Source organism: Paenibacillus sp. H1-7, from assembly GCF_022354825.1.
Classification (GTDB): Bacteria; Bacillota; Bacilli; order Paenibacillales; family NBRC-103111; genus Paenibacillus_S.
Map to the genome: position 1 here is coordinate 346029 of NZ_CP031168.1, position 115343 is coordinate 461371.

Sequence of the window (115343 nt, forward strand, 5' to 3'; positions counted from 1 at the left end):
GGGTGACGGTACCTGAGAAGAAAGCCCCGGCTAACTACGTGCCAGCAGCCGCGGTAATACGTAGGGGGCAAGCGTTGTCCGGAATTATTGGGCGTAAAGCGCGCGCAGGCGGTCATTTAAGTTTGGTGTTTAAGCCCGGGGCTCAACCCCGGATCGCACTGAAAACTGGATGACTTGAGTGCGGGAGAGGAAAGTGGAATTCCACGTGTAGCGGTGAAATGCGTAGAGATGTGGAGGAACACCAGTGGCGAAGGCGACTTTCTGGACCGTAACTGACGCTGAGGCGCGAAAGCGTGGGGAGCAAACAGGATTAGATACCCTGGTAGTCCACGCCGTAAACGATGAGTGCTAGGTGTTAGGGGTTTCGATACCCTTGGTGCCGAAGTAAACACAGTAAGCACTCCGCCTGGGGAGTACGCTCGCAAGAGTGAAACTCAAAGGAATTGACGGGGACCCGCACAAGCAGTGGAGTATGTGGTTTAATTCGAAGCAACGCGAAGAACCTTACCAGGTCTTGACATCTGGGTGAAACGTCTAGAGATAGACGCCCTCTTCGGAGCACCCAAGACAGGTGGTGCATGGTTGTCGTCAGCTCGTGTCGTGAGATGTTGGGTTAAGTCCCGCAACGAGCGCAACCCTTGACTTTAGTTGCCAGCATTAAGTTGGGCACTCTAGAGTGACTGCCGGTGACAAACCGGAGGAAGGCGGGGATGACGTCAAATCATCATGCCCCTTATGACCTGGGCTACACACGTACTACAATGGCCGGTACAACGGGAAGCGAAGCCGCGAGGTGGAGCCAATCTTTAGAAGCCGGTCTCAGTTCGGATTGCAGGCTGCAACTCGCCTGCATGAAGTCGGAATTGCTAGTAATCGCGGATCAGCATGCCGCGGTGAATACGTTCCCGGGTCTTGTACACACCGCCCGTCACACCACGAGAGTTTACAACACCCGAAGTCGGTGGGGTAACCGCAAGGAGCCAGCCGCCGAAGGTGGGGTAGATGATTGGGGTGAAGTCGTAACAAGGTAGCCGTATCGGAAGGTGCGGCTGGATCACCTCCTTTCTATGGAGTCCATGATGGCTGTAGGTCATCGGACATTAAGCAGCTTCGGTTGCACAAACTAGCACTCTCCTCGTTGTTCAGTTTTGAGAGGACAAAGATCTTCTCGCAATTCGTTTGGTGATGATGGCGGAAGGGAACCACGCGTACCCATACCGAACACGACCGTTAAGCCTTCCAGCGTCGATGGTACTTGGACCGAAGGGTCCTGGGAGAGTAGAACGTCGCCAAGCGAACCCACCTTGAGTGGGTTTTTATTTTGACCATAAATCTATATATGGGCCCTTAGCTCAGCTGGTTAGAGCGCACCCCTGATAAGGGTGAGGTCGGTGGTTCGAGTCCACTAGGGCCCACCATAACAAATTACCCTAAGAAGTGAAGAAGGCCTTTGAAGTGTAATCCGATTACTTTCGGGGACCCCGAAATTATGTGGGGGAAATAACATTATGGGGCCATAGCTCAGCTGGGAGAGCGCCTGCCTTGCAAGCAGGAGGTCAGCGGTTCGATCCCGCTTGGCTCCACCAAAACCACTTAAAAAAATACTTGCTTTTATGTAGGTGTTTGTGGTAAGATAATATTTGTCGCTGTTGAAGATGAGCGACATGAAACACTGCTGACAACTGGCAACAGTTGCAGACTTGTTCCTTGAAAACTAGATATGTAAATGAATTGCGTAGAGCAAACAAAGTGTATTAGCAAGGTTAAGCTAATAAGAGCACACGGAGGATGCCTAGGCACTAGGAGCCGAAGAAGGACGTGGCGAACGACGATATCGCCTCGGGGAGCCGTAAGCAGGCATTGATCCGGGGATGTCCGAATGGGGGAACCCAGCTGAGGTAATTCTCAGTTACTCACATCCGAATACATAGGGTGTGCAGAGGCATACGAGGGGAACTGAAACATCTAAGTACCCTCAGGAGAAGAAAACAAAAGTGATTCCGTCAGTAGCGGCGAGCGAAAGCGGAACAGCCCAAACCAGGGGGCTTGCCCTCTGGGGTTGTGGGACGTCAATGTGCGAAAAGTTGGTTAGGCGAAGCAGTCTGGAAAGGCTCACCATAGGGGGTAACAGTCCTGTAGCTAAAAACCAACGTATCGCTAGACGGATCCCGAGTACCGCGAGACACGTGAAACCTCGTGGGAAGCAGGCAGGACCATCTGCCAAGGCTAAATACTCCCTAGTGACCGATAGTGAAGCAGTACCGTGAGGGAAAGGTGAAAAGAACCGCGGGAGCGGAGTGAAATAGAACCTGAAACCGTGTGCTTACAAGAAGTCAGAGCCCGTTAACGGGTGATGGCGTGCCTTTTGTAGAATGAACCGGCGAGTTACGTTCCCGTGCAAGGTTAAGGTGAGAAGCCGAAGCCGCAGCGAAAGCGAGTCTGAATAGGGCGAATGAGTACGTGGGCGTAGACCCGAAACCGTGTGATCTACCCCTGTCCAGGGTGAAGGTGCGGTAACACGCACTGGAGGCCCGAACCCACGAATGTTGAAAAATTCGGGGATGAGGTGGGGGTAGCGGAGAAATTCCAATCGAACTCGGAGATAGCTGGTTCTCCCCGAAATAGCTTTAGGGCTAGCCTCGGGAGATGAGTAGTGGAGGTAAAGCACTGATTGGGTGCGGGGCCCGCCAAGGGTTACCAAGTCCAGTCAAACTCTGAATGCCACATACTTTATCCCGGGAGTCAGACAGTGAGTGCTAAGATCCATTGTCAAGAGGGAAACAGCCCAGACCATCAGCTAAGGTCCCCAAGTGTGTGTTAAGTGGGAAAGGATGTGGAGTTGCGCAGACAACCAGGATGTTGGCTTAGAAGCAGCCACCATTGAAAGAGTGCGTAATAGCTCACTGGTCGAGTGACTCTGCGCCGAAAATGTAACGGGGCTAAACACGCCACCGAAGCTATGGATGCAGAAATGCGTGGTAGGGGAGCGTTGTGTATACGTTGAAGGTGTACCGTAAGGAGCGCTGGAGAGTACACAAGTGAGAATGCCGGTATGAGTAACGAAAAGACAAGTGAGAATCTTGTCCGCCGAAAGCCTAAGGGTTCCTGAGGAAGGCTCGTCCGCTCAGGGTAAGTCGGGACCTAAGGCGAGGCCGAAAGGCGTAGTCGAAGGACAACAGGTTGATATTCCTGTACCACCGTGAACCGTTATGAGCAATGGGGTGACGCAGAAGGATAGTGACGCGGGCTGATGGATGCCCGTCCAAGCAGAGAGGCTGATGTGTAGGCAAATCCGCACATCGTAAGGCTGGTCTGTGATGGGGAGTGAAAATTACAGTAGCGAAGGTCATGAGTTCAGGCTGCCAAGAAAAGCCTCTAGCCAGGGAGAAGGTGCCCGTACCGCAAACCGACACAGGTAGGCGAGCAGAGCATGCTAAGGCGCGCGGAAGAACTCTCGTTAAGGAACTCGGCAAAATGACCCCGTAACTTCGGGAGAAGGGGTGCCTCGGTAGGGTGAATAGCCCGAGGGGGCCGCAGTGAAAAGGCCCAAGCGACTGTTTAGCAAAAACACAGGTCTGTGCGAAGCCGCAAGGCGAAGTATACGGGCTGACGCCTGCCCGGTGCTGGAAGGTTAAGGGGAGTGGTTAGGGGTAACCCGAAGCTATGAACCGAAGCCCCAGTAAACGGCGGCCGTAACTATAACGGTCCTAAGGTAGCGAAATTCCTTGTCAGGTAAATTCTGACCCGCACGAATGGCGTAACGACTTGGGCGCTGTCTCAACGAGAGATCCGGTGAAATTTTAATACCTGTGAAGATGCAGGTTACCCGCGACAAGACGGAAAGACCCCATGGAGCTTTACTGCAGCTTGATATTGGACTTTGGTACGATCTGTACAGGATAGGTGGGAGCCTGAGAAGCATGAGCGCCAGCTTGTGTGGAGGCGACGTTGGGATACCACCCTGATCGTATCGGAGTTCTAACCCGCGGCCGTGATCCGGTCGGGGAACAGTGTCAGGTGGGCAGTTTGACTGGGGCGGTCGCCTCCTAAAAAGTAACGGAGGCGCCCCAAGGTTCCCTCAGAATGGTTGGAAATCATTCGAAGAGTGCAAAGGCATAAGGGAGCTTGACTGCGAGACAAACAGGTCGAGCAGGGACGAAAGTCGGGCTTAGTGATCCGGTGGTACCGAATGGAAGGGCCATCGCTCAACGGATAAAAGCTACCCTGGGGATAACAGGCTTATCTCCCCCAAGAGTCCACATCGACGGGGAGGTTTGGCACCTCGATGTCGGCTCATCGCATCCTGGGGCTGAAGTAGGTCCCAAGGGTTGGGCTGTTCGCCCATTAAAGCGGTACGCGAGCTGGGTTCAGAACGTCGTGAGACAGTTCGGTCCCTATCTGTCGTGGGCGTAGGAAATTTGAGAGGAGCTGTCCTTAGTACGAGAGGACCGGGATGGACGTACCGCTGGTGTACCAGTTGTTCCGCCAGGAGCACGGCTGGATAGCTACGTACGGACGGGATAAGCGCTGAAAGCATCTAAGCGTGAAGCCCCCCTCAAGATGAGATTTCCCAGTATGTAAGACCCCTTGAAGACGACGAGGTAGATAGGTTCGGGGTGGAAGCACGGCAACGTGTGGAGCTGACGAATACTAATCGGTCGAGGGCTTATCCAATGATCTGCCATACGAAGTATGGTCAGAGATGCAGTACACTTGCTCATTACACGCATCGTTTCGTATCTAGTTTTCAAGGAATAAATCCTTGAACAAAGCGTATGCTTACGAAGCCAGTTTTCTAACGAAAACTCTTAGTTTGGTGATGATGGCGGAAGGGAACCACGCGTACCCATACCGAACACGACCGTTAAGCCTTCCAGCGTCGATGGTACTTGGACCGAAGGGTCCTGGGAGAGTAGAACGTCGCCAAGCAACGGCAAAGAGCTTTTCTGGATAAATTCCAGAAAGGCTCTTTTTTGTTTTTCTTGATTATGGCTGATCGGCGGACCGAATAGAAAGCACACGGGTAAACGATAATAAGCGTGGAAAAAGGGTGGGGCATTCATCTGTTATAATGGAGGGAGTCCGAATGAAAAGATCCGTTATCATTTCCGTTGTGTTATTGCTTTTTTTGACGGCTCCAATAAGCTGGGTTGCAGCTGCCGACGGCTTGTACAAGCTGGAGATGAACCAACAATGGCAGGGGACCGGCACAACCGAGCAAGGGGAGATCACCGGACAAGCGTATCGTTCGGGCCGAGGAACATTTTCCGGTGGACGAAGCCCTGGGGCGACCCGAGGGGGGACAACGACACCTGGCAGAGCTCCAGCTAACGTAACTACCAACCCGCGGACGACACCGAACGTGCCGAATACGACACGTGGAGGCTGGGGAGGCATTTTTGGCGGCTTCGCGGCCGGCGCTCTGCTGGGAAGCTTGTTCAATCCTTTTGGCTTTATGGGTTTCGGTCCAGGCGCCGGATCGCCGTTATCCATTATCGGGCTTCTGTTTTGGGGTGTGATCATTTATTTGGTGTATCGCTTTTTCACCCGATCCCGAAGAAATCAATCCTAAGCACTCGGTTTTAACCCTGCTTGCTTTCTTTATTGTTCATAGCACGAGGCATCCTGATCGTTTAACTTCAAGTAGCCATTCTCCTGATGCTGCCGCATGAAGAACTGGATGATAAAACGCGGAAGCATAATCCACACATGAATGAACATCAGATGAAGGATTACCGTAAGCGGGATCCACGGATAAAAGCAGCCGCATATGACAGCTGTAACCCAAAGTAAATGGATATTCATACCTTGGATCCGGTACAATGCGATATAATTGGTAGGAGCATATCCAAACCAAGGAAGCGTAAATTGAAATTTCCATTGGTGCAGCGGCCGCTTTTCTTTTAAGGTGAAATATAAATAAATCAGCACGGTATGGAGTACTGGGATCAGCAATACCCCAATCAGCATAGGGAGAGGCTGCAGACGAATCAAATCCCACAAAAATAAGATACCCGGCAAGCACCAGTATGCAATAAAATAGCGCGAGTTATAATGAATTCTCTGCAGCAGCTTATAATGGTAAATTGTCGATTCTTTTGATAATTCCTTTCGTATCACGTTGAACCTCACTCGTCCATTTTCATAGATTTGAATTGCAATTTCTTTATCGGCAAAAGCGGTAAGAAATATAAGCTTTTCGGAACCAAGTACATGCCATTTTCATAAAAATATATCAACAACGTTTACTTTAAGAGAAAGCGGACATACTGGTAGAAAAGAAGAATAGAGGTGAGACGTATGGGAGACGCCGTACAACAACAGCCTGTTGTAGCCCATAACTGCATCATCTGCGGACAAACGAAGGAAAATGGCATTATGATTATATCCGAATTCATCTGTGAAGAATGCGAACATGAAATGATCCAAACTGACGTTATGGATGCCAAATATCCTTTTTTTATCCACCAAATGAGGCAAATCTTTTACAAAAAGAATGCATAATCCTGTTTACAAAGAAATGAAGGCTCGCTGATGGGAATTACCCGTTGGTCGGAGCCTTTTTGTTTTGTTACAATAGAGGAGATAAAATGATTGAAAAGCTAACGGGGAGATTTACACCATGGATAAATTCAGCGCTCCTTTATTCGAGCGATTGGTAGAGCATGCTCAAGGCCGTCATGTGAGCTTGCACGTTCCCGGCCATAAATCGGGACAAGGCCTGGATGAGGCCGCACGGCCATACTATGAATCGATCATGCAGCTCGATTTGACGGAGATCTCGGGATTGGACGATTTGCATCACCCGGAGGAAGCCATTTTGGAAGCGCAGCAGCTGGCTGCGGCATGCTTCGGGGCCGAGGAGACGTTTTTTCTTATAAACGGGAGCACGGTAGGCAATTTGGCGATGATTATGAGCGTCTGCCGCCGCGGCGATCTGCTGCTTGTGCAGCGGGATGCGCACAAGTCCGTTATTCATGGCTTGATGCTGGCTGGAGCACGGGCCGTATTCCTGAATCCGGAGATCGACCCTGTGACGGGGTTAACGTTAGGGGTTAGGCAGGAAGACGTAAAGGCGGCGCTGCAAAAATATCCTGAAGCGCAGGGGCTGCTTATTACCAGACCAAGCTACTACGGTATGGCGACTCCGCTTGAAGGCATTGCGCAGCTGCTGCACGATTACGGCAAGCCGCTGCTGGTGGACGAGGCTCACGGCGGCCATTTCGGATTCCATCCGGCGCTTCCGAAGTCGGCGTTATCCTGTGGGGCTGATGTGGTGGTTCAATCCACCCATAAGCTGCTTACCTCGATGACGATGGGGGCTATGCTTCATGTCCAGGGAGAGCGGATAGACCGCAAGGAGCTGAAGCGGTACTTAACGATGCTGCAAAGCTCAAGCCCGTCCTATCCATTGATGGCAAGTCTGGATCTCAGCCGCAGGCAGCTGGATACGCATGGGATGGACATGCTGGAGCGCGGAATCCGCATTGTCGATCAATTCATGGAGCGGATGAGAGATCAGACCCGGTTCACGTTTTTGCTCCCTGGCCGCGATATTGAAGTAGGACGGGATCCTTTCAAAATCGCCATTAAAGATGCGGCGGACTTCATGAGCGGTTTCGAGCTGAAGGATGCGCTGGAGGAACGCGGCTGCTATGTAGAGCTGGCCGATCCCCAAGCGGTGCTGCTGGTTTTCAGCATGGCATCGACCGAAGAGGATGCGGAAAAGCTCGCTCGCGCACTGGAGCAGATAGCGGAGCTGAGGCACGATGTCGAGGCGAAAGGGACAGTAAGCGTGACGCTGCCATCTTATTCGGCCATGACCGGATTATCCGAGCCAGTGTCCTTCGACGAATCGGTCTACAGGAAAAAGGGGACGGCTCAAGTCCCGCTGAGCGATACGGTGGGCCTTTTGTCGGCCGAGATGGTCGTTCCGTATCCGCCCGGCATTCCAGTGCTGAGTCCCGGAGAAGTGATAACCTCCGATGTTGTCCGATATTTGCAGCAGCTGGTGCGGATGGGTGCCCGTATCCACGGATTGATAGACGGCGAGCAGCCGATGCTGTCCGTGCTGATTTCTTAGAAGCAGTGAAGGAAGAAACGCAAGCTCCGGCGGCATGGCCGGGCATGCGTTTTTTGCGTTGAGCGTGCCAGGGTCATGCCCACTTTTTACGATAAGAGGATCATAAAAATTGTTCCTTGAGCAAGCTAATACTCAGTCGCTATGATAAAAAATGGGCATGTACGCAAACGATTACAGCATAAAGCGCAAAGAGTCAAGTAGCCGACATGGACAAAGGCTGGACTAGAATGCCCGGATGTCCAGACAGGCGCCCGCATACACTACACATAGCATCGTTGCGCAATGCATACCTAAAATACAATAACTGCGCTGCTTATCTCATTATAGATCCGTGGTCCGCTCAATGTATTGTAACGCGGCCGGTCCATCGATAAACTAAAAAGACGTGAAGATAGCCACGAGGGGGTCACAGCATGAAATACGGTTATTTTCGCATCCGGAATCCATTCGAAGCATTCCGAAAGACGATGCTGCGGCGAATGCTTGTCGTATCGCTGTTAGCATCTATTATCCCCGTTATAGCCGTAGGGGTGTCCAGTTATTATTTCTCAGCCTCGGCGATCCGCAAGGAGGTAGACCAGGCGAATGCCCGAGTCCTGATGCACGCCTCTTATTCCATAGATACAACGCTTCAAAGGGTCCGAAGCAATGCATTGCAGATGCTGCTCGGGTCGTTTTTCAGTTCGAATTTGACGGAATTGAAATGGACGAACTATTCCGGATTTTACTCCAGTTTATTTAAAAATTTATCGTCCTTGCAGATTAGCAATGCCGAGGTAGGGCACATCCTCATGTATATTCCGGAGGACGATTACTTGATTTCTCCGGATGGAGGGGGACGCAAGCTAAGCGGAGAAGAGGAGCGGAGGCAGCTTCAGCAGCTGATGGCTTCACCCGAAGCGATGAGCTGGGTTCATGAGCCGTTTCTTTTCATGCCGGAGCCGGAGGGTGGGCAAAGGGGGGTAACCTTGATCTGTCAGGTGCCGTTCCAATCGCCGGAGCCGATCGGGCTTCTGTTCGTTCAGTTAGCTCCAACCTTCCTGCAGGAAAATATGACGAAGTACTCGGTCTACGAAGGGGAACAATCGTTTATATTGGATGATAAAGGAGAGTGGGTCGTCTCCTCTGCGGGACAAAAGGCTCCTGAAGGGTTATTCGAGCGGGTTAAGGAACAAGCGGCGAAGGGAAGTCCGTTCTCCTTCCGTTGGAATAACAAGGATTACCTGGTTACGTCCTATGTCTCCTCCTTTAACGGATGGACATATCTCGATATGGTGCCTCTCCAGGCGCTTAATGCCAAATCGCGGGGAATTGCTGTCATAACGGCAGGCATCATTATTCTCTTTTTGCTGCTGGGCGGCACGGCGACGGCTTGGGGAACGAGGCGCATCTACCGGCCGATCGAGCATCTGGTCTCCCTTGTGCGCGGCAACCGCCAGGGAGAGCTGCACACGGATGAAATCGGCTATGTGCAGAGCCGCTGGGCCGAGCTGAACCAAAAGACCAGCGGCTTGCAAACGGAATTGCGCGAGCAGCTTCCGGCTATCCGCGAGGCGTTTGCGCTGCAATTTATTCAGGGGCATTTTGCTCATTATACGCCGGAGCAGCTGGAAGTTATTTTTCAACGGTATGAGGTGCCCTACCGTCACTCGCATGCCGTGTTCATATTGGCATATGATCAGTCGCCGAATAGCGGCAGCCGGTTCGGGGAAAGCGATAAGGAGCTGATCGTGTTTACGATCAAAAATATTGCGCAGGACCTGCTGCTGCAAAGCGGCGTTAACGGCATGACGGTCAACCTGCTGAACGACAAGGTCGCTATATGGCTGTGGGAGGACGCTTCCGATCCGGCCGATTGGTTCGCAGGCGTTCGTGATTTCGCGGGACAGGTTCTATCGGAGCTGTCCAATTACTTGATGCTGCCCGTAACGGCAGGAATCGGGGAAGGGGCCGGGCAGCCGAACGAGCTTCCGATGCGGTTCGGACAGGCGGCGATGGCGATTCGTTCCCGGTTTTGGGCGGGAACAGGACAAGTCATCCGCAGCACCGATCTGGATGCGCAGGAGCCTAAGCCGTACCCGTATCCGTTCGAGATCGAGGCGGGTCTGGAACAGGCGCTGCGAGTCGGCGACGCGGCGGAAGCGGAGCGGCATCTGGAGCTGTTCGCTGTATATGCCAGGGACACTCTCCGGGAGACGGAGGGGATCCGGACGGCATACTATCAGCTGTTCACCGCGACGATGCGGGTAGCCTTCTCGCTGAATCTGAAGCCGGACGATCTCGGAGGGCATTCGGATGAAGTTGATCCGTACCGGCAAATCGGAAGATGCCGCTCGATCGGCGAGCTGAACGATTGGTTCCTCGAGCGGCTGGTGCGTCCGATCGCACACAATGTACTGCAGCGGCAAAACCAGGAGTACGCCAGAACGCTCGATGCAGCCGTATCGTATATCGAAGAGCATCACCATCTCGATCTGTCGCTCGACCAAGTGGCGGAAAAATGCGGGCTCAGCCCGCCTTATTTCAGCAAGCTGTTCAAACGGGTAATGAACGTGTCGTTCATCGAATATGTAACGGCCTATCGAATCGAGAAGGCCAAGACCTGGCTGCTCTCGACGAATTTATCCGTGTCCGAGGTAGCTGAGAAGGTCGGATATCAGCCGAAAAATTTTATCCGTGTATTCAAAAAGCATACCGGTCTCACACCCGGTCAATTTCGTGAATCGGATTCGGGACAAGCCTAGCGCCAAAAGAATAGAATAAACATCGAGCCGCAGTCTCCTCCTTCTACCACAGGAGCCTGCGGTTTTTTTGCGTTGCTGCACCGCTTTCGGCAGGGCTCATTTTTTAATGGGCAGGTCTGCTTAAAAAGTGGGGATCGAGGTGAATAACCCAGGCTCCATGCGGTATCCGGAGCGTCGCGGGGGTGAGGGGCACCCTCTTTTTTTGACGCTGCCGCGGCATAAGAATTGGACCTTGAGCCCATGGTCATGGTCGCTGTACTATACAATCATTCGGTCCGGCTGAAACGATTCGATTGACCAAGGTAACCCAACGGACATGTTGGTGAAAGGCTTTACAATAATGGAATCAATGTCGCGGCAGCTTAGGACAACTAACTTGGGAGGTGAACCGCATGGAACAAACCGGAGCTGAGGCGATCCGCGGAACGGGCAAGCAGCCGTCTTCTTTGCGAACCGAAGGGATGAAGCGGAAGGAGCGCGGGGTGCTGCAGGAGTGGGCCGTCGCCATAAAACGGGATAAGTGGTTGTACGTACTGGCTGCGCCTGGACTGTTGTTTTTCCTCATATTTAAATATTTTCCTATCTGGGGATTGGCTTTGGCATTCAAAGATTATTCGCCCTGGAGCGGGTTCTGGGCTAGCGATTGGGTCGGGTTCAAATATTTTCAAGAGTTCTTCTCCAATCCGGATTTCTGGATGCTGTTCCGGAATACGATGGGCATCAGCTTCATGAACATTATCTTTTTCTTCCCGATGCCGATCGTGCTGGCATTACTGTTGAATGAGGTTCGCGGGATGCTGTTCAAGCGTTTCGTGCAGACTGTCGTCTATTTGCCGCATTTCTTGTCATGGGTCGTCATAGTCGGGATATGCTACCTGCTGTTCAGTCAAGGGACAGGCGTAGTAAATCAGCTCATTACCGAATCGGGAGGCAAATCGATTCCGTTCCTTACGGATCCGAGCTCCTTCTGGCTCATGCTGACAGCGCAAAGCATATGGAAGGAAGCGGGCTGGGGAACAATCATCTTCCTCGCGGCGCTGACCGGCATTAATCAGGAGCTGTACGAAGCGGCTCAAATTGACGGAGCCAACCGCTGGAAGCAGATGCTGAACGTTACGCTGCCGGGAATCCGCAGTACGATCGTCGTGCTGTTCATTCTGCGCCTTGGACAAGTGATGGAGGTCGGCTTCGAGCAAATTTATTTGATGGCCAGCGCCCCGGTTTCTCACGTTGCCGATGTATTCGATACTTATGTATACCGCGTGGGTATATTGAACGGGCGATTCGGCTACGCAACCGTTGTCGGCGTGTTTAAATCCGTTGTCGGTCTTATTCTTGTCGTCGGAGGCAACCGTTTGGCCAAAAGGTTCGGAGAGGAGGGGCTGTACTGATGAAACCTACCGCATCCAGCCGTCTGTTTGAAATTTTCAACTATGCGATTCTGACCGTTGTTTCGTTAGTGACGATCCTGCCTTTCTTGTACGTTATTATCGTATCCTTCACGGATGCGAATGAATATGTTACCAAATCGGTCGTGCTGTTTCCGGAAAAATGGAGTCTCGACTCGTACCGGTACATTTTGTCGACTAACACCTTTTTACGCTCTATGGGAATTAGCGCAGTGCTGGCCATCGGGGGAACGATCCTAAGCCTGGTGGTAACCAGCTCGCTATCCTATGTGCTTTCGCGCCAGCGGCTGAAAGGGAAGCAGTTTTTTCTCGTAGCGATCTTGCTGACGATGCTGTTCCAGCCGGGAATGATCCCGAACTACATGCTGGTCGATTCGCTCGGCTTGACGAACACGCTCTGGTCGCTTATTTTGCCCGTACTGACGGGAGCTTGGTATGTATTCCTGATGAAAAACTTTTATCAGGAGATGCCTTCGGAGCTGGAGGAAGCGTCCAAAATCGACGGCTGCTCGGACATCGGTGTCTATTTCCGTATCATGCTGCCGCTCTCGCTGCCTGCGCTTGCTGCATTCGGGCTGTTCTTCGCCGTAGGGTATTGGAATACGTACTTCAACGCGGTGCTCTACATTAACGACGATACGCTCCGGCCGATGCAGGTGATTCTGCAAATGCTGCTCATCCAGGCTTCCACTCAGGTTGCCGATCCGAGCATTGCCGCTATGATTCAGAGCGAGCAAACCGTACCGCCGGACGTTATCAAAATGGCTGCGGTTGTCGTCTCCTCCTTGCCTATCGTTATCGTGTATCCGTTCTTGCAAAAGTATTTCGTCAAAGGGATGATGGTCGGCTCGGTTAAAGGCTAAAGAAAGGATAACCGCAGCTGTCTATAGAAACCATACATTAAGGGAGGTCTTTAAGAATGAGCAAAATGAATAAAATGATGGCAGGTGCCGTTTCGGTTGCGTTAATCGCATCTCTGACCGCATGCGGCGGCAAGTCGGGCTCCGAAGCGTCGTCGAAGGATAGCGGCGCGGCCGGCAAGCCGATGGATATTTCCATTACAACCATTGCTTTCGGCGCGACTCCTACAGGCGAGCTGGAAGGGCTGAAAAAAATCGGCGAGAAGTTTAACGCCAACCTGAAAATCAACTACATTCCGGCGAACAACATTACCGAGAAATTGAACGTGCTGCTTGCCTCCAACGACATTCCCGACGTTACGTTCGTAGAAGATTTCGGAACGACACCGAGCTTCCTGAACGCTATCGACAAGGGCGCTTTCTGGGAATTGACGCCTTTTATTAAAAATTACCCGAATTTATCGAAATATCCGCAAAACGTGTTCGACAACGCTTCGATCAAAGGCAAGCTGTATTCGCTGCCAAGGGTACGTCCGCTGGACGGAGCTCAGGCGCTCATTTTGCGCAAGGACTGGCTCGATAAGCTAGGGCTGCAGCCTCCGAAAACGATGGACGAGCTGTACACCGTATTGTCCGCCTTCGCGCAAAAGGATCCCGACGGCAACGGAAAAGCCGATACGTTCGGTTTAGCGCTGTTCGGTTCTCCGGGACCGGCAAACTATTTGATCAGTATGTTCGGAGCGGGTGTCGGCTGGCAAAAGGATGCGAACGGCATCACGCCGAACTGGATGACCCCGCAGGCGAGAGAAGCGCTGCAATTCTGGAACAAAACGTATCAGGCGGGCGGCATCGTGCCGGATTTGCCGGTAATGAAGAGCCAGCAGGTGCGGGATATGGTCGTGCAGGGGAAAGCCGGCGCCGCTATCAACAACGTAGTGGATGCGTATAAATTCAATGTCGATTTGAAAAAAGCGAACCCGAATGCCGATCTCGTAGCCTACGAGCTGCCGAAAGCGTCTGACGGCAAACCGCATTATGAGCAGGCCATCGGCTATTACGGCCAATTCCTGATCAGCAAAAAAGTCAGCGAAGAAAAGCTGAAGCGCATTTTGGAAATCTACGATTATACCGCTACCGAAGAAGGATACAACATGGGGACGTACGGCATCAAGGATGTCGATTACACGATTGGTTCCGACGGAACGGTGACCCAGACGGAGGAAGGCAAGAAGAAAGGCTACTCCGGCGATTCTACGGGCCAATGGGTGACAGGCTACTATAACAAATATTTGCGCGCCGCTACTTCCGGTATGCCAACCGATGTGCTGGAATACAACAAGAAGCTGATCGATACGATTGGAAGCCAATCCGAGCCGAATCCGGAATACGGATTGACCAAGTCGGCCGCGTTCAAGGAAAAAGGCGCAGATTGGAACAAAAAGATCAACGATATGATGATCAATGTGATTATCGGGAAAGCCGGTATGAACGATTGGGATCAGTTCGTTAAAACAATGAAAGAAGACGCAGGATACCAAAGCCATATTAAAGAAATGAATGAAAGCTTCAAAGCCAAGGCACAAAAATAGCGCCTGGCTCTAGCTGATCAAAGATAAGCCCGCTTGCCGCTTCGATGAAGCTGCGAGCGGGCTTTTGTCATAAAGCGAGTGCATGCTCCAGGACGGTCTAGGGCGCGTTTTTTTATACTTCTGCGCGAAAATTCGCTCTCATCGATTGTTCGAATCAAGCATGAATGAGCAATTTCGAATACGTACGAACATATGATTAAGATTTTTCAAAGATTTTGTAAAAGTAAAACGGTTTCCGACGTCACTACTTCTCTTTTTCAGCGGCAAAAAAATAATTAAAATCACAGTATTGACAAAAAGGATGACCGCGATGTAATCTAAAAGTGCAAAAACGAGCACTAATGAACAAAATAATGCGCGAAGTTGTTTATTTGTAAACTGGGGGGAGCGTATTGCTGGCAGCGGAGAGAAAATGGAGAATCGTCGAGTATGTCAGGCACTATCAAGCCGTTTCGGTCAGCGTTTTGGCCAAGGAATTCGGCGTTCACGAAGCAACGATCCGCAGGGATCTTGCGGAAGTCGAGCAGGAGGGATTGCTCAAACGGACACGGGGCGGCGTCATTGTAGAGCGTTTAACGAATAACGAGCCTCCCTTCCATGAAAGGTCGAATGTCCAGCTTGAGCAGAAGATGCGTATCGGTAAAATGGCCGCGAGCCTGGTGGAAGACGGAGACCATATCATCATTGATTCCGGCACGACTACGCTTCATATTGCCAAAAACTTGATTCATCATTCCCATCTTACCGTCGTAACGAACGATATCAACGTGGCAGCCGAGCTCAAGGATGCTCCGGGCGTGACCGTTACGGTAACCGGAGGCGAGCTGTACCCGTCCAGTTACATGCTGAACGGCATGTTTACCGACCATGTGCTTCGTTCGCTCCACGTGTCCAAAGCATTTCTCGGTACGCCGGCCATCCATCCGAAGCACGGGCTCATGCACCCGGAGGCTCAGCTGGTATTGGCCAAGCAAGGGATGATCGCTGCGGCGCAGGAGGTTATCGTCGTAGCGGACGGCACGAAGCTCGGCAAAATTTCATTACACACCGTGACTCCGAACAGCTCCATCCACACTTTGATTACAGGCAAAGAGGTGTCGGAGTTCGATATTAAGCCGTTTCGGGATGCGGGGATTCAAGTGCTTACGGTATAGGCCCATTCCATACTCAGGTGAACCTTTCCAGGCCGTCCCATTCGGCCGGAAATTCATAATCATAAACAGGATTCAGGTAGATGGAGGTGTTACGGTTAGTGGCAGCAGCAACAGTGAACTCAAGAACTTTACGATTGACACAGCCCCATACCGTTCAGGAAGTCAGGGTCGAACGGAACGTGAGGGAGGGATTCGCGGTCGTCGAGCCGACGCTGGCAAGCATATGTCACGCCGATCTTCGCTATTTTGGCGGGAATCGCAAGCCGGAGGTATTGGCCAGAAAGCTGCCGATGGCGCTGCTTCACGAGGGAATAGGCGTTGTGGTGGAAAGTCGTGCAGCGGGCATCGATCAAGGACAAAGGGTGGTCATCGTTCCGTATGTGCCCGGCTACCTATTGCAAAATGTGCAGCCGGAGCAATGCTGTCCGGCATGCCGGGGCGAGATCGAGGACAACTATTGCTCCCATAGCGAGTTTCTGGGAAGCGGGACGGACGGGATCGCTCAGAGCAGGCTGGTACTGCCGGAGCCGTGCCTCATTCCGATTCCGGATTCGGTATCCGACGAAATCGCCGTATTGGCGGAGCTGTGCAGCGTATCGTACCGGGCGCTCAGAGGCGTGGCGCATCTGCTGGACCGGGCACGAGTAGCCGTATTCGGAGACGGACCCGTAGGATATTTGACCGCAGCGATGCTTCACCATGCTTTCGGGGTCGGTAGCGACCGGCTGACGGTGTTCGGAGCGATAAGGGAGAAGCTGGACGAGTTTACCTTTGCGGCAACCGAAATGGTGCAAACCTACGATTTTTCAGCCGGTGACAAGGTTGACATTGTAGTGGAGTGCACGGGTGGACGTTTTAGTGAGAGCGCGTTGAACCAGGGAATCGACATTCTAAAGTACGGCGGGCATCTTATTGCTATGGGGGTAAGCGAGGAGCTGGTTCCCATCAATACACGAGATGTGCTGGAAAAAGGGATTACGATTCATGGCAGCAGCCGAAGCTCGGACAAAGATTTCCGTGAGGTGCTGAAGGTGATGGTGGAACCGGATTGTCAGGAAACGTTACGCCGCCTGATACCGGAACGGTTTGTAGAGGTGAACCAAGCAGATGACCTAGCTGGCGCAATGGAATCTGCTTTGGCCCACAGAGACTGGAAAAAAACATATCTCGACTTTCACTGGTGACACAGTGAAAGTCGCATGAAAATTGTACTACAGAAACGGATGCAAGTAAATAAACCGGCATCGGCTGGCAGATGCATCCGGGTACTTGACAGCTTTGAAAGCGCAATCATAAAATGGATGCACGCTTGCTTGATGAAAATGCGTAGAAAGAAGGAGGCAGCATGAGGAAACGAAAACTATGGGAATCGGTTCGTCCTTACATCATGATCGCGCCGGCTATGCTCGGCATCATCTTGTTCGTCCTTTATCCGGTGCTGTATTTGCTCAAATTAAGCTTCTACAAATACAATTTGCTGAACAAAGCCAAGAGCAAATTCGTAGGCCTGGACAACTTCAAGGAGATTTTCTCCCGTGGCGATTTCTATCATTCTTTGCTCAATACGGTGATTTATACCGTCGGTGTCGTTTTCCTAACCTTGGCCTTATCTCTCCTCATTGCCGTATGGCTCAAGAAAAAATCGCGCTTTAACGAAGTGATTCAAGCGGGTATTTTTACGCCTCACATTATTTCTATCGTCTCCGTCGCACTGGTATGGATGTGGCTCATGGAGCCGAGTCACGGCATGCTCAATTACATGCTGAAAGCGGTCGGGCTGCCCCCGATGCCTTGGCTCCAAAGCTCCAGCACCTCGCTCTTGTCCGTTATTATCGTTTCGGTGTGGCAGGGAATCGGCTATTACACCTTGATTATCGTTGCGGCGCTGCACGGAGTGAACCCTCAAATTTATGAAGCGGCGGAGCTCGACAGCGCCGGCAAGGCCGACGTATTTTTCCGGATTACGCTGCCGCTGATTTCACCACAGATCTTCTTTATTCTGATCATTATGACCATCGGTTCGTTCAAAGTGTTCGATACGGTAAAAATCATGACCGGAGGCGGACCGAGCGGATCTACAACCACCCTCGTTTACTACATTTACGAATTCAGATCGAACAGTATCGGATATGCCTCGGCTACAGGGGTCGTATTGATGGCGATTATTGCCGTGCTCACCTTCATTTATTTCCGAGTGCTGTCCAAGAGAGTTCATTACCAATAACTCGGCTATTCATGCGACCAAGGAGGTGTCCTTCCTGTGTTAGTGCAGCAAGAAAAAAGTGTAGAAAGCGTCCGTACCTACAGCGTCCGGTCGGCTTCATGGCTTAGACCGTTCCGTTGGACCGTCGGCGTACTGCTGAAAGCGGTCGTCCTTATGGTCTTCATCTTCCCGTTCTTATGGATGATCTCCACCTCACTGCAAACCTTTGAGGAGACGATGACCTTTCCGCCAACATGGCTTCCGGCGGTTCCGCAGTGGAGCAACTTTGTTAAAGCGATGAGCGCCGGTCCGTTCGTGACGTATGCCCGAAATTCCGTGATCGTGACGCTGTCCATCATCGTCCTGCAAGCGGCGGTCATGATCCCGGCGGCGTATGCTTTTGCCAAGTACAAGTTCAAGGGGAGCGCGCTCTTCTTCGGGACAGTACTGCTGGCGTTCATGATTCCGGGGCAGGTGACGTTTATCCCGGTCTATTTGATGCTCGCGGATGCGGGGCTTATCAAGTCACTATGGCCTCAAATCATTCCGTTCATGTCGAATGCTTTCGGTATTTTCCTTCTGCGCCAATATTTCATGCAGATTCCGCACGAGCTGGTCGAGGCTGCACGCCTAGACGGCGCAAGCGAGCTTATGATCATGCGGCGCATTATGATCCCAATGTCTATGCCGGCCCTGGCCACGATCGCGCTATTCAGCTTCGTCAGCCATTGGAACGACTATTTTTGGCCGCTCGTCATGACGGATTCAGCAGCGGTTCGCCCTCTTACCATGGGGATTGCGATGCTGAGAGAGACCGAAGGAATCAGCAACTGGCACATTATTATGGCCGGCAACGTAGTTCTGGTCGTTCCCATCCTTATCGTTTATATGTTTGCTTCCAAGCAAATCGTCAAGGCGTTCGTTTATTCCGGTATCAAGTAATGAGACAGACCGGCGATAACCAATCCAAATCTAAAGGAGATAATCACAATGAGGAAAAAGCTTCCGGCAATAGTAATGGCAACGGCGATGACGGCCAGTCTGCTCGCAGGGTGTTCGGGAGGAGCGACGGAGCCCGCGGCGAATCCTCCTTCCAATGCGGCGGGCGGCAAGACGACGGTGCAATTTTGGCACTCCCTGGGCGGGAAAAACGGCGACTACATCAATGAGATGATCAAACGGTTCAACGAAACGCACGACAAAATCGAAGTGGTAGGCACATTCCAAGGCTCGTATGACGAGACGGTAACCAAGCTTCAACAAGCGGTTGCGGCCAAAACCGGACCGGACGTCACGATGCTCGAGCGCGCTTACGTACAAATGTTCGCTGACTCGGAAGTGTTGGAGGATATGACGCCTTATATGAAAAAGTCCAACATGACCGCCGACGATTTCCCGCAAGGGCTGATGGGCCATTCTACATTTAATAAAAAGCTCGTTTCCTTGCCGTTTAACCGCTCCACTCCGATTCTGCACGTCAACAAGACGATGCTTGACGAAAAAGGGCTGGCCATTCCAAAAACATGGGAGGACCTGAAAAAGGTAGCCAATGCACTGGTCGTAAAAGAAAACGGGGAATACAAGCGGTATGGCTTCAGTATGCCTTATGACACCTGGTATCCTATTGCAATGATTTCCCAGGCGAAAGGGAAGTTCTTCAATGACGCCGGCACATCTATCGGCTTTACTAACGGAGAAGGCGAAAAAACGTTCAAGTTCCTGAAAGAGCTGCAAGGCACAGGCGCCTTGTACTATCCTCCGGCGCAAGACTCGGGCAATATCGTCAATCAGATGTTCACCAGCGGCAAAATCGGCATGATGTTCCAGTCAACGGGGGTTATCGGCAGCTTGAAGGACAGCGCCAAGTTCGAGTATGTTACGGCTTACTTGCCGATGGATCAAGTGTACGCTACACCGACAGGGGGAGCGAATATCTCCATTATGTCCGGCTCGCAAGCCAAAGACGCGGCATGGGAGTTTGTGAACTGGGCAATGACCGATCCTAAGGGCGGCTTGCAGTTTATACTCGATTCCGGTTACCTTCCATTTACGAAGAAGATGGTAGAATCGCAGCAAATGAAGGATTTGTGGGCCAAGGAGCCGAACCGCAAAGTCGCATACGATCAGCTTCAGTACGCAGTCGATACGAATAAGCATGTTGCGTGGACGCAAGTGATGCAGGAGTTCTTCAAGGCCATCCAGGCGATTATGTACGACAACAAGGATATCGCCAGCACGCTGGATACGTTCAAGAAGGAAACGGAGCGTATTTTAAAGAAATAGTGCATTGTGTGAAGCAGACTTGAAAGAACCGCTTCAATTGGCCTGAAGGCGATATATAAATAGAAGGGATAGAAACCAAATGATAACCCGTTTGCAAACGAATCCGTCCATTATTGTTGCCGGCCACCGCGGCTGGAAATCCGCTTATCCGGAAAATACGCTTCTTTCTTTTCAAAGAGCGATTGAATTAGGGGTCGATATGCTGGAGTTCGACCTCCGGTTTTCCAAGGATAAAGTCGTCATGGTCATCCATGACCAAACTGTGGAACGGACAACTAACGGCACCGGTAAAGTAAGCGATCTTACATGTGCCGAGCTGAAGCAGCTCGATGCCGGAGGATGGTTCGGCAAAGTGTATGAAGGGTTGAAAATCCCTACATTCGAGGAGCTGTGCGAGCTGTTAGCCTCCTATCCGGACGTACTGCTCAATGTCGAGATTAAGCCTAGCCCCGATGCCAAAGAGGTTGCGGACGCGTCTATTGCCATCCTGGAGAAATACGATTTTATCCCGCGCTGTATATTCACCTGCTTCGACGCCGAGGTGCTTGCTTATATTCATGATACCTACCAATTGAAGACGCAGGGGTTCCCGGGCGAGTTGATGTCCAATTATGTTCCAGGGGAAGACGGCACCATATCGAAAATGTGGGCTGTCGGGATTAGCATGAAGCTATTGACGCCGCAGCTGGTCCAGGATTATGAAAGGCAGGGTGTGCTGCCTTGGTGCTACTGTCCCGATACGGAGCAGCAGGTGTTCTACGCTATCGGGAGCGGGTCCTTGCTGATGACTGTGAACAATCCGGAGCCGGCCATCCAGATCCGTAAGCTGATCGAACGGAAGGGATGACCGTGCAAACGATGGAACGGCGGTATACGATCGGGATCGATTTTGGAACGGAATCCGGCAGGGCGGTGCTTGTGGACACTTGCAGCGGGGAAGAGCTTGCGTGTCATGTCACCCTCTATCCCCACGGCGTCATGGACGAGTGCTTGCCAAGCACCGGCAAACGGTTGGGCTACGACTGGGCGCTTCAGCATCCCGACGATTACCTGCTGGTATTGCGGCAGTCGGTCCCGGAAGTGCTGCGAGCCGCGAGCGTTGATCCGACACATGTTATCGGCATCGGAGTCGACTTCACGTCGTGCACGATGCTTCCTGTAGATGCCGACGGAAGGCCGCTTTGTGCGCTGGAATCGTTCCGCGATGAGCCGCACGCCTATGTCAAGCTGTGGAAACACCATGCCGCGCACAAGGAAGCGGCGCGAATTAACGAGCTGGCCCAGGCGAGGCGGGAGCCGTTCTTGAACCGCTACGGCGGGCAGACATCCCCGGAATGGATGCTGGCCAAGGCGTGGCAAGTATTGAGCGAAGCGCCCGAGGTGTACGAGGCGGCGCATTATTTCGTGGAGGCGGGGGACTGGATCGTCTCCCGTATGACAGGCAGCCTTACGCGAAGCGGCTGCGGTGCCGGCTACAAGGCGATGTGGCACAAAGCCGCCGGATACCCGCCGGCATCCTTCCTCCGGGAGCTCGATCCCCGGCTCGAGCGCTTCGTGGACACGAAGCTGTCAGGGGATATTCTCCCGCTGGGAGCAAGAGCGGGAGAGCTGACGGACGAAGCGGCGGCGATGATGGGACTCTGTCCCGGCACGTCGGTTGCCGCGGCCATTATCGACGCGCATGCCGGCGTCCCGGGGGCGGGGGCCGTGCGTGCCGGTCAGATGGTTATGGCGATGGGTACGTCTCTCTGCCATATGCTGCTTAGCGATAAAGAAGTACATATGGAAGGCGTAACGGGCGTCGTCGAGGACGGAATCATCCCGGGCTTGTTCGGCTATGAAGCGGGGCAGCCTGCGGTAGGAGACCTGTTCGGCTGGTTCGTCCGCCAAGCGTTATCACCCGAAGTCGCTCATGAGGCGCAAGAGAAAGGGATCGACGTGCACTCGCTTCTGGAGCACCGTGCATCTTTTCTCAATCCCGGTGAGCACGGGCTGCTGGCGCTCGATTGGTGGAACGGGAACCGCTCGGTTCTGGCGGATACGGACTTGAGCGGCTTGATCGTAGGGCTCACGCTGCAGACGAAGCCGGAAGACATTTATCGTGCGCTTCTGGAAGCGACTGCTTACGGCACCCGCAAAATTATTGAGACTTATGAGGAAGCGGGGCTTGCAGTTGACGAGCTGTTAGCCTGCGGCGGGCTGCCGCAGCGCAACCGGCTGCTAATGCAAATCTATGCCGATGTGACCGGACGCGAAATCAAGCTGTCCGCCTCCGCCCAGACACCGGCGCTGGGCGCCGCCATCTGGGGAGCCGTTGCCGCCGGTAAACAAATCGGGGGATATGACACCGTAGTGGAAGCTTGCGCTAGTATGGCGAAGCTGAGGGAGGAGACGTTTCGGCCCGATCCGCAGCATAAGGCGGTATATGACCGGCTGTACGAGCAATACGATCGGCTGCACGATTTGTTTGGCGGCCGGGGCGGCCGTCAAATCATGCAGGAGCTGAAACGGATCAAGCTGCAGCAAAGCCAAAGCCTTGCTTAAAACGAAAATAGGATGTCAGTGCAGTATCGTTGCTAACAGACCAGACCATAAGAGATCAAACCAGATCGAGCGGGAGGGTATGAATCCAATGAACAGTTTGTTTACGAAGAGCAAGCAATTGATCCGTACTTTATTCACGGGAAAACGTGCAGTGAAGCATGTGGCCTGCATTACTATTTTGAGTCTGCTTCCTATTCTGCAGCCCGTCGTTAGTGAGGGAAAGCCAGTGCTCCATTCGAAAATGTTCGACCTGTCGTCGGAGGCGACGGAAATCATCCGCGACAAAGCCTTACACAACGGTACCGTACTCCAATCGTTTGCTTTCGATAACGTGAACCGGCATATTTATGTCGTTCAGCTCATGGCTGGAGGACAGCAGCTTCCGGGAGAAAGCGCGCCTGTCAGCGGATCGTCGCGGGATAAGAACGGCGACTTGACGTTAACGCAGCTCGATTGGGATGGAAACGAGCTTGGGTACATGTTTTTGAAAGGCTTCGGCCACGGGGTTCAGATCGGAGTGGAGACCGTAGGAGAGACCGCATATTTGTGGACAGAAACGGATGCTGTCACAGAGGGCAGCAGCGGATGGGGAACGCAAATCGCCCGATTCCCGTTTGAGAACGGAAGCATTATGACTCCAGATTCGCCGGAGCTCGAGAAGCACCGCTTGATCGAGGGCGCAGACCGCACCACGGTCAATATCGATCCGGCCAACGGGCTGCTGACGATGCGCTACCGCAAGGACGGCGCCTTCCGCTTCGGCGTCTACGATCTGGAGCAGGTAAAAAGCCGTAACTACGAACCGGTTGCCGACGTGCCGCAGCCTAAGGTAGGCACATTTCAAGGCTTCGCTTCCTACGGCGGCTATTTGTACCTGCTGGAGGGCACTTCCTACGGCTCGGGCGGATCAGAGCCTCCTACAGGCAACACGTACATCACTGTCGTGAGCTTGACGTCCGGCGATGTCGTCGACAAGCAATTGATCACAGCGGGGAACACCTTATCGTTCCGGGAGCCGGAAGGGATGGCCATTCGGATTCCGGATGGGAAGCATCCGCAAAAAGCCGAGCTGAGCTTCGGCTTCGCCTCCAACTTCACGCCGTCACGGCTCGCGAATATATATTCTTTGGACCGGCTGATGCCGGAGCAGGCGCTCATTAAGAAAGATCGTCCTTAAGCTTAGCAGCCGCATGCTTTTGCATAACGCGCACTTCGTTGATATCAGCGAGGTGCGCGTTTTTTGTACCGGGGACGAGGAAAAGCTAGGTATTGAACGGCAAACAGTATATAATCATAGTAACCCTCTAAGGGATGCAATAAATAAATTACGAGAGCCGCAGGGCACTTATTATACGATTGGAGCAATCAAGATGCACAGAGGTATTTTCTTGACGGTCGAAGGCGGGGAAGGGGCAGGGAAGACGTCCGTCATTACGCTTGTCAGCGAATTTTTATCGTCGTCGGGGTATTCCGTGGTTACATCGCGGGAGCCGGGCGGAATTGAAATCGCCGAGCAAATCCGGTCCATCATTTTGGATACGAACCATACGAAGATGGAGGCGCGTACGGAAGCTCTTCTTTATGCGGCGGCAAGAAGACAGCATTTGGTCGAGAAGATTGTGCCTGCTCTCGAACAGGGACAAGTCGTCATCTGCGACCGGTTCATCGACAGCAGTCTTGCTTATCAAGGCTATGCCAGGGGGCTCGGGATCGATGAAGTGTTGACCATCAATCAATTTGCGATCGATCGGCTTTTTCCCGACTTGACTCTGTACCTCGATGTCCGTCCGGAGGAGGGGCTAAGAAGAATCCACTCCCGCCAGGGCCGGGAAATTAACCGGCTGGACCTGGAATCGCTCTCTTTTCACCAAAAAGTCCGCGAAGGATACCTTCAGTTAGCCGAACGATTTGCGGACCGCATCGTCATCATAGACGCCAACCGCAGTATGGACGAAGTGTTCGTCGACGTGAAGGAACAGCTGCAGAGCTTTCTGGACAAGCAAAAGCCATAAGCGGAGGCAGTACATGTCATTATAGTGCCGTTCGAACCCGGGAGGCCCTATCGGCATACAATAGCAGTGTACCCGGAATATTAAGGCTGCTTTGGGAATGGCAATGATGCTATTACGGTTCCCAAAACAGCTTTGCATGGAGCTAAGAAGGAATTGAATCGACCGGTGTCAAATTAATAGTTATGCAATATGTTTTACCATCATCTATAGACTACCTTCAGGCACTACAACATTTGCAGCAAGCTCCAACCGGAACGATTGTAAATTGTAAAGGAGGCCAACGCCAATGAAATTAGTGGTAGCCGTTGTACAAGATAAAGATAGCAACCGTCTGTCGAATGCGTTGATTAAAGAAGGGTTCCGCGCAACCAAGCTGGCCAGTACGGGCGGCTTCTTGCGGGCAGGCAACACGACGTTCATGATCGGGATTGAGGATGAGCGGGTGAACGAAGTGATGCAGGTCATCAAGGCCAACTGCAAAATCCGCGAGCAAATCGTCACTCCGGTATCGCCTATGGGAGGTACGACGGATTCCTACATTCCGTTTCCTGTGGAGGTTCAGGTGGGCGGAGCGGCTGTCTTCGTCCTCCCGGTCGAACGATTCGAGCATTATTAATGAAGGGCTGGTTGCAGCGTGAAAATTAATCCGGGCTGGCGCCCTTTCGGTAAAGAAATTCAGCGCAGCGAAACAGCGTCCTCCCAACACCTGCAGCAAAAATCGTTCTCCGATATGATGCATCAGCAGGATGAGAGGGCGAGCCAAGAGCAGTTGCAGCGGATCCTCCAGCAAATTCACTTGCAGGGAGACCGGCTGTCACGGTCAATGACGGTCAGGGAGCTGCGGCAATATAAGCTGCTGGTGAAGCAATACCTGGAGGAGACGGCCCGCCGTGGGGTCCAACTGCGCGATACGCGCGGCTGGGACCGCCGCGGCCGTTCCAAGAGGTACAAGCTGTTGGAGGAGATCGACGAGCAGCTGCTTACTCTGGCCGACGAGTTGCTGGAGAGCGAGCAGGGGCGCATCGATCTGCTTCACAAGATCGGTGAAATCCGCGGCATGCTGATTAACCTTGCATTTTAATCAGCGGCCGTTAGGCATGAAATAAACCCATATATAATAGGAAAGGATTTTACGAAGACGGCGATGTCTTTTCAATCGATACAAGGACAGGAACGCGTAAAGCGTATATTGCAGAACAGTTTGCGCACGGACAAAGTATCCCATGCTTATATATTTACCGGGCCGGCGGGCACGGGACGCAAACAGATGGCGCTTGCTTTCGCACAAGCGCTGTACTGCGAGGTGCTGCCTGACGACGCCTGCGGCGAGTGTCTCAACTGCCGTAAAGTAGAGCACGGCAACCACCCGGACCTGCACTGGATCCGTCCCGACGGCGCCTCTATCAAAATCGAGCAAATCCGTGAGCTGCAGAAGCAATTTTCGTACCGTGCCTCCACCTCCGGGCCCAAGATGTACATTCTCGAGGATGCGGATAAAATGACGGTGCAGGCGGCGAACAGCCTGCTCAAATTTTTGGAGGAGCCTACTTCGCGGGTCGTCGCTATATTGATTTCCGATAACGGACAAGCCCTGCTGCCGACGATTCGCTCCAGGTCGCAATGGATTCCGTTCGCCCCAATGAGCCGGGACCGGATGGTTTCCATGCTGCAGGAGGAGGGGCAGCCTTCCGTTCTGATCCAGGCGGCCGTGCGGTTAGCGGCGGGTCCGGATGCGGCTCGGCAGATGATGCAAGGAAATGGGTTTGCAGAAATCAGAAATCTAGTGATACAATTAACAAAGGAGAGTATGTCCCGTTTGCCCACGGCACTGCTGACGGCTCAGCAAAAGCTGGCCAAGTCGGAGCTTTCGGATCAGCTACCTCTGTTTATGGATTTGCTCATTTTGTGGCTAAAGGACATGGTGCAGCTTCATCTCGGCAATCGCACGGATCTGGTTTATGCCGATCAAACCGATTGGATGGGCGGACTGGCCTTGTCTTACGATATGAAGCACTGGGTGCGGTGCTTGGAGCAGGCGGTCGAACAGCAGAAAAGGCTTCGCTTTCATGCCAACCCGCAGCTGGTGCTGGAGAAAATGTTAATGCAGCTGAAGGGGGTGTAGATTTGTACTCGGTAGTTGGCGTTCGTTTTAAGAAGGCCGGTAAAATATATTATTTCGACCCGATTGATTTGCCTGTCGATAAAGAGTGCTCGGTTATTGTCGAAACCGCTCGGGGAATAGAGTACGGAAAAGTAGTTATCGGCAGACGCGTGGTTCAGGAATCCGATGTCGTCCTGCCGCTGAAGAAAGTGATCCGGATTGCGGATCAGACGGATGCACAGTTGGTAGAGGATAATAAATCCGCAGCAAAGAACGCTTTTGCCATTTGTCAGGACAAAATTAGAGATCACCAGCTCAAAATGAAGCTGGTCGACGTTGAATATACATTTGATCGCAACAAGATCATCTTCTACTTTACAGCCGAAGGAAGAGTCGACTTCCGCGAGCTGGTGAAGGACTTGGCCGGTGTATTCCGGACGAGAATCGAGTTGAGACAAATCGGGGTTCGCGATGAAGCCAAGATGCTGGGCGGTATCGGTCCTTGCGGAAGGATCCTGTGCTGTTCCTCCTTCCTGGGCGATTTCGAGCCGGTCTCGATCAAGATGGCGAAGGATCAGAACTTGTCTTTGAATCCAACGAAAATTTCCGGGCTGTGCGGCCGGTTAATGTGCTGTTTGAAATATGAGCATGATAACTACGAAAGTGCCAAGGATGATGTACCGCGTGTAGGCAACGATGTGATTACTTCATTAGGAGATGGCCGCGTGGTATCGTTAAATATTAACGAGCGTACCGTAAAAGTGCAGATTTATGAGCTCGGTAAAGTCATGGAGCTATCCTTTGACGATGTGGCGGAGCGGCAGTTTTAACGGTGGTTCCAGCTTTCTTGAGGTGAATGTGTGGATAAAAGAGACATTTTTGTTCAGATTGAGCAAATGGAAGAACAAATGGGTACCCTATACTCGGAGCTCGGACTGATGAAGAAGCAGATCATCGAGCTGCTGGAAGAAAATAACCGGTTAAGCATTGAGAATCAGCAGCTGCGCAAGCTGTTGAAGAAGGATGCCGAGCCGCCGGTTGCGGTCGTGCCCAAAATTCATGTCACCGCCGCACAGGCCAAGGAGCTTACAGGGGAAGGCTACGATAATTTGGCCCGACTGTACCATGAGGGCTTCCACATCTGTAATGTCTATTACGGTCATTTGCGGACGGAAGGCGATTGTCTGTTCTGCTTGTCGTTTTTAAATAAATAAGGAAACCGCCGTAGGGAGCCAGCTTCTCTACGGTTTTTTTTGAAGAAAGAGGAATCGTTCATCTATGGGAAAAGTAGACGTTCATATTAATGAAAGAATCGATGATTTACTGACCAACGATCTGAAAATTATCCAAAGCGACGAGGTGTTCAGCTTCTCGATGGATGCCGTACTGCTGGGAAGATTCAGCTATGTACCGCCCAGGGGGCGTGTCGTGGATCTGTGCACGGGCAATGGAGTCATTCCGCTGCTTCTGAGCACGCGGACGAAGGCTTCTATCGTCGGTGTGGAGATACAGGACCGGCTTGCCGATATGGCGGACCGCAATGTTCGAATCAATGACTTGGAGGAGCAAATTCGTATCGTGCATGGCGACTTGCGGAATATTCACACCGAGCTCGGTAACGGTACGTTCGATGTGGTGACGGTCAATCCCCCTTACCTCCCGGTTCCTAACGGCGAGCAAAATGTAAACGAGCACGTGGCTGCGGCTCGTCACGAAGTGTTCTGCACGCTTGAGGATGTAGTAAGGACAAGCAGCCGGCTTGTGCGAAGCGGAGGCAGAGTGGCTATGGTGCATCGTCCGAGCCGGCTGGTTGAAATCTTTTGTACGATGCGTCAATATAAGTTGGAGCCGAAGCGAATCCGGTTCGTGCATCCCCGGGCAGGGGAGGAAGCGAACATGGTGCTGGTGGAAGCACTGAGAGACGGGAAGCCGGAGCTGCGAACGCTTCCGCCGCTTATCGTTTACAAAAATAAAACGGAATATTGCGATGAGCTGATGGAGATTTATTACGGCAAACGAGACCAGCTTATCGAGCCAACCGTTACCTAACGGGGGAACCATCACTTGAACATTCAAAAAAGCTATCAGCAAAATGAAGAGGCGGCCGGCAAGCTGTATTTGGTCGGCACGCCCATCGGCAATTTGGAGGATATGACGTTTCGTGCGGTCCGAATCTTAAAGGAAGTGCAATGGATCGCGGCGGAGGATACACGGCAAACGCGCAAGCTGCTGACGCACTTCGACATATCGACGCGCCTTGTCAGCTATCATGAGCACAACAAGCACGCTAGCGGTCCGGAGCTCATCCGGATTCTTCAGTCCGGCGATGACATTGCGCTGGTAAGCGACGCGGGATTACCCGCTATATGCGATCCTGGTGCGGACCTGGTCCGGCAGGCAATCGCTGCAGGCATCGACGTCATTCCGATTCCGGGCGCGAATGCGGCCTTGTCGGCGCTGATCGTGTCCGGGCTGCCTACCGACCGCTTCACGTTCGCCGGCTTTCTGCCGCGCGACAAAAAGCCCCTAATGCAGGAGCTGCAAGCGCTGCAGCCGGTCAAAGAGACGCTGCTGTTCTACGAGTCTCCGCATCGGATCGTCAAGACGCTCGAGGCGATGCTGGAGGTGTGGAACCCGGAGCGGCAAATGTGTCTCATGCGCGAGCTGACGAAGAAGTACGAGGAAGCGGCGAGAGGTACGATTCAGGAATGCCTCGACCTGCTGAAGGAAGTACCGCCGCAGGGCGAGTATGTCATCGTCGTCGAGGGCAGCACGGCTTCCGAGAGCGGGGATTCCGCCTCATGGTGGGAAGCCTTCAGCCTGGAGGAGCATGTGGAGCATTATACGACGCAGGGCGTCGACCGCAAGGAAGCGATCAAGCGGGCCGCCGCCGATCGCCAGATGCCTAAGCGGGAGCTGTATAATCTGCTTCACCGGCAGTAAAATTTTACAATATCTTTGAAAAAGGCCGATCGACGCTATGTTCGATCGGCTTGTTTGTTAGCTCTACTATATAAATGGAGTTTGAACATTGCAAAAAAGGGAGTAAGGAAATGAACCGGAGAGTTTACGAGCCGCCTTTTAAGATGGATTATAACCTTAAAACTGAATAATAAGAATCCATCTTAAACAGCGGCCGGAGGTACATTCCTACTCCCTAACCCGGTAATGTTCAAAACTCCATCCCCACTCCAAAAAAAATCCCCAATTTCATAAAAAATCATGAATTGGGGAATAGAGGAGATATGAAAAAGGTTAGAATTACCTTAGTAAGAAGTGCTATCCTTATTATAACCTATTTTTTTTATTTTGTCACAGGTATTGGCATTTCGGATAAACATTCGTGACAAACAATTTTTCCTTTGAAGTAGGACACGTTTTCAGCGTTTCCACAGAAAATACAAGCAGGCTCATATTTCTTCAACATGATGCGCTCGCCGTCCACATAAATTTCCAAAGCGTCCTTCTCGCCGATGCCCAGCGTTCTGCGAAGCTCGATCGGAATAACGACACGTCCCAACTCGTCGACCTTTCTAACAATACCAGTAGATTTCATCATATATGATAAGTCCCCTCTCAATAAATTAATCGTCATGATTCGACATTCTTCTTAAGGTTTATGATACCAACCATTCCCAAAATAGTCAACTATCATTTTTGATTTTTACCCGTTAAAAATTGGAATGAAACCCTTCTTGTACAAAATTTAATTTATTAAACAAGTGAAAAACCTCAAAAAACAAAGGCTTTTAACTAAATGGGAATCGTAGTAATATGAATATATTGCATGTCCAAGAAATAATTTCAAGTCATATAATGTTCACATTTGGAAGTTGATTACGACAACATTCGACAAATCTACGGATTTTCCGTCTCATTTATTTTGTCGAATGCAACCAGGCTAAGGGGGAACCGACATGTCGAATCCATTGCGCGAAGAAAAAGTTTTCAAAGACCCTGTGCATAAATACATCTACGTGCAGGATCAGACCGTATGGGACTTGATTAATACCAAAGAATTTCAACGCCTGCGCCGCATCCGGCAGCTGGGTACGTGCTTTTTGACCTTTCATGGAGCCGAGCACAGCCGGTTCTCCCATTCCTTGGGCGTCTACGAAGTCACCCGCAAAATCATCTCGCAATTCGAACGCAACGGCTACGAGGATTGGCCGAGCGAGGAGCGGCTGCTCAGCTTGTGTGCAGCGCTGCTGCATGACGTCGGGCACGGACCGTTTTCCCATTCCATCGAAAAAACGTTCGGCACGAACCACGAGGAATGGTCTTGCCGGATCGTTCTGGGCGACACGGAAGTGAACCGCGTGCTGAAGCAGGTATCCCCGTCATTTCCGCAGAAGGTGGCCGGTGTCATCGCCAAAACCTACAATCAGGAAATCGTCATCAGTCTCGTGTCCAGCCAGCTGGATGCGGATCGGATGGATTACTTGCTGCGCGATGCTTATTTCACCGGGGTCAATTACGGCACCTTCGACCTCGAGCGTATATTGCGGGTGATGCGTCCGTTCCAAGGGCACATTGTCGTCAAGGAAAGCGGCATGCACGCGGTGGAGGACTATTTGATGTCCCGTTACCAAATGTACTGGCAGGTCTACTTCCACCCGGTTACCCGCAGCGCCGAAGTGATTTTGCATAATATTTTTCAAAGAGCGAAACAGTTATATGAAGAAAACTACGCCTTCTCCTTTATGCTGCAGCCGCTGTTAAGCTTGTTCCGTCGTACGCTGACCGTAGAGGAGTACCTGCTGCTCGACGAAGCGTTCATGCAGACCGTGCTGATGCAATGGTCCGGCGAAGCCGATCCGATATTGTCCGACCTGTGCTCCCGTTTCTTAAACCGCAGGCTGTTCAAATATGTCACGCTGGAGCGGATTGATGTACAGCTGATCGAGCAGCTTCGTGATGCGATGACGGCTCTCGGAATCGATCCTGCGTTTTATCTCGAAATTGATTTCCCTTCGGATCTTTCGTATGATGTGTATCGTCCGGGCGAGCATGACGAAAAATTGCCGATTTTGCTGCTGGACCATAAAGAAGGGCTGACAGAAATTTCGCGCAAGTCGGAAATTGTCCGTTCAATCAGCGGCATCCACATGGGGAAATACCATCTTTATTTCCCGGAGGAGCTGCTCAGGGCTGACCTTAAGCCGGAGCACCGGAAGCTGCTTGGCGTAGAATAAAGCGCAGCAGCCGCATCCATATAGACTTCAATAAAGGAGACTTTGTTTACATATGCTGACCGATACGCACACACATTTAAACGCACCGCAATTCGATGAAGATCGACACGAGGTCATCCGTCGCGCGCAAGAGAACGGAATCAGTCGAATCGTCAATGTCGGATTTAACCGGGAAACGATCCCTACCTCGATCTCATTGGCAGAGCAATATGATTTCATTTATTCGACCGTGGGCTGGCATCCTCAAGACGCCAAGGATATGACGCCGGAGGACCTGGAGTGGATCGAGCAGCTATGCTCCCATCCCAAAGTCGTCGCTATCGGCGAGATCGGCCTAGATTACTACTGGGATACGTCATTCAAAGACGTGCAGGACCGCGTATTTCGCGAGCAGGTTCGGCTGGCCCGTAAATTGAACATGCCGATCGTTATCCATAACCGTGACGCGCATCAAGATATTATCCGTGTTCTCCGTGAGGAGAAGGCGTCGGAGGTCGGCGGCGTCATGCACTGCTTTTCGGGCAGCTGGGAGACGGCGAAGATGTGTCTCGATATGAACTTCTACATCTCGTTCGGCGGGCCGGTTACTTTCAAGAACGCCAAACAGCCGAAGGAAGTGCTTGAAAAGGTTCCTCTCGATCGGCTGTTGGTCGAAACCGATGCTCCATATTTGACTCCGCATCCTCATCGCGGCAAAAGAAATGAAACTGCGTATGTGAAATTAGTCGCAGAAACCGCTGCTCAAATCAAAGGGTTAACCTTGGAGGAGCTGGCTCACGCGACTACTAAAAATGCAGTTAGATTATTCGGTTTGGAGTAGAGGAATCCGGGGGTCAGGACAGCCCTTTTTTCGTCGAAATCGTGATAATTAAAGAAAATTGGTTAAAACAGTAAGTCAGTGCAAGAAAAATAAGGGTTTTCTTTTTGAAACTGCTAAAATTTGTTTGAATTGAACAAAAACGGACCTTTTTTGGCGAGTTTGTATACTTTACAACTTTATATCCGACAGCGTAAACTCAATATTAACTTAATACGATTACCAGATTTCCACTATCGCTGAGTTTCCGTAAGGGAAACGGGGGAACCGTAAGCTGACCTGTCTCGAATTTCAATAAGACTAAGGTCACAATTTCTGGGGTGAGTCTTGGTGAGGATAAACGGCTAACAATCCGATACCAAGTAGGGCGACTCTCAAGTCCGAATCCGTCAGCTAACCTCGTAAGCGTAAGAGAGAGGTAACGATTGTCGTGTGCTTTATTTCATTTTGATGAAATAACGAAAAGTCACGGGAAGAGTCCTCTTTCCGATGACTTTTTTTATGTTCTCCCGTTCATTGTGATACGAATCCGACAACATAACGACCGAATACCGGGGAGGTGCTGGCCGCACGCAGGAAGAAACGATATGGCCCGTAGGTTGCAGCCCTTAGTTGAATTAACGAAAGATTGCAAAACTTAAACCATAGTCGCGTCAGATGAAATCATGCGAAACACTCGACGGCGGGGCTTTGAAGGAGGACCGACAAGTGGGAGCTATTCAACACGAGCAAACCCATGTAAGACGATCATCCAGCATGTCCTTCGCATTGCGATGGAAGCATGAAAACTTGCGTTTGATATCGAAAGCAGCACTCATTTCATTCGCTTTGACTTTCATGTTTTTGATGATGTTATACGGTACGGCTACCAAGAAGGTATCCGTAGTTGTGAACGGACAGGAAACCGTTGTGTATACGAAGCAATGGGATCTGCAGCGTTTACTGGATGAGCAGAAGATTACTGTTGGAGAGCACGATAGGCTCTCGGCAGCGCTGGATTCGAAGGTGAAGAACGGTGACAGGATCACCATCGAGCATGCCAAGCCGCTTCAGCTTACGGCTGACGGCGAGCAGAAGACGCATTATACCGTTGCCACGACGGTAGGGGATGCTCTCAAAGATTTGAACGTCACGGTTGGGGAGCTGGATAAGGTAAATCCGTCGCTGGATGCCGAACTGCCTCCGAGCGGTGAGATTCAAATTGTCCGGGTCAAGAAAGAAATGGAAGAGGTTTCGGAAAAAGTAGCGTTTAGCGTAGTGAAGAAGAACGATCCGCAGCTGGTAAAGGGCAAAGAACAGATAGTGCAAGAAGGGCAAGAGGGCGTAGTCCTCAAAACTACGGAAAAGGTTTATGAAGATGGAGTCTTGGTCTCCGAGCAAGTGGTTGGTGAGAAGGTCCAAACGGAAAGCGTCAATAAAGTGGTCGCTATCGGGACGAAAAATCCGGTAGTCGTGTTGTCGGCGTCGTCGCCGAATCTTCAAGAAGTAACCAAAGGCGGTGTGTCTTTTGGCGTGAAGCAGGTCATCAATAACGTGACCTTGACTGCATATACGGCAAGTGTAGCTTCTACGGGCAAAAGCGCGGAGCATCCGCAGTTCGGTATTACTTCATCGGGTACGAGAGTAACGGAAGGTCGAACAATTGCAGTGGATCCCAAAGTGGTTCCCCTGGGCTGGTGGGTTTATATCGATGGGCTTGGCTTCCGCAGAGCGGAGGATACGGGCAGCGCCGTGAAAGGCAACGTCATCGATGTGTATTTCGACAGCGGTTCTTATGCTAACAAATTTGGCATGAAGCGTGGGTATACGGTCTATGTCATTGGACCGAAGAAGCCGACGGCGGACTAAGGACCTGCAATTAGGGCAGACTCATAATATATAGGGTAACGGATGAGAAGAGGGATACCTCTTCTTTTTTCTGTGGTTGGCTTTCCAGAAAGAAGGTTGTAAGATGATAAAGGAAATTATTGTCGTTGAGGGCAAGGACGATACGACAGCCATTAAACGGGCGGTAGACGCCGAAACGATCGAGACCGGCGGGTCGGCGATCAATAAAGAGGTCATCAAAAGAATTCGCCTCGCGCAGCAGCGCCGGGGAGTGATCATATTAACCGATCCGGATCATGCGGGAGAGCGGATACGTAAAATCATTACGGCTCAGGTCAAAGGGTGCAAGCACGCTTTCATCACGCAGGAGGAAGCGACGAGCAAAGGCGATATCGGCGTCGAGAACGCATCCGTGGACGTGATCCGCAAGGCGCTGGCAAACGTGCGCACCGATTATGAGGCGGAGGAGTCCGATATTACCTGGGAAGACCTTATCAACGCCGGGCTGATCGTTCATAATCAGGCGTCCGCGAGACGGATGGTAATGGGGAATCTGCTCGGGATCGGGTATTGTAACGGAAAGCAATTTTATAACCGCTGCCGGATGTTCCGCATTTCGCGGGAGGAATTCGCCGAGGCGTGGAAGCAACTTGAGGAAAAAGAGGGCTAGGAAACGATGGATACGATAAAACCAGGATTGACGGAGGATATTGCCTCCCCCAAAAAGACAAAAGAGCTTCTCCAGAGGCACGGCTTCACGCTGAAGAAAAGCTTGGGTCAAAATTTTCTGATCGACCCGAATATACTGCATAAGATCGTCTCTGCCGCGGGGCTTGACGCCGCCAAGGGGGCGCTGGAGATCGGCCCGGGCATCGGGGCTTTAACGCAGCAGCTGGCGAAGCTGGCCGGACGCGTCGTCGCCGTCGAGATCGATCAGCGGCTGCTGCCGCTGCTGGAGGAGACGCTCCATGCGTATCCCAACGCAAGCGTTGTCCATGGAGACGTGCTTAAGGTCGATCTGAAACAGCTGTTTCAGGATTACTTTGCAGGCGTGGATAAGGTTAGCGTCGTAGCGAACCTGCCTTATTACATCACGACGCCGATTATTATGAAGCTGCTCGAGGACAAGCTGCCGCTGGAGAATATCGTCGTTATGATCCAGAAGGAAGTGGCCGAGCGGATGTCGGCTAAGCCGGGTGGAAAAGATTATGGCAGCCTGAGCATCGCGGTACAGTATTATTGCGAGCCGGAGATCGTGACGATCGTGCCTCACACCGTGTTCATTCCGCAGCCGAACGTCGATTCCGCGGTGATCAAGCTGAAGGTGCGGGAACAACCGGCCGTCGAGGTGCGCGACGAGGCGTTCTTCTTCGACGTCATCCAGTCCTCCTTCGTTCAGCGCAGGAAGACGATTTACAATAACCTGGCGTCGCGGTTTTTCACCAAGGAGACAAAGGGGCGGCTCGAGCCGATATTGCAGGAGGCGGGGATAGAGCCTTCGCGACGCGGAGAGACGCTCTCGATGGAGGAATATGCCAAGCTTAGCGAAGTGCTGGCTGAGGCTCTCGGACGCTCCTAGCAGGCCGTAGAGGCCTGTCACGGGCAATGGATGGACGAAACCCGGCGAGGCCAAGCTCCGGAGGCAAAAAAAGGCTCCCTGAATCACCAAATGCCTATTGACGCCATAGGATACACGAGGAGGCGATTTGGCCATGAAACAGGGAGACCTGGTCACTCGTAAGTCTTATGGTGGTGACATCATATTTAAAATTCAGGATATCATCCAGCAACAAGCGATATTGCGCGGGGTTGACTACCGGCTGCTGGCCGATGCTCCGATTTTCGATCTGGTCAACGCGCCGATGGATCCATATCAATATACGGTCGGCATTGAGCCCAAGTGGATGGAGAACATGCGCCGGGCCAGAACCAATCCATCGGCAGGGGAGAGCTATTCGGGCTTTGGCGACACCCCGGGGGCTTTAGGCGAGAAGAAGATACCGGTCTATTTTGAAATGCCCGGGAAGGTGCTTCATTTGGACGGCGACCCGATGTATTTGCGCAAATGCATGAATTTATATGGGGAGCTTAGGGTTCCGGCGGAAGGCTTCTATGTCTCGGAGTCCCGGATGGCCGAGGCGTTATATAGGCTGCTGCCCCAAGTAAAGCCGGATATCGTGGTTATCACGGGGCATGACGGTATATTGAAAACGCGCAGAAACGGAGACATCGGGCAACTAAGCAGCTACAAGAATTCCCATCACTTCGTGAGTGCGGTCAAAGTGGCGCGGCAGTACGAAAAAAATAAAGATACGCTAACGGTAGTCGCAGGGGCTTGTCAGTCTCATTTTGAAGCGCTTATGCAGGCAGGGGCAAACTATGCCAGCTCTCCGGCCCGTGTGCTCATTCATGCGCTTGATCCTTTGTGCGTAGCGGTGAAGGTCGCTTATACGCCGATCCGCGATACCGTCAATATAGTGGATGTGATCGGCTTGACCCATAGCGGATTGGAAGGCTTGGGTGGAGTGGAATCGCGCGGCAGCTTTCGCAGAGGAGTTCCCATTATTCAAAATAATATACCGCTTCAAGCACCCTAGGGTGCTTTTTGTTTTAAATTTTGACAATTTGGTGAACGAAAAAGGAGGGGAATATCGTAAAAACTCGGGATTTCGGGGAAAAATGGCGTTGACAACCGGTTTGTATCGCTGATATAATATTTGTTCTTATTTGACATACTACCTCTATTGGGTTATAATTTACAAGGAAAGAGGTGGTAGTGGTCAATGGCAAAAAATTCGCTATTGGATATCAAACGCAGTTTGGAACCTCATGTCGGACAGAAAATCATGTTGAGAGCAAACGGCGGTCGCCGCAAGACGATCGAACGATCCGGTGTATTGGAGGAAACCTACCCTTCCGTTTTTATCGTGAAGCTGGATCAGGAGCAGAACGCTTTCAAACGAGTCTCTTACAGCTACGCAGATATACTGACAGAGTCCGTTGAAGTAACGGTTTGCAATGATGACGGACAAGTTCGTATAACCATACAGCAATAGAGTTGCCAAGACGGTGCATCCTTTGGGGATGCGCCGTTTTTTGTTTCCGTAAGCATTGGCATTAAGCAGCAGTGTGCATGGAGAAAAAGCGACCGGGGCATACTACGCGTAACTACCGTAAAGGAGGATCCGCCAATGTCGCGTAGAAATCGTCGGGGCATGATGTCTGAGCAGTTTAAGTACGAGCTTGCGAAGGACCTTGGTTTTTATGAAACGGTACAGCGTGAGGGCTGGGGAGGTATACGAACCAAGGATGCGGGCAATATGGTAAAGAGAGCGATTCAAATTGCCGAGCAGACTATTTCGCAGCAGCCTCCGCAACAACCTCCGCAGCAGCCGCCGAGGTATAGATAACGTCCATTCGGGAGCTAGAGCACGCAGAGCGCTGCTTTAGCTTTTTTTTGTTTCCTTTTTGGTATAGTATTAAGGGATAGAATAGAGCTGTAAAGAAGGTGTCCTATGAAAGTTTTCGAAAAAGCGCCGGCTAAAATCAATTTGTCGCTGGACGTTCTGCATAAACGAGAGGATGGCTACCACGAAGTCGAAATGGTGATGACCATGGTGGACCTGGCGGACCGGATTGAAATGCAGGAGCTGCCCCGCGATACGATCATCATCTCCAGCCAGGCCGGATACATACCTTTGGATGAGAAAAACTTGGCTTTCCAGGCGGCTAAGCTGATCAAAGACCGCTACGATGTCAAGCAAGGAGTTTACATACATTTGGATAAAAAAATTCCGGTAGCCGCCGGGCTTGCCGGAGGCAGCAGCGATGCTGCGGCGACGCTGCGCGGGTTGAACAGGCTGTGGAAGCTGAACATCCCTACGGATGAACTGCAGCGTCTTGGTGCGGAGCTTGGTTCCGACGTGCCCTTTTGCGTCACAGGCGGGACGGCGGTGGCGACAGGACGCGGCGAGAAGCTCGAGGCTATCGAATCCCCGCCGCAATGCTGGGTCGTATTGGCCAAGCCTCCCATCAACGTGTCCACATCGGAAATCTACGGCAAGCTTCGGGCGAACGCGATCAAGCATCATCCTTCTACCGCCCGGGTGATTGATGCGATCCGGCAAAAACGGTTTGACCTGCTTTGCGACAACCTCGGCAATGTGCTGGAGGAGGTTACGCTGGATTTATATCCGGAGGTACGCCAGCTCAAGGATTGTATGATCCGGCTGGGCGCAGACGGAGTACTGATGTCCGGAAGCGGGCCTACGGTATTCGGGCTGGTATCCAAGGAAGCGAAGGTGCCCCGTATTTACAACGGGTTGCGCGGTTTCTGCAAAGATGTATATGCCGTTCGGCTTTTGACATGATCGGTTTGTGTTAGCTTCATGTTAGAATAATTTTCATGAATGATCTTGAATAAATACGGATAAAAATGATATATTCACTATATATTATTCGGATTTTTCTGCCCATGGCACGATTGCCGTGTGGGCTGCCGGACCGGCTGCGGATTCCAACCGCAGTGCAGCTAGCTTGACAGCTGCTTGTACACGCAGCCAATGCATTTTTTATCAATGAAGGGGGTTCTCCGCATGAAAAAGTTAAAACGAAGCGCAAGGTTGGTTGAAATGACCCAATACTTGCTTTTTCGCCCCCATACACTTATTCCTTTAACCACATTCGCAGACCGATACAATTCGGCCAAGTCTTCGATCAGCGAGGATTTGGCTATCATTAAAGAAGTGTTCGAGGAAGAAGGGCTGGGCGAATTACAGACACTGGCCGGAGCAGCCGGAGGAGTCAAATTTATACCGAAAGTCACCAAGGCGGCTTCTTTGCAATTTATCGAGAGCATCTGCCGTCAGCTGGAGCAGCCTGAGCGTATTTTGCCGGGAGGCTACATGTATATGTCCGACATTATGGGGCAGCCTTTTATTTTGAATGAAGTGGGCAAAATGTTCGCGACCGCTTTTGCGGGAAAAGATATCGACGTCGTGATGACGGTGGAGACGAAAGGGATTCCTCTCGCTTATGCAACGGCTACGTTCCTGAATCTTCCGGTCGTTATCGTGCGCCGCGACAACAAAGTAACCGAAGGCTCGGCGGTCAGCATCAACTACGTGTCCGGCTCGAACAAACGAATCCAGACGATGTCCTTGTCCCGCAGAGCGTTGAAGGAAGAGTCGAGAGTTCTGATCATCGATGACTTCATGCGGGTGGGCGGAACGGTCCACGGCATGATGGATTTGCTGAAGGAGTTTAACGCTACGGTCAAAGGTGTAGGCGTTTTCGTGGAGTCCGGAGAGGTGGAAGAGCATCTCATAGACGATTATATCTCTTTGGCGAAGCTGTCGGCGGTAGATCCGAAGACGAAGCAAATTACGGTAGAACCGGGAAATTACTTTACAGACGGAGAGTGAATGATCGATGAAATTGACCACTATCGCAACCAGTCAGGCACCAGCAGCTATCGGACCGTATTCCCAGGCCGTACAATTCGGCAACGTGCTGTTCACGTCGGGCCAAATCCCTCTTGGATTGGACGGACAAGTTGTCGGCGGAGGCATCGAGGAGCAGACGCATCAAGTGTTCCGCAATCTGGAAGCGGTGCTGTCGGAAGTGGGAGCAAAGTTCAGTGACGTCATCAAGGCAACCGTATTCATCAAGGACATGAATCAGTTCGCACAGGTGAATGAAATTTACGCTTCGTACTTTGGTGATCATAAACCGGCCCGTTCGACGGTCGAAGTAGCCCGTCTTCCCAAGGATGTGCTTGTCGAAATCGAACTGATCGCGGCGACCGGTGTCGAAAAATAATAAATTAATCAAATATTTATAAAATTATACATTTTTGATTAAAAGAAAGAAGGATTTTGCCCTAAAATGTGGAATTTTATATCCCAAGTCTCCCAGATGGAAAAAGGTGGTGAACACTAATGCAGATTACAGACGTTAGACTCCGTCGGGTTAACTCCGAGGGAAGAATGAAAGCCATTGCTTCCATTACCATCGACAACGAATTTGTGGTTCACGACATTCGTGTGATTGACGGTAACAACGGCATGTTCGTAGCAATGCCAAGTAAGCGCACACCAGACGGAGAGTTCAGGGATATTGCACATCCGATCTCTTCCACCACTCGTGAGAAGATTCAAGCTGCTGTTTTGGCTGAATACGATCGAGCGGCAACCGAGGAAGAAGTAATCGTTGAAGGGGCATAATTCAGCTGAGAGGAGGGCCGAGAGAGGCTCTCTTTTCTTTTGGCATGAATTCATATATATTGAGTGCAGGGAATGGTTAACGACGGTGTCAATTTCAGGGGGATGGGCCTAAAGCTTGTCTTTCGTTCGAACGCTTTACTGTTGGAGAAAATGACGCATCCTTCGTTGGGCGCTCCTCTTTGGTTTGATTGCTGATTGCAGTCGGCAGGGGGCGGATTACAAATGAGAGAGATCGAAGAGAAACTACAGACACTAAAGGAGTGGACCTAAAAGTGAACATTATGGGGATTGTCCTGGCAGCGGGACAAGGCAAACGTATGAAATCGAAGCTGTACAAAGTACTTCATAAAGTATGCGGAAAGCCGATGGTAGGCCACGTCGTTCATGTGCTGGAGCAGCTGCAAACCCGGAGAACGGTGGTCGTTGTAGGTCATGGAGCCGAAGCGGTGAAATCGTACCTGGGAGATCGCGTAGAATATGCCATGCAGGAGCAGCAGCTGGGAACCGGCCATGCAGTGCTGCAGGCCAAGGATTTGTTGGCGAATGAAGACGGGCTTACCGTCTTACTATACGGAGACACACCGCTCGTCACGAGCGAAGCGGTTCAAGAGATGATTCGCGTGCACCAGGAAAAGGGAGCCGCCGCCACCGTGATGACGGCGATCTTCGATAACCCGTTCGGTCTCGGGCGCATTATCCGCGACGAGAACGGCCGTGTGGCGCGCATTGTGGAGCAGAAGGACTGCACGCCGGAGGAGCGCGAGATCAAGGAGATCAACTCCGGCATGTACTGCTTCGATAACCGCAAGCTGTTCGAAGCGCTTAGCCAGGTGAAGAATGACAATTCGCAGCAGGAATATTATTTGACCGATGTCATCGGCATTCTGGTCAATCAGAACGACATCGTCGAAGCTTACTGTACGCCGGATGCCATCGAGACACTCGGCGTAAACGACCGCGTCGCTCTCGCTGAAGCCGAGCAGCAGATGCGTGCCCGCATCAATCGCGGCCATATGGTAAACGGCGTGACGCTGATCGATCCGGCGAACACGTATATCGAGGCGGACGTGACTATCGGCGCGGATACGATTGTATATCCCGGAAGCGTCCTGAAGGGCAACACGGTGATCGGGGAAGACGGCGTCATCGGACCGAACGCGGACATCGCGGACAGCACGCTCGGCTGCGGCGTTCAGGTCAAGCATTCCGTATTGACGGAAGCGGAAGTGGGCGATGACACCTCCATCGGGCCTTACGCATATCTTCGTCCGGGCGCCAAGCTCGGCGCTAACGTGAAGATCGGCGATTTCGTGGAGATCAAGAACGCCACGCTGGCGGATGACGTGAAGGTATCGCATCTGAGCTATATCGGCGATGCCGTGGTCGGCCGCAATGTCAATTTCGGCTGCGGAGCGATTACCGTCAATTACGACGGCTTCAACAAGCAGCTGACTGAAGTGGAAGACGATGCGTTCATCGGCAGCAACGTGAACCTGATCGCGCCGGTGAAGATCGGCAAAGGCGCCTATGTAGTGGCGGGCTCGACGATTACACGCGACGTGGAGGAAGGCGATATGGCGATCGCGCGCGAGCGTCAGGTGAATAAGCCGGGCTATGCGGATAAGCTTCGCTCCAAGTTTGCTGCCAAGAAGCAGGCATCGAAGGCAGGAAAGTGATTGGATTCCTCCTCAATTGGGTAAAGTAAAGAATAGGGTAGCAATGGTTTCTATTCTTGGGCCTAAATTGAAGGAGGTTTCATCATGGAAGCAACATTGAAAGCGGAAGTACGCAAAACGACTACGAAGTCCGAACGGAAGGGGCTTCGGGCGAAAGGGAAAATTCCAGCCGTTGTTTACGGCACCAAGGTAAACAACACGCCGATTGTTATAGATGAAAGGGAATTATCGGCGCTATTGCGAACGAACCCTCATGCCATTATTCAAATGGACGTGCCAGACATGGGCAAACAGCCTGTAATGATCAACGAGATACAACGCGATCCGATCTTGAGAGACGTCATCCATGTCGATTTTCATCAAATCAACATGGACGAGCCGGTTACGACAACCGTTCGGCTGGATTTTGTCGGCGATTCGGTAGGCGTGCGAATGGGAGGCATCTTGCAAATTCAGCATCATGAGATTGAAATTCGCTGCTTGCCGAAGCAAATTCCCGATTCCATCGAAGTCGATGTCAGCCAGCTGGAGATTGGAAACAGCCTGCTTCTCACCGATCTGAAAGTACCGGATTTCATCGAGCTGAAAAAGTCCGTAGCCAACGATGTGGTCGTTACCATATTGATGCCGCAGAAGGAAGAGCTTCCTGCGGATACGGCCGAAGAAGCGGAGCAAAAGGCGGAGGCCAAGGCCGAAGCGGCTGCGAATCAGGCTCAAGAAACGGTATAACGCAGGCGGGATCATCGTTGTTGCGGAGCGCGTCGAACGTTTGTTCGGCGCGCTTTGTCGCGTCGTCTCCTTCCGGTTGGGAACACGGGCTTGCAACGGCTGACGCGCAGGCTGTAACATAAATGGAAGCACCCCGCTAAGGGAAGGAGAACAACAGCATGAAATGGTTTGTAGGCTTAGGCAATCCGGGCAAGCAGTACGAAACGACCCGCCATAATATCGGATTTATGGCGCTCGACCGGTTTGCGGATAAGCATGGGATCAAAATTACGCAAAGCAAGTGCAAAGGACTGCTCGGCGAAGGCAACGTCAACGGAACGAAAGTGTATTTGCTGAAGCCGATGACCTATATGAATTTGTCGGGGGAGTCGATGCGGGCGTTTTTGGACTTTTACAAAGCGTCGGTAGATGATCTGGTTGTCATTTATGACGACCTCGACACGGCCTACGGCCAGATTCGGCTTCGTTACCAGGGCAGCGCAGGAGGCCATAACGGCATCAAGTCGGCCATCCAGCATCTCGGGACGCAGACGTTCAACCGGATCCGCATGGGCATTAACCGCCCGGCACCGGGCTACAACATTGCCGATTACGTGCTGTCGACATTTTCCAAGGAAGAGTTCAAATCGATGCCGCAGGTGCTGGATGCGACTTGCGAGGCGATGGAATTTTCACTCGACAATTCCTTTGAGAAGACGATGGCCAAATTCAACGGATAACCGGCGCGGAACAACGGTGGCTTCGGTATCTCTATGTGAAAGAAAACGGCAGGCTAAAATCCTCCTTTTTTGGTCATAATGAAGGGAAAAAGGAGGAATGCGCCATGGCTATCAAGTACGTATGCCGGCACTGCCGCACGTTAATTGGAGAACTGGAGCAGCAGCATGTGAGCGAGGAACTGCTGGGCTTCCATTTCTTGACCCCCGAGGAGCGTCAGAGTATAATATCGTATAACCCAAATGGCGATATGACCGTCAATGTGGTTTGCGATTACTGCAAGGAAGCGCTGGAGAATAACCCGGAGCTTTCGCTCGTGGCTAGTCCGCTGCAGTAACCACGGAATAAGGAACAAGGATCGAATGATAGATGCCTGGGCTAGTCAAGCCTGGGTTCTTTTTCGAGCACGGGATTAAGCGATTTCCAAACCCCTGTACGGCCATGAAGGGACTATGTTTTCCCTTACGTCATGGCGGCGAATTGGTTTCCGACGGCATGTTCTTTTGTGAGACACATACTATGTAGTATACAAAAGGAGCGTCGCCTCTCATGGCGTTTGCTCCTAGTACCCGTTGGCTTGGCATGGCAAACGCACGTGTCGGGTTACGCCAAGCCCGGGCAAGCCGCCTTTCAGGAGGCAATGAAAATGGTTTCGTTGATGGTGAGAGGGGGTACGTTGTTTGCAAGCGTTAATCCAGGCTTTCTCCGCAGATCCCGATTTGCAGAGCATCGTAAACGGTGTCCGGTCGGGGATGAGGGAGCAGTTAATATCCGGTCTGTCCGGTTCCTCGCGGCAAGTCATGCTTGCGGCTCTATATCAGGAGCTGGACCAGCCGTTGTTCATAGTTACACACAACATGTTTTCCGCACAAAAAATTTTCGAGGACCTGGTGGAATGCTTGCCGGACGATAAGGTGCTGCTGTTTCCGGCTCAAGAGCTGCTGGCGGCCGAGTCGGCCGTAGCGAGTCCCGAAATGCTGGCGCAGCGCATTGACGCTTTGACGCGTCTTGCCGGCGGGTTCCGCGGAGTCGTCGTCGTTCCCTATGCGGGAATGCGGCGTATTTTGCCTCACAAGGACATCATCGCGGAGGCGCGCATTCCGATTCAGGTAGGGCAGACGCTGCAGCTGGATTCGTTTATCGCCGAGATGGTTCATCTTGGGTATGAGCGTGTAGAACGCGTCGAGAGCAAAGGTGAAATGAGCGTACGGGGCGGCATTATCGACTTTTATCCGCTGTCTTCAGCACATCCTTACCGCGTAGAGCTGTTCGATGTAGAGGTAGACTCCATACGTACGTTCGAAATTGCGGATCAGCGCTCCATCGATAAATTAAACGAGCTGATCATTACGCCGTGCCGTGAAATTATAGCGGATGGAAAACGGTTACAAAATGCGGCGCAGCACGCCTATGAGCTGCTGCAGGCTCAAATGGAAAAAATGACGGACCGCAATGCCAAAGACCGCCTGCTTGAGGGCGTCGGGCATGAGATTGAGCAAATGCGCCAGGAGCAGTATGTTCCCGGTTTGTTTAAGTACAGCTCCTTGCTGTACCCTGAGCGGCAGACGCTGCTCGATTATATGCCGGCTGATTCGATTCTGCTGATCGATGAGCCTGCAAGGCTGCTCGAAACCGCCAAGCAGCTCGAGCGCGACGAAGCCGAATGGACGACCATGTCGCTTCAGGAAGGAAAGTCGATCCCGGGGTTCGTCTTATCCAAACCGTACGAGACGCTGCTGATGCGCAAACCGTATCCGATGCTGTACATGTCGCTGTTTTTGCGCCAGGTTCCGCAAACGCAGCCGCAAAATATCGTCAATTTTATGTGCCGGGTCATGCAAAATTTCCACGGGCAGATGAACGTGCTCAAGTCCGAAATGGAGCGCTGGAAAAAATCGGGCGCGAAGGTGCTGTTGCTGGCTAACGGAGAAGAGCGGGTGGAGCGGGTTCGCCGCGTTCTCGCGGACTACCATATTGAAGAGCCTGCGATTTTGAACGGGAATTTGCAAACGGGCTTCGAGCTGCCGAACATTCACCTGGTGGTTATTACCGAAGGGGAAATGTTCACCCAAAAGCAGCGGAAAGCAAGAAAAGTCGAGAAGAAAATCGCCAACGCCGAGCGGATCAAAAGCTATCAGGAGCTCAAGGTCGGCGATTATGTCGTTCACGTCAATCACGGCATCGGCAAATTTGTCGGGATCGGCACATTGGAAGTCGGCGGCATTCATAAAGATTATTTGCACATTTTGTATGCCGGGGGAGACAAACTGTCTGTCCCTATCGATCAGATTGACCATATCCAGAAATATGTCGGGTCCGAGGAAAAGGAGCCGAAGGTATACAAGCTGGGCGGAGCCGATTGGAACCGGGTCAAGAGCAAAGTTCGTTCGTCGGTACAGGATATCGCGGACGATTTGATCAAGCTGTATGCGGAGCGGCAGTCTACGACAGGGTACGGCTTCAATCCGGACAGCACGTATCAGCAGGAATTCGAGGGCATGTTCCCTTACGAGGAAACGGGAGACCAGCTTCGCGCCATCGGCGAGATCAAAGAGGATATGGAGAAGCCGCGTCCGATGGACCGTCTGTTGTGCGGCGACGTAGGCTACGGCAAGACGGAGGTTGCGATCCGCGCTGCATTCAAGGCCGCCATCGACGGAAAACAAGTGGCGGTGCTCGTGCCGACGACGATTTTGGCGCAGCAGCATTACGAGACATTCCGCGAAAGGTTCTCCGGCTATCCGTTCAACATTCAGGTGCTGAGCCGGTTCCGCTCGAAGAAGGAGCAGTCCGACACGATGAAAGGCGTCAAAGCGGGTACGGTCGATGTCGTTATCGGAACGCACCGTCTTCTGTCGGCGGACGTTAAGTTTAAAGATTTGGGGCTTCTGATCGTCGACGAGGAGCAGCGGTTCGGCGTCTCTCACAAGGAGAAGCTCAAGCGGCTCAAAACGAATGTCGACGTACTGACGCTGACGGCGACGCCGATTCCTCGTACGCTGCACATGTCGATGCTCGGTGTACGCGACTTATCCGTAATCGAGACCCCTCCGGAAAACCGGTTCCCGGTACAGACGTATGTCGTCGAGCACAGCAATGCTCTCATTCGAGAGGCTATCGAGCGAGAACTGGCACGGGAAGGGCAGGTCTATTATCTGTACAACCGGGTGCAGGGGATCAACCAGATGGCGGAGCAGATTTCCATGCTCGTGCCGGATGCGAGAGTAACGGTAGCTCACGGCCAAATGTCGGAGCAGGAGCTGGAGAAGACGATTCTCGACTTCCTCGACGGGGAGTTCGACGTCCTTGTCAGCACAAGCATTATCGAGACCGGCGTGGACATTCCTAACGTGAATACGTTGATTGTCCATGACGCCGATAAGATGGGCTTGTCCCAGCTGTACCAGCTTCGCGGGCGCGTCGGCCGCTCGAACCGGATCGCGTACGCTTATTTCACGTACCAGCGGGACAAAGTGCTGACGGAAGTGGCGGAGAAGCGGCTTCAGGCCATAAAAGAGTTTACAGAACTTGGATCAGGGTTTAAAATTGCGATGAGGGATTTGGCGATTCGCGGCGCGGGTAATTTATTGGGTGCGGAGCAGCACGGCTTTATCGCGTCGGTCGGATTCGACCTGTATTCGCAGATGCTGGCGGAAGAGATCGCCAAGAGAAAGCATGAGATCACTGGGGAAGAGCCCGAGGTCCAGAAGCCTTGGACAACCCAGCTCGATATTCAGCTCGATGCGTATATTCCCGGAGATTACATTTATGACAGCGTCCAGAAAATCGAAATCTATAAAAAAGTGGCTGCAGTCAAAACGCTGGAGGAAGCTGCCGAGCTGCACGACGAACTCGTAGACCGTTTCGGCGATTTGCCGGAGGCGGTTCTCAATCTGCTGGCTGTTGCGAGATTGAAGGTATATGGTTCGATGTATGCTATCGAAACGATTTCGCAAAAAGGAGTGGATTACGAGATCAAAATTCATGCCGACCAAACCGGCAATTTGGATGGACAGAAGCTATTGGCTGTAACAAGCGAGTTTGACGGCCGGATCAAGCCGATTCCGGGACCGCAAATTCATTTTCAGCTGAAAGGCAAAGGGTTAAAGCCAGAAGAATCCATCGATTTGCTGGAAAGGTTTCTGGTACAATATAAGCGTGCGCTCAAATCGAAGGGAGAACTGCAAGATGTTGCTAAATAACTGGAAAACAGCCAAGAAAGGGCTTATCGCCTTGCTTGCTGTTGTAACTATCGTCGCGGCCGCTGGCTGCGGCAAGAAGACGGAGACCGAGACGGGAGCTGCCGACGCAGGCAAGAAGGATGCCGGCGAAGTCATCGTTACGTATAAAGACGGGGGTAAAATTACCCGCGGCGAGTTTGACACCTTTTTAAACACGAACCTGTTATTTTATAAAGAATACGCGCAATACAAAGAAGATCCTGCATTCCAGCAGGATATGATGAAGCAATTGGTTACCTTCAAGGTGCTGTCCTCCCGGGCGGACGATAAGGCCAAAGCTGCTGCGGATACGAAAACGAAGCAGCAAATGGACCAGATCAAAACGTTCATGGGCATGCAGGAAGGCGGCATGGAGAAGCAATTGAAGGACGGCAATATTACGGAGAAGGATCTGGAGCAATTTGTTTCCCGCAGTATGCAAGCCATTGAGGCTATGGAAAGCAAAGTGCCGGACGATCAAGTAAAAACCGAGTACGACAAGCGTGTCGCTGCCGACAAGAACGTATACGACGTAGCTACGGTAAGCCATATTTTGATCGGTACGTCCGATCCGAATACCGGCAAGGAAACCCGTTCCAAGGAAGATGCGTTGAAACGGGCCAAGGAAGTACAGGACAAGCTTAAAAACGGCGGCGATTTTGTCGCATTGGCTAAAGAATATTCCGAGGATCCGGGATCCAAGGACAACGGCGGGAAATACGAGAACGTAGACATTTCCCAATGGGTTCCTGAATTCAAGAAAGCGGCAGCCGAGCTTCCGCTGAACACGATCAGCGATCCGGTGGAAACGGCTTACGGCTATCATGTGATGAAAGTCGAATCGCGCAAAACCAAGACGTTCGACGAAGTGAAGGGCGACCTTCGTTCGGAGCTGGCGGAAACGCACATTTACGATTTTGTCGAGAAAGAGCTGCCGACATTAATCGAAACGAACAAGCTTCCGAAGCCTGAAGAGAAGCCGCCTGCAACGCCGGAGCCATCGGCAACTCCGTCTGCATCCCCAACGCCAACGCCTTCGGCGCCGGCGAGCAAGTAATATATTACCAGGGTACCCGAGTGGGTACCCTGTTTTTATTTCTCAAATATGGACATAATGAAACCAACGGCGTCACAGATACATAGGTGGCTCAACTGGCGCAGGAATTAGCAAGCTTAGCAAGAGATGTATAAGCAACTGGGAATCGAAGAATACTATGGTTACTAATTGAATTCCCTCTATTTGTATACAACGTGCTATCCAGTCGAATCTAACTCTTCAAGGAAAGCGAGGCATCTAGAAATATGAAAGCAACTGGAATCGTTCGTCGCATTGACGATTTAGGAAGAGTGGTAATCCCGAAAGAGATCCGCCGTACGTTACGGATTCGCGAGGGTGATCCTTTGGAGATTTTTGTGGATCGCGACGGAGAAGTGATTTTGAAGAAATATTCGCCGATCGGGGAATTGGGCGATTTCGCCAAGGAATATGCCGAATCTTTGTATGAGAGCACAAATCATATTACGATGATATCCGACCGGGATACGGTTATTGCGGTCGCAGGCGGGTCCAAAAAGGATTATTTGGAAAAGCAAATCGGTCCATTGGTCGAAACCTGCATGGAGAACCGCAAAGCGGCCATGGAAAGCTCGGCAGGGCAATATGAAATTTGTAAGGATATTACCGAAACCTATTCATCCTATGTCATTGCACCGATTGTAGCGGGAGGAGACCCGATTGGAGCGGTGATTCTTGTCAGTAAGGACGAAAGCGTCAAAATGGGCCAAATGGAAACGAAAATGGCCGAAACGGCTGCAGGCTTCCTGGCCAAGCAAATGGAGCAATAGCCGCGCTAAATGCACATTCGAAAAGCTTCCTGACTCACGTATCCTTTGAAGGGTGCCGGCGGTTGGGAGGCTGTTTTTATGTGGAGGCAAATAAGAAGCGGAGCGGGATGAGCAGCCATAGGCGGCGCGGGACAGGCAAAGGTTTTCTCATCGCGAGACAATAGTATATAATGAATGGGATTGCAGGCCAATGATTATTGGGTAATATTGGAATGAAACTGTTGATTGATAATAGGGTGAGGGCCGGGATGAACGAAGATATGAAGGATGATGCCGGTTCGTTGAAGAGTACGGGCTCCGCGCTGCTAAAAGGCGCAGCGGTGCTCGGGGCTGCAGCTGTCGTTTCGAAGCTGATAGGAACGATGCAGAAGATTCCGCTGCAAAATATTGCAGGGGATAATGTATTCGGCATTTATAATGCGGTTTATCCGCTTTATATTTTGATATTGTTTTTGGCGACTGCGGGCTTTCCGCTGGTCGTATCGAAGTTCGTTTCGGAGCAAGCCGCGGCGGGGCGGTACGGGGAAGCGCGCCGCGTGCTGAAGGTGTCTTCCGCCGTGCTTGCGGTGACGGGACTGATGTTCTTTGCGCTCCTTTATTTCGGAGCGGACCGGATTGCGGAGCTGATGGGAGCCCGGCAGACAAGCCCTGCGATTCGGAGCGTCTCGTTCGCGCTGCTGTTCGTGCCGCTAATGTCGGCGCTGCGGGGATACTACCAGGGGTATCAGAACATGATACCGACCGCAGTGTCCCAAGTGGTGGAACAGAGCGTACGCGTGGCGGTCATGTTCATTCTGCTGCTGTTTTTTGTGCAGAGAGGGTATGGCCCGGATACGATAGCGGCCGGAGCCACCTTCGGCTCGGTAGCCGGGGCGATAGCCGGGTTGGCGGTCATGCTGCTGTTTTGGAGCAAAGAACGGCGGCGGCTCGGACTGGCGGGCCATGGCTCGCTGCAGGATCAAGACGCGCCGCGGGAAAGCAGCTGGAGCCTCGTTCGCCGATTGCTAACGTACGCGATTCCGATCTGTTTAGGGACCATTGCCATGCCGATCCTGACGCTGGTCGATTCCTTTACCGTGCCGAGGCTGCTCAAGATTCATGGCATGGACGAGGCGGAGGCGCTTCTGAGGTTCGGCCTGTACAATCACGGGCTGCCGCTGGTCCAGCTGGTCGCTATGATTGCTTCGTCCATGTCGGCGGCGCTCGTGCCGTCGATCGCCGAAGCGAAGTGGAAAGGCGACTTGGACGCCCTGCGAAGCCGAACAGTGATGTCGCTCAGGCTGGCGTGGCTCATCGGCCTTGCCGCGTCCGTGGGCTTAGCCGTGTTGGCCGAGCCGATCAACGTCATGCTGTTCAAAAGCGCTGAAGGCTCGTGGGCGATGTCGATCATCGCCTATACAGCGCTGTTCAGCACGCTCAACATCATCGCGTCGAGCGTGCTGCAGGGCTTCGGCGCCGTCACCGCTCCGGCGCTGTACCTGCTCGCCGCGGCGGCGGCCAAAGTCGCGGGGAACATCGCCCTCGTGCCCCGCTGGGGCATCGATGGCGCTGCCGCCGCGGCCGTGGCCGCCTACGCGCTCGCGGGCTTGCTCGCGCTCGCGCACGCGCTGCGCGTAGGCGGTGTCCGGCCGGCGCCGGGCCGGGCGGTTGTGAAGCCGATGGTCGCCATCGGCTTGATGGCCGCGGCCCTGCTGGCCGTAACGCACGGTCTGCCCGCGCTGCTCGGCGCGCTGGGCCCGGGCCTGCCGCCGCGCGGCGTGGCCACGGCGGTGGCGCTCGCGGGCGTCGGCGCGGGAGCGCTCGTGTACGCGCTGGCGCTGGTTCGGCTCGGCGTAGTGACCGAAGCCGAGCTCTTGCAAGTGCCGCAGCTTGGGGGCAAGCTCCTCAAGCTGCTGCGCCGGCTGCGGCTGATGCGCTAGCGCCCGAGCCGCGCGGCACGTGCCCGCGGCGGGCCCCCGCCTGCATGCGTCCGGTGAGCCGCAGCCAGTCACCGTGTACGCTCTCGCGCATTTGCGGGTGAGCCAAGCTAGTCACCGTGTACACTCTCGCGTCCCGCCAGTGCGCCGCAGCTGCGCCCACGTACTTGCACACCGCCCGCCAAATGACGGGCTGCGATAGAATAACCATAGGAGGCGATTGTTTGATGCAACCGCAAATTACTATAGTAGGTCTAGGCTCGGGCGATGAAGATCAGCTGACTCTGGGCGTATGGAAAAAGCTGCAGCAGGCCGGCCGCATTTACTTGCGCACGGATCAGCATCCGATGGTTGCGATGCTTCGTCACAACGGCATTTCGTTCGAGTCGTTCGATTCGCTGTACGAAAGCAATGACCGCTTCGAGCAAGTATACGAAGCGATCGCGGATGAGCTTCTGCGCATGGCCCGGGAACAACAGGCCGAGCTCGTATACGCCGTTCCCGGCCATCCGATGGTAGCCGAAATGACCGTGCAGCTGCTGAGAGCCCGCTGTCCGCAAGAGGGGATCGAGCTTGTGATCATGGGCGGAGAAAGCTTTCTCGATCAAGCCTTTTTGCGGCTCGGCTTCGACCCGATCGATGGCTTCCAGCTGCTCAACGGGACCGAGCTATCCGTTCATGCGTTGAACCCTCGTCTGCATACCGTCATCGGCCAAGTATACGATACATACTCGGCCTCGGACGTGAAGCTGACGTTAATGGAGCTGTATCCGGACGATCAGGAGGTGGTGGTCGGCCATTCGTTGGGCGTTCCCGGCGATGAGAAGATTCACCGCATTCCTCTCTATGAGCTGGATCATTTGCAGGACTACGGTAACCTGTCCCTTGTCTGGGTACCGCGTTCGGATGAGGATCGGCTTCGCAATCGCACGTTCGGGCGGCTGCACGAAATCGTAGCGATATTGCGCAGTCCCGAGGGCTGTCCGTGGGACCGCGAGCAGACGCACCAATCGCTGCGCAAAAACTTAATTGAAGAAGCGTATGAAGTGCTCGAGACCTTCGATGAGGATGATCCGGACCATATGGCGGAGGAGCTCGGAGATCTGCTGCTGCAAATTATGCTCCACTCGCAAATCGAGGAGGAGGAGGGCGGCTTCTCCGTCTGGGACGTCATTGGAGGATTGAACGAGAAGCTGATCCGTCGCCACCCGCACGTATTCGGCGAGATGAAAGCCGACGATGCGGATGAGGCGCTAAGCAACTGGCAGCAGATCAAGCAAGAGGAGAAGCGCAGTAAAGGCATCGACCCGGACGAGCTCCCGTTATTGTCCGGCATTCCGCGCGAGCTTCCCGGCCTCATGAAGGCGTACAAGCTGCAAAAGAAAGCTGCTTCCGTCGGATTCGACTGGCCTGAAATGCAAGAAGTGTTGAAAGTTGTCGAATCGGAGCTGCTGGAATTGAAGGAAGCAATAGACTCTCTTTCGAAGAAAGAGCAGCAGGAAGAGCTCGGAGATTTGCTCTTTTCCGTCGTCAATTTGTCCCGATTTTTGAAGATTGAGCCTGAAGAAGCCTTATCTGACGCCAATCGCAAATTTTTTGAAAGATTCGGCTATATCGAGCGGCAGCTGCGTTTAAAGGGCAAATCTTTTGACCAAACTGATTTACAAGAGATGGAGTCTTTGTGGCAGGAAGCAAAAAAAGTTTTATAAATCGACATTGGCTAGCAGGAATTTCCTGATAAACAAAGAATACATAGCATTAGTGTTATTTTGAGGAGGAAATGTATCCATGAACAAAACAGACTTGATCAACAACATCGCTGAGAAAAGCGGCATGACTAAAAAGGACGTTGAAACCGTTCTGAATAACTTTTTGGGTGAAGTAACTGAAGCTTTGTCCACTGGCGACAAAGTACAACTTATCGGTTTTGGCACATTCGAAACTCGCAAGCGTTCCGGACGTACAGGCCGCAACCCGCAAACTGGCAAAGAGATCAACATTCCTGAATCCGTAGTACCGGCTTTCAAAGCAGGTAACAAGCTTAAAGAAGCGGTAAAATAATGCGCCTTGATAAATTTCTCAAGGTTTCCCGGCTGATCAAGCGGCGTACCGTCGCTAAGGACGTTTCCGATCAAGGACGCGTCTGGATTAACGGGAAGGATGCAAAACCGAGCAGTGCGGTGAAGGTCGGAGACGAATTGAAAATTCAGTTCGGCCAGAAGATCGTAACCGTTCGGGTAGAGCAGTTATCGGAGTCGACCCGCAAGGAAGACGCCGCCAACATGTATACCCTGCTCAGCGAGGAATCGCGCAAAACCGAATTATGGTAACTCTAAAGAGACTGAGCTTCAGTCTCTTTTTTGCTGCGCTGCGCGTAGAGCCGGCTCATCGGCTCGGATTCAAACATTTCCTCTCTGTTCGGCTCAGATGGCCGTTCTAATTTCGGACATCCCCCCATACTTTTAAGTAAACAAGCTTTGCTTTTGAAATGACGTATTCTCATGCATGGAGGCGGAGGGCAGTGTAACGGGCCGGAGAGTTTACGTGTCGCCTTTGAAAACGAGTTCCTACGATTCTATTCGTATTCAAATAAGAGGAACCCGTTTTCAACAGCGACCGGAGGCCGTTACGCTGACCCGCAGCCGGGCTTTGCATGAGCGATCCGCTCCTTTCACAAGCAAAGCGGCCAGGAGGGATCGTATCATGGCCATCGAGCCGGGGAAAGTGAAACGCCAGGAAATCAAAATGCTCAACCGCAAGCTGCTTGAAGTGTCCGGCGTCATGAATGTCGAAAGCTTCGACAGCGAAGAATTTTTATTGGAAACCGAATGCGGCTTTCTGATGATTAAAGGCCAAAACCTGCATATCAAAAACTTGAATTTGGAGCAGGGGCTGGTTGCTATTGAAGGTTTGGTGAACGAGCTGGCGTACGTCGATACAAACTCCCAGGGCAAGCCCAAGGGATTTTTGGGAAAACTGTTTAAGTGACGCTGCAAGTTCAATTCGTCACCATGGGCATGATGCTTATGGGGGGACTATCATTAGGCGGACTGTTCGATCTGTATCGGGTGCTTGCAGGCCAGCTTCGTGCGCCCCGTTATGCCTATTACCTCCTGGACATCGTTTTTTGGCTCCTTGGGACAGTGCTTGTGTTCAAGCTGCTTTACATGAGCAACCTGGGACAAGTACGGATGTTTATTTTTATCGGCTTGCTTATCGGGGTGGGGGTCTATTTCTTACTGTTCAGCAAAACCGTCATAAAAATCATTCTTTGGATGATTCGTGTCGTACAGACTACAATTCGTATCGGAAAAAGAATGATCGAGCTGTTTATTGTCACTCCGGTGGTGTGGCTTTATAGGGCTACCGTCATATTTTTAGGTTTTTTAATGGCGATAGCTATTTTCCTGTATAAAGTTATGCTACAATTACTCTATCCTTTGTGGAGGCTGCTTGTATGGCTGACGAAGCCTCTTGTCAAGCGGATCCGCATCCCCGCATGGGTGAACAAAACAGGTCAGAGTATCGCGGCATTATTCCGTCGCTTCTTTTGATCGGAGTAGGAGGAGATTTTACAGTTTATGCGGTCAGTCCAGGCAGTAAGCAATGATACAAAACCGAAGAACAAAGGCACCTTTCGCAGGCGCCGGTTGGTCATGATCGTTCTTGCGTGCTTCATGAGCTGGGCCGGCGTTACACTGTGGAATCAAATCGGCAAACTGAACGAGCGCAGCGAGAAATTGGCCGCCCTGGATCAGAAGCATAAAGATACACAGCAAATCAACGAAAACATGAAGCGCGAGATGACTCGCTTGAACGATCCCGAATATGTAGAACAGAAAATTCGCAAAGAGCTGCATTACATAAAACAAGGCGAAACCTTATTTTTTGTTCCGAAAGAACAAAAGTAACCGAAGTGTCGCAATCAATCTGTTGACCGTATCGCAGCCAGTACGTTATAATCTGCATTGTCAGGGTTTTTGTAACACATAAGCTTTGATTGAATTTTAAACTTACCTCTAAGCGCGGTCGCTCATCTTCGAAGGCCTCGACAGAGGTTTTCTCAACTATTTAAGGGAGGAACATTTTACTTTATGGCAATTGAAGTGGGCAGCAAGCTGGAAGGAAAAGTAACGGGCATTACTCACTTTGGGGCGTTTGTGGAGCTGCCTGAGGGCGGTACCGGCCTTGTGCACATCTCGGAGATAGCAGACAACTATGTTAAAGATGTCAATGATCATCTGAAGCTGAACGACATGGTAACCGTCAAAGTGATTAATGTGGACAAAGACGGCAAAATCGGATTATCGATCAAGCAAGCGGTAGATAAACCGGTTGAACCAGCGAGGCCCGCTCGTTTTGATAGACCAGGTGGCGGTTCCGGCGGTGGTGGCGGTAACTTCGGCGGAGGCGATCGCGGCCCTAGAGGCGGCGGTGGCGGATTTGGAGGCCGAGGCGGCGACCGTGGAGGCCGTGGGGGTAAACCTCCTGCAGGTAAAATGACCTTCGAAGACAAGATGTCGCGCTTTTTGAAAGATAGCGAAGAACGTATTTCATCCCTGAAGAAGAACACCGAAGGTAAGCGCGGAGGCCGCGGGGCACGGCGCGATTAATGATACAAGGCAAGCCGTATGGGTGCAGCACGCGCCTGTGCGGCTTTTTTGCATCATGCTCATTACGGCCGATTCGGTGGAAAAAGGTCCCTTCGGCAAGATGGGGGGACATGCTTGACAAACGGTATCCGTCTATTATATACTCATGCTTGTTGTGGCGGTGTAGCTCAGCTGGCTAGAGCGTACGGTTCATACCCGTGAGGTCGGGGGTTCGATTCCCTTCGCCGCTATATAGGAACAAGAAGAAAGCACCTTGTCGGAATTTCGATTCCGGCAGGGTGCTTTTCGTTTAACCGCGACATGTATTCGTCGGTTTACATGGTTTGGCGTAGTGTATTGGAAAGTTGTGGAAAAATACCCCACACGCTGTCGCCCCTTTTGACGCGCTATCAGTAGTTTTGTCGTATTGTTAGCCCGAACGAAGCGAATCGACACTATGTAACGGCAATAGTGCATCTGTGCGATAGCGGAAAGACGAACGCTTGTTTTGGATTGGGAAAAAGAACAATGGGGGCAGCACCTTCCCAGCCCTGTGCCGCCTGGGCTTTGGCCGTTTCGCCGGCAGCGCTTTTTTTTGTCGGAAAAAACTTTTGCTCTACCAACTCATTCTGACAAACTTTATACTAGACTCCTTCTATACTAGAGAACACTAATAGTCTATGGGTGGTGTTCTGATAATATGCAAAGAAAATTATTCGTTGGACAAGTTGGTACAGTATGGAGTCGTTGGATGCAAGCAGGGAAACATCGTGTGAGCAGCGCAGTGGTGGAAAATCGGTTGGTTCAGTCGGTTGTGGCCAAAAAGTGGTCGATCCTTCTCCTGTTCATGGCCTTTCTATTAGGAAGAGCGATGATCCTCGATCAACTGGCGCCGTTTGCGGTGGCTTACTTCGCCGTCATGTATTTCTTGCGCAGGGAGCTGCTGTTTTGGACGGGAGCCTTTCTGCTGGCGGGGAGCATTTTCTCGGCCGCCCCCACACATGCCGGCTATATAGCTGTGCAGATGATAGTATTCCTGCTGATTCAAAAAGGCGTCGAGCGGTTCGAAAGGTCGGACATATCGTATGCGCCGATTATCGTCTTCTTCTCTACCTTCCTTGTTCAATTGTTCGCTCATCTGGTCAGTACAGAGCTGAACTGGTATACCTTTATGATGGTCGGTGTGGAGTCCATGCTCTCTCTGATCTTAACGCATATATTCCTTCAGGCGATCCCCGTATTTACACTTACACGCAAAAACTACAACTTGAAGCACGAAGAAGTCATATGTCTGATCATTTTACTCGCCTCGGTGATGACGGGCACCGTAGGTTGGATGGTAGGTCCCGTCACGCTGGAGCACGTGCTCTCGCGATATTTGATCCTATTGTTCGCGTTGGTCGGCGGAGCGCCGCTCGGGGCTTCGGTCGGCGTTATCACAGGCTTGATCTTGAGTCTGGCCAACTCCAATGCCATTTATCAGATGAGTCTGCTTGCCTTTGCCGGGATGCTTGCGGGGCTGCTGAAGGAAGGCAATAAGCTGGCCGTCGCTCTCGGGATGCTGCTCGGCTCGTCCATTTTATCCGTATATATCGGGAATCAGGCGGAAGTGATGAATTCCACCTGGGAGTCGTTGGTCGCCGTCCTCTTATTCGTTCTGACCCCTGGCGCCGTCATTCAAATGCTCGCCAAATATGTGCCGGGAACGCAGGAAAACCTGAAATCGCAGCATGATTACGCCAAGCGGGTCCGCGATATTACCGCGAGCCGGGTGGAGCAATTTTCCGAAGTGTTCCGCCAGCTGTCCCGCAGCTTCAAGCAAATAACGGCGGATGTGCAGCCGATGCAAAAGGAGGAGGAAGTAGGGCACTTCATGAACTCAGTGGCGGAGAAGTCATGCTCCAACTGCTGGAAACGGAACCAGTGCTGGGACGACAAGTTTTATCAAACGTACAAGTTCATGACCGATATGATGACGGAGGTGGAGCTTCGCGAAAACATGTCGCACAAGCACATTCAGCAGCAATGGAAAAAGCAGTGCGTCAAGCCGGACCACGTGCTTTCCGTGATGAAGCAGCAGTACAGCCTGTACAAGAACGATCAGCATTGGAAAAAGCAGATCATCGAAAGCCGCCAGCTTGTAGCCGAGCAGCTGTCCGGGGTTTCGCAGGTGATGGAGGATCTGGCCAAGGAAATCAAGCGGGAGGGCCAGGAGCTCTTCATGCAGGAGGAGCAAATTCGCAGCGCCCTGGAGGAGCTTGGGCTGTCCATTCACAGTATCGATATTATTAGTCTCGACGAAGGGAATGTAGAGATCGAAATTATCCATCAATATACGAAAGGATTTGATGAGTGCCGTAAAATTATCGCTCCGCTCCTGTCGGAGATCGTTGGCGAGCATATTGCCGTCAAGGAAGAGCAGGCCTTGGAGCGCAAGGAGGGCTACAGCACCGTAATCTTCGGCTCGGCGAAGGAGTACGAGGTCGAGACCGGGATTGCCGGCGCCGCCAAAAACGGCGACCTGCTGTCGGGAGACAGCTTCAGCACCGTGGAATTGGGCAACGGTAAATTCGCCGTTGCGCTCAGCGACGGCATGGGCAACGGGGAGCGTGCCCGGGCGGAGAGCAGCGCGGCGCTCAATATTTTGCAGCAGCTGCTCCAATCGGGAATGGACGAGAAGCTGGCCATCAAGTCGGTCAACTCGGTGCTCAACCTGCGATCCTCGGATGAAATGTATGCGACCGTCGATGTCGCGCTGATCGATTTATACAGCGCGAATACGACATTCCTGAAGATCGGATCGACGCCGAGCTTCGTTAAACGCGGGAAGGAGGTATTCCCGATCTCAGCCAATAATTTGCCGGTCGGTATCGTCCGCGACATCGATGTCGATCTGGTCAGCCTGCCGCTGCAGCCGGGAGACATACTGATCATGATGACCGATGGCATCTATGATGCTCCGGGACATGCCGTTAACAAAGAAATGTGGATGAAGCGCGTGTTGTCCGAAATCGAAACGGAGGTGCCGCAGGATTTTGCCGATATTTTGCTGGAAAAGGTCGTACGCTATCATCACGGCAGCATCTATGACGATATGACGGTAGTGGTTGCGCGGGTGGAGAAATATCAGCCGGAATGGGCTACGTTCCGTTGGCCCGGCTTGCAGCGGATCGAGCGTCCGAAGACGGTCAGTTGAAGGCGGGAGTTCAAGCGCATCTCTTCTGCGGAAGGGAGGCGCTTTTCTCACTTACTGAGTATGAATGGAGGTAAGCTAACGTACCGGGTGACCGAAACCGGCGGCTCCGGCTCTTCCTTAGGTTGTAGAGGCTGATCGGGCTGTTCCTCCCCCAAGTTTAGGAATATAGCAAAATGGAAAAACTAGACATCATAGACTTTTGCCTACAGGGGAGGAAACACGATATGATGAAGCAAATTATACTTATTACGGACGGATGCTCGAACGTGGGGGTGAGCCCGGTAGTGGCCGCGGCGCATGCCAAGGCGGAGGGAATCGTCGTTAACGTTATCGGTCTGATCGATTCCAGTGAAATCGGAGAGCACGGAATCGAGGAGATCAATGAAATCGCAGAGGCGGGCGGTGGCATGAGCCGTCTCGTCAATACCTCGCAGCTGTCGCAGACGGTTCAAATGATGACCCGCAAAACGGTCGTCCAAACGATACACCAAGTGGTGGGCCAGGAGCTGAAGCACATCTTCGGCGATTCGAAGATCGACAGCCTGCATCCGGACAAGCGTTCTCAGGTGGTACAGGTAATGGATGAGCTATCCGAGACGACGGCGCTTCAGGTAGCGCTCCTGATCGACGCAAGCGCCAGCATGAAGCCTAAGCTGCAGGCCGTCAAGGAAGCTATTTACGATCTTCAGCTCAGCATTCAAGCAAGAACGGGCGACAGTGAAATGGCGGTATTTCATTTCCCGGCATCTATATCGGGCCAGGACGAGGTCGAAATGGATCTCGGGTGGACTCGCGACCTTGCAAATCTGAACCGTTTGTTTTATAAATTAAACATGAAGGGTACGACTCCGACAGGGCCGGCGCTTCTGAAAGTCATCCGTTTCATGACAGGCGAGTCCGACGGACTGTTCCGGCATGAGGCTTCGGATGAAAGGCCGGATCCCGGACACACGCAAAAAGGCGAGGATGGGATGCTGAGTGACTACGTCGTTTGATCGGCACTTGCCTCCCGGAACGATCATATACGGCAATTGGAACAAACGAGAGTACCGCATTGAACGTCTGCTCGGAGCCGGAGCCAACGGCAGAGTGTATCTCGTCAAGCGGGGAAAGCTTCTTTATGCATTGAAAAGCGGGTTTGACGCGGTCGATCATCAGTCCGAGGTGAACGCGCTGAAAGCATTGTCCCAATCCAATACGTCGTTTCGTCAATTTTTGCTTGATGTCGATGATTTTCATTGGAACGGTGAAGTGTTCCCGTTTTATGTCATGCCCTATATCAAAGGGATGTCCATGTTCGATTATATGAAGCATAACGGGACGGACTGGATCTACTTGATCGGGCTCAACCTGCTCCGCAAGCTGGTCGAGCTGCACCGGGAACAGTACATTTTCGGCGATATCAAAATGGAAAATATACTCGTCTCGGGCTACGGCGACGTCGAGCTGATCGACTTTGGCGGCGTTACGGGTAAGGGAAAGTCGGTTAAGCAATTCACGGAGGTATACGACCGGGGGTATTGGGGAGCGGGCAGCCGTTCTGCGGATGAAGCGTACGACATGTTCGCATTAGCCGTACTGCTGATAAGCAGCACGGATACCGAACGGCGCATGCAGGGAATCAAGCAGGTGCTGCCGCAAAACCGAAATGCGGAGATGCTGCTGGACATGCTGCAGTCGAACCGGAAGCTGACTCATGCCAAGCCGGTATTGCGCAAAATGCTGCTGGGCCAATACACCACGTCCAGGCAGGCATTGGCGGACTGGCGCAAGCAAAGCTATCCGAAGCCGGCGAAAGCGTCGCGAATGATCGGCGGTGCGTGGCTCAAGGTTTGCTTCGCAGCTTCCTTGCTGCTGTTCGGACTTACCGTTTACTTGTACTGGCCGTAAGCAGGGCTGCGGCTTGATGAAAGGATTTAAGGCGATGGATCTTGTAACAAGGGTGGAGAACCAGATCGAATCGGAGCAGCTGCTCCGTCCAGGGGACAGTATAGTCGTTGCGGTGTCGGGAGGACCTGATTCCGTAGCCTTGCTGCATCTCCTTTTTGTGCTGTCCGGACGGTGGGGCTGGAACCTGACGGTAGCTCATGTGGACCACCGGTTTAGGGGCGACGAATCCGCCCAAGAAGCGGAGTTCGTGAGAGAGCTGGCGAACCGGCTCGGGCTTCGCAGCGAGATTGCGCATTTGGATGTGCCCCGCCATATTAGGGAGACGGGCAAAAACTCCCAGGTCGCCGCACGAGAGCTGCGGTACGGCTTTCTCCATCAAGCTGCCGCGAGCTCCGGGGCTAGCCGCATTGCCTTGGCCCACCATGCGGACGACCAGGCGGAGACGATGCTTATGAGGCTGCTGCGCGGCACAGGGCCTTCGGGCTTGACAGGAATTCCTATCCGAAGAATGGAACAACATGTGGAACTTGTCCGGCCGCTGCTGCGTATATATAAATCAGAGCTTCTCGAGTACTGCCATACTCATCAACTTGCTTACTGTACGGACAGCAGCAATTTGGAGACGAAATATACCCGCAACGGGATCCGGCTGGATGTGCTGCCGTATTTGCAGCAATTTAATGAGCAGCTGCCGCAGGCGCTGAACCGTTTATCCGTTATGATGAGCGCGGAGAATGAGATTCTGGACTCGCAGACGCACAGCTTATTTGAACAATATGTGGCTGTGGAAAGCGATTTCGCAGAATGGTCAAGAAATTGGTTCGCCGGGGTACATGTTGCTTTACAAAGGCGTTTGATTAAACTAATATTAAATTATCTTTCTATTGAATCGGATTCCATGGATTTCCTGAAGCTCGAGCAATTGAGGGATGCAATCGTCAAGGCTGAGCCGTCAAACCTTCGTATCGATATCGGGAGCAATCTTATATTGACCAGGGAATATGACCGGATCAAGCTTCATACTTATGTGGTACCAGCCGGTCCCTACCGTTACTCGCTTCAGCGTTATCAGAGCGAATTGACGGTGCCGGAGACAGGTGTACATCTTGAATGTGCCTGGTTTGAAGGGACGCTGTCCGCTTCCCTACAAGCTTTTGACAAGGAAGGACACTGCACCGTTTGGTTCGATGCCGATGAGCTGGCATTCCCTCTGACCGTACGAAGCCGTGCGGATGGAGATCGAATGAACCTGTTCGGACTAAACGGGTCGAAAAAAGTGAAAGATATTTTCATCGACGCCAAAATCGCTCCGAGCTGCAGAGCCGTTACTCCGGTCATCGCGGACGCCCTGGGTCGCATCGTTTGGCTGCCTGGTGTGCGCAGATCGTCGGTAGCGCCGGTCCATGAGGGTACGAAGGCGTGGCTCCAAATGAAACTTCACACGAAGGAAGGTTCGCTTTCCCCGTGTTAAGATAGCTTTACAAGATTATTTTATTCCAAGTAGGAGGTTCTCTCTTGCAAAACGACATTCAAGAAACACTGTACAGCGAGCAGCAGATTCAAGACAAAGTAAAGGAGATGGGCCAACAACTAAGCCGCGATTTCGAGGGACGCAATCCACTGGTCATTTGTGTACTGAAGGGTGCGTTTATTTTTATGGCAGATTTGGTTAAACAGATCACAGTGCCGTTGGAAATCGATTTTATGGCGGTTTCGAGCTATGGCCAATCGACCAAATCATCCGGTGTAGTCAAAATCATTAAAGATTTGGACGTACCGGTCGAAGGACGTCACATCATTATTGTCGAAGATATTATTGACAGCGGGCTGACGCTGAGCTATTTGATCGACGTGCTGGAGCGGCGCAATGCTCTATCCATTACGGTTGCAGCATTGTTCGATAAGCCGGGGCGCAGAACGGTGGATCTGGATGCAGACTATAAAGGGTTTGTCATTCCTGATGCGTTCGTGGTTGGCTACGGTCTGGATTATGCGGAAAAATACCGCAATCTTCCATATGTCGGCATCCTTAAGCCAGAGGTGTACTCCCATTAGCATTTCTTGTTATGCCAAGACTTGCTGTGGTACAATATACAAAGTTGCCGTTTTTGAGAGGAGGTAGGGGATGAATCGAATTATTCGCAATACAGGCTTTTATTTGCTCATATTTTTGGTCACTGTCGGTATCGTTCACTTCATCAGTACGCAGAACGACCAGAAAGACGTAATAAGCTACGATAAGCTCCGACAGGCCTTAATTGAGAAGAATGTTGAATCGGTCAATTTGAGATATGACGGCCAAACGTACTTGGTTCGCGGTAAATATAAAAATCCGCAGCCGCCGGACAAGAAGAACTTCGAAACCCGCGCGCCTTATGACCAAGAAACCGTCACAATGATCGAGAAAGGCGAAGTGCCTAACATCGTTGTCGAAAAAATGGAAGGGGACAACGTTTGGATTAGTTTCCTTACCTCCATTATCCCGTTTGTGATTATTTTCATCCTGTTCTTCTTCCTGTTGAACCAGGCGCAGGGTGGCGGCGGTAAGGTGATGAACTTCGGTAAAAGCCGCGCGAGACTTTATAATGAAGAGAAAAAGCGCGTAACGTTTGAAGATGTTGCGGGGGCGGATGAGGAAAAGCAAGAGCTTGTCGAGGTGGTTGAGTTTTTGAAGGACCCGCGCAAGTTTGCTGCCGTAGGCGCGAGAATCCCTAAAGGCGTACTTCTAAACGGACCTCCGGGAACAGGTAAAACGTTGCTTGCACGTGCGGTTGCCGGTGAAGCAGGCGTTCCGTTCTTCAGTATCAGCGGTTCCGACTTCGTAGAAATGTTCGTCGGTGTCGGCGCATCCCGTGTTCGCGACTTGTTCGAGAACGCCAAGAAGAACGCACCTTGTATCATTTTTATAGATGAGATTGATGCCGTAGGTCGTCAGCGCGGCGCCGGTTTGGGCGGCGGACATGACGAGCGCGAGCAGACGCTCAACCAGCTCCTCGTAGAGATGGACGGATTCGGAGCCAACGAAGGAATCATCATCGTTGCGGCTACGAACAGACCGGACATTTTGGACCCAGCGCTTCTGCGTCCGGGACGCTTTGACCGTCAAATTACGGTAGACCGTCCGGATGTGAAGGGCCGCGAAGCGGTATTGAAAGTGCATGCGCGCAACAAGCCGCTGAGCAAGGATGTTAAGCTGGACGTATTGGCACGCTATACGACAGGATTTACAGGTGCAGACCTGGAGAACCTGTTGAACGAAGCGGCATTGATTGCAGCTCGCCGCAACCGGAAGGACATTTCCATGGATGAGCTGGATGAAGCTTTCGACCGCGTCATTGTAGGTACGCAGAAGAAAGGCCGCGTCATTAGCGAGCGTGAAAAGCGGATGGTTGCTTTCCACGAAGCGGGACATACGATTATCGGCTACCATTTGGAAAATGCCGATATGGTTCATAAGGTTACGATCATTCCTCGGGGTCGCGCAGGCGGGTACGTCATGATGCTTCCTAAGGAAGGCGAAGACCGGATGATGAATACGAAGAACGAGCTTCTCGATAAAGTCACCGGATTGCTGGCAGGCCGTGTATCCGAAGAAATGTTCATCGGTGAAATCGGCACCGGCGCTTACAGCGACTTCCAACGTGCAACTTCCATCGTCCGCAAAATGATTATGGAATACGGAATGAGCGACAAGCTCGGACCGATGCAGTTCGGTAACGTGCAAGGGCAAGTATTCCTTGGCCGCGATTTCGGACATGAGCAAAACTATAGTGATGCGATTGCTTACGAGATCGACCAGGAGATGCAGACCATCATTCGCGCATGCTACCAAAAAGCGAAGGACACGCTGGAGAAGTATTCGGATCAGGTTCGCCTGATCGCCGAAACGCTCATAGAAAAAGAAACGCTGGAGAAAGAGCAAATCAAGCAGTTGATCGAAACCGGCAAGCTGGATGATTCCTCGATTATTGACGTGAAGGTCAATATTACAGGACAACAGCATACGGCGGAGGCTAACAAGCTTGAGTTCGATAAGCCTTCGGCAGACGATAAAGATAAAGAAAATAAAGAGTAACCGTATTGAAACCGGAACGCATAGCTTCTATGCTTCCGGTTTTTCTTTTGTTAAAATCGGATGAAAATGGGCGTTAGGCGAGAAACTAAAACCAAGAGATACAGGCGAGTAGCAGGCTTACGCCCATAAGCGATTTTCGGCTATTTTGTAGTTATTTGAGCATTGACACCACCGGGGATGTTGTGTAAATTAGTTGTAAATCTTCATGTAAATCTTCAAACAATATGTGAACATTTTCACGACTTCGATTTACACCAAAAAGGGGCATGTACGGAAAGGTAGGTAGTGCGACGATGGAGGCATTAGCCTTGGAGCGCAAGGAAGAGCAAAAGCGGGAACTGAAGGAACGCATTGCGCAGCTGAAGAAAGAACGTAACGCCATTATTTTAGCTCATTATTATCAAAGAGACGAAATTCAGGAAATAGCCGATTTTCGCGGGGATTCCTTTTTGTTGGCACAGAAAGCAGCTTCTACGGATGCGGATGTGATCGTATTTTGCGGAGTTCACTTCATGGGAGAAAGCGCTAAAATTTTGGCTCCGAACAAGACGGTGCTTATTCCGGACGAACGTGCAGGCTGTCCTATGGCGGACATGGTTAACGTCGACGGGCTGCGCGCTATGAAGAAGCAGCATCCTAATGCCAAAGTCGTTGCCTATATTAACACGTCCGCGGAAGTGAAATCCGAGACGGATATTTGCTGTACTTCGGCCAATGCTATAAAAGTTATCAATTCGGTGGACTCGGATGAAATTATTTGGGTGCCTGACAAAAACCTGGGTGATTACGTTTCCAAATTTACTGATAAAAAAGTTATAATTTGGGAAGGATACTGTAACACTCACGACATGTTGACCGTCAAAGATGTAGAGGAAATGAAGGCGCAATATCCGAACGCTCAATTCGTCGTTCATCCGGAGTGCCGTCCTGAGGTTGTGAAGCTCGGTGATTTCGTCGGCAGTACGACCGCCATCATTAAATACTGTAAGGAATCCGACTGTAAAGAGTTTATCGTTGGTACCGAGGATGGAACCGGGTATCAGCTTCGTTTGGACAGTCCTGATAAGACCTTCCATTTTGCTACGAAATATTTGGTATGTCCGAACATGAAGGTAAACAATTTGAAAAAGGTTGCTAAATGTCTGGAAACAATGCAGCCGCAAATCTATGTTCCGCCTCATGTTGCAGAACAAGCCAAAGCATCCCTGGAGCGCATGTTACAAGTGAAGTAGCATGCGCTACTCTCTTGTTGGTTGAAAAGACGTATAACCAATACTTGAGATGAGGGGGTTCCCCTGAAAGCGAGCGTTTTCATTTGCTGTCTTCTGGGGAACTGGAAGGAGAAATATAGGATGATTCCTCGGTATTTAGTCGATTTTGATTTAAATGAGCTGCCGCAAGTACATACGGACGTGATGGTGATCGGCGCCGGAATCGCCGGTCTTTTTACCGCTATTAAAGCGAGTGAGAGCCATAAAGTGCTCATGGTCACAAAGAAATCGTTACTGGACAGCAATACCCGCTATGCCCAGGGCGGCATTGCCGCCGTCATTTCCGACGAAGATTCTCCTGCTTACCACATTCAAGATACATTGATGGCGGGAGCAGGCTTGTGCTCTCCATCGGCTGTCGATGTCCTTGTGCATGAAGGACCGGCAGGAGTTCAGGACCTCATTCGTATGGGGACGCAGTTCGACCTGGAGGACGGAGAGTTCGCTCTAACTAAAGAAGGAGCGCATAGTCAACGCCGCATTCTGCATGCGCATGGCGATGCGACAGGAGCGGAAATCGTTCGCGCCTTGTCCGAGAAGACCAAGCAGGACCCGAATATCGAGGTTTGGGATGACCATTTCGTCATCGACCTAATTACCGAGAACGGCGAATGCTTCGGTGCTCTGGTGCAAAAACCCGACGGCCACAAAGTGTTCGTCCGGGCCAATGCGACAATCCTTTGCACCGGCGGTGCGGGACAGCTGTTCCGCTACACAACGAATCCGGACATAGCAACTGCAGACGGTGTCGCCATTGCCTACCGCGCGGGAGCGCTTGTACAGGACATGGAATTCGTTCAATTCCATCCTACGGCTTTATGTTATCCCGGCGCGCCGAGATTTTTGGTGTCGGAAGCGGTACGGGGCGAAGGTGCTATTCTTCGCAATATCAATGGCGAACGTTTTATGGAACGGTATGATCCGCTGCTGGAGCTGGCGCCCCGAGACATTGTCGCCCGGGCGATAGTGAACGAGATGGAGCTGACGAAGTCGACGTTCGTTTATATCGACTTCACTCATGAATCGGAAGAGACGGTGAAGCACCGTTTCCCTACGATCTATGAATTTTGCCTGAACTACGGCCTGGATTTATCCTCGGATTGGATTCCGGTAGCGCCTGCCGCTCATTATATGATGGGGGGCGTTCATACCGACTTGTACGGAGAGACGGAGGTACGCCGATTGTTCGCCTGCGGGGAAGTGTCTTCAACCGGCGTTCACGGCGCGAACCGGCTGGCGAGCAACTCGCTGTCCGAAGCCATCGTCTTCGGCCGCCGAATTGTCGAGCGGATTCAGCAGCTGGAGCCGCTGCAGTATACCCCTGCAGTATCGGGAGACTGTACGGCAAGAACCGAGCATGCCAAGCAGCCGATTGTGGAGAAAAAGCTGAAGCTGCAAAAAGTGATGCTTCGCTATGCAGGGCTGAAAAGAACGGCGAGCGGCCTGGAAAAGGGCCATGAGGAACTGAAGCGGCAGCTGTCGATCTTTGATACATGTCTATCGAAACGCGAGGAATACGAGTTTGCCAATATGCTTACTTGTGCATTGCTTACGACGCAGGCTGCGATAATTAGGGAAGAAAGCCGCGGGGGACACTACCGGGAGGACTTCCCTCAGAAAGACGACCTGAATTGGAGAAAGCATACGGTTTTCAGCCGGGAACAAGGCATAACGGAGGGACATATCGACGATGTATGAGCTGCAAATGGAAAATGTGAAAAAAAATCTTAAGCTTTGGCTGGAGGAAGATATCGGCATGGGCGATGTGACGACCATGACGACGATACCGGCCGATCGGCAGTCCAAAGGGATTATCCATTTGAAGGATAACGGCACCATCGCGGGATTGCCTATTGCCGAAGCGGTATTTTCGCTTGTGGACGAGCGTCTCAGGTTCGAGCCGAAGGTTCAAGAGGGACAAGCTGTAAGCTACGGTACGGTGCTGGCGGAAGTCACGGGAAGCACTCGCAGCATCTTGCTGGGAGAGCGTCTTGCCTTGAATCTTATGCAGAGAATGTCGGGAATCGCTACGCGGACCCGGCAATTCGTCGACGCGCTGCAGGGCTTGCCGGTCCGGCTTGTCGATACGCGCAAAACGACTCCAGGCCACAGGCTTCTTGAAAAATATGCGGTTCGGGTCGGAGGCGGGCATAATCACCGTTTTGGCTTGTATGACGCGGTCATGATCAAGGATAACCATATAAAAGGAGCCGGCGGGATTGTCGAAGCCATCCGCGCAGCCCGCGCCCAAATTCCGCACACGATGAAAATCGAGGTGGAGGTCGAGAGCATGGAGCAGCTGGAGCAAGCTTTGGCTGCACAGCCGGATATCGTCATGCTGGACAATATGAGCCCGGAGCAAATGCGCGAAGCGGTTGTACGCATGAAATCCCAGGCTCCGCATATTCTTGTAGAAGCATCAGGCTCCGTCACCTTGGAGACGATTCATGCCATTGCCTCCACCGGGGTAGACGTTATTTCCGTCGGCCGTCTGACCTATTCCGTGCAAGCGCTCGATATCAGTCTTGACCTGAATGAGCGGAAGGGGGTAACGTCGTGATCCTCGTCGTGGATGTGGGGAATACGAACATCGTACTCGGTCTTTATGAGGAGAGGCAACTGCTGCATCATTGGCGGCTGAGTACCAACCGTTCGAGCACGACGGACGAATACGGAATGATGATCTATAACTTGTTTCAGCATGCAGGAATCGAGCTGGATCAGGTCGAAGGGGTAATCATCTCCTCTGTCGTTCCCCCGTTAATGTTTGTACTGGAACAGTTATGTTCAAAATATTTAAAGAAATCCCCTCTGGTAGTCGGACCCGGAATAAAGACGGGGCTGAATGTCCGGTACGAAAATCCGCGCGAGGTCGGTGCCGACCGGATCGTCAATGCGGTCGCCGCTATCGAGCTGTATGGCGCTCCGTGCATTATCGTTGATTTTGGCACCGCGACGACATTCGATTATATCGATGAGTCCGGTCAGTATGTCGGGGGAGCGGTCGCACCGGGTATCGGAATCTCGACCGAGGCGCTATATCAACGCGCTGCCAAGCTTCCTCGCATCGAGCTTGTGAAGCCCAAGTCCGTTGTCGGACGAAATACGGTTGCTTCTATGCAGGCGGGCATCATTTACGGCTTTGCCGGACAGGTCGACGGCATTGTAGGGCGCATCCGCGAAGAGCACAGCAAGAACGCCAAAGTTATAGCGACAGGCGAGATGGCGCAGCTTATTGCCAGCGAATCCAGGACTATCGAGACGGTCAATCCTTTGCTTACGCTGCAAGGACTGCAAATGGTTTATGAGAGAAATCAATAGCTGCATAGCATATAGTGTTTTTGGATTTGGATAGTGTACGGGTTCGCAATGGCTGCTTAGCAGGTGAGGAATTCTCTAAGAAGAGCGGGAGCGTCCGCCATTGTCATCGGGAAATTACCGCAAAGTCTACTCACAACAAACGATTTCAAGAAGCGGCCGGAGGCTGACACCCCCCATTACAGAGATTCCTCGCATGAAACCGGCGTTCCACAATGTCCAAGAACTTATCACAACACCACAGAAAGGGTTACACCATGCGAGATTATATGATTAGAGCTACTGCGATGGAGGGCAAAGTAAGAGCGTTTGCCGTCTGCTCCACCGCGATAGTGGATGAAATAAGCCGCAGACACCAAATGACCCCGACAACAACAGCGGCGCTCGGAAGAACGGTTTCCGCCGGCCTTATGATGGGCGCGATGCTAAAGGGCGAGGAGAAGCTCACGATTATCGTAAAAGGCGGAGGGCCGATCGGACAAATCGTTGTCGATGCTAATGCGGCGGGAGAAGTTCGCGGCTACGTCGATAATCCTCAGGTCGATCTGCCGCTTAATGCCATTGGCAAGCTGGATGTAGCTGGCGCAGTCGGTACGGACGGATTTTTGAATGTCATCAAGGATTTGGGATTAAAAGATCCTTACCGCGGCAGCATTCCTATAATTTCGGGCGAACTTGGCGAGGACTTCACGTATTATTTTGCTTCATCCGAGCAAACTCCTTCTGCGGTCGGACTCGGCGTACTAGTGGGTGTTGACCACACGATCAATTCCGCAGGGGGCTTTATTATTCAGCTGCTTCCAGGCTTGAAGGACGACGAAATTTCTCTCATTGAGCAGCATCTTTCCAAAGTGGAGCCTGTAACGACGATGCTCGAGAAAGGGCTGGATCTGGAGCAAATCCTGCAGCAGGTCGTGCCTGGAGTCCAAGTACTGGAGGAAATGGACGTACAGTTCCGCTGTAAGTGCTCGAGAGAGCGAGTGGAGCAAACCTTGGTCTCGTTAGGTAAGGAAGAGCTGCAGCAGATGCTGGATGAAGACGGGAAATCGGAAGTCGTCTGCCATTTTTGCAACGAGCATTATATTTTTACGGATGAAGATCTAAAAACCATAATAAATCAGTTGTAGCCGGTCGATATAAACGGAAGGAACAACCGATGATCGATAGAGTTTAGTGACCATACGAGGGGATTAGGAAATGCGAAACTTAAAGATATTGTGGGGAGTTATCGCGGTTTTGCTGATAGCCGTTGTCATCCTTTCCTCCGTATTGTCTGCCGATGTTTTGAACCGACGACAGGTCGACATGAACCCGGACCAGACGAAGCAGAACGAGTCAGTAAAAGTCATTGCCAAGATCGGAGACAAGACCATTACCAACAAGGAATTGGAGCAATTGCTGATGCAAAAGCACGGCCGGGAATTGCTAAACCAGATGGTCGATCATGAAGTCATTCGCTTGGAAGGCAAGGCATTAGGCATCTTTGTGGAGGAAAGCGAGATCCAGAAAGAACTTAAGCGCATGCAGCAAGGTTATGACAGTGAAAATCAGTTCTTTGAATCGATGAAGGTACAGCTGGGTTTATCTCCGGAAGCGCTGAAAACCGATATTTACGACAAGTTGCTTCAGGAGAAGCTAATCACCCGTGACATCATTGTATCCGACGCTCAGGCGGATGCTTATATGAAGGCACATCCGGAGGAGTTTATGACGTCCGCCCAGCTCAGACTTCAGCAAATCATCGTAAGCAGCAAAGATCAGACGGCCAAGGTCGCGGCGGACATTGCCAAGAAGATTGATTTTGCCCAGATTGCAAAGGAACGGTCATTGGACGACGCGACACGTGATAACGGCGGAGATTTGGGCTGGGTCGAGGAAGACGATCCGTTCATAGCGGAGCCGATTATGAAAGCCGTCAAGCAGATGAAGGTAGGCGAGGTCAGTAAGCCTATCGAATGGAACGGTCAGTTGTATATCGTGAAGCTGAGAGACCGGAAGGAACAGCCGAAGCAGAGCAAGGAAGAATTGATGGAGCGCGTCAAAAAGGAGATCGCTTTGAGGGAAGCTCCGCCTATGAAAGATTTCCTTAAGCAGCTTCGTGATAAATGGAAGGTGAGTCTGACTTTGTAATAAAGTCAGGCTATCTTTTTTCATATGATTCCATTCGGTGATAGTAACGATCTTACAATCGGTGATTTTGGGAACACTATCCATAAATTCATATTGACAACCTCTGCTGCGATTGATAAGATAAAAGTATAATACCTACCAGTTTACTCGGATATTATCCAAATATATTATTTTTAGGGGGACGTCAGGATGGCTAAATTAGTTCAGAACATAACGCAATTAATCGGTGGAACTCCGCTGGTGAAGTTGAACCGCGTCGTGCCTGAAGGCAGCGCTGAAGTGTATGTTAAGCTGGAGTACCAAAATCCTGGAGCCAGTGTCAAGGACCGTATTGCGATCAGCATGGTGGAAGTAGCCGAGCAAGAAGGCAAGCTGAAGCCGGGCGATACGATTATCGAGCCTACAAGCGGCAACACCGGAATCGGATTGGCTATGGTGGCGGCAGCTAAAGGCTATAAAGCGATCCTCGTTATGCCGGAGACGATGAGTATGGAGCGCCGCAACTTGCTTCGTGCTTATGGTGCACAGCTTGTTCTTACGCCAGGGGCGGAAGGAATGAAGGGCGCTATCAAGCGTGCTGAAGAGCTTCAGGCAGAGAACCCGTCCTACTTCATGCCGCAGCAGTTCAAGAATCAGGCGAACGTGAAGGTTCACCGCGAAACAACCGGTCCTGAAATCGTGGAAGCTATCCAATCGCACGACGGCAAGCTGGATGCTTTCATCGCAGGTATCGGTACAGGCGGTACGATCACTGGCGCAGGCAGCGTGCTGAAAGAAAACTTCCCTAACATTAAGATTTATGCCGTTGAGCCAAGCGCATCCCCGGTATTGTCCGGAGGTAAACCGGGACCGCACAAAATTCAAGGCATCGGCGCCGGCTTCGTACCCGATATTTTGAACACGAGCGTATACGATAACGTCATTACGGTGGAAAACGACGATGCATTCGAAACGTCCCGCCGCGTAGCAAGAGAAGAAGGCATTCTGGGAGGTATCTCCTCCGGAGCGGCTATTTTCGCAGCTTTGCAAGTAGCCAAGGAGCTGGGCGCAGGCAAGCGCGTCGTTGCCATTATTCCAAGTAACGGCGAAAGATACTTAAGCACGCCTTTGTATCAATTCGAAGACTAATCACCCGCAAGCTTAACCGTGGAGCTCGTTCCAATGCAATGATTCAATCCTTATGGTTCTGCGGGCAGCCCCTTCATTTTGAGGGGCTTTTTTTCATGGACAATATCAAGTATACTAAATCCTAACTTATGAAATATGTGAATTAGGGGGGCGTCGGGTAACGCTGATAACCTACGAGCACTGACAGCAATGGGCAAAGCAAAGGCGATGTGGAAGGCGATTCAGTATAGCGAACGGAACGACATTAACCTATCCTAAGGGGGCAAACGCTGTGATCTTGGTCATTGATAATTACGATTCGTTCACCTATAATTTGGTGCAATACTTGGGCGAGCTCGGAGAACAAGTTGAAGTGCGCCGTAACGATGAGATCGATCTGGCCGGTATTGAGGCACTGAAGCCGGACCATATCCTGATTTCCCCGGGGCCTTGTACTCCGAACGAAGCGGGGATCAGCCTGGAGCTGATCGAGCATTTTAAAGGAAAGATCCCGATTCTCGGCGTATGTCTGGGACACCAGTCCATCGGACAGGTGTTCGGCGGGGAAGTAATTCGGGCGGAACGTCTTATGCACGGCAAAACGTCACCGATTTTGCATGACGGCAAAACGCTGTTCAAGGGCCTTCCGTCTCCGTTTATCGCGACACGGTACCACTCCTTGATCGTCAAAAGAGAGACGCTGCCCGACTGCCTGGAAATCAGCGCAGAGACGGCGGAAGGGGAAATCATGGGGCTTCGCCATAAGGAATATCCAATCGAAGGCGTTCAGTTCCACCCGGAATCGATTATTACGGATCATGGCTTGACTATTTTGCGCAATTTCTTGAACGAAACGGCAGTGAAGCCGTCGTGAATGTATATGTGAACGGAAGCATTATAAAAGAGGAGGAGGCCGTGATCTCGGTATACGATCACGGTTTTCTTTACGGCATCGGTTTGTTCGAAACGTTCCGAACCTACGGGGGACGACCGTTTCTGATCGAAGAGCATCAGCGGAGGATGGAAGCGAGCTGCAAGGAGCTGGGCATTTCTTACATACCCGATAAGCAAGAGTGGGAGTCTATTGTTGAGGAGCTGCTGCAATCGAACGGTTTGGAGGACGCCTACATCCGATTTACCGTGACGGCCGGTGCGGATGCGCTCGGTCTTCCTGCAGGCGACTATGATAAGCCTAGCGTCGTAGTATATGTGAAGGGGCTCCCTCCGAGAAATGAGGAGCTGTACCGTTCCGGCAAACCGCTGCAGCTGCTTGCGCTGCCTCGAAACACCCCGGAAGGGCAAATCCGATTTAAATCGCTTCATTATATGAACAGTATATTGGCTAAGCGGGAGCTCGCACAGTATGCATGGGCTGCTGGAGCCGAGGGTCTACAGCTGACACAAGACGGTTATTTGGCCGAAGGGATTGTCAGCAATGTGTTTTTTGTCAAAAACGACCGATTGTATACACCGTCGTTGGATACCGGCATTTTATCGGGAATAACACGGGCGCATGTCGTAGTCTTGGCTCGGCAGCTGCTGCTTCCTGTTGAAGAAGGGCGGTATACTTGGCAGGATTTACTTAATGCGGATGAAGTTTTCATCACCAATTCCATCCAGGAGCTGGTCCCGATTTCGACCTTGTTTGACACGAACGGACAGCGTCATATAGTTGCATCGGGGACGGCGGGCTATTGGACGCTTCAGCTTTTGACCGCTTACCAAAGCAGCATCGACAACAATAATGAATAGAAGGTGAACCCTTATGCAGAAACCGGTGAATGAGAATCAACCAAGCATGGACTGCCGAGGAATTTCCCTGGACGTATATAATGAAACGGTCATTATGGGGATATTGAACGTCACCCCGGACTCATTTTCCGATGGGGGACGATATGTCGATCTTTCGGCTGCGGTACACCATGCCAAGCAAATGATTGCGGACGGTGCCGGAATCATCGATATCGGCGGAGAGTCTACGCGGCCCGGATCTGCGGCAGTCACTTTGGAGGAAGAGCTGCGGAGGGTCGTTCCGGCCGTTCGCGCCCTGAAGGAAGCCGGCATCGAAGTGCCTATCTCGGTAGATACGTATAAAGCTGAGGTGGCAAAGCAGGCGTTAGACGCGGGAGCCCATATTTTGAACGACATTTGGGGCTTGAAAAAAGATCCCGCCATGGCCAAGCTCGCAGCGCAATACGGATGCCCGATCGTCATCATGCATAACCGGACCGAGGCAGTATATAAAGATTTTATTCCCGATGTGATCGGGGATTTGCAGGAAAGTATACGGCTTGCGCACGAAGCGGGAATTGAAGACCGGCAAATCATTCTCGATCCGGGCATCGGCTTTGCCAAATCGCACGAGCAAAATTTGCAGCTGATGAACGAGCTTCATCAAATTTACGCCCTGGGCTATCCCGTTCTGCTAGGAACGTCGCGGAAAAGAATGATCCAGAACACGCTGCAGCTTCCGCCTAACGATGTCGTCGAAGGGACTGCGGCTACGGTTGCGGTCGGGATTATGCAAGGATGTCGAATCATGCGGGTTCATGATGTTCGCGCTATGAAACGTGTCGCCGTGATGACGGACGCTATCATCGGGCACAAGCTTCCGACGGTTTAAGATGGAAAGACAGGAGGAGACAAAATGGATAAAATCTTGATGAAGGGCATGCAATTTTACGGCTATCACGGGGTGTTTCCGGAAGAAAACAAGCTCGGGCAGCGGTACCAGGTCGATGTCGAGCTTCACTTGCCGCTGGACAAGCCGGGAACGACGGATAGCATTGAAGATACGATTAACTATGCAGAGGCATACGGGCTGATCAAGAGCATTGTCGAGGGAGAAACGTACCGGTTGATCGAGGCTTTGGCAGAGCGGGTTGCATCTAGCCTTCTGCAAACTTATACTAGTATAAATGAAATTACCGTTCGCGTGTTGAAGCCGCATCCTCCCGTGGCGATGTTCTTCGACGGCGTGACGGTGGAAATTCACAGAAAGCGGGCATAAGTTCATGGGCTCACAGCCTTCATTTGTTGCATACATTGCGCTTGGCTCCAATATGGGGGACCGGGAGCGTTTTTTGTCTGATGCCATTCGGTTACTGGATGAGCATGAGGCGATACAAGTATCCGCACAATCGAATATTTACGAGACGGACCCGGTAGGCTATACCGACCAGGGGCCTTTTCTCAATATGGCCGTCGAAGTGGAAACGTCCCTTTCCGCAGAGGCTCTGTTTGACGTGATGATGCAGATCGAGCAGCGGCTCGGCCGAGTGCGGGAGATCCGTTTTGGACCAAGAACGATGGATCTGGATATGCTGCTGTATGACGATTTGAGGCAGGACGACCCCAAGCTTATCCTTCCTCATCCTAGAATGCTGGAAAGGGCCTTTGTTCTTGTGCCTTTAATCGAGGCGATGCAGGGGCGCCACCCGCAGCAGGCTGCTGAATTGTCAGCACAACTAGAGAAGCTGGAAGGAAAGGAAGGCATTACGTTATGGAAAAAAATGCAATAGCTCAGCGCATCCGCGCTTTCCGTAAATTAAAAGGCTATACCCAAACCGAGCTAGCCGATCAATTGGATGTTTCCATTGCTATATTGGGAGCGATCGAGCGGGGGACGCGTAAGCCGGATACGAAGATAATCCGCAAAATATCCGACGTCCTGGGTATCGACCCGGATGAGCTGCTGCCAGCGGCTAAGTAAACATTTTAGAGAGGAGGAATAAATGATGCTTAAAATAGGAAACGTAGAGGCACCGAATCAAGTGGTTTTGGCTCCGATGGCTGGGGTGTGTAATCCGGCTTTTCGTTTGATCGCCAAGGAATTCGGCTGCGGCCTCGTTTGTGCGGAAATGGTCAGCGACAAGGCGATTTTGCACGGAAATAGCAGAACGATGGAAATGCTGTATGTGGACGAGCGCGAGAAGCCGCTTAGTCTGCAAATTTTTGGAGGAGATACGGAATCTCTGGTCGAGGCGGCCAAGCATGTCGATAAGCATACGAATGCCGATATTATCGATATTAACATGGGGTGTCCGGTACCGAAGATCACCAAATGCGATGCGGGGGCCCGTTGGCTGCTCGATCCGCCGAAGATTGAACAAATGATCTCCACGGTTGTCAAATCCGTCAGCAAGCCGGTTACGGTAAAAATGCGCATTGGCTGGGACGAGGATCACATTTATGCTGTGCAAAACGCCAAAGCTGTCGAAAACGGCGGAGGAGCGGCAGTATCGGTGCATGGTCGTACCCGCGTCCAAATGTATACGGGTCACGCAAATTGGGACATTATTAAGGAAGTTAAAGATTCGGTGTCGATTCCTGTCATCGGTAACGGCGATGTCTTTTCTCCGGAGGATGCCAAGCGGATGCTCGACCAAACCGGGGTGGACGGTGTCATGATCGGACGTGCGGCACTCGGAAATCCGTGGATGCTGTATCGTACGATTCAATACTTGACCAAAGGAGAGCTCCCGCCGGAACCGACAGGCCAGGAAAAAATCCGTATCGCGCTGCTGCATATGGATCGCTTGGTTGCATTGAAAGGCGAGCATGTGGCCGTGAAGGAGATGCGCAAGCATTTGGCCTGGTATCTGAAGGGCTTGCCTGGAGCAGCCCGTGTCAAGGATGTCATTATGGAGCAGACCAAACGCGATGCTATGGCTCATGTGCTGGAGCAGTTCGTCGCCAGTCTGGACAATAACGGGATGCCGGCGGACGGTTCTGAAGCGGCTTCAACCGTTCACTAGCAGCATAATGGTGCGGCATTTGGCTCAGATTGACATTTGAATGGGCTTGCAATATAATCAGTCAATAGTTATACCCACTAAGACGGATCAGTCATCATGATCTTGATCGTTAATATATTATTTATAAGTGAATTCATAGTCGAAGAATCAGCTCGAAATATGAAAATCTTTCACATGACAGGAGATTGTTGCAATGAGTGAAAAAGAAGTCATCCTGACGCAGGAAGGTTTAAAGAAGCTTGAAGAAGAGTTGGAACATCTTAAATCCGTCAAGCGCCGCGAGGTGGCTGAAAGAATCAAAGTAGCGATCGGCTACGGCGATATTAGTGAAAACTCCGAATACGAAGATGCGAAGAACGAACAAGCTTTTATCGAAGGCAGAATTATAACTTTGGAGAAGATGCTTCGCAACGCTCGTATCATTAATAATGATGATGTGGATACAGATACAGTCAGTGTAGGAGCGATTGTTACGCTGAAAGACCTGGAGTTCGGCGATATCGTGGAATATAACATCGTAGGCTCCGCGGAATCGGATCCCCTTCAAAATAAAATTTCCAACGAAAGTCCGGTTGGTAAAGCCATTCTCGGCAAAAATAAAGGCGCTGTCGTGGACGTTAACGTTCCTGCCGGCGTGATTCAATACGAAATTATCGATATTAAGAAATGATGGTTATGCAAGAGCGACAATAACCGGAATCGTCGAGAAAAGCTTCCTTGGGAAGCTTTTTTAACTTATACCACCTAACAAGGAGCTGGATAGCATGACAGTTGAACAAGAATTAAATGAGCTGCTACAAATCCGACGCAACAAGTTGGACGAGCTTCGCGGCTTGGGCATTGATCCTTTCGGTCAAAAATATGACGTAACGCATCATGCGAAAGAGATTTTCGATGCTTACGACGGACAAACGAAAGAAGAGCTGGACGTAACTAACGCCGAAGTGAGCATTGCCGGACGCATTATGCAAAAGCGCGGAATGGGTAAAGCGGGCTTTGCGCACGTGCAGGACATCACGGGGAAAATTCAAATTTATGTGCGCGAGGATGCTGTGGGCTCGACCAAATACCAAGCGTTCGACCTTCTTGATATCGGTGATATTGTAGGGATCAAAGGGATTGTATTCAAAACGAAGACAGGCGAGCTTTCGGTAAAAGCGACCAATGTGGAAGTGCTGTCCAAATCGCTGCTTCCGCTTCCCGAGAAGTATCACGGTTTGAAAGATGTGGAGCTTCGTTACCGTCAGCGCTACGTCGATTTGATCATGAACCAGGAAGTGCAGGAGACGTTTATTCAGCGTTCCAAAATTATTCAATCGATGCGCAGATATTTGGATTCCCGCGGCTATTTGGAAGTGGAGACGCCTACACTTCATGCGATTGCAGGGGGAGCTGCCGCTCGTCCTTTTATCACGCATCATAATGCTCTCGATATGCAGCTGTATATGCGTATCGCTATCGAGCTTCACTTGAAGCGTCTGATCGTGGGCGGCATGGAAAAAGTGTACGAAATCGGCCGCGTATATCGTAACGAGGGGATTTCGACACGTCATAATCCGGAGTTCACCATGATCGAGCTGTACGAGGCGTACGCCGACTACAAGGATATTATGAAGCTGACGGAAGAAATGATCGCGCATATCGCACAAGAAGTGCTCGGAACGACCAAAATCAACTATCAAGGGCATGAAGTCGATTTGACTCCTGAATGGAGACGTGTATCCATGGTTGATGCGATCAAAGAAGTGGTCGGCGTTGACTTCAGCAGGCAAATGACGGATGAAGAGGCGCATCAATTGGCTAAGGAGCACAAAGTGCACGTAGAGCCGATGATGACGTTCGGACATATCGTCAACCAGTTCTTTGAGATGTTTGTCGAGGAGACGCTGATTCAGCCTACGTTCGTATACGGTCATCCGGTAGCCATTTCTCCATTGGCCAAAAAGAACGAGCAGGATCCGCGGTTTACCGACCGGTTCGAGCTGTTTATCGTTGCCCGCGAGCATGCTAATGCATTTACAGAGCTTAACGATCCGATCGACCAGCGTGAACGCTTCGAGGCGCAGCTGGTGGAGCGCGAGCAAGGTAACGATGAAGCGCATGAGATGGATGACGACTTCATCCGTGCGTTGGAGTACGGTATGCCTCCTACAGGCGGTTTGGGCATAGGGATCGACCGTCTGGTCATGCTGCTGACGAACTCGCCTTCGATCCGCGACGTGCTGCTGTTCCCTCTGATGCGCGAGCGCCAAGGGGAGTAATCGGTTTATATATAAAAGCGTATCTTCCCGTGCTGTATTCGCGGGTAGATGCGCTTTTAATTTTAATTATCGCCGGAGTTTAAAAAAGGAGCGAAATTCCATTTGCATTTCGTGTCCGATTTTGATATATTACTCCTTGTCGCTTTTGAAGCTTTCCTGACGAACGCAAGTAGTTGTTACGGATTTGAAAAAAAAGCTTGCAATCGAGTAGGCGACTGTGTTATATTATAAAGGTCGCCGCTAAACAAGGTGACACAAAATGACAAGGTTCAAGTTACTATGAGTGACCGAACTTTGAATGAATTGTCCTTTGAAAACTGAACAACGAGTGAGTGTTAAAATAGAGAATGCAAATTCTCGCTAGCATTGAATTTTGAGCTTAAGACAAGCTCTGTTATACGGTCGCTTCGGCGACACTTTAATGGAGAGTTTGATCCTGGCTCAGGACGAACGCTGGCGGCGTGCCTAATACATGCAAGTCGAGCGGTCCCTTCGGGGATAGCGGCGGACGGGTGAGTAACACGTAGGCAACCTGCCTGCAAGACCGGGATAACTATCGGAAACGATAGCTAAGACCGGATAGCTGGTTTCCTCGCATGAGGGAATCATGAAACACGGGGCAACCTGTGGCTTGCAGATGGGCCTGCGGCGCATTAGCTAGTTGGTAGGGTAACGGCCTACCAAGGCGACGATGCGTAGCCGACCTGAGAGGGTGATCGGCCACACTGGGACTGAGACACGGCCCAGACTCCTACGGGAGGCAGCAGTAGGGAATCTTCCGCAATGGACGCAAGTCTGACGGAGCAACGCCGCGTGAGTGATGAAGGTTTTCGGATCGTAAAGCTCTGTTGCCAGGGAAGAACGCCATGGGGAGTAACTGCCCTGTGGGTGACGGTACCTGAGAAGAAAGCCCCGGCTAACTACGTGCCAGCAGCCGCGGTAATACGTAGGGGGCAAGCGTTGTCCGGAATTATTGGGCGTAAAGCGCGCGCAGGCGGTCATTTAAGTTTGGTGTTTAAGCCCGGGGCTCAACCCCGGATCGCACTGAAAACTGGATGACTTGAGTGCGGGAGAGGAAAGTGGAATTCCACGTGTAGCGGTGAAATGCGTAGAGATGTGGAGGAACACCAGTGGCGAAGGCGACTTTCTGGACCGTAACTGACGCTGAGGCGCGAAAGCGTGGGGAGCAAACAGGATTAGATACCCTGGTAGTCCACGCCGTAAACGATGAGTGCTAGGTGTTAGGGGTTTCGATACCCTTGGTGCCGAAGTAAACACAGTAAGCACTCCGCCTGGGGAGTACGCTCGCAAGAGTGAAACTCAAAGGAATTGACGGGGACCCGCACAAGCAGTGGAGTATGTGGTTTAATTCGAAGCAACGCGAAGAACCTTACCAGGTCTTGACATCTGGGTGAAACGTCTAGAGATAGACGCCCTCTTCGGAGCACCCAAGACAGGTGGTGCATGGTTGTCGTCAGCTCGTGTCGTGAGATGTTGGGTTAAGTCCCGCAACGAGCGCAACCCTTGACTTTAGTTGCCAGCATTGAGTTGGGCACTCTAGAGTGACTGCCGGTGACAAACCGGAGGAAGGCGGGGATGACGTCAAATCATCATGCCCCTTATGACCTGGGCTACACACGTACTACAATGGCCGGTACAACGGGAAGCGAAGCCGCGAGGTGGAGCCAATCCTTAGAAGCCGGTCTCAGTTCGGATTGCAGGCTGCAACTCGCCTGCATGAAGTCGGAATTGCTAGTAATCGCGGATCAGCATGCCGCGGTGAATACGTTCCCGGGTCTTGTACACACCGCCCGTCACACCACGAGAGTTTACAACACCCGAAGTCGGTGGGGTAACCGCAAGGAGCCAGCCGCCGAAGGTGGGGTAGATGATTGGGGTGAAGTCGTAACAAGGTAGCCGTATCGGAAGGTGCGGCTGGATCACCTCCTTTCTATGGAGTCCATGATGGCTGTAGGTCATCGGACATTAAGCAGCTTCGGTTGCACAAACTAACACTCACTTCGTTGTTCAGTTTTGAGAGGACAAAGATCTTCTCGCAATTCGTTTGGTGATGATGGCGGAAGGGAACCACGCGTACCCATACCGAACACGACCGTTAAGCCTTCCAGCGTCGATGGTACTTGGACCGAAGGGTCCTGGGAGAGTAGAACGTCGCCAAGCGAACCCTTTTTAAGGGTTTGAATACAATAGCAAGGGCCCTTAGCTCAGCTGGTTAGAGCGCACCCCTGATAAGGGTGAGGTCGGTGGTTCGAGTCCACTAGGGCCCACCATAACAAATTACCCCAAAAAGTGAAGAAGGCCTTCGAAGTGTAATCCGATTACTTTCGGGGACCCCGGAACTAAGTGGGGAAATAACATTATGGGGCCATAGCTCAGCTGGGAGAGCGCCTGCCTTGCAAGCAGGAGGTCAGCGGTTCGATCCCGCTTGGCTCCACCATAAGTTACTGGCAACTGACATGGCTTTGCCAATGTAACAGTTGCAGACTTGTTCCTTGAAAACTAGATAACGAAATAAATGCGTAGAGCAAACAAAGTGTATTAGCAAGGTTAAGCTAATAAGAGCACACGGAGGATGCCTAGGCACTAGGAGCCGAAGAAGGACGTGGCGAACGACGATATCGCCTCGGGGAGCCGTAAGCAGGCATTGATCCGGGGATGTCCGAATGGGGGAACCCAGCTGAGGTAATTCTCAGTTACTCACATCTGAATACATAGGGTGTGCAGAGGCATACGAGGGGAACTGAAACATCTAAGTACCCTCAGGAGAAGAAAACAAAAGTGATTCCGTCAGTAGCGGCGAGCGAAAGCGGAACAGCCCAAACCAGAGGGCTTGCCCTCTGGGGTTGTGGGACGTCAATGTGCGAAAAGTTGGTTAGGCGAAGCAGTCTGGAAAGGCTCACCATAGGGGGTAACAGTCCTGTAGCTAAAAACCAACGTATCGCTAGACGGATCCCGAGTACCGCGAGACACGTGAAACCTCGTGGGAAGCAGGCAGGACCATCTGCCAAGGCTAAATACTCCCTAGTGACCGATAGTGAAGCAGTACCGTGAGGGAAAGGTGAAAAGAACCGCGGGAGCGGAGTGAAATAGAACCTGAAACCGTGTGCTTACAAGAAGTCAGAGCCCGTTAATGGGTGATGGCGTGCCTTTTGTAGAATGAACCGGCGAGTTACGTTCCCGTGCAAGGTTAAGGTGAGAAGCCGAAGCCGCAGCGAAAGCGAGTCTGAATAGGGCGAATGAGTACGTGGGCGTAGACCCGAAACCGTGTGATCTACCCCTGTCCAGGGTGAAGGTGCGGTAACACGCACTGGAGGCCCGAACCCACGAATGTTGAAAAATTCGGGGATGAGGTGGGGGTAGCGGAGAAATTCCAATCGAACTCGGAGATAGCTGGTTCTCCCCGAAATAGCTTTAGGGCTAGCCTCGGGAGATGAGTAGTGGAGGTAAAGCACTGATTGGGTGCGGGGCCCGCCAAGGGTTACCAAGTCCAGTCAAACTCTGAATGCCACATACTTTATCCCGGGAGTCAGACAGTGAGTGCTAAGATCCATTGTCAAGAGGGAAACAGCCCAGACCATCAGCTAAGGTCCCCAAGTGTGTGTTAAGTGGGAAAGGATGTGGAGTTGCGCAGACAACCAGGATGTTGGCTTAGAAGCAGCCACCATTGAAAGAGTGCGTAATAGCTCACTGGTCGAGTGACTCTGCGCCGAAAATGTAACGGGGCTAAACACGCCACCGAAGCTATGGATTGCAGATGATAAATCTGTTCTGGTAGGGGAGCGTTGTATGTAGGTTGAAGGTCGATCGTAAGGACGGCTGGACAGCATACAAGTGAGAATGCCGGTATGAGTAACGAAAAGACAAGTGAGAATCTTGTCCGCCGAAAGCCTAAGGGTTCCTGAGGAAGGCTCGTCCGCTCAGGGTAAGTCGGGACCTAAGGCGAGGCCGAAAGGCGTAGTCGAAGGACAACAGGTTGATATTCCTGTACCACCGTGAACCGTTATGAGCAATGGGGTGACGCAGAAGGATAGTGACGCGGGCTGATGGATGCCCGTCCAAGCAGAGAGGCTGATGTGTAGGCAAATCCGCACATCGTAAGGCTGGTCTGTGATGGGGAGCGAAAATTACAGTAGCGAAGGTCATGAGTTCAGGCTGCCAAGAAAAGCCTCTAGCCAGGGAGAAGGTGCCCGTACCGCAAACCGACACAGGTAGGCGAGCAGAGCATGCTAAGGCGCGCGGAAGAACTCTCGTTAAGGAACTCGGCAAAATGACCCCGTAACTTCGGGAGAAGGGGTGCCTCGGTAGGGTGAATAGCCCGAGGGGGCCGCAGTGAAAAGGCCCAAGCGACTGTTTAGCAAAAACACAGGTCTGTGCGAAGCCGCAAGGCGAAGTATACGGGCTGACGCCTGCCCGGTGCTGGAAGGTTAAGGGGAGTGGTTAGGGGTAACCCGAAGCTATGAACCGAAGCCCCAGTAAACGGCGGCCGTAACTATAACGGTCCTAAGGTAGCGAAATTCCTTGTCAGGTAAATTCTGACCCGCACGAATGGCGTAACGACTTGGGCGCTGTCTCAACGAGAGATCCGGTGAAATTTTAATACCTGTGAAGATGCAGGTTACCCGCGACAAGACGGAAAGACCCCATGGAGCTTTACTGCAGCTTGATATTGGACTTTGGTACGATCTGTACAGGATAGGTGGGAGCCTGAGAAGCATGAGCGCCAGCTTGTGTGGAGGCGACGTTGGGATACCACCCTGATCGTATCGGAGTTCTAACCCGCGGCCGTGATCCGGTCGGGGAACAGTGTCAGGTGGGCAGTTTGACTGGGGCGGTCGCCTCCTAAAAAGTAACGGAGGCGCCCCAAGGTTCCCTCAGAATGGTTGGAAATCATTCGAAGAGTGCAAAGGCATAAGGGAGCTTGACTGCGAGACAAACAGGTCGAGCAGGGACGAAAGTCGGGCTTAGTGATCCGGTGGTACCGAATGGAAGGGCCATCGCTCAACGGATAAAAGCTACCCTGGGGATAACAGGCTTATCTCCCCCAAGAGTCCACATCGACGGGGAGGTTTGGCACCTCGATGTCGGCTCATCGCATCCTGGGGCTGAAGTAGGTCCCAAGGGTTGGGCTGTTCGCCCATTAAAGCGGTACGCGAGCTGGGTTCAGAACGTCGTGAGACAGTTCGGTCCCTATCTGTCGTGGGCGTAGGAAATTTGAGAGGAGCTGTCCTTAGTACGAGAGGACCGGGATGGACGTACCGCTGGTGTACCAGTTGTTCCGCCAGGAGCACGGCTGGATAGCTACGTACGGACGGGATAAGCGCTGAAAGCATCTAAGCGTGAAGCCCCCCTCAAGATGAGATTTCCCAGTATGTAAGACCCCTTGAAGACGACGAGGTAGATAGGTTCGGGGTGGAAGCACGGCAACGTGTGGAGCTGACGAATACTAATCGGTCGAGGGCTTATCCAATCATCTGTCATACGAAGTATGGTCAGAAATGCAGTACACTTGCTCATTACACGCATCGTTTCGTATCTAGTTTTCAAGGAATAAATCCTTGAACAAAGCGTATGCTTACGAAGCCAGTTTTCTAACGAAAACTCTTAGTTTGGTGATGATGGCGGAAGGGAACCACGCGTACCCATACCGAACACGACCGTTAAGCCTTCCAGCGTCGATGGTACTTGGACCGAAGGGTCCTGGGAGAGTAGAACGTCGCCAAGCAACGGCAAAGAGCTTTTCTGGATAACCTCCAGGAAGGCTCTTTTTTGTTTTTCTTTATTCTAAGGTGGTTATAATCATAACAGAGGGCTGTGTTGTTTAAGCCGCAACCTGAGCATAAAAAAAGTTGAAGTGTCAACAATAAATTGAGTGTTTACCATAGTTGCAAATTTTCTGAAAACTGTTATAATGATACTAAAGTCAAAGAAAGTCAAAGTCAATTTACTTCTGGGAAGGAGGTTGAATTGATGCGTAATGTCTCCGAAGTCATCGAACAATACTTAAAGCAAATGATACAGCAAAGCAACGACGGCATTGTGGAAATTCAACGTAACGAGCTTGCGGATCAATTCGAATGCGTCCCCTCCCAAATTAACTACGTTATCAGCACGCGATTTACTTTGGAGAAAGGCTACATCGTAGAAAGCAAGCGCGGAGGCGGAGGATATATCCGGATTCAGCGCATTGAGCTGAACACTCACGGCTCGGTTCACGACCATATTTTTAAAACGATCAGCTCGCATATAGATCAAAGCGCATCCGAAGGGTTGCTGTATCAGCTTCAGGAGAACGGCATCATCACTCCGAGAGAAGCGGCGATCATGAGGGCGGCGATCTCGCGGGAAGTTCTGGTTTTGAAGCTGCCGCTGCGTGATGAGATTAGAGCCAAAATTATGAAAGCCATGCTGATATCCTTGTTGAGCAAATAAGGAGGGGTACTCATGCTTTGTCAGGAATGTGGCAAGAAGCAGGCCACGCTGCATTTTACGAAGATTTTAAACGGTGAGAAGACGGAGTTTCACATTTGTGAATCGTGTGCCAGAGAAAAGGGAGAACTGATCCCGGGCACGCCGAACGGCTTCTCTATTCACAATCTTTTGTCGGGGCTGCTGGATTTCGAGCCTTCCTCGCACAACCCGCTGGCTGCCAAAGCGCCGCCGAGCCGCTGCGAGCAATGCGGTTTAACGTATACGCAGTTCAGCAAAGTAGGCCGGTTTGGCTGCAGCTCGTGCTATAAATATTTTGGCGATAAGCTGGATCCCCTGTTCAAGCGGGTTCATGGCAACACGATTCATACAGGCAAGGTTCCCAAACGCTCCGGCGGGTTAATTAAACATAAAAGGGAAATTGAGAATTTGAAGAAAGAGCTGTTGCTTCGGATTGATAAAGAAGAGTTCGAAGAGGCCGCCCACCTCCGGGATATCATTAGGGACCTGGAGAAGAAGGTAGCCGAGGGTTGAGTTCCTTTTGGGCAAGGAGGAATTGCTATGACAACTAACCGTTTTACTGAGCAGGCGCTGAGTGAATGGATGAAGGGCGATGGACCCGATTCGGATATCGTCATCAGCAGCCGAATCCGTATTGCAAGAAACCTGCAATCACATCCGTTCCCTATGCTCTCCACAAACCAGCAATCAGAGGAAGTGCTGGATCTAGTATCGGGGGTCCTGAATAATGAGGATCTCCATACGATAAGCCGTTTTTCTCTGATTCCGCTTAGCGATCTTAACGAGCTGCAGAAAAGAGTGCTTGTAGAGAAGCATTTGATTAGCCCGGCTCTCGCTAATGAATCGAGGAACGGGGCGGTTATTTTAAGCGAAAATGAGTCCATCAGCATCATGGTGAATGAAGAGGACCATTTGCGAATACAATGCTTGTGCCCCGGTTTTCAGATTAAGGAAGCGTGGGATTTGGCCAGCCAAATCGACGATATTTTCGAGGTACAAATGGACTATGCCTTTGATGAAAAAAGAGGCTTTTTGACCAGCTGCCCGACCAATGTCGGTACCGGCATTCGTGCTTCGGTAATGATTCATCTTCCGGCGTTGGTGCTGACTCAGCAAATTAACCGGATTTTGTCGGCGATTACACAGGTCGGTCTGGCCGTTCGCGGATTGTATGGCGAAGGGAGCGAAGCGCTCGGCAACCTGTTCCAAATATCGAATCAGATTACGCTGGGACAATCCGAGCAGGAGATTATCGATAACCTGTACGGCGTCGTCCGGCAAATCATCGAGCATGAGCGGGCTGCGCGGGAGAAGCTTCAATTAGAGAACAAAGCAAAGCTGCTGGATCGAATCAGCCGTTCATACGGGATCATGTCTTATGCAGCCATTATGGACTCCAAGGAAGCGGCACAGCGGCTATCCGATGTTCGTCTTGGCATTGATATAGGAATCATCAAAAATGTCCCTACACAGGTCATGAATGAATTAATGGTGATGACCCAGCCGGGTTTTTTACAGCAATATGCAGGAGAAAAGCTTTCGGCTGAAGAAAGAGACATACGTAGGGCTCAGTTAATAAGAGAGAAGTTTTCTCAAGACTAGAACCTTACGGCAACTCCGGTAAGAAATTCATTGTTGTTTCCAACTTTTATTCTTTTATGGAGGTGTTACACATGATGTTTGGCAGATTTACAGAACGTGCGCAAAAAGTGTTGTCTTTGGCACAAGAAGAGGCCGTTCGTTTAGGTCATAATAATATTGGCACCGAGCATATTTTGCTGGGGCTGATTCGTGAGGGCGAAGGGATTGCAGCCAAGGCGTTAATCGCTCTGGGCTTGGGTCTTGAGAAAATTCAGGACGAAGTGGAAGCCTTGATCGGCAGAGGTCAAGAGCAGCCTACGAATATCGCTTACACGCCCCGCGCGAAAAAAGTGATTGAGCTGTCCATGGACGAAGCTCGCAAGCTTGGCCATACTTACGTAGGTACGGAGCATATTTTGCTCGGGCTGATCCGTGAAGGCGAAGGCGTAGCGGCTCGTGTTCTGAACAATTTGGGAGTGAGCTTGAACAAAGCGCGTCAGCAAGTATTGCAATTGCTCGGCAGCAGCGAAGTGGTGTCTACGAACCATGGTAACACCACAAATGCAAATACACCTACGCTGGACGGCTTGGCACGCGATTTGACGGCGTTTGCCAAAGATGGCAACCTCGACCCTGTAATCGGGCGCAGCAAGGAAATCGAACGCGTTATCCAAGTGTTAAGCCGCAGAACCAAGAACAACCCGGTATTGATCGGGGAGCCTGGTGTCGGTAAAACCGCTATTGCGGAAGGACTTGCGCAAAAAATCATTAACAACGAAATTCCGGAAACACTGCGCGACAAGCGGGTGATGACGCTCGATATGGGCTCTGTCGTAGCCGGCACGAAGTACCGCGGTGAATTCGAGGATCGTTTGAAAAAAATAATGGACGAAATTCGCCAAGCAGGCAACATCATCTTGTTCATCGACGAGCTGCATACGCTGATCGGCGCAGGCGGAGCGGAAGGCGCTATCGACGCCTCCAACATCCTGAAGCCGGCATTGGCGAGAGGCGAGCTGCAGTGCATCGGTGCCACAACATTGGATGAGTACCGCAAATATATCGAGAAAGACGCGGCGCTGGAGAGACGGTTCCAACCGATTACGGTGGATCAGCCTTCTCCGGAGGAAGCGATCCAAATTTTGCACGGATTGCGCGACCGCTATGAAGCGCACCACAGAGTGAAAATTACCGATGAAGCCATCGAGCATGCGGTAAAACTGTCCGACCGTTATATTACGGACCGGTTCCTGCCGGACAAAGCGATCGACCTGATCGACGAGGCCAGCTCCAAAGTAAGGCTTCGCTCCTATACGGTACCGCCGGATTTGAAGAAGCTCGAGAGCAAGCTGGAGGATATCCGCAAGGAGAAGGATGCGGCAGTGCAAAGCCAGGAGTTCGAGAAGGCGGCTTCCTTGCGCGACACCGAGCAAAAGCTGCGTGAAGAGCTGGATTCCACGAAGAACGAATGGAAAGAGAAGCAAGGCCGTACCGATTCCGAAGTGACTCCGGACGACATCGCTCAAGTCGTGGCTAGCTGGACCGGCATTCCGGTTGTGAAGCTGGCGGAGGAAGAAACCGAGCGTCTGCTGAAAATGGAGTCGATCCTGCACGATCGCGTCATCGGCCAAGAGGAAGCGGTCAAAGCAGTGAGCCGCGCCATCCGCCGCGCAAGAGCCGGACTGAAAGATCCGAAGCGCCCGATGGGCTCCTTCATCTTCCTAGGACCTACCGGCGTAGGTAAAACTGAATTGGCACGCGCGCTTGCGGAATCGCTGTTCGGCGACGAAAATGCAGTCATTCGGATCGATATGTCCGAGTATATGGAGAAGCATTCGACATCCCGTCTCGTCGGAGCGCCTCCAGGATATGTCGGCTACGAAGAAGGCGGCCAGCTGACGGAGAAAGTACGCCGCAAGCCTTACTCGGTCGTCCTGCTGGATGAGATCGAGAAAGCACATCCTGAAGTGTTCAATATTTTGCTCCAGGTGCTGGAGGACGGCCGTCTGACCGACTCCAAAGGACGTACTGTAGACTTCCGCAACACGCTGATCATCATGACCTCGAACGTCGGTGCCGATACGATCAAGAAAAATTCTTCGCTCGGCTTCACTGCAGCGCATGATGCGGGCAAAGATTACAACAATATGAAAGATAAAGTGATGGGCGAGCTGAAAAAGAGCTTCCGTCCGGAGTTCCTGAACCGGATTGATGAAATCATCGTGTTCCACTCTCTGGAAGAGCAGCACATTGCACAAATCGTGACGCTGATGGCCGACGATCTCCGCAAGCGTCTGAAAGAGCAGGAAGTGGACTTTGTTCTTACCGACAAGGCGAAAGCTTTCCTCGCCAAAGAGGGCTTCGATCCGACTTACGGAGCGAGACCGCTGCGCAGAGCGATCCAGAAGCATATCGAGGACCGGTTGTCCGAAGAGCTGCTTCGCGGCCAAATCACCAAAGGCGATTCGTTGACCATCGACGAAAAAGACGGAGAGCTGACCGTAGAACGCAATCAAGGTGTTGCAACATCTTCATGATTTGTAACGTTAAACATCCTGTACCCTTCTTTCGAAGGGGCAGGATGTTCTTTTTTTGTCTTTGGCATCATATATATTACGGCGGCGTCCTGTGAAGCTATACCGCACCGGCGGGCTTCAGTATGTCCAAGCCGGCGGACAAGCCGCTCGTAAAAACTTTGCTTTTACGAGACTTTTTTATACAATAGAAGGGTTTTCATAACCTCCACAAAATGGTAAACTTTGATAAGACATTAGGCAACGGATGGAATAACAGCAGGGAGAATAATAATGGCAAAGCAAAAGACGAAATTCTGCTGCCAGGAGTGCGGCTACGAGTCGCCCAAATGGCTTGGCAAATGCCCGGGATGCCAATCCTGGAACACATTTGTAGAAGAAGTAGAAACCATCACGAAAACACAAGGTATTAGTTCTTCTTTATTGAAGACGAAAGAAAAGCCTGTTTCTATCATACATATAAAAAGCAGTGAAGAGCAGCGTATCGTAACGCGAAACAAAGAACTGAACCGGGTGCTCGGCGGTGGCGTAGTCCCAGGCTCACTGCTGCTGGTCGGGGGAGACCCCGGCATCGGCAAATCGACGCTGCTTCTCCAGACATCACACGATCTGACCCTGTCCGGACAAAAGGTATTGTACGTATCGGGCGAGGAATCCGTGCGGCAAACGAAGCTGCGTGCAGATCGTCTGAATGCCTCGTCGGAACAATTGTTCGTATTGTGCGAAACGAACCTGGAATTGATTGAAGCGGCGATCGAAGAGGTGCAGCCGGATTTTGTTGTCATCGATTCGATCCAGACGGTGTATCACCCGGGCGTTCAATCGGCTCCGGGCAGCGTAGCGCAGGTTCGGGAATGTACCGGCCATTTTATGCGGGTCGCCAAGATTAAAGGTATTGCGACGGTACTCGTTGGCCATGTTACTAAAGAAGGGGCTATTGCAGGCCCAAGATTGCTGGAGCATATGGTGGACTGCGTCCTTTATTTCGAAGGAGAGCGGCATCACTCATACCGGCTGCTGCGAGCAGTCAAAAACCGCTTCGGTTCAACGAACGAAATCGGTATTTTCGAAATGCAGGAGAACGGCTTGGTGGAAGTGAACAATCCTTCCGAGTTGTTCTTGTCGGAGCGTCCATTAGGCGTCTCAGGATCGACGGTAGTGGCCAGCATGGAAGGGACACGGCCGGTGCTTGTCGAGCTGCAAGCGCTTGTTTCCTCCACGAACTTCCCTTCGCCGCGACGAATGGCGACAGGTATAGACCATAACAGGCTTTCGTTAATTATAGCGGTGCTGGAGAAACGAATCGGCATGTTTTTGCAAAATCAGGATGCGTATGTCAACGTAGCTGGCGGCGTCAAGCTCGATGAGCCTGCCGTTGACCTGGCGATTGCGGTGAGCATTGCTTCCAGCTTAAGAGAACAGCCTACACAGCCTTACGATGTTGTGTTTGGGGAAGTAGGCCTGACAGGCGAGGTACGGGGCGTATCCCGCGTGGATCAGCGGGTGAAGGAAGCGGAGAAGCTGGGCTTCCGGAGAGTCATTTTGCCGGAGAAGAGCTTGAAGGGCTGGACCCCTCCGAGCGGTATCGAGGTTATTGGCGTAAATACGGTGGCTGAAGCATTGAAGGCTGCCTTAGGATAAAAGCGGGTAATAGATCATGCAAGGCGACGAGACTTTCTGCCGGAAAGCCGAAGCAGTGCTGACGAAGAAGTAGGTTTTCCTACGGAAAACCCAGTTAAAGCTTACGAAGTAGGTTTTCCATCGGAAAACCCTTAGGAGGGACAACATGAGCAAGGAAGAAATAAAAAGGGACGTGATGAGCCAGCTGCTGCAAATGGTTGCGCCAGGCACGGCCTTTCGCGACGGACTCGAGAACGTGCTGCGGGCCAAAACCGGAGCGCTGATCGTGGTAGGCTACAGCCCCGAAGTGATGGAGCTTGTGGACGGCGGCTTTTCTATCAATTGCGACTTCTCGCCGAACTATTTGTACGAGCTGGCGAAAATGGACGGAGCCATTATTTTGAGCGAGGATCTGAAGCGGATTTTATATGCGAATACGCAGCTAATCCCCAATTCGTCCATCTCCTCGTCCGAGACGGGAATTCGCCACCGGACGGCGGAGCGGGTTGCCAAGCAAACTTCCAAGCTCGTCGTGTCCATCTCCCAACGCAGAAACGTCATCACGCTGTATCAAGGCAATTTGCGCTATGCCTTGAAGGATATCGGAGTGATTTTAACCAAAGCGAATCAGGCGATCCAAACTTTGGAGAAATATAAATCGGTGCTCGATCAAGCCTTAACGAACCTCGGCGCTTCCGAATTTGAGGAGCTGGTCACGCTGCACGATGTAACGAACGTCGTTCAGCGGATCGAGATGGTGCTTCGGATCAAAGCGGAGATTAAACGGTATATCAATGAGCTCGGAACGGAAGGGCGTCTTATCAGTATGCAGCTGGAAGAATTGGTTGGAGCTACCGAGCATGAGGCGCAACTTTTAGTCAAAGACTACGTAAGAGAATATCAAGAAGACAAAATTAAAGAAATTAACCAAAGCTTGAGACGCCTTGCGACGGATGAAATGCTCGATCATTCTCACATAGCGAGAATATTGGGCTATCCTCACTCCAGCATCAGCGCCGAGGAAACGGTCTCGCCTAGAGGATACCGGGTACTGAACAAAATCCCGCGGCTTCCGTCGGTCATCATTCACAATCTGGTAGAGCGGTTCCAGCAGCTGCCGCATTTAATGATGGCTACGATTGACGAGCTTGATGAAGTGGACGGAATTGGAGAAGTGCGCGCCCGTACCATCAAAGAAGGATTAAAACGAATTCAAGATCAAGTACTCATTGACAGACATATCTAACTTGCATACAATCAGAGGGTAGTCTAATATGACGAACATGTGTATTAGGGTACAGGAAACCAGAGGTGGACAATAACAATGCTAACTAAATCAATTCCCAACCTTTTTACAATAGGCAACTTGTTTCTGGGATTTATTTCGATCATTCTTGCCTTTAACAAGGAAGCGGAATGGGCGGCGATCATGGTAATTATAGCCATGCTGTGCGACGGTCTGGACGGCCGTGTGGCAAGAGCGCTGAATGCCCAGAGCGAGTTCGGCAAAGAGCTGGATTCTTTGTCCGATGTCATTTCGTTTGGTGTCGCTCCTGCGTTCATTATGTACGTGGTTGCGTTTACGGAGATGAATGCTGCGGCAGCCTGGATCATCACAGCCATTTTCCCGATTTGCGGAGCTCTCCGCTTGGCACGGTTTAATGTAGTGGCAGGCGTTCCAGGATATTTCATCGGTTTGCCGATTCCTGCTGCCGGAGGCGTGCTTTGTACGCTGGCGCTGTTTCATAACGAATTAAATACATTCGTATTGGTTTTGAGCACTCTGCTCTTGTCGTACTTGATGGTCAGCACGGTCAAATATCCTAACTTCAAAAAAGTAGGAATCCCGAAAAAAGCGATCTGGATTGCGCCGATTGTCGTCATCATCGCTGTGCTGCTGGCTTATCAGTATCCAAGCATGCTCTCCAAAATGATTTTCGTACCGTTGCTTCTTTACGCACTGTACGGCTTAAAAAAAAACGTTGAACGCCTTTTTCCGAAACGAAGAAGAAAGAACAAATCCATGGACGAAGTGAATTCCGAGACGAGATCCATGTAACGGCTGACGGCTCAGTAAACCATCCATGATTCGTCAAAAGCGGAAATGAAAAGCATTTATTTTCCTGAACGGGAAAGTAAATGCTTTTTTTATTTTTCTTTCGCAACGACGATTAGGCAGGAAACTTTTGGTTCATAATTGTAACGAGTGAAATTTTAAATTGAAAAGGTTGGAGGTGATTCTATGATGAAAAGATGGTTCCAATGTTTATTTGCAGTTATCGGAGGCGTGTTAGGCTATGAATGGAGTGATACCGTCGGACAACCATTTTTCAAAATCATAGAAACGGTATTCGGCGTGGAGCAGGTGCGGGGCGAAGCATACTGGATGATGCTGGCGGGAGTCGTGCTCTTTTATTTAATCAGCTCATGGGCTGTGAATTATGGATTGCAAAAAATGCAGCAAAGCGAAGAAAAGGTGTCTTCCATTCCCATTACGGATTTAATCGCAGGAACGGTCGGCATGGCTGTAGGATTGGTGCTTGCGGTTATTCTGCTTACGCCTTTCGAGCAAGCGGGATTGTATTCCCCTGTATTGCACGTCATTTTTACAATGATGCTGGGTGTTGTAGGGTTCCGGCTTGGCTATGCCAAAAAAGAAGAGCTCATCGTGCTGCTGGCCAAGGGGCGCTCGGCCAAGGACCGCAACCAAGGTGAAGGAAAAGGCTTCGAGGAGCATAAAATACTGGACACGAGCGTCATTATCGACGGCCGTATTGCGGACATTTGCAAAACCGGATTTATTGAAGGCACGCTGGTCATTCCTGAATTTGTATTAGAGGAGCTGCAGCATATCGCGGATTCCTCCGACTTGCTCAAGCGCAACAGAGGGCGCCGCGGGCTGGACATCCTTAATAAAATTCAAAAAGAGCTGGAAGTCAAGGTGCTGATCTATGAAGGAGATTTCGAAGAGATTTCCGAGGTGGACAGCAAGCTGGTCAAGCTGGCCAAAGTGCTGCAGGGCAAAGTCATTACGAACGATTTCAATTTGAATAAAGTGTGCGAGCTGCAGGGCGTTTCGGTGCTTAATATCAACGATTTGGCCAATGCGGTGAAGCCGGTAGTACTGCCGGGGGAAGAAATCTTGGTCCAGGTCATCAAGGACGGCAAAGAGCACGGACAAGGCGTCGCTTATCTGGATGACGGCACGATGATTGTAGTGGAAGGCGGACGCGACTTCATCGGGACCACGCTCGATGTGCTGGTTACCAGCGTGCTGCAAACGTCGGCCGGACGAATGATTTTTGCTAAACCGAAACTATTGGAAAAAGCTCTCTAAAACGTATATGATAGTGGGAGTGCGTGCTATACGGGAAGGATCATTTCCGGCGGCATAGAAGCAGGTAGTAGGTGAAGGCATGAATCAGCTGGGAGTAGTGATTGTAGCCGCGGGCAAAGGCTCGCGTATGGGCACGAAAGAAAGCAAACAATATTTGCACTTGAACGGCAAACCGATTCTTGTACATACATTGGCATTGTTCGAGCGGATTGCGGAGGTCGACACCATCGTTCTCGTAACCGGAACAGAGGACGTGGAGCGCTGCCGCGGCTATGTGGAGCAATACCGCCTTACGAAGGTGCGGCATATCGTCGCCGGCGGCAAGGAGCGTCAAGACTCCGTATACAAAGGGCTTCAGCAGCTGGAAGGCAGCGTCGAATGGGTGATGGTGCATGACGGCGTCCGGCCTTTTGCCGCGGAGGAGCATGTTATCGCGTGCTGGCGCAAGGTGATGGAGACTGAGGCCGCCGTGCTTGCCGTGCCGGTCAAAGATACGATCAAGGTAGTCGATCCGAGTGGGACGATCCAATCGACCCCGGACCGGCGCAGCTTGTGGGCGATTCAAACCCCACAAGCTTTTCGTCTTTCTTTGCTGCTGAACGCTTACCAGCAGGCGGAGAAGGACGCATTCCTTGGGACCGACGACGCCATGCTGGTCGAGAGGATCGGCACGCCGGTCCAGGTCGTCGAGGCGGATTACTACAATATCAAAATAACGACACCGGAAGATTTGCCTTGGGCGCAATGGATACTACAGAATGTCAGGGGAGAGGACAAACGATGATTCGAGTGGGACAAGGATTCGACGTACACCAGCTGGTGGAAGGAAGAAAGTGCATTATCGGCGGGGTAGACATTCCGTATGAGAAAGGGCTTCTCGGCCATTCGGATGCCGATGTGCTGCTGCATGCGATTAGCGACGCCATATTGGGGGCGCTCGGGCTTGGCGATATTGGCAAGCATTTTCCGGATACGTCCGCGGAATTTAAAGACGCCGACAGCTACAAGCTGCTGCTCGATGTATGGAAGCTGGCTAAGGAAGCGGGATATAAGCTCGGCAATATCGATTCGACGATCATTGCCCAGAAGCCGAAGATGGCTCCTTACATCCCGGCAATGGTTCAGCGCATAGCGGAAGCTTTGGAAGCGGACCCGTCGCAAGTTAACGTGAAGGCTACGACGACCGAGCAGCTCGGCTTTACCGGACGGGGCGAAGGAATCGCTGCGCAATCGGTTGTTTGTTTGATTCAAGATGTGCTATCATAAATTCAATTTGGCGGTTTTTTGAAACAAGAGAGGAGCGGCAGCTATGACACCATTTCGCGTAAGATACGCGCCAAGCCCGACCGGCCATTTGCATATCGGCGGCGCCCGTACGGCATTATTCAATTATTTGATAGCTCGCAAAAATAACGGTCAATTCATTATCCGGTTCGAGGATACGGATCAAACGCGTCATATGGAATCCGGAATCGGCAGCCAACTGGACGGTTTGAAATGGCTTGGCCTGGATTGGGACGAGAGCGTCGATGTCGGCGGTCCGTTCGGCCCTTACCGGCAAACCGAGCGTTTGGATTTGTATCGCCCTTTCGTGGAGCAAATGCTTCGTGATGGTCATGCATACCATTGCTATTGCTCGGAGGCCGACTTGGAGCAGGAGCGGGCAGAGCAGGAAGCTAAAGGCGAAATGCCGCGATATTCCGGCAGATGCCGTCATTTGACACCGGAGCAGATTGCACAGTTTGAAGCGGAGGGACGCAAGCCGTCGACTCGCTTCCGCGTTCCGGCCGACAAGATTATCGCATTCGAGGACCGCATCCGCGAGCACGTAGAGTTCGAATCGAACGGTATCGGCGATTTCATTATCGTGCGCCCTGACGGGATCCCGACCTACAACTTTGCCGTGATTCTCGATGATCATCTGATGAATATTACGCTTGTTATTCGCGGAGAAGAGCATTTGTCCAATACGCCGAGACAGATCTTGATGTATGAAGCGTTGGGACTGGCTGTTCCTGAATTTGCCCATTTGGCGCTGATTTTGAACCAGGACCGCAAAAAGATGAGCAAGCGCGACGAATCGATCATTCAGTTTATCGAGCAGTACCGGGAGCTTGGCTATTTGCCGGAAGCGGTGCTTAATTTCATTACGCTGCTAGGCTGGTCGCCTAAAGGCGAGGAAGAAATATTCACGAAGGAAGAGCTGATCGCCCAATTCGATCTTGACCGGTTGTCGAAGAGTCCGGCCGTGTTCGATATGGACAAGCTCAACTGGATGAATAACCAATATTTGAAAAAAGCGGACTTGTCCCGCGTTGTAGAGCTGGCAGTGCCTCACCTGCAAAAAGCAGGCCGCATTTCCGCTGAACTTACGGCGGAGCAGCAGGAATGGGTAAGCCGTCTGGTGGGCTTAAATCAGGACCGGATGAATTATGCGGCGGAAATCGTTCCGCTGTCCGAGCTGTTCTTCCAGGACGAGGTTTCGTGTGAAGACGACGAAGCGAAAGCGGTACTCTCCGAGGAGTTCGTTCCTGCGGTGCTGGGAGCTTTTCTGCAGCAGGTGGAGCAGGCGGAGTCGTTCGCCGTAGAGTCGATCCCAGCTATGCTGAAGGCCGTTCAGAAGGATACGGGCTATAAAGGCAAGCAGCTCTTTATGCCGATCCGAGTTGCCCTGACAGGGCAAATGCACGGTCCCGATCTGAATATGAGCCTGTACTTGCTGGGCAAGGAAAAGGTCGTTGCACGGCTGAAGAAGTTATTGTAAACCGTAAGGTTTTTCGTTATACTAAGTAACATTAATAACACGAGGCGTTGAACAGGAGAGTACGATTAAGCTGGGATTTACAGAGAGGGCAACCGGGCTCGCGAGGGCCTGGGCTGGAAGTTGTCCATTCCCGTTGATTGGAAATGCACCTGGGAGCCGTATCGACGAGCTGTTGTCCGTTTCGGAACGGAAGCAGGGTAGTCGTACCGAACACGTTCACGTTACGAACGACGAGATGGACGAGAACTGGGTCCAAAGCAGAGTGGAACCGCGCACTTTCACGCCTCTGCAGCCGTTATGGCTGTAGGGGCGTTTTTTATATTTGCTTCATTTGTGGGAAATTGATGATGGGGAGAAAGCAGGTGATTCATCTTGTTTAAGTACATGAAAGAAGACATCGAGACGATTTTCGAAAACGACCCCGCAGCCCGAAGCTGGTTTGAAGTAGCCTTTACTTATTCCGGACTGCACGCCCTATGGGCGCACCGGGTGGGGCACTGGCTTTATAAGAGAGGATGGTTCACGTCCGCAAGGATGGTTTCCCAATTCAGCCGCTTTATGACCGGAATTGAAATTCATCCCGGAGCCGTCATCGGCAGACGGTTTTTTATCGACCACGGCATGGGGGTTATTATTGGGGAAACTTGTGAAATCGGCAACGATGTCGTACTGTATCAAGGAGTAACATTAGGCGGTACCGGGAAAGAGAAGGGTAAGCGGCATCCTACCATAGGGAACAACGTCGTTATTTCCTCCGGCGCCAAAGTGCTTGGCTCCTTTACGGTAGGCGACAACTCACGGATCGGTTCGAATGCGGTAGTGCTGAAGGAAGTTCCGCCGAACAGCACGGTAGTGGGGATCCCGGGCATGATCGTGAAGCGTGATGGTGTTCGTATAGGCAAGCTGGATCACAATAACCTGCCGGATCCAGTCATTGATATGTTTCGGCAAATGCAGCAGCAAATTGACGAACTGAAGCAAACGGTTCAAGATTTACAGTCTAAGAACGGAGGCGTTCACGAGCATGGCGCTAAAAATTTATAATACGCTGACCCGCACAAAGGAAGAATTCAAGACCATTGAGCCGGGCAAAGTGAAAATGTACGTTTGCGGTCCGACCGTATACGATTATATTCATATCGGCAATGCGCGGCCGGTGATCTTTTTTGATGTGGTACGGCGCTACCTGGAGCATGCAGGCTATGAGGTCAATTACGTCGTCAACTTCACGGATGTCGATGATAAGCTGATCAAAAAAGCGGCGCAAATGGGAACGACAGTGCCGGAAGTGGCCGATACGTTCATTCAGAAGTTTTACGAGGATACGGAAGGCTTGGGCGTTCATAAAGCGACGCTGAATCCTCGCGTTACGGAAAATATCGATGAGATCATCGCCTTTATCGAAGGCTTGGTAGAGAAGGGCTACGCTTACGAAAACGGCGGAGACGTCTATTTCCGTACAACAAAGTTTGCGGAATACGGAAAGCTCTCCCAGCAAAACCTGGAGGAGCTCCAGTTCGGCATCCGTGTAGAGGTGGACGACCGCAAAGAGAATCCGCAGGATTTCGTATTGTGGAAGGGCGCCAAGCCGGGCGAAATTTCCTGGTCTAGTCCATGGGGGGAAGGAAGACCGGGCTGGCATATTGAATGCTCCGCCATGGTGCGCAAATATTTGGGCGAGACGATCGATATTCACGGGGGCGGCCAGGACCTGCAGTTTCCGCACCACGAGTGCGAAATCGCGCAGTCCGAATGTTTGACCGGCCACCCGATGGCCAATTACTGGATGCATAACGGCTACATCAATATCAACAACGAGAAAATGTCCAAATCGCTTGGCAACGGCGTCAACGTAAACCAGCTGTTGAAAACGATCAGCCCGCAAGTCATCCGTTACTTTATGCTGTCGGCTCACTACCGCAATCCGCTGAACTTCAGCGACGAGACGATCGAACAAGCGAAGAACGGCTTGACCCGGATTGAGAACTGTATTGCCAACATCAAGCACCGTCTTGCTAACGCTCCGGAGGGAGAAGCTTCAGCAGAGATCACCCAAGCGGTTGAAGCGGTAAAACACCTGTTCGAGAGCAAGATGGAAGATGACTTCAATACGCCGGATGCGGTAACTGCCGTATTCGAGCTGGTTAATATCGCCAACCCTTATGTGCAGCAGGAGCAGGTCACTCGCGGAACACTGTCCTTCTTGCTGGAGAGCTTTGAAACGATGGATCGCATATTGGGCATACTGACCAAAGCGGAGGAAGAGCTTCTGGATGAGGAGATCGAGCAGCTGATCATCGAACGGACAGAAGCGCGCAAGGCGAAGCAATGGGCCCGTGCCGACGAGATCCGCGACTTGCTGACAGAACGCGGCATTTTGCTGGAGGACACGGCGCAAGGTATCCGCTGGCGGAGGAAATGATGAAGGAACCGTTTTCCTTGGACTCGGACCTGTTCTGTTTCCCGCCGGCCAAAGACCCGAAGCAGCTGAATCCGATTGTGCTTGCTTATATCGGCGATGCGGTATACGAGGTGTTTATCAGGCAGTACGTCATTTCTCAGGCTAATCACCGGCCCAATCATCTTCACCGGTTGTCGACGAAGTACGTATCGGCCAAAGCCCAGGCCAAATCGCTGCAAGTGTGGATGCCGCTTCTTACCGAAGAAGAGACTGACATCGTGAGACGGGGACGCAACGCCAAATCGGGAACAACGGCCAAAAACGCAGACGTATTGGAATACCGTCATAGTACGGCGTTCGAGAGTCTGATCGGCTATTTATATTACACGAAGCAATTCGAGCGGCTTCAATATTTGCTCATGGTATCCATTGAACAAAACGAAGCTTGAGCACCGGCGGAAGCCGAAACCAGGAAGCCAAGCGCAACCTTTGGATTGCCTTGATAAGGAGAGACATGCAATGGAAGATTTTATCGCCGGCAAGCATTCAGTGCTTGAGGCTCTACGTTCGGGAAGAACCATCAACAAAATTTGGATTGCGGAAAATGCGCAAAAGCAGCTGACCCAGCCGATAATCGCCGAAGCGAAGCAGCAAGGGGTTATCGTTCAAACCGCGGATAAGCGCAAGCTGGACCAAATGGTCGAGAATGTGCAGCATCAAGGTGTCGTTGCCCAGGTAGCCGCTTACGATTATGTGGAAGTGGACGACATTCTTGAATATGCCCGGAGCCGCAACGAGGAGCCGTTCATCCTCATTTTGGATGAAATCGAGGATCCTCATAATCTGGGCTCCATTCTCCGGACGGCGGACTGTACGGGGGTGCACGGCGTCATTATTCCGAAGCGGCGTTCGGTCGGTCTCACCGCTACCGTGTCCAAAACATCGGCAGGCGCCGTAGAATATGTCCGTGTCGCCCGCGTTACGAATTTGGCGCAAACGATCGAGCAGCTGAAGGAGCAGGGCGTTTGGGTCGCCGGAACCGATGTGGCCGCGCCGCAGCCGCTGTACCAAACGAACCTGAATATGCCCCTCGCGCTCGTTATAGGGAACGAGAATAAGGGAATGGGCCGCCTCATAAAAGAAAAATGCGACTTTCTGCTGAAGCTTCCGATGTTCGGGCACATCAATTCTTTGAACGCGTCGGTGGCGGCGTCCGTCTTTATGTATGAAGTCGTCCGCCAGCGTTTGTCCGCGAAATAAAGAGCTAGCCAATGATCCAGGAAATCCTGATTGTCGACGGATACAACATTATCGGTGCTTGGCCCGAGCTGCAAAAGCTTAAGGATATCAGCCTGGAGGATGCGCGGGACCGGTTGATCGAGCAGCTTGCGGAGTACCAGTCGTTCTCGGGGACCAAGGTGCTCCTCGTTTTCGACGCCTACTATGTTCCTGGCCTTGGAGGAAAGTATACGCAAAGCAAGCTGCGCGTGTATTATACGAAGGAAAAAGAAACCGCAGATGAGCTGATCGAGCGGCTGGTAACCGAAAATATCGGCCGCCGCCGGCAAATTTACGTAGCCACGTCCGACATGACGGAGCAGCATGTGATTTTTGGTAAAGGGGCCTTTCGCGTGCCCGCGAGCGAGCTCTTGATCAAGATGAAGCAGTCGAAGCGGGATATCCGGCATAAAATTGAGGATGAGCCCACCGGCAAGCGCAATACGTTCGACAGCAAACTGACCGGCGAGATGCGGGATCTGTTCGAAAAATGGCGGAGAGGCCAGTAGAATTCAGGGTTAGCGGCATTTTCCTATCTGGAATTTGGTTGACGATAACAGATTACATAATGTATACTTATCCTATCTTTCAAGGGTAATAAAAATCGTAGTCTTGCTAGGCCGGAGGGATTGTCGGTGAGTGTCGACCTCAAAGAACTGAGAATGTACGAATATGACCTCAAGGCAGATGAAGACATTGTCGATGCGGTTCGCGAAGGTGACAGCGACGCATTGGAGTACTTGATTAACAAGTACAAGAACTTCGTTCGCGCCAAAGCGCGCTCTTATTTTCTAATAGGAGCAGACAGAGAAGATATCGTACAAGAAGGTATGATAGGTTTATATAAATCGATCCGGGACTTTCGTGGAGACAAACTCGCGTCCTTTAAGGCTTTTGCAGAGCTTTGCATCACTCGTCAAATCATTACGGCCATTAAGACCGCCACGCGCCAGAAGCATATTCCTCTTAATTCGTACGTTTCTTTGGACAAGCCCATTTATGATGAAGATTCAGACCGTACGCTCCTTGATGTCATCTGCGGTTCCCGTGTTACGGATCCGGAAGAGCTGATCATTAATCAAGAGGAATTCAGCGGTTTGGAAGACAAGATGGGAGAGATCTTGAGCGACCTGGAACGAAGAGTGCTGATGCTTTATTTAGACGGCCGTTCCTATCAGGAGATTGCGGTGGACTTGGACCGTCATGTCAAGTCGATTGACAACGCTTTGCAGCGTGTGAAACGAAAGCTGGAACGATATTTGGAAGTTCGAGACGCATAGTACGTGCACCCAGGCTCATATAGAGGGGTGCTTTATTTTTTTTGTATAAATTATCGGATATTTGAGGTTTACCTTGACTTTGCCATGTTAATACTAGCACTTATACGCAAAAGCCGATGAGCGGTTATGGTAGTGCTAGGTTTCCCTTGACACCCATATCGGGCTGTGCTAAAGTACATAGGTAGCCTTAAAACTGTAAGGCGTTTTTTTTGCTGAACCTTTAAGGTTTAAGGTAAAAATTTGAGGCTGGTCCGTAGGAGGTGTACATCATGCGGGTTATTATCACATTAGCGTGCACGAACTGCAAGCAAAGAAACTATACGTCCAATAAAAATAAGCGCAACCATCCAGACCGCATGGAGTTGAAGAAGTTTTGCAAGTTTTGCAATGAACATACCGCTCATCGCGAAACTAGGTAGTTTTTGGAGGTGTAGTTGTGTCCTTTTTGGCTAGAATGAAGCAGGGATTCGGCAACACGTTTTCTTTTTTTGCGGACAGCTGGTCCGAATTGAAAAAAGTGAAGTGGCCAAGTCGTAAAGAATTGATCAGCTACACGCTCGTTGTTCTCTTTACGGTTGCCTTTACGACAGTTTACTTCTACGTCCTTGATTTGGGTATTTCTGAGCTGCTTCGCCTTGTTTTTAAATAAAGCGGGAGCATAGGTGGCTAATATGGAAATGGAAAAAAGATGGTACGTAGTACATACCTATTCCGGGTATGAGAACAAAGTTAAGGCAAACTTGGAAAAACGCGTTGAATCGATGGATATGAAGGACAAAATCTTTCGTGTTCTCGTGCCGATGGAAGAAGAACTTGTGAACAAGGACGGCAAGAAAAAGACGGTAATGCGTAAAGTGTATCCGGGCTACGTTCTGGTCGAAATGATCCAGACCGATGATTCGTGGTATGTTGTGCGCAATACGCCTGGCGTAACCGGGTTTGTAGGTTCGACGGGGTCCGGCTCGAAACCGACTGCGCTGCTTCCTGAGGAAGTGGATGCCATTCTCAAACACATGGGTATCGAGGAGCCGAAGCCGAAGATCGACTTCGATCTGAAGGAAACCGTTCGTGTGAAAGTTGGGCCGTTCGCTAACTTTGTCGGATCCGTAGAAGAAATTCTTGTCGATAAGGCGAAGCTGAAGGTTCATGTGAACATGTTCGGTCGTGAAACGCCTGTAGAATTGGATTTCCATCAGGTGGAGAAGCTGTAATAGCGAGGTACCGCCACACTACGTACAAGGGGGTGTCACACAATGGCGAAAAAGGTTATTAAGATTGTTAAACTGCAAGTACCTGCTGGTAAAGCGAATCCGGCTCCACCAATCGGTCCGGCTCTCGGTCAAGCAGGTGTTAACATCATGGCTTTTTGTAAAGAGTTCAACGCTCGTACAGCTGATCAAGCGGGTTTGATTATTCCTGTTGAAATCACAGTATTCGAGGACCGCTCCTTCACGTTTATTTGCAAAACTCCACCGGCTGCTGTATTGCTGCGTGTTGCTGCAAAAATCGAAAAAGGTTCCGGCGAACCTAACAAAAAGAAAGTTGCTACTGTTAAACGTGCAACGGTTCGTGAAATTGCCGAGCAAAAAATGCCTGATTTGAACGCTGCATCCGTTGAGGCTGCAATGCGCATGATCGAAGGTACTGCTCGCTCCATGGGCGTAGTTATCGAGGACTAATTTATTTTGCTCTGCAAGGGGCTGACGTGACAACTGGCATCGCTTCGCGTGATGTAACGGTTGCACAACCGAAGTGACAACTGACTTTTGCTTTGCATAAAGTAACAGTTGCACTACCAGTGAAGACCGACTTAGCTTCGCCTAAGCAACGGTTGCACTACCAGTGGGAGGATATTCCGCTAATACCACATAGGAGGAAAACAAAGTGCCAAAACACGGTAAAAAGTATTTGGAAGCTGCAAAGCTGATCGATACTGAAGCGGTTTACGAGCCGTTGGAAGCTATCGAGCTTGTAAAAAAAGCAGCGACTGCAAAATTCGACGAAACCGTTGAAGTAGCAGTTCGTTTGGGCGTAGACCCAAGAAAGCAAGACCAGGCTGTTCGTGGCGTTGTTGTATTACCGCACGGAACTGGTAAAACTAAGCGTGTTCTTGTATTTGCTAAAGGGGAGAAGGCTAAAGAAGCGGAAGCTGCTGGCGCTGACTTCGTAGGCGATCAAGACATGATCAACAAGATCCAGCAAGGCTGGTTCGACTTTGATGTGTGCGTAGCTACTCCGGACATGATGAGTGAAGTGGGTAAGCTGGGCCGTATCTTGGGTGGTAAAGGTTTGATGCCTAACCCTAAAGCCGGTACCGTTACATTTGATGTAGCGAAGGCGGTTCAAGAGATCAAGGCTGGTAAAATCGAATACCGCTTGGATAAGGCTGGTCAAATCCATGCTCCTATCGGTAAAGTTTCCTTTGATGCTGAGAAGCTGGCTGACAACTTCCGCGCATTGATCGATGCTTTGAACAGAGCGAAGCCTGCGGCTGCTAAAGGTGTATACCTGAAAAACATCGCTGTTTCCTCGACCATGGGTCCTGGCGCGCGCGTAAACGCTCAAACCTTCAGATAAGGTTAAGTTTGGCTGTTGACTTTTGCGGTCACACATGCTAACCTATCTAAGTTGACAAACGAATATGACTTACCGTAGACAGCAGGTGCTTTCGAGCTTAATTTCCTGCCGAGGTGTTATGATATAAGATCGGATTCTTTGGTTGCAAAGATAACGAATCATCATGCCTTCGCAGTGTCTGCGGAGGCATTTTTGCTTTTAGCGGATGCCTCCGCGGCACTTCCGATAGAACGTGTAACGGAATGCTAACGGATTGTTTACGAGATAAGTGAATCACGATATGTTTTCTAGCGAAAACAAGCTAATGCTTACGAAGAATGCTTCCTTACGGAAGCACTTAGGAGGTGCAAAAATGGCAAACGCGAAAATTCTTGAGCAAAAATCTCAGCAAGTTGCAGAAGTAGCAGAAAAGCTGAAAGAAAGCTCTTGTACAATCGTCGCAGACTACCGTGGATTGAACGTTGCTCAAGTAACTGAGCTGCGTAAACAACTGCGCGAAGCGGGCGTTGAGTTCCAAGTATTGAAAAACACTTTGGCAAGACGTGCAACTGCGAATGCTGAACTTAGTGCACTGGATGAGTACTTAACTGGTCCAACGGCTATCGCATTCAGCAAAGACGATGTCGTAGCTCCTGCAAAAATCTTGACGGCTTTTGCAAAGAAAAACGAACATCTTAGCGTAAAAGCAGGTGTGGTTGAAGGTAAAGTAGTTGATTTCGACCAAATCAAAGCACTGGCAGAGCTTCCTTCCAGAGAAGGTTTGCTGTCCATGTTGCTCAGCGTGCTCCAAGCTCCTGTTCGCAACTTCGCCCTTGCGGTTAAAGCTGTGGCAGAAAAAGACGGCGCACAAGAAGCTTAATAAGCTTTGTAGTTGATTACCCAAAAACACAAATAACTGGAGGTATATATACCATGAGTAAAGAGCAAATCTTGGAAGCCATCAAAGGCATGACAGTTTTGGAATTGAACGATCTTGTTAAAGCAATCGAAGAAGAATTCGGCGTTACTGCAGCAGCTCCTGTAGCAGTAGTAGCTGGCGGCGGCGGCGCTGCTGAAGTTGCTGAGCAAACAGAATTCGACGTAATTCTGACTAACGCTGGCGCTTCCAAAATCAACGTTATCAAAGTTGTTCGTGAAATCACTGGCCTTGGCTTGAAAGAAGCTAAAGATCTGGTTGACGGCGCACCTAAGCCAATCAAAGAAAAAGTGGGCAAAGAAGACGCAGAAGCAGTTAAAGCTAAGCTTGAAGAAGCTGGCGCATCTGTAGAAGTGAAATAATTAAAGTTGTCAACAGACCCCTTGGAGATCTTACCTTCAAGGGGTCTTCTTTATCTGCTAGTGAAGCCGAAGTTGAGGTAATAGGCCAATAGCAGATAGTCACCGCGAAAATACATTCCTGGAGGTGATTGCAATAAGCGAGCATTATTATTCTAAAAATCCGACCGCGGCGCATGACGTACATAGGGTCGAAGAGACGCTGGTAGGCCGTAAATTTACCTTTGTAACGGATGCGGGGGTCTTTTCCAAAAAGGGGGTGGATTACGGATCGAAGGCTTTGATTGCCGCGATGGAGCTGCCCGAAGGCGCTAGTGTTTTGGATGTGGGCTGCGGTTACGGACCTATCGGACTTGCGGCGGCTAGCGTGATCCCGCAAGGGAAAGTGACTATGGTGGATATCAATGAGAGAGCGATTGAGCTGTCTCGACAAAATGCGGAGAGAAACGGCATAACGAACGTTGAAATCTTGCAAAGCGACATGCTGTCCGAAGTAATGGAGCGGAGGTTTGATGTTGTACTGACGAATCCGCCGATCCGGGCAGGCAAGGAAACCGTGCATCGCATATTTGAACAAGCCTATGAGGTCTTGCACCCGGGAGGCTCACTGTGGATTGTCATTCAGAAGAAGCAGGGCGCGCCGACTGCATTCGCCAAGCTGGAGAGTTTATACTCCAAAGTGAGCGAGATCGGCAAGGATAAAGGCTACCGAATCATTAAAGCCGTGAAATAAGTGGATTGAAATACAATTTTGTTGACTTGACATTTCGTATGTGATATTATTATAAAATGTCAGCATTAGGGTAGGTAACTATGTCTTTAGTTTACTAAAATGTCAAGACATTTTTTTCGTACCAGGATGAATAAAGTTTAGGCATTCGACGTATAATGTTTAAATTTTAGGTAAAACCTACAAGGTATGAAGAAAATTATGGTAACATGAAAGTTGATGCATTTAGAAGCTTCCAAAAGAAGTATCACTTCAACAGTATTTACTCGAGAAGGCTTCAGGAGAGGCTTTTATTTTGTTCTATTGAGTAGACATGAGGGGTGAATCAAAGTTGGCGGGTCATCTTGTTCAATTAGGTCGACGCAAACGCAGGTCATACGCTCGGATTCATGAGGTTCTGGAGGTTCCGAACCTGATTGAGATCCAACAAAAATCATATGAGTGGTTTTTGGAAGAAGGATTGCGTGAAATGTTTCAGGATATTTCCCCGATTCAAGATTTCACGGGGAACTTGGTGTTGGAGTTTATCGATTACAGCTTAGGCGAACCTAAGTACTCCGTCGATGAATCCAAAGAACGCGACGTTACTTACGCAGCTCCACTTCGTGTGAAAGTGCGCTTGATCAATAAGGAAACCGGCGAGGTCAAAGAGCAGGAAGTATTTATGGGAGATTTCCCTCTGATGACGGAAACGGGGACTTTTATTATCAATGGTGCCGAACGGGTTATCGTCAGTCAGCTGGTTCGATCTCCTAGCGTCTATTTTAGCACGAAAGTGGACAAAAACGGCAAGAAAACATATACGGCAACCGTTATTCCTAACCGCGGCGCTTGGCTTGAGTTAGAGACGGATGCAAAGGACATCATTTATGTCCGGATTGACCGCACACGGAAAATCCCTGTTACCGTATTGTTGAGAGCGTTGGGCTTCGGTACGGATGCAGAGATTTTGGATCTGCTGGGTGACGATGAGTACATCCGCAATACACTGGATAAAGACAACACGGATTCGACGGATAAAGCGTTGATCGAGATCTACGAACGCTTGCGTCCAGGCGAACCGCCTACGCTGGATAATGCAAGAAGCTTGCTGGTCGCTCGTTTCTTCGATCCAAAGCGTTATGATTTGGCTAACGTGGGACGTTACAAAATCAACAAAAAGCTTCACATCAAAAACCGCCTCTTCAACCAGCGTTTGGCTGAAACATTGGTGGATACGAGTACCGGAGAGATTATTGCGGAAGCCGGCCAACTGCTGGATCGCCGCTTGCTCGACGAAATCATTCCGCATTTGGAAGACGGCGTAGGCTTCAAGGAATATACGGCTGTTAACGGTGTAACGGAAATGGAGCATATCCCTTTCCAATGCATTAACGTGTACTCTCCTATCGAAGACGGTAAAATCGTAAAAGTCATCGCGAACGGTAAAATCGATAAATCCGTTAAAAACATCACGCCTGCAGATATCATTTCATCTATCAACTACTTTATTAATCTTCTGCACGGTATTGGCAGCACGGATGATATTGACCATCTTGGCAACAGACGCTTGCGCTCTGTAGGCGAGCTGCTGCAGAACCAGTTCCGTATCGGGTTGTCCCGTATGGAGCGCGTAGTGCGCGAGCGGATGTCCATTCAGGACGCCAATGTTATCACTCCGCAGGCTCTGATCAATATTAGACCTGTTATCGCATCGATTAAAGAGTTCTTCGGAAGCTCCCAGCTGTCTCAGTTTATGGACCAGACGAATCCTTTGGCCGAGCTGACGCATAAACGTCGTTTGTCTGCCTTGGGACCGGGCGGTTTGACGAGAGAGCGCGCAGGCTTTGAAGTCCGCGACGTGCATCACTCTCACTATGGCCGTATGTGTCCTATCGAGACTCCGGAGGGTCCGAACATCGGTTTGATCAACTCTCTCTCTACTTTTGCGAGAATCAACGAGTATGGCTTCATTGAAGCTCCTTACCGTTGGGTTGATCCTAAGACGGGGATCGTTACAGAGCAAATCGCATATTTGACAGCGGACGAGGAAGATAACTACGTCGTTGCGCAGGCGAATGCCGATTTGACGGAGGAAGGCCTTTTTGCCAACGATTCCGTAATCGTTCGTTACAAAGACGATATTTTGACGCTTCCGAAAGATCGCGTTGACTATATGGACGTATCGCCAAAACAGGTTGTGTCCGTTGCGACAGCGTTGATTCCGTTCCTGGAAAATGACGACTCCAACCGCGCCTTGATGGGTTCGAACATGCAGCGGCAAGCCGTTCCATTGCTTATTCCTAAAGCGCCTGTCGTAGGTACGGGGATGGAGCATAAGGCTGCGAAAGACTCCGGCGTATGTATCGTATCCAAAGTAGACGGTGTGGTAGAGCGCGTATCCGCCAATGAGATTTGGGTCCGCCGCCAAGCTGTAGTTGACGGCAAGCTGGTTAACGGAGATTTGGTGAAGCACAAGCTGCATAAGTTTATGCGTTCCAACCAAGGAACGTGCATTAACCAGCGTCCAATTTGCCATAAAGGCGAGAAAGTGCGTGTCGGCGATATTTTGGCTGACGGTCCTTCCACGGAAATGGGAGAATTGGCACTAGGACGTAACGTGGTCGTAGCGTTCATGACTTGGGAGGGCTACAACTACGAGGATGCTATTCTTCTAAGTGAGAAGCTGGTTAAAGAGGATGTATACACATCCATTCATATCGAGGAATACGAGTCCGAAGCACGTGATACGAAGCTGGGTCCTGAGGAAATTACGCGCGATATCCCGAACGTGGGCGAAGATGCGCTGAAGAATCTGGACGAGCGCGGTATTATTCGTGTCGGTGCGGAAATTGGTGCCGGCGATATTCTCGTAGGTAAAGTAACGCCTAAAGGGGTTACGGAGCTTACAGCGGAAGAGCGCTTGCTGCACGCGATTTTCGGTGAGAAAGCCCGCGAAGTTCGCGACACTTCCCTCCGCGTACCGCATGGTACCGATGGTATTGTTGTAGATGTCAAAGTATTTACCCGTGAGAACGGCGATGAGCTTCCTCCTGGGGTAAATCAACTGGTTCGTGTCTATATCGCGCAAAAACGGAAAATTTCCGAGGGCGATAAAATGGCCGGCCGTCACGGTAACAAAGGGGTTATCGCAAGAATCCTGCCGGAAGAGGACATGCCGTTCCTGCCGGACGGTACGCCGGTACAGGTTGTACTGAACCCGCTGGGTGTTCCTTCCCGGATGAACATCGGTCAGGCATTTGAAGTGCATTTGGGTATGGCGGCGAACCTGCTCGGTATCCATACCGCAACGCCGGTATTTGACGGCGCACGCGAGTACGACGTATTTGATACGATGGAAGAAGCCGGTATGAACCGCAGCGGTAAAACAATGCTGTATGATGGCCGTACAGGCGAGCCGTTTGAACGTGAAGTTACCGTAGGTGTCATGTACATGATCAAACTGGCGCACATGGTTGATGATAAAATCCATGCTCGTTCCACGGGTCCATACTCTCTCGTTACACAGCAGCCTCTGGGCGGTAAAGCTCAGTTCGGCGGGCAGCGTTTCGGGGAGATGGAGGTATGGGCTCTCGAGGCATATGGAGCAGCCTATACGCTGCAAGAGATCTTGACAGTGAAGTCCGATGACGTGGTTGGCCGCGTTAAGACTTACGAGTCGATTGTCAAAGGGGAGAACGTTCCTGAGCCAGGCGTTCCTGAATCCTTTAAAGTATTGATTAAAGAGCTTCAAAGCTTGGGCATGGACGTGAAGATCTTGTCCGGAGACGAGCAAGAGATCGAAATGAAGGAAATGGACGACGAAGATGAGGTTACAAGCGACAAGCTGAATCTCAATCTCGAAGGCACGGAGTTAGGTGTAGAATAACGCAATTCGTAAGACCGTTAGAAGTCGGGTGGTGCATGAAGAGGTGGAAGCTGCTTCCTCCTTAGGCGCATCGCCTGATTCCCGGTTTGTTCATTCTATAGCCTCGTAAGAGGCTTTATGCGTACGATGCAGTTTTGTTCCACAAAACTTTAAGGAGGGTTGCTCCTTGATGGACGTTAACAACTTCGAATTTATGAAAATTGGCTTAGCCTCTCCGGAGAAGATCCGTTCTTGGTCCCGCGGGGAAGTAAAGAAGCCGGAAACCATCAACTACAGAACATTAAAGCCGGAAAAAGAAGGCTTGTTTTGTGAAAAGATTTTTGGACCGACAAAAGACTGGGAATGTCATTGCGGTAAATACAAGCGCGTTCGTTATAAAGGCGTAGTTTGCGACCGCTGCGGCGTCGAAGTTACACGTCAAAAAGTCCGTCGTGAGCGCATGGGTCACATCGAGCTTGCTGCTCCTGTATCGCATATTTGGTATTTCAAAGGGATTCCGAGCCGTATGGGCTTGGCTCTCGATATGTCTCCTCGTTCCCTCGAAGAGATCATCTATTTTGCATCCTATGTTGTTACGGATCCAGGAGATACACCTCTGGAGAAAAAACAGCTGCTGTCCGAGAAAGAATACCGCAGCTACCGCGAGAAGTACGGCTACGCATTCCAAGCCGGTATGGGTGCGGAAGCAGTCAAAAAGCTGCTTCAAGACATCGATATCGACAAAGAAGTGGAAACGTTGAAGGAAGAGCTTAAGACAGCTCAAGGTCAGCGCCGTAATCGTGCCATTAAGCGTCTTGAAGTAATGGAAGCATTCCGGAACTCGAAAAATATGCCGGAGTGGATGGTTCTTGACGTGCTTCCGGTTATTCCTCCGGAGCTTCGTCCGATGGTTCAATTGGATGGCGGCCGTTTCGCTACGTCCGACTTGAACGATTTGTACCGCCGTGTTATTAACCGGAACAACCGTCTGAAACGTTTGCTTGATCTTGGAGCGCCGGATATTATCGTTCAGAACGAGAAGCGGATGCTGCAGGAAGCGGTTGACGCCTTGATCGATAACGGCCGCCGCGGCCGTCCGGTAACAGGTCCTGGTAACCGTCCTCTGAAATCCTTGAGCCATATGCTGAAGGGTAAACAAGGCCGTTTCCGTCAAAACCTGCTCGGTAAGCGCGTTGACTACTCCGGACGTTCGGTTATCGTTGTAGGACCGAGCCTCAAAATGTATCAATGCGGTCTTCCGAAAGAAATGGCTTTGGAATTGTTTAAGCCTTTCGTTATGAAAGAGCTTGTAAATAAAGGTTTGGCTCATAACATCAAGAGCGCCAAGCGTAAAGTAGAACGCGTAAGCCCTGAAGTATGGGATGTGCTGGAGGAAGTTATCAAGGAACATCCGGTACTGCTGAACCGTGCTCCTACGCTTCACCGTTTGGGTATCCAGGCGTTCGAACCGATTTTGGTTGAAGGCCGCGCCATCAAGCTGCATCCGCTCGTATGTACGGCGTACAACGCAGACTTTGACGGTGACCAAATGGCCGTGCACGTACCGTTGTCCTCCGAGGCTCAGGCGGAAGCTCGCGTCCTTATGCTTGCATCCGGCAACATCCTGAACCCGAAAGACGGCAAGCCGGTCGTAACGCCTTCCCAGGATATGGTTCTCGGCAGTTTCTATTTGACTACCGATAACAAATTCGCCAAAGGCGCTTTGTCGATCGTTCGTTCCGTGGCCGAAGCCGTTTCCTTGTACCAACGCGGAGCCGCTTCCTTGCATGCACGGATCGCCATTCCGGCGAAGGTCCTTAACAAAACAAGCTTCACGCCTGAACAGCAGGAAGCTATGCTGATCACGACGATCGGTAAGGTTATTTTCAATGAAATTTATCCTGCCGATTTCCCTTTCATCAACGAGCCAACTAAGGCGAACTTGCTGAACGGAGCTTCCGACAAATACTTTGTATTTGAAAAAGGCGCCGATCTCCGCAAAGTGATGGAAGATTTGCCTGAGTGCAAAGCGGTAGGCAAAGAGTATTTGGGAACTATCATTGCGGAGTGCTTCCGCAAATATCATACTACCTTGACGTCGGTTATTTTGGACCGCATCAAGGAGCTTGGCTTCACGTATTCTACGAAAGCCGGTATTACCATCGCCGTTTCGGACGTTACGGTACCGCCTGAGAAGGATGCATTGCTGAGAGAGTCCGAAGAAAAGGTTAACGTCATTACAAATCAATACCGCCGCGGCTTGATTACCGACGACGAACGTTATGACCGCGTTATTTCCATCTGGAGTAAAACGAAGGATGAAATCACGGACATTTTGATGAAATCGCTGGATAAGTACAACTCCATTAACATGATGGTGGAGTCCAAAGCACGGGGTAACAAATCGCAGATTACACAGCTTGGCGGTATGCGCGGTCTGATGGCGACACCGACGGGTCGTATCTACGAATTGCCGATCAAATCGAACTTCCGTGAAGGTCTTACCGTATTGGAGTACTTTATCTCCACTCACGGTGCTCGTAAAGGTCTTGCGGATACGGCGCTTCGTACGGCGGACTCCGGTTACTTGACTCGACGTCTCGTAGACGTTGCGCAAGACGTTATCGTTCGCGACGAGGACTGCGGTACGGATAAAGGCTTCATTGTGAGCCGAATTCAGGACGGTAAAGAGGTCATCGAGGATCTGTACGATCGTATTGAAGGACGCTATGCTTTTGAAACGATCCGTGATCCGAAAACCGGTGAAACCATTGTTGGACGCAATGAGCTTATCGAAGCGAACATTGCCGACCAAATCATTGCTGCCGGTATTGAAAAACTGCAAATTCGTTCCGTACTCAGCTGCCGCTCCAGACATGGCGTGTGCAAAAAATGTTACGGACGTA

General features: G+C 51.3%; 103 protein-coding genes, 5 tRNA genes, 8 rRNA genes, 1 riboswitch and 1 other annotated feature (2 of these 118 cut by a window edge). Of the genes, 113 read left to right on the plus strand and 3 right to left on the minus strand.

The features are described 5' to 3' along the window. The 7 genes from DVH26_RS01600 to DVH26_RS01630 form a co-directional block, all read left to right on the plus strand. A 16S ribosomal RNA gene (locus tag DVH26_RS01600) occupies positions 1–1065 on the plus strand; it begins 468 nt to the left of the window's first position. A 113-nt stretch (positions 1066–1178) separates the two neighbouring features. Continuing rightward, positions 1179–1295: ribosomal RNA gene (gene rrf, locus DVH26_RS01605) — 5S ribosomal RNA — on the plus strand. A 46-nt stretch (positions 1296–1341) separates the two neighbouring features. Next, positions 1342–1418: transfer RNA gene (locus DVH26_RS01610), tRNA-Ile, on the plus strand. A 92-nt stretch (positions 1419–1510) separates the two neighbouring features. Continuing rightward, positions 1511–1586 (plus strand) — tRNA-Ala (locus DVH26_RS01615). Between the two features lie 175 nt (positions 1587–1761). Continuing rightward, a 23S ribosomal RNA gene (locus DVH26_RS01620) occupies positions 1762–4674 on the plus strand. Positions 4675–4812: 138 nt separating this feature from the next. Continuing rightward, positions 4813–4929, plus strand: a 5S ribosomal RNA gene (gene rrf, locus DVH26_RS01625). Together the 16S, 23S and 5S rRNA genes with 2 tRNA genes alongside form the textbook arrangement of a ribosomal RNA operon. A gap of 157 nt (positions 4930–5086) precedes the next feature. Next, on the plus strand, positions 5087–5572 hold the full coding sequence (locus DVH26_RS01630) for a hypothetical protein (protein ID WP_239630860.1): 486 nt from the start codon (positions 5087–5089) through the stop codon (positions 5570–5572). A 29-nt stretch (positions 5573–5601) separates the two neighbouring features. On the opposite strand, the gene DVH26_RS01635 is transcribed toward DVH26_RS01630, so the two are convergent. Continuing rightward, positions 5602–6120 (minus strand): hypothetical protein, encoded by a 519-nt coding sequence (locus tag DVH26_RS01635; protein ID WP_239630861.1) that lies wholly within the window; start codon positions 6118–6120, stop codon positions 5602–5604. Between the two features lie 180 nt (positions 6121–6300). Here DVH26_RS01635 and DVH26_RS01640 point away from each other — a divergent pair, with 180 nt between their 5' ends. From DVH26_RS01640 to rsmI, 22 genes are all read left to right on the plus strand, one after another. Continuing rightward, the gene (locus tag DVH26_RS01640) at positions 6301–6504 is read left to right on the plus strand and encodes a sigma factor G inhibitor Gin (protein WP_239630862.1); all 204 of its coding nucleotides are present in this window, start codon (positions 6301–6303) and stop codon (positions 6502–6504) included. A gap of 118 nt (positions 6505–6622) precedes the next feature. Continuing rightward, complete coding sequence (locus DVH26_RS01645) at positions 6623–8083, plus strand: aminotransferase class I/II-fold pyridoxal phosphate-dependent enzyme (protein WP_239630863.1); 1461 nt, start codon at positions 6623–6625, stop codon at positions 8081–8083. 413 nt (positions 8084–8496) lie between these two features. Next, the gene (locus tag DVH26_RS01650; RefSeq protein WP_239630864.1) at positions 8497–10827 is read left to right on the plus strand and encodes an AraC family transcriptional regulator; all 2331 of its coding nucleotides are present in this window, start codon (positions 8497–8499) and stop codon (positions 10825–10827) included. 392 nt (positions 10828–11219) lie between these two features. Beyond that, positions 11220–12218 (plus strand): ABC transporter permease, encoded by a 999-nt coding sequence (locus DVH26_RS01655; RefSeq protein WP_481857568.1) that lies wholly within the window; start codon positions 11220–11222, stop codon positions 12216–12218. Further along, the gene (locus tag DVH26_RS01660; RefSeq protein WP_239630865.1) at positions 12218–13099 is read left to right on the plus strand and encodes a carbohydrate ABC transporter permease; all 882 of its coding nucleotides are present in this window, start codon (positions 12218–12220) and stop codon (positions 13097–13099) included. The genes DVH26_RS01655 and DVH26_RS01660 overlap by 1 nt, the downstream gene beginning before the upstream one ends. Positions 13100–13155: 56 nt before the next feature. Then, a complete protein-coding gene (locus DVH26_RS01665; RefSeq protein WP_239630866.1) occupies positions 13156–14685 on the plus strand; it encodes an extracellular solute-binding protein in 1530 nt (509 codons plus the stop codon). Between the two features lie 392 nt (positions 14686–15077). Continuing rightward, complete coding sequence (locus tag DVH26_RS01670) at positions 15078–15839, plus strand: DeoR/GlpR family DNA-binding transcription regulator (protein ID WP_239630867.1); 762 nt, start codon at positions 15078–15080, stop codon at positions 15837–15839. Between the two features lie 98 nt (positions 15840–15937). Next, positions 15938–17023: a zinc-binding dehydrogenase gene (locus DVH26_RS01675; RefSeq protein WP_239630868.1), complete on the plus strand. Its 1086-nt coding sequence runs from the start codon at positions 15938–15940 to the stop codon at positions 17021–17023. A gap of 161 nt (positions 17024–17184) precedes the next feature. Beyond that, positions 17185–18063, plus strand: coding sequence for a carbohydrate ABC transporter permease (locus DVH26_RS01680; RefSeq protein ID WP_239630869.1), 879 nt, complete (start codon positions 17185–17187; stop codon positions 18061–18063). A 153-nt stretch (positions 18064–18216) separates the two neighbouring features. Continuing rightward, positions 18217–18984 carry a carbohydrate ABC transporter permease gene (locus DVH26_RS01685; RefSeq protein ID WP_239635250.1) on the plus strand — a complete coding sequence of 256 codons (768 nt, stop codon included), beginning with the start codon at positions 18217–18219 and terminating at the stop codon, positions 18982–18984. A gap of 48 nt (positions 18985–19032) precedes the next feature. Continuing rightward, positions 19033–20325: an ABC transporter substrate-binding protein gene (locus DVH26_RS01690; RefSeq protein ID WP_239630870.1), complete on the plus strand. Its 1293-nt coding sequence runs from the start codon at positions 19033–19035 to the stop codon at positions 20323–20325. Between the two features lie 79 nt (positions 20326–20404). Next, a complete protein-coding gene (locus DVH26_RS01695) occupies positions 20405–21172 on the plus strand; it encodes a glycerophosphodiester phosphodiesterase family protein (protein WP_239630871.1) in 768 nt (255 codons plus the stop codon). An 11-nt stretch (positions 21173–21183) separates the two neighbouring features. Next, positions 21184–22869: a ribulokinase gene (locus tag DVH26_RS01700; RefSeq protein WP_239635251.1), complete on the plus strand. Its 1686-nt coding sequence runs from the start codon at positions 21184–21186 to the stop codon at positions 22867–22869. Positions 22870–22957: 88 nt separating this feature from the next. Continuing rightward, entirely contained in the window at positions 22958–24046 is a 1089-nt protein-coding gene (locus tag DVH26_RS01705) for a phage baseplate protein (RefSeq protein ID WP_239630872.1), read from the plus strand. A gap of 193 nt (positions 24047–24239) precedes the next feature. Then, positions 24240–24881, plus strand: coding sequence for a dTMP kinase (gene tmk, locus DVH26_RS01710; RefSeq protein WP_239630873.1), 642 nt, complete (start codon positions 24240–24242; stop codon positions 24879–24881). A gap of 286 nt (positions 24882–25167) precedes the next feature. Continuing rightward, positions 25168–25497 (plus strand): cyclic-di-AMP receptor, encoded by a 330-nt coding sequence (locus tag DVH26_RS01715; protein WP_239630874.1) that lies wholly within the window; start codon positions 25168–25170, stop codon positions 25495–25497. A gap of 18 nt (positions 25498–25515) precedes the next feature. Continuing rightward, positions 25516–25962, plus strand: coding sequence for a YaaR family protein (locus DVH26_RS01720; RefSeq protein ID WP_239630875.1), 447 nt, complete (start codon positions 25516–25518; stop codon positions 25960–25962). Between the two features lie 63 nt (positions 25963–26025). Beyond that, complete coding sequence (gene holB / locus DVH26_RS01725) at positions 26026–27003, plus strand: DNA polymerase III subunit delta' (protein ID WP_239630876.1); 978 nt, start codon at positions 26026–26028, stop codon at positions 27001–27003. A 2-nt stretch (positions 27004–27005) separates the two neighbouring features. Further along, positions 27006–27812 (plus strand): PSP1 domain-containing protein, encoded by an 807-nt coding sequence (locus tag DVH26_RS01730; RefSeq protein ID WP_239630877.1) that lies wholly within the window; start codon positions 27006–27008, stop codon positions 27810–27812. Between the two features lie 30 nt (positions 27813–27842). After that, complete coding sequence (gene yabA / locus DVH26_RS01735) at positions 27843–28196, plus strand: DNA replication initiation control protein YabA (RefSeq protein ID WP_239630878.1); 354 nt, start codon at positions 27843–27845, stop codon at positions 28194–28196. A 64-nt stretch (positions 28197–28260) separates the two neighbouring features. Beyond that, positions 28261–29031 (plus strand): tRNA1(Val) (adenine(37)-N6)-methyltransferase, encoded by a 771-nt coding sequence (locus DVH26_RS01740; protein WP_239630879.1) that lies wholly within the window; start codon positions 28261–28263, stop codon positions 29029–29031. Positions 29032–29046: 15 nt separating this feature from the next. Then, the gene (gene rsmI / locus DVH26_RS01745) at positions 29047–29925 is read left to right on the plus strand and encodes a 16S rRNA (cytidine(1402)-2'-O)-methyltransferase (RefSeq protein WP_239630880.1); all 879 of its coding nucleotides are present in this window, start codon (positions 29047–29049) and stop codon (positions 29923–29925) included. A gap of 361 nt (positions 29926–30286) precedes the next feature. Here rsmI and DVH26_RS01750 read toward each other — a convergent pair whose 3' ends face one another. Continuing rightward, positions 30287–30541 carry an AbrB/MazE/SpoVT family DNA-binding domain-containing protein gene (locus DVH26_RS01750; RefSeq protein WP_010501678.1) on the minus strand — a complete coding sequence of 85 codons (255 nt, stop codon included), beginning with the start codon at positions 30539–30541 and terminating at the stop codon, positions 30287–30289. A 358-nt stretch (positions 30542–30899) separates the two neighbouring features. On the opposite strand from DVH26_RS01750, the gene DVH26_RS01755 reads away from it, so the two are divergent. The 20 genes from DVH26_RS01755 (at position 30900) to DVH26_RS01850 (ending at position 52151) form a co-directional block, all read left to right on the plus strand. Beyond that, entirely contained in the window at positions 30900–32177 is a 1278-nt protein-coding gene (locus tag DVH26_RS01755) for an HD domain-containing protein (protein WP_239630881.1), read from the plus strand. Positions 32178–32229: 52 nt separating this feature from the next. Continuing rightward, a complete protein-coding gene (locus DVH26_RS01760) occupies positions 32230–32997 on the plus strand; it encodes a TatD family hydrolase (RefSeq protein WP_239630882.1) in 768 nt (255 codons plus the stop codon). A gap of 224 nt (positions 32998–33221) precedes the next feature. Next, a riboswitch (cyclic di-AMP (ydaO/yuaA leader) is annotated at positions 33222–33417 on the plus strand. A gap of 285 nt (positions 33418–33702) precedes the next feature. After that, positions 33703–34842: a resuscitation-promoting factor gene (locus DVH26_RS01765; protein WP_239630883.1), complete on the plus strand. Its 1140-nt coding sequence runs from the start codon at positions 33703–33705 to the stop codon at positions 34840–34842. Positions 34843–34945: 103 nt separating this feature from the next. Then, on the plus strand, positions 34946–35491 hold the full coding sequence (rnmV, locus tag DVH26_RS01770) for a ribonuclease M5 (RefSeq protein ID WP_239630884.1): 546 nt from the start codon (positions 34946–34948) through the stop codon (positions 35489–35491). 6 nt (positions 35492–35497) lie between these two features. After that, entirely contained in the window at positions 35498–36400 is a 903-nt protein-coding gene (gene rsmA, locus DVH26_RS01775) for a 16S rRNA (adenine(1518)-N(6)/adenine(1519)-N(6))-dimethyltransferase RsmA (protein ID WP_239630885.1), read from the plus strand. Positions 36401–36533: 133 nt separating this feature from the next. Then, positions 36534–37418 carry a sporulation peptidase YabG gene (gene yabG, locus DVH26_RS01780; protein WP_239630886.1) on the plus strand — a complete coding sequence of 295 codons (885 nt, stop codon included), beginning with the start codon at positions 36534–36536 and terminating at the stop codon, positions 37416–37418. 186 nt (positions 37419–37604) lie between these two features. After that, positions 37605–37877, plus strand: a complete 273-nt coding sequence (gene veg, locus DVH26_RS01785; RefSeq protein WP_239630887.1) for a biofilm formation stimulator Veg — start codon at positions 37605–37607, stop codon at positions 37875–37877. Between the two features lie 135 nt (positions 37878–38012). After that, on the plus strand, positions 38013–38231 hold the full coding sequence (locus tag DVH26_RS01790; RefSeq protein WP_239630888.1) for a small, acid-soluble spore protein, alpha/beta type: 219 nt from the start codon (positions 38013–38015) through the stop codon (positions 38229–38231). Positions 38232–38336: 105 nt separating this feature from the next. After that, complete coding sequence (gene ispE, locus DVH26_RS01795; protein WP_239630889.1) at positions 38337–39191, plus strand: 4-(cytidine 5'-diphospho)-2-C-methyl-D-erythritol kinase; 855 nt, start codon at positions 38337–38339, stop codon at positions 39189–39191. A 225-nt stretch (positions 39192–39416) separates the two neighbouring features. Then, entirely contained in the window at positions 39417–40244 is an 828-nt protein-coding gene (gene purR / locus DVH26_RS01800) for a pur operon repressor (RefSeq protein WP_239630890.1), read from the plus strand. A gap of 7 nt (positions 40245–40251) precedes the next feature. After that, positions 40252–40641, plus strand: a complete 390-nt coding sequence (locus tag DVH26_RS01805) for a RidA family protein (RefSeq protein WP_239630891.1) — start codon at positions 40252–40254, stop codon at positions 40639–40641. A 119-nt stretch (positions 40642–40760) separates the two neighbouring features. Continuing rightward, on the plus strand, positions 40761–41045 hold the full coding sequence (spoVG, locus tag DVH26_RS01810) for a septation regulator SpoVG (protein ID WP_028551906.1): 285 nt from the start codon (positions 40761–40763) through the stop codon (positions 41043–41045). 272 nt (positions 41046–41317) lie between these two features. Then, positions 41318–42721 carry a bifunctional UDP-N-acetylglucosamine diphosphorylase/glucosamine-1-phosphate N-acetyltransferase GlmU gene (gene glmU, locus DVH26_RS01815; RefSeq protein WP_275590442.1) on the plus strand — a complete coding sequence of 468 codons (1404 nt, stop codon included), beginning with the start codon at positions 41318–41320 and terminating at the stop codon, positions 42719–42721. 84 nt (positions 42722–42805) lie between these two features. Then, entirely contained in the window at positions 42806–43450 is a 645-nt protein-coding gene (locus DVH26_RS01820; RefSeq protein WP_239630892.1) for a 50S ribosomal protein L25, read from the plus strand. 158 nt (positions 43451–43608) lie between these two features. Then, complete coding sequence (pth, locus tag DVH26_RS01825) at positions 43609–44169, plus strand: aminoacyl-tRNA hydrolase (RefSeq protein WP_239630893.1); 561 nt, start codon at positions 43609–43611, stop codon at positions 44167–44169. A 104-nt stretch (positions 44170–44273) separates the two neighbouring features. Then, positions 44274–44504: an anti-sigma-F factor Fin gene (gene fin / locus DVH26_RS01830; RefSeq protein WP_239630894.1), complete on the plus strand. Its 231-nt coding sequence runs from the start codon at positions 44274–44276 to the stop codon at positions 44502–44504. 343 nt (positions 44505–44847) lie between these two features. Next, complete coding sequence (gene mfd / locus DVH26_RS01835; protein ID WP_239630895.1) at positions 44848–48369, plus strand: transcription-repair coupling factor; 3522 nt, start codon at positions 44848–44850, stop codon at positions 48367–48369. Further along, positions 48356–49444: a peptidylprolyl isomerase gene (locus DVH26_RS01840; RefSeq protein ID WP_239630896.1), complete on the plus strand. Its 1089-nt coding sequence runs from the start codon at positions 48356–48358 to the stop codon at positions 49442–49444. Before mfd ends, DVH26_RS01840 begins: the two co-directional genes overlap by 14 nt. Positions 49445–49689: 245 nt before the next feature. Next, on the plus strand, positions 49690–50232 hold the full coding sequence (gene spoVT / locus DVH26_RS01845; RefSeq protein WP_239630897.1) for a stage V sporulation protein T: 543 nt from the start codon (positions 49690–49692) through the stop codon (positions 50230–50232). Positions 50233–50480: 248 nt separating this feature from the next. Then, on the plus strand, positions 50481–52151 hold the full coding sequence (locus tag DVH26_RS01850) for a putative polysaccharide biosynthesis protein (RefSeq protein ID WP_239630898.1): 1671 nt from the start codon (positions 50481–50483) through the stop codon (positions 52149–52151). On the opposite strand, the gene DVH26_RS01855 is transcribed toward DVH26_RS01850, so the two are convergent. Next, positions 52117–52359, minus strand: a complete 243-nt coding sequence (locus DVH26_RS01855; protein ID WP_239630899.1) for a hypothetical protein — start codon at positions 52357–52359, stop codon at positions 52117–52119. The two genes, DVH26_RS01850 and DVH26_RS01855, sit on opposite strands and share 35 nt — an antisense overlap. 16 nt (positions 52360–52375) lie before the next feature. Between DVH26_RS01855 and yabN the strand changes: the two genes are divergently transcribed. From yabN to rpoC, 64 genes are all read left to right on the plus strand, one after another. Beyond that, on the plus strand, positions 52376–53857 hold the full coding sequence (gene yabN, locus DVH26_RS01860) for a bifunctional methyltransferase/pyrophosphohydrolase YabN (protein ID WP_239635253.1): 1482 nt from the start codon (positions 52376–52378) through the stop codon (positions 53855–53857). A gap of 79 nt (positions 53858–53936) precedes the next feature. Continuing rightward, complete coding sequence (locus tag DVH26_RS01865; protein ID WP_028551916.1) at positions 53937–54209, plus strand: HU family DNA-binding protein; 273 nt, start codon at positions 53937–53939, stop codon at positions 54207–54209. After that, entirely contained in the window at positions 54209–54478 is a 270-nt protein-coding gene (locus DVH26_RS01870) for an RNA-binding S4 domain-containing protein (RefSeq protein ID WP_239630900.1), read from the plus strand. The genes DVH26_RS01865 and DVH26_RS01870 overlap by 1 nt, the downstream gene beginning before the upstream one ends. A 373-nt stretch (positions 54479–54851) precedes the next feature. Continuing rightward, complete coding sequence (gene yabP / locus DVH26_RS01875; RefSeq protein WP_239630901.1) at positions 54852–55136, plus strand: sporulation protein YabP; 285 nt, start codon at positions 54852–54854, stop codon at positions 55134–55136. Next, positions 55133–55702 carry a spore cortex biosynthesis protein YabQ gene (gene yabQ, locus DVH26_RS01880; protein WP_239630902.1) on the plus strand — a complete coding sequence of 190 codons (570 nt, stop codon included), beginning with the start codon at positions 55133–55135 and terminating at the stop codon, positions 55700–55702. Before yabP ends, yabQ begins: the two co-directional genes overlap by 4 nt. 27 nt (positions 55703–55729) lie before the next feature. Beyond that, positions 55730–56059, plus strand: a complete 330-nt coding sequence (locus DVH26_RS01885; protein ID WP_239630903.1) for an FtsB family cell division protein — start codon at positions 55730–55732, stop codon at positions 56057–56059. 183 nt (positions 56060–56242) lie between these two features. Then, the gene (locus DVH26_RS01890) at positions 56243–56761 is read left to right on the plus strand and encodes a S1 domain-containing RNA-binding protein (RefSeq protein ID WP_239630904.1); all 519 of its coding nucleotides are present in this window, start codon (positions 56243–56245) and stop codon (positions 56759–56761) included. A 156-nt stretch (positions 56762–56917) separates the two neighbouring features. Beyond that, positions 56918–56991 (plus strand) — tRNA-Met (locus tag DVH26_RS01895). 500 nt (positions 56992–57491) lie between these two features. Beyond that, the gene (spoIIE, locus tag DVH26_RS01900; protein WP_239630905.1) at positions 57492–59936 is read left to right on the plus strand and encodes a stage II sporulation protein E; all 2445 of its coding nucleotides are present in this window, start codon (positions 57492–57494) and stop codon (positions 59934–59936) included. Between the two features lie 227 nt (positions 59937–60163). Then, the gene (locus DVH26_RS01905) at positions 60164–60931 is read left to right on the plus strand and encodes a vWA domain-containing protein (protein WP_239635254.1); all 768 of its coding nucleotides are present in this window, start codon (positions 60164–60166) and stop codon (positions 60929–60931) included. Further along, positions 60915–61826: a protein kinase domain-containing protein gene (locus DVH26_RS01910; protein ID WP_239630906.1), complete on the plus strand. Its 912-nt coding sequence runs from the start codon at positions 60915–60917 to the stop codon at positions 61824–61826. The genes DVH26_RS01905 and DVH26_RS01910 overlap by 17 nt, the downstream gene beginning before the upstream one ends. A 16-nt stretch (positions 61827–61842) precedes the next feature. Next, positions 61843–63297 (plus strand): tRNA lysidine(34) synthetase TilS, encoded by a 1455-nt coding sequence (gene tilS / locus DVH26_RS01915; protein ID WP_239635255.1) that lies wholly within the window; start codon positions 61843–61845, stop codon positions 63295–63297. 44 nt (positions 63298–63341) lie between these two features. Then, complete coding sequence (gene hpt / locus DVH26_RS01920; protein ID WP_239630907.1) at positions 63342–63881, plus strand: hypoxanthine phosphoribosyltransferase; 540 nt, start codon at positions 63342–63344, stop codon at positions 63879–63881. Between the two features lie 70 nt (positions 63882–63951). Then, the gene (ftsH, locus tag DVH26_RS01925; RefSeq protein WP_239630908.1) at positions 63952–65901 is read left to right on the plus strand and encodes an ATP-dependent zinc metalloprotease FtsH; all 1950 of its coding nucleotides are present in this window, start codon (positions 63952–63954) and stop codon (positions 65899–65901) included. 293 nt (positions 65902–66194) lie between these two features. Continuing rightward, positions 66195–67133, plus strand: coding sequence for a quinolinate synthase NadA (gene nadA, locus DVH26_RS01930; protein ID WP_239630909.1), 939 nt, complete (start codon positions 66195–66197; stop codon positions 67131–67133). A 120-nt stretch (positions 67134–67253) separates the two neighbouring features. Further along, on the plus strand, positions 67254–68870 hold the full coding sequence (gene nadB / locus DVH26_RS01935) for an L-aspartate oxidase (RefSeq protein ID WP_239630910.1): 1617 nt from the start codon (positions 67254–67256) through the stop codon (positions 68868–68870). Further along, a complete protein-coding gene (gene nadC / locus DVH26_RS01940; RefSeq protein WP_239630911.1) occupies positions 68863–69732 on the plus strand; it encodes a carboxylating nicotinate-nucleotide diphosphorylase in 870 nt (289 codons plus the stop codon). Before nadB ends, nadC begins: the two co-directional genes overlap by 8 nt. After that, positions 69729–70493 carry a type III pantothenate kinase gene (locus DVH26_RS01945; protein WP_239630912.1) on the plus strand — a complete coding sequence of 255 codons (765 nt, stop codon included), beginning with the start codon at positions 69729–69731 and terminating at the stop codon, positions 70491–70493. The genes nadC and DVH26_RS01945 overlap by 4 nt, the downstream gene beginning before the upstream one ends. A 254-nt stretch (positions 70494–70747) precedes the next feature. Beyond that, positions 70748–71617, plus strand: coding sequence for an Hsp33 family molecular chaperone HslO (hslO, locus tag DVH26_RS01950; RefSeq protein WP_239630913.1), 870 nt, complete (start codon positions 70748–70750; stop codon positions 71615–71617). 70 nt (positions 71618–71687) lie between these two features. Beyond that, positions 71688–72620, plus strand: coding sequence for a peptidyl-prolyl cis-trans isomerase (locus DVH26_RS01955; RefSeq protein WP_239630914.1), 933 nt, complete (start codon positions 71688–71690; stop codon positions 72618–72620). A 189-nt stretch (positions 72621–72809) separates the two neighbouring features. Beyond that, positions 72810–73748, plus strand: a complete 939-nt coding sequence (cysK, locus tag DVH26_RS01960; RefSeq protein WP_239630915.1) for a cysteine synthase A — start codon at positions 72810–72812, stop codon at positions 73746–73748. Positions 73749–74019: 271 nt separating this feature from the next. Next, complete coding sequence (gene pabA, locus DVH26_RS01965; protein ID WP_239630916.1) at positions 74020–74601, plus strand: aminodeoxychorismate/anthranilate synthase component II; 582 nt, start codon at positions 74020–74022, stop codon at positions 74599–74601. After that, positions 74598–75479 (plus strand): aminodeoxychorismate lyase, encoded by an 882-nt coding sequence (pabC, locus tag DVH26_RS01970; protein ID WP_481857569.1) that lies wholly within the window; start codon positions 74598–74600, stop codon positions 75477–75479. The genes pabA and pabC overlap by 4 nt, the downstream gene beginning before the upstream one ends. Positions 75480–75492: 13 nt before the next feature. Then, complete coding sequence (folP, locus tag DVH26_RS01975; RefSeq protein ID WP_239630918.1) at positions 75493–76350, plus strand: dihydropteroate synthase; 858 nt, start codon at positions 75493–75495, stop codon at positions 76348–76350. Positions 76351–76374: 24 nt separating this feature from the next. Then, the gene (gene folB / locus DVH26_RS01980; protein ID WP_239630919.1) at positions 76375–76737 is read left to right on the plus strand and encodes a dihydroneopterin aldolase; all 363 of its coding nucleotides are present in this window, start codon (positions 76375–76377) and stop codon (positions 76735–76737) included. Between the two features lie 4 nt (positions 76738–76741). Further along, positions 76742–77248 carry a 2-amino-4-hydroxy-6-hydroxymethyldihydropteridine diphosphokinase gene (gene folK, locus DVH26_RS01985; protein ID WP_239630920.1) on the plus strand — a complete coding sequence of 169 codons (507 nt, stop codon included), beginning with the start codon at positions 76742–76744 and terminating at the stop codon, positions 77246–77248. Next, on the plus strand, positions 77230–77439 hold the full coding sequence (locus DVH26_RS01990; RefSeq protein WP_239630921.1) for a helix-turn-helix domain-containing protein: 210 nt from the start codon (positions 77230–77232) through the stop codon (positions 77437–77439). Before folK ends, DVH26_RS01990 begins: the two co-directional genes overlap by 19 nt. 25 nt (positions 77440–77464) lie before the next feature. After that, positions 77465–78484: a tRNA dihydrouridine synthase DusB gene (gene dusB, locus DVH26_RS01995; RefSeq protein ID WP_239635256.1), complete on the plus strand. Its 1020-nt coding sequence runs from the start codon at positions 77465–77467 to the stop codon at positions 78482–78484. Between the two features lie 193 nt (positions 78485–78677). After that, positions 78678–79154, plus strand: coding sequence for a transcription elongation factor GreA (gene greA, locus DVH26_RS02000; RefSeq protein ID WP_239630922.1), 477 nt, complete (start codon positions 78678–78680; stop codon positions 79152–79154). A 94-nt stretch (positions 79155–79248) separates the two neighbouring features. Then, positions 79249–80745, plus strand: a complete 1497-nt coding sequence (lysS, locus tag DVH26_RS02005) for a lysine--tRNA ligase (RefSeq protein ID WP_239630923.1) — start codon at positions 79249–79251, stop codon at positions 80743–80745. A 418-nt stretch (positions 80746–81163) separates the two neighbouring features. Continuing rightward, a 16S ribosomal RNA gene (locus DVH26_RS02010) occupies positions 81164–82696 on the plus strand. Between the two features lie 113 nt (positions 82697–82809). Beyond that, a 5S ribosomal RNA gene (rrf, locus tag DVH26_RS02015) occupies positions 82810–82926 on the plus strand. Between the two features lie 33 nt (positions 82927–82959). After that, positions 82960–83036, plus strand: a tRNA-Ile gene (locus DVH26_RS02020). Between the two features lie 91 nt (positions 83037–83127). Further along, positions 83128–83203 (plus strand) — tRNA-Ala (locus DVH26_RS02025). A gap of 108 nt (positions 83204–83311) precedes the next feature. After that, positions 83312–86233: ribosomal RNA gene (locus DVH26_RS02030) — 23S ribosomal RNA — on the plus strand. A 138-nt stretch (positions 86234–86371) separates the two neighbouring features. Continuing rightward, positions 86372–86488: ribosomal RNA gene (gene rrf / locus DVH26_RS02035) — 5S ribosomal RNA — on the plus strand. Positions 86489–86733: 245 nt separating this feature from the next. Beyond that, positions 86734–87195: a CtsR family transcriptional regulator gene (locus DVH26_RS02040; RefSeq protein ID WP_239630924.1), complete on the plus strand. Its 462-nt coding sequence runs from the start codon at positions 86734–86736 to the stop codon at positions 87193–87195. Between the two features lie 12 nt (positions 87196–87207). After that, positions 87208–87726, plus strand: a complete 519-nt coding sequence (gene mcsA, locus DVH26_RS02045; RefSeq protein WP_239630925.1) for a protein-arginine kinase activator protein McsA — start codon at positions 87208–87210, stop codon at positions 87724–87726. A 27-nt stretch (positions 87727–87753) separates the two neighbouring features. Then, positions 87754–88815 carry a protein-arginine kinase McsB gene (gene mcsB / locus DVH26_RS02050; protein WP_239630926.1) on the plus strand — a complete coding sequence of 354 codons (1062 nt, stop codon included), beginning with the start codon at positions 87754–87756 and terminating at the stop codon, positions 88813–88815. A gap of 71 nt (positions 88816–88886) precedes the next feature. After that, the gene (clpC, locus tag DVH26_RS02055) at positions 88887–91331 is read left to right on the plus strand and encodes an ATP-dependent protease ATP-binding subunit ClpC (RefSeq protein ID WP_239630927.1); all 2445 of its coding nucleotides are present in this window, start codon (positions 88887–88889) and stop codon (positions 91329–91331) included. Positions 91332–91601: 270 nt separating this feature from the next. Next, positions 91602–92969 carry a DNA repair protein RadA gene (radA, locus tag DVH26_RS02060; RefSeq protein WP_239630928.1) on the plus strand — a complete coding sequence of 456 codons (1368 nt, stop codon included), beginning with the start codon at positions 91602–91604 and terminating at the stop codon, positions 92967–92969. Positions 92970–93114: 145 nt separating this feature from the next. Further along, positions 93115–94194, plus strand: coding sequence for a DNA integrity scanning diadenylate cyclase DisA (gene disA, locus DVH26_RS02065; protein ID WP_239630929.1), 1080 nt, complete (start codon positions 93115–93117; stop codon positions 94192–94194). Positions 94195–94272: 78 nt separating this feature from the next. Continuing rightward, positions 94273–95007 carry a CDP-diacylglycerol--serine O-phosphatidyltransferase gene (gene pssA / locus DVH26_RS02070; protein WP_239630930.1) on the plus strand — a complete coding sequence of 245 codons (735 nt, stop codon included), beginning with the start codon at positions 94273–94275 and terminating at the stop codon, positions 95005–95007. Positions 95008–95190: 183 nt separating this feature from the next. After that, positions 95191–96285 (plus strand): PIN/TRAM domain-containing protein, encoded by a 1095-nt coding sequence (locus DVH26_RS02075; RefSeq protein WP_239630931.1) that lies wholly within the window; start codon positions 95191–95193, stop codon positions 96283–96285. Positions 96286–96364: 79 nt separating this feature from the next. Then, a complete protein-coding gene (gene ispD / locus DVH26_RS02080) occupies positions 96365–97069 on the plus strand; it encodes a 2-C-methyl-D-erythritol 4-phosphate cytidylyltransferase (RefSeq protein ID WP_239630932.1) in 705 nt (234 codons plus the stop codon). Then, positions 97066–97551: a 2-C-methyl-D-erythritol 2,4-cyclodiphosphate synthase gene (gene ispF, locus DVH26_RS02085; protein WP_239630933.1), complete on the plus strand. Its 486-nt coding sequence runs from the start codon at positions 97066–97068 to the stop codon at positions 97549–97551. The genes ispD and ispF overlap by 4 nt, the downstream gene beginning before the upstream one ends. Positions 97552–97594: 43 nt before the next feature. After that, positions 97595–99049 carry a glutamate--tRNA ligase gene (gene gltX / locus DVH26_RS02090; protein WP_239630934.1) on the plus strand — a complete coding sequence of 485 codons (1455 nt, stop codon included), beginning with the start codon at positions 97595–97597 and terminating at the stop codon, positions 99047–99049. Between the two features lie 133 nt (positions 99050–99182). Further along, positions 99183–99356 carry a hypothetical protein gene (locus tag DVH26_RS02095; protein WP_239630935.1) on the plus strand — a complete coding sequence of 58 codons (174 nt, stop codon included), beginning with the start codon at positions 99183–99185 and terminating at the stop codon, positions 99354–99356. 77 nt (positions 99357–99433) lie between these two features. Then, positions 99434–100093 (plus strand): serine O-acetyltransferase, encoded by a 660-nt coding sequence (cysE, locus tag DVH26_RS02100; RefSeq protein WP_481857597.1) that lies wholly within the window; start codon positions 99434–99436, stop codon positions 100091–100093. Then, positions 100074–101471 (plus strand): cysteine--tRNA ligase, encoded by a 1398-nt coding sequence (gene cysS, locus DVH26_RS02105; protein WP_239630937.1) that lies wholly within the window; start codon positions 100074–100076, stop codon positions 101469–101471. Before cysE ends, cysS begins: the two co-directional genes overlap by 20 nt. Then, positions 101468–101899: a Mini-ribonuclease 3 gene (locus tag DVH26_RS02110; protein WP_239630938.1), complete on the plus strand. Its 432-nt coding sequence runs from the start codon at positions 101468–101470 to the stop codon at positions 101897–101899. Before cysS ends, DVH26_RS02110 begins: the two co-directional genes overlap by 4 nt. Positions 101900–101969: 70 nt before the next feature. Next, a complete protein-coding gene (gene rlmB, locus DVH26_RS02115) occupies positions 101970–102710 on the plus strand; it encodes a 23S rRNA (guanosine(2251)-2'-O)-methyltransferase RlmB (RefSeq protein WP_239630939.1) in 741 nt (246 codons plus the stop codon). Between the two features lie 11 nt (positions 102711–102721). Continuing rightward, entirely contained in the window at positions 102722–103237 is a 516-nt protein-coding gene (locus tag DVH26_RS02120) for an NYN domain-containing protein (RefSeq protein WP_239630940.1), read from the plus strand. Between the two features lie 126 nt (positions 103238–103363). Beyond that, positions 103364–104008 (plus strand): RNA polymerase sporulation sigma factor SigH, encoded by a 645-nt coding sequence (gene sigH, locus DVH26_RS02125; protein ID WP_239630941.1) that lies wholly within the window; start codon positions 103364–103366, stop codon positions 104006–104008. A 269-nt stretch (positions 104009–104277) separates the two neighbouring features. Continuing rightward, positions 104278–104427: a 50S ribosomal protein L33 gene (gene rpmG / locus DVH26_RS02130; protein ID WP_079914997.1), complete on the plus strand. Its 150-nt coding sequence runs from the start codon at positions 104278–104280 to the stop codon at positions 104425–104427. Positions 104428–104444: 17 nt separating this feature from the next. Beyond that, complete coding sequence (gene secE / locus DVH26_RS02135) at positions 104445–104657, plus strand: preprotein translocase subunit SecE (protein WP_239630942.1); 213 nt, start codon at positions 104445–104447, stop codon at positions 104655–104657. 28 nt (positions 104658–104685) lie between these two features. Continuing rightward, positions 104686–105219 (plus strand): transcription termination/antitermination protein NusG, encoded by a 534-nt coding sequence (gene nusG / locus DVH26_RS02140; protein WP_239630943.1) that lies wholly within the window; start codon positions 104686–104688, stop codon positions 105217–105219. A gap of 42 nt (positions 105220–105261) precedes the next feature. Beyond that, a complete protein-coding gene (rplK, locus tag DVH26_RS02145) occupies positions 105262–105687 on the plus strand; it encodes a 50S ribosomal protein L11 (protein WP_028552028.1) in 426 nt (141 codons plus the stop codon). A gap of 205 nt (positions 105688–105892) precedes the next feature. Further along, complete coding sequence (gene rplA / locus DVH26_RS02150) at positions 105893–106585, plus strand: 50S ribosomal protein L1 (protein ID WP_239630944.1); 693 nt, start codon at positions 105893–105895, stop codon at positions 106583–106585. 54 nt (positions 106586–106639) lie between these two features. Continuing rightward, positions 106640–106788 (plus strand) — a sequence feature (ribosomal protein L10 leader region). A gap of 149 nt (positions 106789–106937) precedes the next feature. Beyond that, positions 106938–107444, plus strand: coding sequence for a 50S ribosomal protein L10 (rplJ, locus tag DVH26_RS02155; protein WP_239630945.1), 507 nt, complete (start codon positions 106938–106940; stop codon positions 107442–107444). Between the two features lie 53 nt (positions 107445–107497). After that, the gene (rplL, locus tag DVH26_RS02160) at positions 107498–107863 is read left to right on the plus strand and encodes a 50S ribosomal protein L7/L12 (RefSeq protein ID WP_239630946.1); all 366 of its coding nucleotides are present in this window, start codon (positions 107498–107500) and stop codon (positions 107861–107863) included. Positions 107864–107996: 133 nt separating this feature from the next. After that, positions 107997–108593, plus strand: a complete 597-nt coding sequence (locus tag DVH26_RS02165; protein WP_239635257.1) for a class I SAM-dependent methyltransferase — start codon at positions 107997–107999, stop codon at positions 108591–108593. Between the two features lie 328 nt (positions 108594–108921). Then, complete coding sequence (rpoB, locus tag DVH26_RS02170) at positions 108922–112458, plus strand: DNA-directed RNA polymerase subunit beta (protein WP_239630947.1); 3537 nt, start codon at positions 108922–108924, stop codon at positions 112456–112458. Between the two features lie 166 nt (positions 112459–112624). Next, positions 112625–115343, plus strand: partial view of a DNA-directed RNA polymerase subunit beta' gene (rpoC, locus tag DVH26_RS02175; protein ID WP_275590443.1) — the 5' portion only. The gene runs 905 nt beyond the window's last position; only the first 2719 of its 3624 coding nucleotides appear in the window; its start codon is at positions 112625–112627; its stop codon lies off the right edge, out of view.

Bases quoted from the DNA above. Each gene is read 5' to 3' on its own strand.
- DVH26_RS01630 (WP_239630860.1), top strand. From the start codon at position 5,087: ATGAAAAGATCCGTTATCATTTCCGTTGTGTTATTGCTTTTTTTGACG.
- DVH26_RS01640 (WP_239630862.1), top strand. From the start codon at position 6,301: ATGGGAGACGCCGTACAACAACAGCCTGTTGTAGCCCATAACTGCATC.
- DVH26_RS01645 (WP_239630863.1), top strand. From the start codon at position 6,623: ATGGATAAATTCAGCGCTCCTTTATTCGAGCGATTGGTAGAGCATGCT.
- DVH26_RS01650 (WP_239630864.1), top strand. From the start codon at position 8,497: ATGAAATACGGTTATTTTCGCATCCGGAATCCATTCGAAGCATTCCGA.
- DVH26_RS01655 (WP_481857568.1), top strand. From the start codon at position 11,220: ATGGAACAAACCGGAGCTGAGGCGATCCGCGGAACGGGCAAGCAGCCG.
- DVH26_RS01660 (WP_239630865.1), top strand. From the start codon at position 12,218: ATGAAACCTACCGCATCCAGCCGTCTGTTTGAAATTTTCAACTATGCG.
- DVH26_RS01665 (WP_239630866.1), top strand. From the start codon at position 13,156: ATGAGCAAAATGAATAAAATGATGGCAGGTGCCGTTTCGGTTGCGTTA.
- DVH26_RS01680 (WP_239630869.1), top strand. From the start codon at position 17,185: ATGAGGAAACGAAAACTATGGGAATCGGTTCGTCCTTACATCATGATC.
- DVH26_RS01685 (WP_239635250.1), top strand. From the start codon at position 18,217: ATGGTCTTCATCTTCCCGTTCTTATGGATGATCTCCACCTCACTGCAA.
- DVH26_RS01690 (WP_239630870.1), top strand. From the start codon at position 19,033: ATGAGGAAAAAGCTTCCGGCAATAGTAATGGCAACGGCGATGACGGCC.
- DVH26_RS01695 (WP_239630871.1), top strand. From the start codon at position 20,405: ATGATAACCCGTTTGCAAACGAATCCGTCCATTATTGTTGCCGGCCAC.
- DVH26_RS01700 (WP_239635251.1), top strand. From the start codon at position 21,184: ATGGAACGGCGGTATACGATCGGGATCGATTTTGGAACGGAATCCGGC.
- DVH26_RS01705 (WP_239630872.1), top strand. From the start codon at position 22,958: ATGAACAGTTTGTTTACGAAGAGCAAGCAATTGATCCGTACTTTATTC.
- tmk (WP_239630873.1), top strand. From the start codon at position 24,240: ATGCACAGAGGTATTTTCTTGACGGTCGAAGGCGGGGAAGGGGCAGGG.
- DVH26_RS01715 (WP_239630874.1), top strand. From the start codon at position 25,168: ATGAAATTAGTGGTAGCCGTTGTACAAGATAAAGATAGCAACCGTCTG.
- holB (WP_239630876.1), top strand. From the start codon at position 26,026: ATGTCTTTTCAATCGATACAAGGACAGGAACGCGTAAAGCGTATATTG.
- DVH26_RS01740 (WP_239630879.1), top strand. From the start codon at position 28,261: ATGGGAAAAGTAGACGTTCATATTAATGAAAGAATCGATGATTTACTG.
- DVH26_RS01750 (WP_010501678.1), bottom strand. From the start codon at position 30,541: ATGATGAAATCTACTGGTATTGTTAGAAAGGTCGACGAGTTGGGACGT.
- DVH26_RS01755 (WP_239630881.1), top strand. From the start codon at position 30,900: ATGTCGAATCCATTGCGCGAAGAAAAAGTTTTCAAAGACCCTGTGCAT.
- DVH26_RS01760 (WP_239630882.1), top strand. From the start codon at position 32,230: ATGCTGACCGATACGCACACACATTTAAACGCACCGCAATTCGATGAA.
- rnmV (WP_239630884.1), top strand. From the start codon at position 34,946: ATGATAAAGGAAATTATTGTCGTTGAGGGCAAGGACGATACGACAGCC.
- rsmA (WP_239630885.1), top strand. From the start codon at position 35,498: ATGGATACGATAAAACCAGGATTGACGGAGGATATTGCCTCCCCCAAA.
- yabG (WP_239630886.1), top strand. From the start codon at position 36,534: ATGAAACAGGGAGACCTGGTCACTCGTAAGTCTTATGGTGGTGACATC.
- veg (WP_239630887.1), top strand. From the start codon at position 37,605: ATGGCAAAAAATTCGCTATTGGATATCAAACGCAGTTTGGAACCTCAT.
- DVH26_RS01790 (WP_239630888.1), top strand. From the start codon at position 38,013: ATGTCGCGTAGAAATCGTCGGGGCATGATGTCTGAGCAGTTTAAGTAC.
- ispE (WP_239630889.1), top strand. From the start codon at position 38,337: ATGAAAGTTTTCGAAAAAGCGCCGGCTAAAATCAATTTGTCGCTGGAC.
- purR (WP_239630890.1), top strand. From the start codon at position 39,417: ATGAAAAAGTTAAAACGAAGCGCAAGGTTGGTTGAAATGACCCAATAC.
- DVH26_RS01805 (WP_239630891.1), top strand. From the start codon at position 40,252: ATGAAATTGACCACTATCGCAACCAGTCAGGCACCAGCAGCTATCGGA.
- spoVG (WP_028551906.1), top strand. From the start codon at position 40,761: ATGCAGATTACAGACGTTAGACTCCGTCGGGTTAACTCCGAGGGAAGA.
- DVH26_RS01820 (WP_239630892.1), top strand. From the start codon at position 42,806: ATGGAAGCAACATTGAAAGCGGAAGTACGCAAAACGACTACGAAGTCC.
- pth (WP_239630893.1), top strand. From the start codon at position 43,609: ATGAAATGGTTTGTAGGCTTAGGCAATCCGGGCAAGCAGTACGAAACG.
- fin (WP_239630894.1), top strand. From the start codon at position 44,274: ATGGCTATCAAGTACGTATGCCGGCACTGCCGCACGTTAATTGGAGAA.
- DVH26_RS01840 (WP_239630896.1), top strand. From the start codon at position 48,356: ATGTTGCTAAATAACTGGAAAACAGCCAAGAAAGGGCTTATCGCCTTG.
- spoVT (WP_239630897.1), top strand. From the start codon at position 49,690: ATGAAAGCAACTGGAATCGTTCGTCGCATTGACGATTTAGGAAGAGTG.
- DVH26_RS01850 (WP_239630898.1), top strand. From the start codon at position 50,481: ATGAACGAAGATATGAAGGATGATGCCGGTTCGTTGAAGAGTACGGGC.
- DVH26_RS01855 (WP_239630899.1), bottom strand. From the start codon at position 52,359: ATGGTTATTCTATCGCAGCCCGTCATTTGGCGGGCGGTGTGCAAGTAC.
- yabN (WP_239635253.1), top strand. From the start codon at position 52,376: ATGCAACCGCAAATTACTATAGTAGGTCTAGGCTCGGGCGATGAAGAT.
- DVH26_RS01865 (WP_028551916.1), top strand. From the start codon at position 53,937: ATGAACAAAACAGACTTGATCAACAACATCGCTGAGAAAAGCGGCATG.
- DVH26_RS01870 (WP_239630900.1), top strand. From the start codon at position 54,209: ATGCGCCTTGATAAATTTCTCAAGGTTTCCCGGCTGATCAAGCGGCGT.
- yabP (WP_239630901.1), top strand. From the start codon at position 54,852: ATGGCCATCGAGCCGGGGAAAGTGAAACGCCAGGAAATCAAAATGCTC.
- DVH26_RS01885 (WP_239630903.1), top strand. From the start codon at position 55,730: ATGCGGTCAGTCCAGGCAGTAAGCAATGATACAAAACCGAAGAACAAA.
- DVH26_RS01890 (WP_239630904.1), top strand. From the start codon at position 56,243: ATGGCAATTGAAGTGGGCAGCAAGCTGGAAGGAAAAGTAACGGGCATT.
- spoIIE (WP_239630905.1), top strand. From the start codon at position 57,492: ATGCAAGCAGGGAAACATCGTGTGAGCAGCGCAGTGGTGGAAAATCGG.
- DVH26_RS01905 (WP_239635254.1), top strand. From the start codon at position 60,164: ATGAAGCAAATTATACTTATTACGGACGGATGCTCGAACGTGGGGGTG.
- tilS (WP_239635255.1), top strand. From the start codon at position 61,843: ATGAAAGGATTTAAGGCGATGGATCTTGTAACAAGGGTGGAGAACCAG.
- ftsH (WP_239630908.1), top strand. From the start codon at position 63,952: ATGAATCGAATTATTCGCAATACAGGCTTTTATTTGCTCATATTTTTG.
- nadA (WP_239630909.1), top strand. From the start codon at position 66,195: ATGGAGGCATTAGCCTTGGAGCGCAAGGAAGAGCAAAAGCGGGAACTG.
- nadB (WP_239630910.1), top strand. From the start codon at position 67,254: ATGATTCCTCGGTATTTAGTCGATTTTGATTTAAATGAGCTGCCGCAA.
- nadC (WP_239630911.1), top strand. From the start codon at position 68,863: ATGTATGAGCTGCAAATGGAAAATGTGAAAAAAAATCTTAAGCTTTGG.
- hslO (WP_239630913.1), top strand. From the start codon at position 70,748: ATGCGAGATTATATGATTAGAGCTACTGCGATGGAGGGCAAAGTAAGA.
- DVH26_RS01955 (WP_239630914.1), top strand. From the start codon at position 71,688: ATGCGAAACTTAAAGATATTGTGGGGAGTTATCGCGGTTTTGCTGATA.
- cysK (WP_239630915.1), top strand. From the start codon at position 72,810: ATGGCTAAATTAGTTCAGAACATAACGCAATTAATCGGTGGAACTCCG.
- folP (WP_239630918.1), top strand. From the start codon at position 75,493: ATGCAGAAACCGGTGAATGAGAATCAACCAAGCATGGACTGCCGAGGA.
- folB (WP_239630919.1), top strand. From the start codon at position 76,375: ATGGATAAAATCTTGATGAAGGGCATGCAATTTTACGGCTATCACGGG.
- folK (WP_239630920.1), top strand. From the start codon at position 76,742: ATGGGCTCACAGCCTTCATTTGTTGCATACATTGCGCTTGGCTCCAAT.
- DVH26_RS01990 (WP_239630921.1), top strand. From the start codon at position 77,230: ATGGAAAAAAATGCAATAGCTCAGCGCATCCGCGCTTTCCGTAAATTA.
- dusB (WP_239635256.1), top strand. From the start codon at position 77,465: ATGCTTAAAATAGGAAACGTAGAGGCACCGAATCAAGTGGTTTTGGCT.
- greA (WP_239630922.1), top strand. From the start codon at position 78,678: ATGAGTGAAAAAGAAGTCATCCTGACGCAGGAAGGTTTAAAGAAGCTT.
- lysS (WP_239630923.1), top strand. From the start codon at position 79,249: ATGACAGTTGAACAAGAATTAAATGAGCTGCTACAAATCCGACGCAAC.
- DVH26_RS02040 (WP_239630924.1), top strand. From the start codon at position 86,734: ATGCGTAATGTCTCCGAAGTCATCGAACAATACTTAAAGCAAATGATA.
- mcsA (WP_239630925.1), top strand. From the start codon at position 87,208: ATGCTTTGTCAGGAATGTGGCAAGAAGCAGGCCACGCTGCATTTTACG.
- mcsB (WP_239630926.1), top strand. From the start codon at position 87,754: ATGACAACTAACCGTTTTACTGAGCAGGCGCTGAGTGAATGGATGAAG.
- clpC (WP_239630927.1), top strand. From the start codon at position 88,887: ATGATGTTTGGCAGATTTACAGAACGTGCGCAAAAAGTGTTGTCTTTG.
- radA (WP_239630928.1), top strand. From the start codon at position 91,602: ATGGCAAAGCAAAAGACGAAATTCTGCTGCCAGGAGTGCGGCTACGAG.
- disA (WP_239630929.1), top strand. From the start codon at position 93,115: ATGAGCAAGGAAGAAATAAAAAGGGACGTGATGAGCCAGCTGCTGCAA.
- pssA (WP_239630930.1), top strand. From the start codon at position 94,273: ATGCTAACTAAATCAATTCCCAACCTTTTTACAATAGGCAACTTGTTT.
- DVH26_RS02075 (WP_239630931.1), top strand. From the start codon at position 95,191: ATGATGAAAAGATGGTTCCAATGTTTATTTGCAGTTATCGGAGGCGTG.
- ispD (WP_239630932.1), top strand. From the start codon at position 96,365: ATGAATCAGCTGGGAGTAGTGATTGTAGCCGCGGGCAAAGGCTCGCGT.
- ispF (WP_239630933.1), top strand. From the start codon at position 97,066: ATGATTCGAGTGGGACAAGGATTCGACGTACACCAGCTGGTGGAAGGA.
- gltX (WP_239630934.1), top strand. From the start codon at position 97,595: ATGACACCATTTCGCGTAAGATACGCGCCAAGCCCGACCGGCCATTTG.
- cysE (WP_481857597.1), top strand. From the start codon at position 99,434: ATGAAAGAAGACATCGAGACGATTTTCGAAAACGACCCCGCAGCCCGA.
- cysS (WP_239630937.1), top strand. From the start codon at position 100,074: ATGGCGCTAAAAATTTATAATACGCTGACCCGCACAAAGGAAGAATTC.
- DVH26_RS02110 (WP_239630938.1), top strand. From the start codon at position 101,468: ATGATGAAGGAACCGTTTTCCTTGGACTCGGACCTGTTCTGTTTCCCG.
- rlmB (WP_239630939.1), top strand. From the start codon at position 101,970: ATGGAAGATTTTATCGCCGGCAAGCATTCAGTGCTTGAGGCTCTACGT.
- DVH26_RS02120 (WP_239630940.1), top strand. From the start codon at position 102,722: ATGATCCAGGAAATCCTGATTGTCGACGGATACAACATTATCGGTGCT.
- rpmG (WP_079914997.1), top strand. From the start codon at position 104,278: ATGCGGGTTATTATCACATTAGCGTGCACGAACTGCAAGCAAAGAAAC.
- nusG (WP_239630943.1), top strand. From the start codon at position 104,686: ATGGAAAAAAGATGGTACGTAGTACATACCTATTCCGGGTATGAGAAC.
- rplK (WP_028552028.1), top strand. From the start codon at position 105,262: ATGGCGAAAAAGGTTATTAAGATTGTTAAACTGCAAGTACCTGCTGGT.
- rplJ (WP_239630945.1), top strand. From the start codon at position 106,938: ATGGCAAACGCGAAAATTCTTGAGCAAAAATCTCAGCAAGTTGCAGAA.
- rplL (WP_239630946.1), top strand. From the start codon at position 107,498: ATGAGTAAAGAGCAAATCTTGGAAGCCATCAAAGGCATGACAGTTTTG.